Here is a 115343-nt window from a genome sequence, read left to right on the forward strand (position 1 = left end):
AGGCTTTCACGGCGCCATGGGCATCACGGTCAGCCCGGACGACGCCTTCCTGGGCCTGCGCGGCCTGCGCACCCTGTCCGTGCGCCTGCGCCAGCACCAGGAAGGCGCCCTGGCCGTGGCGCAGTGGCTGCGCGAGCACCCGCTGGTGCGCGAGGTGCTGTACCCCGCCCTGCCCGGCGCGCCCGGCCACGACCTGTGGAAGCGCGACTTCAAGGGTGCCTCCGGCCTGTTCGGGCTGGTCCTGAAGCCGGCGTCGGATGCGGCCGTCGCGGCCATGCTCGACGGCATGCGCCATTTCGGGATGGGGTTCAGTTGGGGCGGTTTCGAAAGCCTGATCCTGCACGTCAAGCCCGCCAGCTACCGCATCAGCACGCCGGTTGCCGAGGGGGATGTCTGCCTGCGGGTGCACGTGGGGCTGGAGCACCCGCAGGATCTGATCGCCGATCTGGATGCCGGCCTGAGCCGGTTGGCAACCCATGCGGCCTGATCACCCGCGCCACGACCTTGAACCTTCAACCAAAGAGAGACGAAGCATGAAACTGACACTCCACTCCCTCCTGGCCTGCGCGGGCTTCACGGCGCTCGGCGCCCTCGGCACGGCGGCGCACGCCGACCAGCTCGACACCATCAAGGCGGCGGGCGTCCTGAAATGCGGCGTGGGCTCGCAGTACAAGCCCTTCTCGTTCGTCGCGGACCCGAAGACCCGCAAGTTCGTGGGCTATGACGTGGACATCTGCGAGGCCGTCGCCACCCGGATCGGCGTGAAGCCGGAGCTGGTGTTCATCACCGGCGCCACCCGCGTCACCGACCTGCAGTCGAGCCGCACCGACCTGGCACTGGCCAACCTGACCCACACGCCCGAGCGCGCGCAGCTCGTTGATTTCAGCAACAACTACTTCGCCACCGACGTGAAGATCATGGTGCCGGCCTCCTCGTCCATCAAGAGCTTCGCCGACCTGACCGGCAAGCGCATGGCGGGCATCAGCGGTTCGCAGCACGAGGTGAAGGTGCCCAAGGTCATCACCAGCGTGGACCTCAAGGTCTTCCCCTCGCCGGCCAACGCCTACCTGGCGCTGGAGCAGGGCAAGGTCGAGTCGATGGCGGGCGACGAGACCACGCTCATCGGCTTGATCGGTGGCAAGCGCGACAAGTGGCGCATCCTGGACCAGCCGGTGGACACGCAGCAGATCGGCATCGGCGTGCGCAAGGGCGAGGCGCGCGTGCTGGCCGCCGTGAACGATGCTCTCACCGAGCTGGAGAAATCCGGCAAGGCGGCGCGGATCTTCGACCAGTGGTTCGGCAAGGACTCCGAACTGAAGATGACGCGCAGCTTCGTCTTCGCGCCCTACAAGCAGCCCTGAGCCGGCGCCGAGCCCATGGACGCCTTGGCCTCCATCGACTGGGGCGTGATGTTCCGCCCCGAATACCGGGTGATGCTGCTCCAGGGCATCCGGAACACGCTGGCCCTCACGGCCGGGGCCATCGTGGGCGGGCTGCTGCTGGGCATGGTGGTGGCCTTCGGCCGGCTGGCGTCCTCGCGCTGGATCCGGCTGCCGGCCACCGCCTACGTGGAACTGGTGCGCACCATTCCACTGTTGGTGCACGTGATGTTCTGGTACTTCGCCGTGCCTGAGATGCTGCCCGACGACGTCAAGCGCGTGCTCTACAGGCACGACGTGGGCTTCTACACCTCGCTGGTGGCGCTGATCCTGTACGCGGCGGCCTTCATCTCCGAGGACATCCGCAGCGGCATTCGCGGCATCGCGCCCGGACAGGCCGAGGCAGCGCACTCGCTCGGTTTCGGCTTCTTCGACACCTTCCGCCTGGTCATCCTGCCGCAGGCGCTGCGCACCACGGTGCCGCCCCTGCTGGGGCAGGCCATGAACATCACCAAGAACACCACGGTGGCGCTGATGGTGGGCGTGGGCGAGCTGGCCTTCGTCACCCGCGCGGTCAACGACGCCTCGTTCCTGAGCGTGGGCGTCTATGCCTTCACCACGGTCTTCTTCCTGCTGATCGCCATCGTGCTGACCGCGCTGGGCCAGTGGTATCAGCGCCGTTATCCAGCGAGGTAGGAAGCCATGTGGGAAATCCTGGAAACCTATTGGGTGCAGCTGCTCATCGGCTACTACCCCGATGGCCCGCTGGGCGGGCTGGCGATGACGCTGATCCTGGCCTCCGTGGGCCTGGTGCTGGCACTGCCGGCGGGGCTGACGGTGTGCCTGGGCCTCATCAGCCCCTGGCGGCCGCTGGCGCGGGCGGTAGAGCTGTTCGTGTTCTACATGCGCAGCGTGCCGCTGATCGTGCACCTGCTGTGGATCTACTTCCTGCTGCCCCTGGTGATCAAGGGCGCGCCGCTGTGGCTGGTGGTGCTGGTGGTGATCACGCTGTTCAACGGCGCCTACATGTCGCAGACCATCCGCGCCGGCATCGAAGCCTTGCCCAAGGGGCAGTACGAGGCGGCGCGCTCGCTGGGCCTGTCGCACGGCCGGGCGCTGCGGCACGTGATCCTGCCGCAGGCGCTGCGCAACATGCTGCCGAGCATCGTCAGCCAGTTCGTGCTGCTGATCAAGGAAACGGCGCTGGGATCGGTCATCGGCCTGCACGAGATGACGCTGGAGTTCATGGGCCTGAACGACACGCTGGGCGACAAGGCCATCCCAATCTTCACGCTGCTGGGCATCGCCTACTTCGCGCTGTGCTACCCGCTCACCCTGCTGGGCCGCTACGTGGAGCGCCGCTTCGCCGCCCCGGCACGCAGCGCCCGTGCCACCACCGCCGAAGCCTCCGCGGGCCAGGCTTGACTTTTTGATGGAACCGACGATGTCAGAAAAACCCAAATCCATCGAGTTCCAGGACGTGAGCAAGCGCTTTGGCGACAACCCGGTCCTGAAGAACATCTCCATCGATTTCCACCAGGGCGACGTGGTGGTGATCTGCGGCCCCTCGGGCTCGGGCAAATCGACGCTGCTGCGCACCATCACGCGGTTGGAGACCATCGATTCCGGCCGCATCCTCATCGAGGGCCGCGAGCCCGGCCACTCGGCCCAGGACGTGAACGCGATGCGCCAGCGCGTGGGCTTCGTGTTCCAGAGCTTCAACCTGTTTCCGCACCTGTCGGTGATGGACAACATCTGCCTGGCGCCGCGCCAGCTGCTCAAGCTGTCCGACACGGAGGCCCGGGAGCGCGCCATGGCCCTGCTCACCCGTGTGGGGCTGGCGTCCAAGGCCGACGCCTCGCCCAGCCAGCTCTCGGGCGGCCAGCAGCAGCGCGTGGCCATCGCCCGCACGCTGGCCATGCAGCCGCCCATCATCCTGTTCGACGAGCCCACCAGCGCACTCGACCCCGAGATGGTGGGCGAGGTGCTGGCCGTGATCCGCCAACTGGCCGGCGAGGGCATGACGATGCTGTGCGTGACGCACGAGATGGGCTTCGCGCGCGAGGTGGCCGATCGCATAGTCTTCATGGCCGACGGCGAGATCATCGAAGACGCCTCGCCCGAGCAGTTCTTCACCGCCACGCGCAGCGCCCGCGCCCGCGCGTTCCTGGCCGAAGTCCGGCACGCCTGAACCCGATCCTGAAGAAAGAAAGCCCCACGATGACCACCTCCTACGCCTTCGATGGCCAAACCATGACGGAAGACCTGTTCCGCCTGCTGCGCCTGAAGACCAACCCCATCTGCATGAAGCTCTACGAGCGTGTCGAGGACATGCAGGCCGTGCCCAAGATCCGCCGCCCGAACGCGGTGCACACCACCGACCAGATCGTCGGCCAGGCCGCGCGGCTGGGCTTCACCGTGGGCATCACGGCGGAAGACCTGGTGGGCCCGCAGTGCGGCGTGGTGCTGGGCCTCATGCCGCAGAACGAAGAGTGGCTGGCCGGCAAGCCCTTCGCCGGCGTGTGGTTCGCCACCGAGGCCGACGCGGCCGCGCACCAGAAGGAAATGCACTGCGTGCCCCACGGCCGCTACCGCGCCATGGCGGTGTCGCCCCTGGCCTCGGGGCGCCTGGCGGACCCGGACATCTGCCTCGTCTATGCCAACCCGGCGCAGATGATTTTGCTGATCAACGGCCTGCAGTGGGCGGGCTACAAGAAGCTGGAATGGGGCGCGGTGGGCGAATCGGCCTGCGCCGACTCGTGGGGCCGCGCGCTGGTGACGGGCGAGCCCAGCCTGGCGCTGCCCTGCTTTCCCGAGCGGCGCTACGGCGGCGTGCCCGACGACGAGCTGCTGATGGGCCTCAAGCCCGAGCAATTGGCCAAGGCCATCGACGGCCTCAAGCACCTGGCGGGCAACGGGCTGCGCTACCCCATTCCGCCCTACGGCGTGCAGAACGACGTGCGCGCCGGCATGTCCATCAGCTACGGCAAGAAGTAAGTGAGCAGCACGCCATGACACCCCGCAACACCCACGACGGCATCCGCGCCATCCTCTCGCCGCGCTCGGTGGCTTTCATCGGCGCCTCCGAGGACCGCGCCAAATGGGGCGGCCTGCTGCAGTTCCTGCTGGCCAGGTTCAAGTACGCGGGCGCGGTCTATCCGGTCAACCCCAAGGCCAGCACCATCCAGGGCCTGACGGCCTACGCCAACATCCGCGACGTGCCCGGCCCGGTGGACCTGGCCGTCATCAGCATCACGGTCGATGGCGTGGAGCAGGCCCTGCGCGACTGCGCGGCGGCCGGCGTGCGCGCCGCCATGATCGTGACCGCGCAGTTCGCCGAGACCGGGGCCGAGGGCGCGGCCAAGCAGGCGCGCGTGGTGGCCGTCGCCGAAGAGACCGGCATCGCGATGATCGGCCCCAACTGCATGGGCGTGCTCAACGCCAACGAGAACCTCGCGCTGCTCAACTCCACCGCGCTGCTGGAGTACTTCGACACCATCCCGCGCGGGCGCATCGGCGTGGCCAGCCAGAGCGGCGCCATCGTGGGCGCCATGATCGCGCGCGCCGGCCACATCGGCGCGGGCTTCAGCAGTTGCGCCACCCTGGGCAACCAGGCGGCCCTCCAGATCTGCGACTTCTTCGACTACCTGGTGGACGACCCGGCCACCGACGTGATCTGCCTCTACATGGAAGGGGCCGAGTCCATCGACCGCCTGTTCAGCATCGCGCGCCGCGCCCGTGCGGCGGGCAAGCCGGTGCTGATCACCAAGGCCGGCCGCACGCCGCAGGGCGAGCGCGCGGTGGCCTCGCACACCGCCAGCCTGGCGGGCTCCTACGACGCCTTCGTGGCGCGCTGCCGCGAAGCCGGCATCCTGGTGCAGACCGATGCGCTGCAGATGCTGCTCACGGCGCAGGCACTGCAGTCCTACCCGCTGCCGCGCGTGGATGGCGTGGCGCTGTTCAGCGGCTCCGGCGGCGCGGGCGCGCTGGGCACGGACGCGCTGGCCGACCACGGCCTGACCATGCCCGAGCTGGGCGCCGACACGCGCCAGGCGCTCGCCGCCTTCGTGACCGAGGCCAACCAGCAACTGCCCTACGACATGGGCGCCGTCATGGCCGGGCCCGGCAAGGGCCGCGCCGACGTCATCGAGGCGTCGCTGGAACCCGTCGTGCGCGATCCGGCCGTGGGCATGTGCCTGTACATCATGACGCCGCAGGGCCACATGTCCGGGATCGCGCAGCTGTTCACCGAACTGGGGCGGCGCCATGGCAAGCCGTGCCTGGTGGTCAACAGCGCCAGCGGCATCACCGAGGCGATGCGCCTGCGGCTGATCGAGCTGGGCGTGCCCTTCTTCCCGAGCGTGCAGGAAGCGCTGGTCACCGTGAAGGACCTGCTGCGCGCCGCGCATTACCAGGCGCCGCAGGACGCGGTCCTGCCGCCCCTACCGGCCGGCGTCGAGGCGGTGGCCGCGAGCCTGCCCCAGGGCATGCTGTCGGAGGAAGACGCCAAGCGCCTGCTGGCGGCGGCCGGCATTCCCGTGGCGCAAGGCGAACTGGCCGCCGATGCCGAGCAGGCGGCGCGTATCGCGCAGGCCATGGGCTACCCGGTCGTCATGAAGGTCGTGGCGGACGGCATCACGCACAAGAGCGACATGGGCGGCGTCAAGCTCGACCTGGCCGATGCCGCCGCCGTGCGCGAGGCCTTCGCGCGGATCGAGGCCGCGGCCGCCCGCGTGCCCGGGGCGCGCTTCGAGGGCTGCCTGGTGCAGCCCATGATCCAGGGCGACGTGGAGCTGATGGTCGGCACCGTGCACGACGAGCAGTTCGGCCCCTTCGTCCTGGTCGGCACCGGAGGCACGCTGGTGGAGCTGCTGAAGGACACGCAATTGCTGCCCGCGCCAGCCAGCCCGCGCGCCATCGAGCAGGCGCTGCGCGGCCTGCGCTTCTTCCCGCTGCTGGACGGCTACCGGGGGCGCGAGAAGGCCGACATCCCGGCCATCGCCCGCATCGTGCACCAGGTCTCGGTCCTCGCCGCGACGCTGGGGCCGCGCCTGGCGGAACTGGACATCAATCCCCTGCGCGTGCAGGGAAGCCGGGCGGTGGCCGCGGACGCCCGCGCACGCTGGGTGGCCTGATCGACGGTTCCTTGCCGCCGGGCCTCTGCCGATAATGCCGCCATCACGCAACGGCACGGGAGCAGAACATGCAGATCGAGGGCAAGATGTTCATCGTCACCGGCGGCGCGTCGGGCCTGGGCGAAGGCACGGCGCGCATGCTGGCGGCCGAAGGCGGCCAGGTGGTCATCGCCGACATGCAGGCCGACAAGGGCGAGGCCGTGGCCAAGGACATCGGCGGCGCCTTCGTGAAGTGCGACGTGAGCAGCGAGGCCGACGGGCAGGCGGCCGTGGCCAAGGCCGCGTCGATGGGCAAGCTGATGGGCCTGGTCAACTGCGCCGGCATCGCCCCGGCCGAGAAGACGGTGGGCAAGAGCGGCCCGCACCGGCTGGACCTGTACGCCAGGGTGGTCGTGGTCAACCTGGTGGGCACCTTCAACATGATCCGCCTGGCGGCCGACGCCATGAGCCGCAACGAGCCCGAGTCCACCGGCGAGCGCGGCGTGCTGGTCTCCACCGCCAGCATCGCCGCCTACGAAGGGCAGATCGGCCAGGCGGCGTACGCCGCCAGCAAGGGCGGCGTGGTGGGCATGACGCTGCCGATCGCGCGCGATCTGGCGAAGAGCGGCATCCGCAACATGACCATCGCGCCGGGCATCTTCGGCACGCCCATGCTCTTCGGCATGCCGCGGGACGTGCAGGACGCGCTGGCCGCCGGCGTGCCCTTCCCCAGCCGCCTGGGCACCCCGGCGGACTACGCCCGGCTGGTCAGGCACATCATCGAGAACGACATGCTCAACGGCGAGGTGATCCGCCTCGACGGCGCGATCCGCCTGGCGCCGAAGTAAATGGCCACGCGCCCCGAAACGCTGGCCTTCCTGCTCGACCAGCTCGGCGCGCTGCCCGGCCTGCGCACGCGCCGCATGTTCGGCGAATACTGCGTGTACCTTCATGAGAAGCCCGCCGCCTTCGTCTGCGACGACCAGCTCTACGTCAAGACCACCGACGCCGGCCGCGCGCTGCTGAACGCGCCCGCGCATGGCCAGCCTTACCCCGGCGCCAAGCCCTACTTCCTGCTGACCGCCGACGCCTGGGAGGACGCCGACGCCTTGCGCGCGCTGCTGCTGGCCACCGCGCAAGCCCTGCCGGCGCCACGCCCTCGCACCCGCCGATCCACGCGTTGAGCGCCTGCGGAAAACTACGTTTTTCATAGCTTATACCGCAATGTGGATGCGGGCTGGTGGGCAATTTCGTTCAAGAAAAGATCACATCGCCGCTGGCAGCGCTCTGCGCTACCATGGCCTTTTCCCAGCCCGAGACGAAAGGCCGCCCCATGAAAGCCACCCGCCCGTCCACCCTGAGCGCCCTGGCCGCCGCCGCCCTGCTCGCCGGCTGCGCCAGCGGCTTGCGCTACACGCCACCGGCCGCCGCGCCCCTGGCGCCCGAGGGCGCCTCCGGCTGGACCGACAAGCCCGGCTGGGCGACCGAGAAGTTCGCCGTCGCCGCCGCCAACCCGCTGGCCACCGACGCCGGCTACCAGGTGCTCAAGGCCGGCGGCAGCGCGGTCGATGCGGCCATCGCGGTGCAGATGGTGCTGACCCTGGTCGAGCCGCAGTCCAGCGGCATCGGCGGCGGCGCCTTCCTGCTGCACGCCGCCGGCACCGACGTGACGGCCTGGGACGGCCGCGAGACCGCGCCCGCCGCCGCCGACGAGAAGCTCTTCCTCACGCCCGAGGGTAAGCCCATGGCCTTCCACGACGGCGTGGTCGGCGGCCGCTCGGTCGGCGTGCCCGGCACCGTGCGCATGCTGGAGCAGGCGCACCGGGCGCACGGCAGGCTGCCCTGGGCGCAGCTCTTCCAGCCGGCCATCCGGCTCGCCGAGCAGGGCTTCCAGGTCAGCCCGCGCCTGAACACGCTGCTGAAGAACGAGCCGCACCTGAAGAAGGACCCGGTGGCCGCCGCCTACTTCCACGACGCCGGCGGCAACCCCTGGCCCGTCGGCCACGTGCTGAAGAACCCGGAGCTGGCCCAGGTGCTCAAGGGCATCGCCGCGCGCGGCTCGGCCGCGCTGCTGGAAGGCCCGGTGGCGCAGGCCATCGTCGACAAGGTGCAGAAGCACCCCACCAACCCCGGCAAGCTGTCGCTGGCCGACCTGGCCGGCTACGCGCCCCAGCGCCGCGCGCCGCTGTGCCACGACCTGCGCGTGGCGCCGGCCGGCCCGGCGTACGAGGTCTGCGGCTTTCCGCCGCCCAGCTCCGGCGCCATCGCCATCGGCCAGATCCTGGGCATCCTGGCGCGGACGCCCGCCGCCGGCGCGCCGCTGGGTGCGGACGGCCTGCCCACGGCCGACTGGCTGCACCACTACCTGGAGGCCTCGCGCCTGGCCTTCGCCGACCGGGCGCTGTACGTGGCCGACCCCGACTTCGTGCAGCCGCCCGCCGGCAGCTGGACGAGCCTGCTGGCGCCCGCCTACCTGGCCGAGCGCGCCAAGCTGATCGGCGCGCAGAGCCTCAAGGTCGCCCAGCCCGGCAACCCCGGCGGCGCCAGGACCAGCTTCGCGCCGATGGCGCCGCAGCCCGAGTACGGCACCAGCCACATCAGCATCGTGGACGGCCGGGGCAACGCGCTGGCCATGACCACCACCATCGAGGACCAGTTCGGCGCGCGCCAGATGGTCAAGGGCTTCCTGCTGAACAACGAGCTGACCGACTTCAGCTTCGCCCCCGCCGATGCGCAGGGCCAGCCCATCGCCAACCGCGTGCAGCCCGGCAAGCGCCCGCGCTCGTCGATGTCGCCCACGCTGGTGTTCGAGAAGAACGCGGACGGCAGCCGCGGCCCGATGGTGATGAGCGGCGGCAGCCCCGGCGGCGCTCTCATCATCCACTTCACGGCCAAGACGCTGCACGGCGTGCTGGGCTGGGGCCTGACGCCGCAGCAGGCCATCGACCTACCTAACTTCGCCAGCCTGAACGGCCCCAGCATCCTGGAGGAGAAGAAGTTCCCGCCCGCCACCGTGGAGGCCCTGCGAGCGCGCGGCGCCGAAGTGCGCGAGATGGCCATGACCAGCGGCCTGCAGGCCATCACCCGCGCCCAGATCCACGGCAAGCCCATGCGGCTGGGCGGCGCCGACCCGCGGCGCGAAGGCGTGGTGATGGGTGACTGACCGGTTTTCCCCTGATCCATGACCAAAGCGGCATGCACAATGCCGCTTTTTTAATCGCCCCTCGCTTCCAAGGAACTTGCCATGACCCTCGACCGACGCCACTTCATCGGCACTCTGTCCGCCACGGCCGCGGTCGCGGCGTTGCCCGGCTGCGCCGCCACCGCGCCGGGGGCGGGCGGCATGGCGCACCCGCTGCTGATCGGCAAGGCCCGGCAGGTGCTGCTGGCGCGCGGCAAGGCGCCGCGCGTGGTGGTCTGCGGCGGCGGCTGGGGCGGCCTGACGGCGGCGGCGAACCTGCGCCAGCTGGCGCCGCGGGCCGAGGTGGTGGTGATCGACCGCAACCCGGTCTTCTTCTCCAGCCCGCTGTCCAACATGTGGCTGGTGGACATGGTGGACGGCGAGCACCTGACGCACGACTACCTGCGCGCGGCGGACAAGCTGGGCTGGCGCTTCTTCCAGGCCGAGGTGCGGCAGATCGACCGCGATCGGCGCCAGGTGGTCACCAGCCTGGGCACGCTGGACTACGACTGGCTCGTCCTGGCGCCGGGCATCCGCTACAACTACGAGGCTTGGTTCGGCAACGACCGCCAGGCCGCCGACGCCGCGCGCACCCGCTTCCCCAGCGCCTACGCCAGCAACGCCGAGCACCTGGCGATCAAGCGCGCGCTGCACGCCTTCAAGGGCGGCGAGTGGGTCATGAACCTGCCGCCCCCGCCGCAGCGCTGCCCGCCCAGCCCGTACGAGCGCGCCTGCCTGATCGCCTGGCATTTCAAGACGCACAAGATCAAGGGCCACATCACCATCCTCGACCACAAGCCCGCCATCGCCCCCATCGGCCTGGGCTACAAGCTGGCGTTCGAGGAGCTGTACAAGGACTACGTCACCTACGTGCCCAACGCCCACGTGCGGGAGGTCGACCCGTTCAACCGGCGCGTCCGCACGGCGGCGGGCGACCACGCCTTCGACCACGCCATCCTGATGGCCCCGCACCAGGCCGGCGACCTGGCCTGGCTGGCCGGCACCGTGGGCCAGGACACCAGCGGCTGGGCCGACGTGGACCCGGTGACGATGCAGGTCAAGGGCGACGCGCGCAGCTTCGTCATCGGCGACGCGATCGCGGCCGTCTCGCCTCTGCCTTTCCGCTACTACCCCAAGAGCGCGCACATCGCCAACCGGCTGGGCCGCATCGTCGCCTACCAGATCGCCGAGCACCTGGCGGGCCGCGCGCCCGAGCGGCGCCTGCCCGACAACCTGTGCTACATGGTCGTCAACGGCACGCCGCGCGAGGCGTTGAACGTGCAGTTCGACTACGGCTTCGACGAGCAGGGCCGCATCGCGCAGAAGCAGCTCGACTTCAACGAGCGCACGCCGGCCCTGTACCGGGAAGACTTCCGCTGGGCCAACTTCATGTTCGGCGAGATGTTCGGCAGCGCCGCGCCCGAGGTCACGCCCAAGGCGTGAGGCCGGGCGGCGGGGCCCGCGAGGCCCATGCGCGACAATCGCCGCGTGGCCATTCCGCAGCACTTCATCCAGGAGCTTCTCGCGCGCGCCGACGTGGTGGAGATCATCGGCCGCCACGTGCAACTGAAGAAGACCGGGGCCAACTTCTCGGGGCTGTGCCCCTTCCACGCGGAGAAATCGCCCTCCTTCACCGTCAGCGCCTCCAAGCAGTTCTACCACTGCTTCGGCTGCGGCAAGAACGGCAACGCCATCGGCTTTCTGATGGACCACACCGGCGCCGGCTTCGTCGAGGTGGTGCACGACCTGGCGCAGCAGTACGGCCTGCCCGTGCCCGAGGACGAACGCAGCCCGGCCGAGCGCGCCCGCGCCGCGCAGGAAACCGAGAAACGCGCCACGCTGACCGACGTGCTGGCCAAGGCGGCCGACGCCTACCGCAAGCACCTGAAAGCCTCGCCCCGCGCCATCGGCTACCTGAAGGCGCGCGGCCTGTCCGGCCCGGTCGCGCGCGACTTCGGCCTGGGCTGGGCGCCCGAGGGCTGGCGCGCGCTGGCCAGCGTGTTCCCCGCCTACGACGACGCGCTGCTGCAGGAGTCGGGCCTGGTCATCGTCGGCGAGGACGACGAGGGCAAGCGCTACGACCGCTTTCGCGAGCGCATCATGTTCCCCATCCGCAGCGTCAAGGGCGAGATCATCGGCTTCGGCGGGCGTGTGCTGGGCGACGAAAAGCCCAAGTACCTCAACTCGCCCGAGACCCCGGTGTTCCACAAGGGCCACGAGCTGTACGGCCTGTTCGAGGCCCGCGCCGCGCTGCGCGAGCACGGCTACGCCCTGGTCACCGAGGGCTACATGGACGTGGTGGCGCTGGCCCAGTCGGGCTTCGCCAACGCCGTCGCCACCCTGGGCACGGCCTGCACGCCCGAGCACGTGCACAAGCTCTTCCGCTTCACCGAGCAAGTGGTGTTCAGCTTCGACGGCGACGCCGCCGGGCGACGCGCGGCGCGCAAGGCGCTGGAAGCCGCCCTGCCCTTCGCCACCGACGTGCGCAGCGTCAAGTTCCTGTTCCTGCCGGCCGAGCACGACCCCGACAGCTTCATCCGCGCCGAGGGCCCGGACGCCTTCGCCCAGGCGGTGGCGGACGCCGTGCCGCTGTCGCGCTTCCTGCTCGACGCCGCCGGGCAGGACTGCGACATGGGCAGCGCCGAGGGCCGCTCGCACTTCGCCGCCAACGCCCGCCCGCTGTGGCAATTGCTGCCCGGCGGCGCGCTCGCGCAGCAACTGCTGGGCGACGTCGCGGCGCAGGTGCAGATCGGCACGCACGAGCTGGAGCAGCTCTGGGGCATCCGTCGCGCGCCCCCCGATCACTATGAAAAAAAGAGCGCCTGGCGCAATACCGACGCAGGCAAAACGCGAAAAACGCCTCAAACCGGCGCCTTCGCCCCCACGTCCGGCCGCCTGCGCCGCCAGCCCGTCGGCCGGGCTGGTCGCGCGCTGCAGATCGTGCTGGCCGACCCGCATGCCTGGGAGGCCCTGAGCGGCGCCGACCACCAGTTGCTGTGCGAGCTGCCCACACCCTGGGGCCCGCTGTTCACCTGGCTGGACGGCCAGGGCCAGGACCACGGACCGCAGCCCTGGAGCGCCCTGCGCGAGGCGCTGCGCGGCCACCCGCACGAGGCCGTGGCCGTGGACGAGATGGCCAAGCTGCACCATGACATCGTGGCCGAGCCGGCCGAGCTGCGCGGCATCCTGCGCGCCGAACAGCGCGAGCAACTCAAGCGCCGCATGGACGAGGCGCTGGCCGCCCACGACCTGCCACGCTACCGGGGCCTGCTGCGCGAGCTGGCCGAGGCCGATGGGTCGCCCACCGCTTGAAATCGGCCTGAAAAGCTATAATTGAAGGCTTGTCACCGGCAAGAGCGACAGCAGCACCTCCGGCCCGGCCAGCACGCACACGCGACGCACCCCTCGCCCAGGGGCGGCCAACATACCGCAAGGACTGCACCCCAAATGTTCGCCCGACCATCTTGCCCCTGACGGTCTGCCGGCTTCGCGTCCGTTTTCGGGCGGGTCCGCCGGCACCGGGGTTGCCGCTTTTTTTTCATTGATCCGGATTCGAGCTGACGCCGCGGCGCGCCCATGCGCGCCGCGGCACAGCGCCCATCCGCCCTGAGGTCGATCCATGCCCACCAGCCAGAAGTCCGCCAAGCCCGCCGCCAAAACCGCCACCAAGCCGGCGGCCGACGAGCTCGCCCAGAAAACCAAGGCCGCCGCCGCCCCGGCCAAGAAGACGGGCCGGCCCGCCAAGGGCGCGGCCGCGGCCGAGAAATCGGCGCCGCCCAAGCGCGGACGCGCCGACAAGCCCGGTGCCAAGGGGGCGGACGACGCCGATCTGGCCGAGATCGAGGCCGACCTGGAGGGCGAGCCCGAAGCCGCCCCCGTGCCGGACGTGGTGGAGAAGGTCAAGCCCCTGCGCATGAAGATCAGCAAGGCCAAGGAGCGGGCCTTGATGAAGGAGTTCGGCCTCGACGAGAACGTGCTCTCCGAGGAGGAGATGAACACCCGCCGCGCCAACCTGAAGGCACTGCTCAAGCTGGGCAAGACGCGCGGCTACCTGACGCACGGCGAGATCAACGACCACCTGCCCGACAAGCTGGTCGATGCCGAGACGCTGGAGGCCGTGGTCTCCATGCTCAACGACCTGGGCGTGGCCGTCTACGAGCAGACGCCCGACGCCGAGACCCTGCTGCTGACCAACACCGGCACCAGCACCGCGACCGAGGAGGAAGCCGAGGAGGAAGCCGAGGCCGCCCTCTCCACCGTCGATTCCGAGTTCGGCCGCACGACCGACCCGGTGCGCATGTACATGCGCGAGATGGGCACGGTGGAGCTGCTCACGCGCGAGGGCGAGATCGAGATCGCCAAGCGCATCGAAGGCGGCCTGATGACGATGATGGAAGCCATCAGCGCCAGCCCGGCCACCATCGCCGAAATCCTGCGCCTGGGGCAGGACATCCGCGAAGGCAAGGTCGTCATCAACCAGGTGGTGGACGGCTTCTCCGACGCCGGCGAGAACGACGACTACGTGGCCGAGGAAGACTTCGACGAGTACGACGAAGAGGACGACGACGACGGCAAGGGCGGCTCCAAGGCCATGACCAAGCTGCTGGAAGCGCTCAAGACACAGGCGCTGGAGCGCTTCGACGAAATCGCCTCGCTGTTCGAGAAGGTGCACCGCGCCTACGACAAGGAAGGCTGGGGCACGCCCAACTACGCCCGGTCGCAGCACGCGCTGTCGAGCCGGCTGATGAGCATCCGCTTCACCGCCAAGACCATCGAGAAGCTGTGCGACATGCTGCGCAGCCAGGTGGACGACGTGCGCAAGTACGAGCGCGAGCTGCGCCGCATCGTGGTGGACAAGTGCGGCTACCCGCAGGAGCTGTTCATCGCCGAGTTCTCCGGCCGCGACCGGGCCGGCCAGAAGGCGCCCTCGCACCTGCTGGACCTGAAGTGGGTCGAGAAGCAGGCCACTGCCGGCAAGCCCTGGAGCACCATCATGGAGCGCAACATCCCGCCGATCCAGGACCTGCAGCAGAAGCTGATCGACCTGCAGTCGCGCGTGGTGGTGCCGCTGGACGAGCTCAAGGACATCAACAAGCGCATGAACGAGGGCGAGGCCGCCTCGCGCGACGCCAAGAAGGAGATGATCGAGGCCAACCTGCGCCTGGTGATCTCCATCGCCAAGAAGTACACCAACCGCGGCCTGCAGTTCCTCGACCTGATCCAGGAAGGCAACATCGGCCTGATGAAGGCGGTGGACAAGTTCGAATACCGCCGCGGCTACAAGTTTTCGACCTACGCCACGTGGTGGATCCGCCAGGCCATCACCCGCTCGATCGCCGACCAGGCGCGCACCATCCGCATCCCGGTGCACATGATCGAGACCATCAACAAGATGAACCGCATCTCGCGCCAGCATCTGCAGGAGTTCGGCTTCGAGCCCGACGCCGGCATCCTGGCCGCGAAGATGGAGATCCCGGAAGACAAGATCCGCAAGATCATGAAGATCGCGAAGGAGCCGATCTCGATGGAAACCCCCATCGGCGACGACGACGATTCGCACCTGGGCGATTTCATCGAGGACAGCAGCAACACGGCCCCGATCGAGGCCGCGATGCAGGCCGGCCTGCGCGACGTGGTCAAGGACATTCTCGATTCGCTGACCCCGCGCGAAGCCAAGGTGCTGCGCATGCGCTTCGGCATCGAGATGTCGACCGACCACACCCTGGAAGAAGTCGGCAAGCAGTTCGACGTGACGCGCGAGCGCATCCGCCAGATCGAGGCCAAGGCGCTGCGCAAGCTCAAGCACCCGAGCCGCTCGGACAAGCTGCGCAGCTTCATCGATACCCAGTAATCTTCATCACCTCCGCCGGCGTCTGGCGCTTGTCCGACAAGCGCCAGACGCTGTTTTATTTGTAGCAATCCATGAATCCTGACGCCGCCCGACTGTGGACGGCCCCACGCTGGACCCTGGCCATCCTGCTGGCCGTGCTGGGGATGCTGGGGCCGTTTTCCATCGACACCTACATCCCCGCGTTCTCGGCCATCGCCCAGTCGCTGAACGCCACGCCGGTGCAGATGCAACAGACGCTGTCGGCCTACCTGTTCGGCTTCGCCTTCATGAACCTGTTCCACGGCGCGCTGTCCGACAGCTTCGGCCGCCGGCCGGTGATCCTGGGCGGGCTGCTGCTGTTCACCCTGGCCTCGGTGGGTTGCGCGCTGTCGCAGACGGTGGGCCAGCTCGTGTTCTTCCGCGCGCTGCAGGGCCTGTCCACGGGCGCGGGGGTGGTGGTCTCGCGCGCGGTCATCCGCGACATGTTCCCGCCCTCGGAGGCGCAGCGCGTGATGAGCCAGGTGACCATCTTCTTCGGCATCGCCCCGGCGGTGGCGCCGGTGGTGGGCGGCGTGCTGTCCGAGTACCTGGGCTGGCACGCCGTGTTCTGGTTCCTGGTGGGCGTGGGCGTGGTGCTGACGGTGGCCAACCTGAAGCTCCTGCCCGAGACCCTGCACGCCCAGGACCGCCAGCCGTTCCAGGTCCGCCACCTGATGCGCGGGTACTGGGCACTGCTGTCCGACCCGCGCTTCATGCTGCTGGCGCTGGCCTCGGGCGTGCCCTTCAACGGGCTGTTCCTGTACATCCTGTCGGCCCCGGCCTTTCTGGGCGACATCCTGCAGCTCAAGCCGACGCAGTTCTTCTGGTTCTTCATCCTCAGCATCTCCGGCATCATGGCTGGCTCGTGGCTGTCGGGCCGCATGGCCGGCAAGGTGCGGCCCAAGAACCAGATCATGCAGGGCTTCCGCATCATGCTGGTGGTCTCGCTGATCAACATCGCGGCCAACGCCGTGCTGGCGCCCAGCGCGTGGTGGTCGATGTGGCCGGTTACCTTCCTCGCCTTCGGCTGGGCGCTGATGGTGCCGGTGGTGACGCTGCTGGTGCTCGACCTGCACCCCGAGCGGCGCGGCATGGCCTCGTCGCTGCAGGCGGTGGTGGGCTCCGCGTCCAACGGCGTGGTCGCCGGCGTCGTGGCGCCGCTGGTGATGCACTCGGCCCTGGGGCTGGCGCTGATGTCCTCCGCCTTCATGGCCGTGGGGCTGGTGGCCTGGGTCTGGCTGCGCAAGCGCTGGCCGGAGATCGGTTGACCCTCGGGATCACTGAAGTTGCTTCGCCTTTGGCTGCGGTGCGAGCTTGCTTCGGGCGGCCGAGCGCAGCGCTCATGGGTGGTTGGCGCGCCGAGGACGACCCGCGGCGGCTAGAATCCGAGAATTATTAGCCAAATATGGCTTAAGGCCGCATGGATGCTTCGCCAACAGCTCTATATTTAATAGCATCCCTGAGAACGATCCCACCTTCGTCAAGGAGTCACGCCCGTGTCCTGGATCCTCATCTGCATCGCCGGCCTGTTCGAGGTCGCCTGGGCCGTGGGCCTGAAGTACACGCACGGCTTCACGCGGCTATGGCCCAGCGTGGGCACCGTGCTGGCCATGGCGATCAGCGTGGCGCTGCTGGGCCTGGGCATGCGCGGGCTGCCGGTGGGCACGGCCTACGCGGTGTGGACGGGCATCGGCGCCGTGGGCACGGTGATCCTGGGCATCGTGCTGTTCAACGACCCCGCCAACGCGCCGCGCCTGATCTGCGTGGCGCTGATCGTGGCCGGCATCCTGGGGCTGAAGCTGACCAGCGCGGCCTGAGCAGGTTTCAAGCCAGATCGGCCTCTGGCCAGCGCCCCTGTTGCGCCGTCAGCTACATCAACAATAGCAACCGGGGCGTCACGTCGACGCCACCACCGGAATCCCGCGCAACTGCCCCGCCCCTGGCCGCGCGGGCGGCGCCGGGTAGCGCGCCGGGTCGAAGCGGTGCAGCAGCTCGGCCTCGCGCACGCGGGCCAGCAGCACGTTGGCGTGCTTGACGTGGCCGAAGCCGCGCATCGACAACGGCACGGCGGCGATCTCGGCGGCCAGCGGCAAGCGGGCGGCGTCGATCTGCGGCAGCAGCTCGCGCACGCGGGCTTCGTGGCGCGCGATCAGCTCACGCTCCAGGCGGCGCTCGGCGGTGCGGCCGAACAGGTCCAGCGGGCCGCCGCGCAGCGCCTTGCCCTTGGCCAGCAGGCGCATGGCGGGCAGCAGCCAACCGCCCAGGCGCACCTTGCGCGGCGGCTCGCCACCCCGGGGCCGGCGCCACAGCGGCGGGGCCATGTGAAATTCGAGCTTCAGCTCACCCTCGAACTGGTGCGCCAGCGCGGCCTGGAAGCCGCCGTCGGTGTACAGGCGCGCGACCTCGTACTCATCCTTGTAGGCCATCAGCTTGCGCAGCGACCGGGCCACGGCACGGGCCAGGCGCTCGCTGCCGGGCGCGACGGCCTGCTCGCGCGCGTGGGCTTCGCGCACCAGGGCGGCGTAGCGCTCGGCCCACGCGGCGTTCTGGTAGGCGGTGAGGTGGCTCATGCCGTGGGCGACCAGCTCGTCCAGCGACTCGTGCGCGGGCGCCGCATCGGCGGACGGGCCCAGCAGCGCCTCGCAGGCGCCGGGATCGAAGGCGGCCAGGCGGCCGAGCGAGAACGCCAGGCGGTTGGCCTCCACGGCCACGCCGTTCAGCTCGATCGCGCGCTCCAGCGCCGCCAGCCTCACCGGCACCAGCCCCCGCTGCCAGGCCTGGCCCAGCGCCACGATGTTGGCCGTCACCGTGTCGCCCAGGAAGTCCTCGGCCAGCGCCTGTGCGTCGAAGGTGTCCACGCGCTCGTCGCCGGCGGCGAAGCGCAGCTTGGCCAGCAGCAGCGCGATCTTCAGGCTGGCGTCGGGGTTCTTCAGCGATTCGGCCACCGGCGTCTCGTGCACGTTGGCCAGCACGCGCGTGCGGCCGTGGCGCACGGTGCCCAGGGCCTCGGGCTGGGCGGCGACCACGGTGTCGCAGGCCAGGATGGCGTCGGCCTGCTGGGTGTCGATGCGCACCTGGTTCAGGCGCTCAGGAACATCGGCCAGCCGCACGAAGGACAGCACCGCGCCGCCCTTCTGCGCGAAGCCCATGAAGTCGAGCACGCTGGCGCTCTTGCCCTCCAGGTGCGCGGCCATGGCGACGACGGCGCCCACGGTCACCACGCCGGTGCCGCCGACGCCGGTCACCAGCAGGTCGTACGGGCCTGTCCACGCGTGCGGCGCGGGCGGAGGCAGGCCGCGCACCAGGCGGTGGAAGGCGTCGTCGGCGCCGTCCACCCCGCCGGCCAGCGCGCCGGCCTTCTTGCGCAGCCGGCCGCCGCTCACGCCGACGAAGCTGGGGCAGAAGCCCTTGGCGCAGGAATAGTCCTTGTTGCACGCGGTCTGGTCGATGCGGCGCTTGCGGCCCAGCGGCGTCTCGTGCGGCAGCACGGCCACGCAGTTGCTCTGCACGCCGCAGTCGCCGCAGCCCTCGCACACGGCCTCGTTGATGAACAGGCGCCGGTCCGGGTCGGCCAGTGCGCCCTTCTTGCGGCGGCGGCGCTTCTCGGCGGCGCAGGTCTGCTCATAGATCAGCACGGTGACGCCCTCCACCTCGCGCAGGCGGCGCTGCACGGCGTCCAGTTCGTCGCGGTCGTGGAATTCGGTGCCGGCCGGAAAGCGGCTTTTGATGGCGCCGTACTTGGCGATGTCGTCCGACACCACCACCACCTGCTTCACGCCCTCGCTCTCCACCTGGCGCGCGATGGCGTCCACGCTGATGATGCCGTCCACCGGCTGGCCGCCGGTCATGGCCACGGCGTCGTTGAACAGGATCTTGTAGGTGATGCGCGCCCGCGCCGCCACCGCCTGCCGGATGGCCAGGTAGCCCGAGTGGTAGTAGGTGCCGTCGCCCAGGTTCTGGAACACGTGCGGCGTGCGCGTGAAGCGCGCGTGCGACACCCAGTCCACGCCCTCGCCGCCCATCTGGATCAGCCCGGCGGTGTCGCGCTCCATCCAGTTGGCCATGAAGTGGCAGCCGATGCCGGCGCGCGCGGTCGATCCCTCGGGCACCTTGGTCGATGTGTTGTGCGGGCAGCCGGCGCAGAAGTAGGGCAGGCGCTTGACGCTGTCCGCGCCGTTGGACAGCAGCTCGGGCAGCGTGAAGTCGCGCACGTGCGCGCGCCGGTCGCCGAAGCGCTGCGGAAAATGGCGGATCAGCCAGTCGGCCATCAGCTCGATCAGGCGCGAGGGGCGCAGCTCGCCCAGGCTGCTCACCAGCGGCGCCCCGTGCGCGTCGCGCTTGCCCAGGATGGCCGGGCGCAGGCCGTGCGGCGCGTGATAGAACAGGTCGCGCAGCTGCGTCTCCACCACCGGGCCTTTTTCCTCGACGACCAGGATCTCGTCCAGGCCGCGCGCGAACGCCAGCGCGCGCGTGGTCTCGATGGGGAACGCCAGCCCCACCTTGTACAGGCGCACGCCGGCCTCGGCCAGCAGGGCGGGCGTGATCTCCAGCCGGCGCAGCACTTCCATCAGGTCGTAGTGCGCCTTGCCGCAGGTGACGATGCCGACCGTGGCGCGGGGCGATTCGATCACCGTGCGGTCGATCGAGTTGACAGCGGCAAACGCCGCCACCGCCTGCAGCTTGGCGGCCAGACGCTCCTCGATCTGTAGCGATGGCAGATCGGGCCAGCGCATGTGCAGGCCACTGGGCGGGGCGGCGTAGCCGGTGGTGGCGCACACCTCGTCGGCCGTCTTCCATGCCGCCGCGCGGGCGTTCACGGTGTCCAAATCCACCGTGGCGCCGCTTTCCACCACCTCCGACAGCGACGTCATCGCCACCCAGTTGCCCGAGAAGCGCGACAGCTGCCAGCCGTACAGCCCGAACTCCAGGTGCTCGGCCACATTGGCCGGCGCGACGACCGGCATGTGGTACGCCTGAAAGAGCTGATCGCTCTGGTGCGGCATGGACGACGATACACAGCCATGGTCGTCCCCCGCCACCACCAGCACGCCGCCGTGCGGCGACGAGCCGTAGGCGTTGCCGTGCTTGATCGCGTCGCCCGCGCGGTCCACGCCCGGCCCCTTGCCGTACCACAGGGCAAACACGCCGGCGCAGGTGCGCTCGGGGTCGCTCTCCACCCGCTGCGTGCCCAGCACCTGCGTGGCGGCCAGTTCCTCGTTGATGGCGGGTACGAAAGTGAGGCCCTGTTCCTCCCAGCGCTGGCCGGCCTTCCAGATCTGCAGATCCACCATGCCCAGCGGCGAGCCGCGGTAGCCGCTGACGAAGCCGCGTGTGTCCCAGCCCTGCGCCTCGTCGCGCCAGCGCTGCATCAGCGGCAGCCGCACCAGCGCCTGCGTGCCGGTCATGAACACCTGGCCCGCGCGCGCCCACAGGTTGTGGTCCAGCTGGTAGTCGGCGCGGCGGATGGCGGTGTCCGCCGCATGGGTATCGGACATGGCGTGTCTCCGGGTTGCGGATGAGGACACTGTAGACCCGGAGGGCCAAACGGGTTGCGCCGAGGGGATCAGCCTGCCTCGCCAGCGAGTTTCAAGGCGGCGTCGATCAACGCCCGTGAAATGCGGTAGCCATTGGCCTGCATCTGGTCCAGCGCGCCGGCGATGCGCTCGATCTTGCCCGTGCGCTTGGCTTGCAGCAGCACACCCAGCACGCCAAACAAGGGCACACCTTGGCGGATCGCGGTCTGACGGCCGCGGCGTTCGTCCATCAGCACCCCGCACCCCAGCGCGTGCGCCAGGCTGAGCGCCTGCGCCTCGCCTTCGTCGAGGTGGCTGACGGCGGCCGTGTAGCGGGCGTCATCGCGGCGCGGATGCACCCGCGCATGTGCTTGCACGAAGGCCGCGATGCCGTCGGCGCCCGGGCGCGAGCGATCCGCCGTGGTTTCATCCAGCACCACCCGCGGCACGTGGATCTGGTCGAAAACGGCGCTCAGCAGTTCCAGGTGGCCACAACCGGCCAGCGCGATCAACGGCCCGGAATCAGAAACGACGACAGGTCGTTTCGAGGCTGGCCGGTTCATTGCGCCGCATCGAAGGCAGCGAGTTCCTGCGCCAGCTCGGCCGGGTCGTGATCAACCACCGCGATGCCCTGGTCGCTCAGGTGCGCCAGAAACCGTGGCAGGCTCATCCGCGCCAGCTTCGCCGCACGCGCGGAGGTGAGTTCGCCGCTCTTGAACAACCCAACGGCCAGCGCCGCGTGGACACCCGCGGCCAGCAGTTCGTCGGTGAAAGGCACGCTGACGAACAACGGTTGCCCGTGGCGGGTCACCAGCGCGAGCCGCCCCTCCTCGGCCTCGCGGCTGAGGTCACCTGAGCGCTCGCGCAGTTCGCGGATGGTGAAGGTTTGCATGGCGGCCTCAATAATTGATCCCCTTTATTGGGTCACAAAATGAGGCCCGCGTCAAACCAGCCCACGTCTCTTTTGCCAAGGTGCGGCTGCGGGTACCCAGAGCCGCCGTGCTGAAAGAAAAATGAATGAAACAGGGCATTTGTCGGCGTCAACAATACACTTATAGCTATCAAATACGAAGCATCCGCCCTCTCCTGCCGCGCACCCCGCCCATGCGGCGGCATGCCTGTCCGCCGCCGATGGCGCCCGATCAAATCAGCGCACTTGCATGGCGCGCCAGCCCGGACGGGTCGGTCACCACCACCTTCGCGTGCGCGATCCGGATCAGGGCCTGGTGTTCGAGCTTCTTGAGTTCGACGCTCAGGCTCTGCCGGCTGACGCCGAGCATGTCGCTCAATTCGCTCTGCGTCATGAGGATCTCGATCTCCCGCTGGGGCAGCGCGCCCGGCTGTGTTTCGATGTTGGCGACGATCATGAGCAGATGCACCAGGCGGGCCTGGATGGACAGCAGCTGCTGGAACGCGAACAGCTCGTACTGCTGGCGCGAGCGCCCGCACAGCAGTTGCAGCAGGCGCAACGCCAACGACGGCTGCGTCCGCAGCTCCGACAGCAGCACGTCCCGCGAGAGTTGCAGCAGTTCCGTCGGCCCGTGGGCGTCCGCGTCGTGGATGGCGCCCTTGCCGTCTATCACCGGGATCAGGCCATACACCTCGCCAGGTTGCAGATAGCGCGTGACGTGCCGCTTGCCGTCGCGCCCGTGGATGCTGAGTTCCAGGCTGCCCGAGCGCACGAAATACATCTGCGTCTGGGGCTGCCCGCGGCGCGTCAGCGCCTCACGGGGCTGCAGATGGCAGGGCAGGCAGCGCTCGGCGAGCCGCTCCAGAACCACCGACTCCAGGCCCGAAAACCACGCCGTCTGCCCGATGGCCTCCATCGCCGCCTGAAGTTGGGAAGTCATGGTTTTTCACTAGAAGATTTGTCGGATTTTGGACAGACGCCCACGGGCCTCGACCCACACACTCGCGCTCCATCGAAGGACGCCAGGACCATGACCGACAAACATTTGAAAGACCACAGTGTGCCCGCATCGCGGTACGTGGCGGCGCTGCGGCAATGCGGCGTCGGCCACGTCGTCACCGTGCCCGACTGGGTGCAACTGGCCCTGCATGCGCGGCTCGAAGCGGGCGAGGACGGCCTCGCGCTCATCAACACCTGCAACGAGAACCAGGCCGTCACCGTCGCGGCCGGCCTCACGCTGGGCGGCCAGCGCCCGGTGCTGGTGATGCAGAACCAGGGCTTCTACAACTGCGTCAACACGCTGCGCGCGGTGTGCCTCGATGCGCGCATTCCGCTGGTCCTGATGGTGGGCCAGTTCGGCCGCGAGTTCGACAACCTCGGCCAACCGGCCACGGCGTCGCGCCGCACCATGGTGCGCCTGATGGAGCCGCTGCTGGACACCCTGGGCATCGCCTTTCACCGGCTCGATGCCACGGCCGACCTGCCCTGCATTGAAAAGGCGTACGCGCAAGCCGCGGACACCGGCAATGCCGTCGTCGTCCTGGTGTCCGCACCGCTGGCCTGGAGCTAAACCATGATGAACATGATTCAAGCCTGCGCGCCCATCGCGCAGCGGCGCCCCGCCGATTCACTGCTGGTGGCGACCATGGGCGCCATGTTCGCGCTCGACCGCATCGAGGCCGAACTGGGCCTGCCCAAGCCCGCCAACCGCATCAACGCCGTGCCGCTGATGGGCGGGTCGGCCGGCATCGGCCTGGGCCTGGCGCTGGCGCAGCCCCAGCGCCGCGTGATCGTGGTGGATGGCGATGCCAGCCTGCTGATGGAACTGGGCAGCCTGAACACCGTCGCGGTGCAGGCGCCCGCGAACCTGCTGCACGTCGTGATCCACAACGGCGCGCAGTTCTCGGGGCTGGCCAACAGCCGGTCGCCGCACGCCAGCTTCAGCTTCACGCAAGCCGCGCGCAATGCTGGCTACCGGCACGCCGAGACGGTGGACGACCCGGCCGCCTGGCCCGCGCGCTTCAGTGCCCTGCTCGCCCAGGATGGCCCCGTGCTGGTCGACCTGATGGTGGCCCCGATGCCCCAACAGACCGGACCCGGCTTCGAGCAGAGCGAGATGCCGGACGTGCAGTTCGAGCGCATGGGCCAGGAAGCCCGCGCATTGCAAGCCTTCCTGCAAGGAACGTCATGACACACACCGAATACGACTACGTCATCGTCGGCGCGGGCTCGGCCGGCGCCGCGCTCGCCACCCGCCTGAGCGAGGACCCGGGCACCACGGTGCTGCTGCTGGAGGCCGGCGCGGCCAACCACAAGGACTTCTGGGTGCGCACGCCGGTGGGCGTGGCCAAGATCCTGCAGGACCCGCGCTACGTGTGGCAGTCGAAGACCACGCCGCAGAAGAGCCTGGTGGGCCAGGAGATCTATTGGCCGCACGGCAAGATGCCCGGCGGGTCCAGTTCGGTCAACGGCATGATCTTCGTGCGCGGCGACCCGCGGGAGTACGACAACTGGCAAGACCTGCACGGCTGCGAAGGCTGGTCGCACAAGGACTGCCTGCCGTACTTCAAGCGTTTCGAGTCCACGACGGCGGGCGACGACCAGTTGCGCGGCCGCTCGGGCCCGATCAGCGTGACCCCGCTGGGCGACCGGCAGCGCGACCCGCTCTCCGACGCCTTCGTGTCGGCCTGCCAGCAAGCCGGCATTCCGCTGACCGACGACTACAACGGCCGCCAGTACGAAGGCGTCAACTACCTGCAGCTGTCCACCCGCAACGGCCAGCGCTGCAGCACGGCCATCGGCCACCTGGCCAGCGCCGAAGGCCGCCAGAACCTGAACCTGCAGCTCCAGGCGCACGCCACGCGCGTGGTGTTCGAGGGCACGGCCGCCGTCGGCGTCGAATACCGCCAGGGCGGGCAGCTGAAGGTGGCGCGCGCCCGGCGCGAGGTGATCCTGTCGGCCGGCCCCATCAAGTCGCCGCAACTGCTGGAGCTGTCGGGCATCGGGCAGGCCGAGCGCCTGAAGTCGCTCGGCATCGCGGTGGTCCACGACGCACCCGAGGTCGGCGAGAACCTGCGCGACCACCTGCAGGCGCGCATCACCTTCGAGTGCACGCGGCCGGTCACGCTCAACGACGTGCTCAACAGCCGGTTCAGGACGCTGGCGATGGGCGCCGGCTACCTGCTGAACCGCAGGGGGTTCATGTCCACGCCATCGACCTCGGCGCACGCCCAGGCCCGCACGCGCCCGGAACACACCCGCCCGGAGGTCAAGATCCAGATGCACTACCTGAGCGCCGCCGACCGCTATTCGACCGGCAAGGGCATGGGGCTCGATCCGTTTCCGGGCTTCACCATCGGTTTCTTCCAGCTGCGGCCGGAGTCCAAGGGCTGGATCCACACCGCTGGCACCGATGCGATGGTGGACCCGGTCATCGAAGCCAACTACCTGACGCACGAGCGCGACATCACGGCCATGCTCGATGCGCTGAAGCTGGCGCGCAAGGTGGTGGGCCAGCCGGCGCTGCGGCCCCTGACGAAGCGCGAGACCCGCCCCGGCATCGACGTGCAGGACGACGCCGGCCTGCTGCACTACATCAAGGAATGCGGGCAGACCTCGTGGCATCCCATCGGCACCTGCCGCATGGGCAGCGACGCGGCGTCCGTCGTCGATCCGCGATTGCGCGTGCGCGGCGTGCAGCGCCTGCGCGTCATCGACTCGTCCGTCATGCCCACCATGCCGTCGTCCAACACCAATGCGGGCTCCATCATGATCGGCGAGAAAGCGGCCGACCTGATCCGGGGCATTCGCCTTTCATGACCGACACCCACCGATTCATCACGACACCCCCGGAGACTCACCATGACCCGCATCCATCGCCGCCAATTCATGGCCACCGCCACGGCCGTTGCCGCGGCCGCCGCGCCAGGTTTTTCGCTTGCGCAAGCAGGCTATCCCAACAAGCCCGTCAAGATCATCGTGCCGCTGCCGGCGGGGGGTGCCGCGGATGCGGGCGCGCGGATCGTCTCCGCCCACCTGCAGACGCTACTGAAGCAGCCCGTGGTCATCGACAACAAGCCGGGCGGCAGCTACGTCATCGGCGTGCAGGCCACCGTGAGCGCGCCGGCCGATGGCTACACGCTGATCGCCGTCAACACCGGCATGGCGGCCGCGCAGGCCACCATGAAGCGCTACGACCTGCTGAAGTCGCTGACGCCCATCACGCAAATCGGCCTGACCCCCTGCCTGCTGGTGGTGTCCACGCAGTCGAAATTCACATCCATGGCGGAGCTGATCGCCTACGGCAAGGCCAATCCAGGCAAGTTGAACTTTGGCTCCGTGGGGATCGGCAGCCTGGAGCACCTCTGGGTTTCGATGTTCAGCAAGGCCGCGGGCATCGAGGTGACGCACGTCCCTTTCAAGGGCATGCCCGACGCACTGGTGGCGCTGGCGCAAGGCGAGATCCAGTTCATACCGGCCGTCCTGCCCGCGGCGGCACCGTTCATCGAGAAGAAGGCGATCCGGCCATTGGGCTTGTTGTCGGACAAGCGAAACCCCGGCACGCCCGACATCCCCACGCTCAAGGAGCAGGGGTTCAACGTGCCGCCGATGGAGTTCTGGAGCGGCTATGCGGTAGCGGCGGGAACGCCCGCGCCGGTGGTCGAACGTCTGCGGCGCGAATTGACCGCCACGGCAAGCGACCCGGCGGTGAAGGAAAAGTTTGCCGGCATGTCCACCACGGTCGTGATCAGCAACGGCCCTACCGACTTCGCCAAGCTGATCGGCGCCGACTTGCGGTGGATGGCCACAACCGCCAAGGCGGCGGACATCCGGCTCGAATAAGGCAGCGCCCGGCGCCGTTCGATTCAACCTGGAAGCGGCCGTTGAACGCGCCCGCCAGTGCCGTGATCGGCGTGGCAGGCAAGGCTGCGCCCTGCAAGGGCGAGGACGCCGCAGGCTGATGCCTGCAAGGGCGCCCGCCACCACCAGCACGCCGCCGTGCGGCGACGAGCCGTAGGCGTGGCGGCCAGTTCCTCGTTGATGGCGGTCACGAAGGTCAGGCCCGCTTCCTCCCACCGCCGGCCCGCCTTCCAGAGATCTGCTGGTCCACCATGCCCAGCGGCGAGCCGCGGTAGCCGCTGACGAAGCGGCGTGCCTCATCGCGCCAGCGCTGCATCAACGGTACCTGTCGCGGCGCCCGGCATGGCCAGCGTCATTTCAAGATAAAACAGGCATCAGCCCGCATGGATATTACGCCAATAGCTATCAATCACATAGCGAACGGCACTTTGATCGACATCAAACCTCGCCTTGGCACGGCTTGAACCAAGTCAAGGACGGCCCAGCGCATCGCCCGCAAGATCGCGCTGACCGGGACCGATCTCCAGCGGCCATCTCCCGGCCCCACCGCCCCCGGCCGCTGTGGTGACACGAGACACACGATGAGAACGACCATGAGGATGCCCAGACTCTCTCCGCTGACCGCCGTACTGAGCACCGCCCTGCTGCTGGGCACGGCCGCCGTGGCACAGCAGCCGGCCGCCGATGGCGCCAAGCCCGACGTCTCCAGGGTCGAACGCAACTACATGGGCGCCGCGTCGCCGCTGGGCAGCGAGTCGATGCACCAGTCCGCCAACCCCAAGGCGCCGCCGATGACGGAGGCCGAGTTCACCCGCGCCCGCCAGATCTACTTCGAGCGCTGCGCCGGCTGCCACGGCGTGCTGCGCAAGGGCGCCACCGGCAAGCCGCTGACGCCGGACCTCACGGTGCCCAAGGGCACCGACTACCTGAAGGTCTTCATCGGCTACGGCTCGCCCGCCGGCATGCCCAACTGGCTGACCTCGGGCGACTTCGACGAGGCCACGGTGGACCTGATGGCGCGCTACATCCAGCACGACGCGCCCACGCCGCCCGAGTTCTCGCTGGCGGACATGCAGAAGACGCTGAAGGAGTACGTGCCCGTCGCCCAGCGCACGAAGAAGAAGATGAACAACTACAACATCGAGAACATCTTCTCCGTCACCCTGCGCGACGCCGGCGAGATCGCCCTGATCGACGGCGACACCAAGCAGATCATCAACATCGTCAAGACCGGCTACGCGGTGCACATCTCGCGCACCTCGGCCTCGGGCCGCTACCTGTACGTGATCGGCCGCGACGCGCGGCTGAACCTGATCGACCTGTGGATGGAAAAGCCCGACAACGTGGCCGAGATCAAGGTCGGCCTGGAGGCGCGCAGCGTGGAGACCAGCAAGTTCAAGGGCTGGGAGGACAAGATCGCCATCGCCGGCACCTATTGGCCGCCACAGTTCGTGATGATGGACGGCGACACGCTGAAACCCCGCAAGATCGTCGGCACCCGCGGCATGGACGTCAACAACGAGTTCCACCCCGAGCCGCGCGTGGCCGCCATCGTCTCCAGCCACCAGAAGCCCGAGTTCCTGGTCAACGCCAAGGAGACCGGCAAGATCCTGATGGTCGATTACACCGACCTCGAGAACCTGAAGATGACGGAGCTGAGCGCCGCCAAGTTCCTGCACGACGGCGGCTTCGACAGCACGCGCCGCTACTTCATGACCGCCGCCAACGCGTCCGACAAGATCGCCGTGGTGGACACCAAAACCAGCAAGATGGCCGCGCTGGTGGACGTGGGCAAGACCCCACACCCCGGCCGGGGCGCCAACTTCAAGCACCCCAAGTTCGGCCCCGTCTGGGCCACCTCGGGCCTGGGCGACGAGAGCATCGCCATCATCGGCACCGACCCGGTCAAGAACAAGGCCAGCGCCTGGAAGGTGGTGCAGAGCCTCAAGGGCCAGGGTGGCGGCTCGCTGTTCATCAAGACGCACCCCAAGTCCAACAACCTGTGGGTGGACACCACGCTCAACCCCGATCCGAAGATCAGCCAGAGCGTGGCGGTGTTCGACATCCGCGACCTGAGCAAGCCGCCGCAGGTGATCGACATCGCCGCGTGCGCCAACCTCAAGGACGACGGCGCCAAGCGCGTGGTGCAGCCCGAATACAACCGCAAGGGCGACGAGGTGTGGTTCTCCGTCTGGAGCGCCAAGGACAAGGAGTCCGCCATCGTGGTGGTGGACGACAAGACCCGCACCTGCAAGACGGCGATCAAGGATCCGAAGCTGGTCACGCCGACGGGCAAGTTCAACATCCACAACACGCAGCACGACGTTTATTGATCCCCCTGAGGCGCTTCGCGCCTTCCCCCCAGGGGGACGACGCTGGTGGGCGGGCCAAGTCCTTCCACGGCGTCCGCTGGCATGGCCTGCTTCGCGGTCTCTCGGGCGCGGAGTGCCACGCATGACCAGGACCTTGGTCCACCCCTTCAAACAAACGGAGACTCACGATGAAACGCCTTGCCCTCCTCGCCACCGCGCTGGCCTTCGCGGCCACCCCGGCCCTGGCCGATCCCGAGGCCGCCATGAACAAGGCCGGCTGCGTCGCCTGCCACGCCAAGGACAAGAAGCTGGTCGGCCCGTCCTTCAAGGACATCGCCGCCAAGTACAAGGGCCAGGGCGACGTCACCGCCAAGCTGATCGACAAGGTGCGCAAGGGCGGTTCGGGCGTGTTCGGCCCCATCCCGATGGCGCCCAACGGCCCGGACAAGATCAGCGACGCCGACCTCAAGTCGGCGGTCGAGTTCATTCTCAAGTCCTGAGGTTCGCCGGCCGGCGGTCCGCCATTCCCCGAAACCGCGCCCATGAAGCACCCCATGGCCTGGATCGCCCTGCCCGCGCTGATCGCGGCCCAGGCCACGGCGGCGCAGACCGCCGCCGAACCCGACCCCGCGCGGCAGGCCCGGCTGGTGCGCATGGTGCGGCAGGACTGCGGCTCGTGCCACGGCCTGCAGCTCACCGGCGGCCTGGGCCCCGCCCTCACCCGAGACACCATGGCCCCCCTGCCCCTCGACAGCCTCGCGGCCACCATCTACCACGGCCGCCCTGGCACGCCCATGCCGGGCTGGAAGAGCCTGGTCAGCGAGGCTGACGCGCGCTGGATCGCGCGCCGGCTGCAGGCCGGCTTTCCGCTCGAATCGGAGGCCGCGCGATGAACACCCGTCCTTGGCGCTGGGCCAGCGCCCTGCTCGCGGCCACCTTCGCGGCCGGCTGCGCCGCGCCACCCGCCACCTTCGTCGCGCCTCATCGCGGCAGCGGCGACCTGGGCCTGGTCATCGAGCGCGCCAGCGGCAGCCTGGGCGTGGTGGACACCAGCGCCAGACGCCGCCTGGGCACCATCGAGGGCCTGGGCGACCTGTCGCACGCCTCGGTGGTGTACGGGCGCGACGGCGCGCGCGCCTACGTCTTCGGACGCGACGGCGCGCTGACCAGGGTCAACCTGCTCACCGGCCGCATCGAGGGCCGCGTGCGGCAGGCCGGCAACAGCATCGGCGGCGCCATCTCGCAGGACGGCACGCTGGTGGTGGCGCAGAACTACCAGCCCGGCGGCATCAAGGTGTTCGACGCGCGCACGCTCGCCCTGGTGGCCGACATCCCCGCCGTGGTGGACGGCAAGCCCTCGCGCGTGGTCGGCCTGGCCGACCTGCCGGGCAAGCGCTTCGTGTTCTCGCTGTTCGACGCCGGGCAGATCTGGATCGCCGACCTGTCCGACCCGGCCCGGCCCGCCCTCACCAGGTTCCTGGACATCGGCAAGCAGCCCTACGACGCGCTGGTCACGCCCGATGGCCGCCACTACATCGCCGGCCTGTTCGGCGAGGACGGCCTGGCCAAGATCGACCTGTGGGCCGAGCCGCCCAGGGTGGAGCGCATCCTGGCCGGCTACGGGCGCGGCGAGCAGCCGCTGCCCGTGTTCAAGATGCCGCACCTGCGCGGCTGGGCCGTGGCCGGGCGCCACGCCTGGCTGCCCGCCATCGGCCGGCGCGAGGTGCTGGTGGTGGACACCGCCACCTGGCAGGAAGTGGCGCGCGTGCCCGTCGCCGGCCAGCCGGTCTTCGTGATGGCGCGGCCCGACGGGCGGCAGGTGTGGGTCAACTTCGCCGTGCCCGACTACGACACGGTGCAGGTCATCGACACGCAGACGCGCGCCGTCGTCAAGACGCTCAAGCCCGGCAAGGCCGTGCTGCACATGGAGTTCACGCCGCGCGGCGAGGCGGTGTGGATCAGCGCGCGCGACGACCACCGCGTGTCGGTCATCGACACCCGCAGCTTCCAGACCCTGGCCGAACTGCCGGCCCGATCGCCCAGCGGCATCTTCTTCAGCGCGCGCGCCGCGCGCAGCGGGTTTTGACATGGACCTGGCCGCGCGCCTGCTGAACGAGGGCCAGCGCGGCTTTCCGCTGCTGCCCCGCCCATTCCACGCGCTGGCCCAGCGCTTCGGCGCCACGGAAGACGACACCCTCGCCGCCTGCGCCGGCCTGGCCGCGCGCGGCGCCATCAGCCGCGTCGGCGGCGTGTGGGCGCCCGGCGTGGGCGGCGCGGCGCTGCTGTGCGCCATGGCGGTGCCGCCGGCGCGCCTGGAGGCCGTGGCGGCGCTGGTGTCGGCCCACCCCGGCGTCAACCACAACTACGAGCGCGAGCACGCGCTGAACTTGTGGTTCGTGATGACAAATACCTCTTCAGCCGGCTTGGATAAAGCGCTGTCAGCTATCGAAAACGAAGCAAACCTGCCTGTCACCCGCCTGCGCATGGTGCGCCCCTACCGCATCGACCTGGGCTTCGACCTGCACCGGCCCGCCACGGCGGGCGCCGCCCTCCAGCGCCGCGCCCCGCGCGTGCGGGACGCCGACCGCCCGCTGGCCGCCCTGGTCGAAGCCGGCCTGCCCCTGGTGCCCGAGCCCTTCGCCGCCTGGGCCGGCGAACTGCGCTGCCCCGCCGCCGACGTGCCGCGCCGCATCCAGTCCTGGCTGGACGCCGGCACGCTGCGCCGCTTCGGCTTGGTGGTGCGCCACCACGAAGCCGGCTACGCCGCCAACGCCATGACCGTGTTCGACGTGCCCGATGGCGCCGCCGACGCCTGCGGCGCCCGGCTGGCCGTGCAGCCCGGCGTCACCCTGTGCTACCAGCGCGAGCGCGCGGCCGGTTGGCGCTACAACCTGTACTGCATGGTGCACGGCCGCCACCGCGACGAAACGCTGGGCCTGCTGCACGGCGCCATCGCCGGCGCCGGACTGGCCGGCTGGCCGCGCCAGGTGCTGTTCAGCCGCCGGCGCTTCAAGCAGACCGGGGCGCGCTACTTCCGCCCCTCGCCCGAGCCTCGCCATGCAGACTGACGCGCCCGCACTCGCCCCATCCCCGCCCCGCCTGCCGCCCGGCATCGACCTGGACGACGCGCGCCTGATCGACCGCCTGCAGCTCGACCTGCCGCTGACCGAGCGCCCCTTCACCGACGTCGCCGCCGAGCTGCGGATGGCCGAGGCGCCGCTGATCGAGCGCCTGGGCCAGATGCTGGCCGCCGGCGTGCTCACCCGCTTCGGCCCGCTGTTCCACATCGAGCGCGCCGGCGGCCGCTTCATCCTGGCCGCGCTGCAGGTGCCCGAGGCCGATTTCGACCGCGTGGCCGCCCAGGTCAACGCCCTGCCCGAGGTGGCGCACAACTACCGGCGCGACCACGCGCTGAACATGTGGTTCGTGGTCGCCGCCGAAACGCCCGAATCCGCCTGGGCCGCCTGCGACCAGGTCGAGGCCATGACCGGCCTGCCCGTGCACGCCTTTCCGAAGGAGCGCGAGTACTTCGTCGGCCTGTACCTGCCGCTGCTGGCGCGCGGCCCCATTGCTGCTGCCGCCCCGCCCGCCGCGCCGCGCGCGCCCGTGGCACTGACCGCCTTCGACCGCGAGCTGATCGCCGCCACCCAGGCCGGCCTGCCGCTGGCGCCGCGCCCCTACGACAGCGTGGCCACCGTGCTGGGCTGTACCGGCGCGCAGGTGCGCGAGCGCCTGGCCGCGCTGCGGCGCGCCGGCGTGGTGCGCCGCATCGGCGCCGTGCCCAACCACTACCGCCTCGGTTACGTCGCCAACGGCATGAGCGTGTGGGACGTGGACGACACCCAGGTGGACCGCCTGGGCGAACTCATCGGCGGCTTTCCCGGCGTCAGCCACTGCTACCGCCGCCCGCGCAAGGCCGGCGTGTGGCGCTACAACCTGTTCGCCATGCTGCACGGCCACAGCCGGGGCGAGGTGCTGGCGCAGGCGGAGCAGGTCGCTGGGTTGCTGGGCGATGCGTGCCGAGGGCGGGACGTGCTGTTTTCGAGCGCGATCCTCAAGAAGACGGGGTTGAGGCTGCGGATGGCGATTTAGGCCAAATCGATCACCAGCGCCTTCGAAGCAGCGGATCCAATGTGAAACAGATGCGTGTGCTGGGGCGCTCGGTACTCAACTGATCGGCTCGGGTGGGTTGGCCGGCCGCTTGAACATCGCGGTGACTGGAACGCTGGAGCAGCGAAAACCCATCGCCTCGAAGAATCCGCGCGAGTCGCCGTGTAGGAATCGACCGACCGCTCCAGAGCCTCGTGGCCGGGACGGCCCCAACCCACTTCCGAGAAAAGCCGGGCAAGCTCTTCGCCCCCGGGCCTGGCCGATGAAATGCGGATGCCCATGCTAAAACACCCCCGCCCCCAACCCCGCCGCCAGCCCCCCACCCAACTCGGCACAGCGCTCCAAATCCTCCGCGCCGATGACTTTCGGCGCCAGGATGCGTTCCGGCGTTTGGGCGTGGGTGCACACGATGAGGCCCGGCGCGACGGACTTCAGGCGCCAGCCGGTGCAGATGCGGTCCAGCTGGCGCAGGGCGTTGCTGCCATCGCTGCCGGCGCAGATCATAGCGGCGTAGGGGCGACCGTTGATGCGCTCCAGCACGGGGTAGTAGCAGCGGTCGAAGAAGTCCTTCATCAGGCCGGCGATGGCCGCCAGGTTCTCCGGCGCGGCGAAGAGGTAGCCGTCGGCGGCCAGCACGTCGTCGGGGCCGGCCTCCACGGCGCGCAGCAGGCGCACCGCCACGCCCTCCTGCGCGCGCGCTTCCCGCGCGGCGGCCTCGGCCATCTGGCGCGTGCCGCCGGTCAGCGTGTGGTAGACGATGAGCAGGGTCTTCATGGGCTGGTCGCGCCAGCGTAGCACGGCGCATCGGCGGACTGGCCCGGAATTGATGCACATCATGGGCCGCTGGGGGTGCGCCGCCTAGCATGGGACGCATTCCCTTCCATGGCTGTCACACCGTGTTCCGCATCTCCCACTTCATGCACGAGCTGGCCCGCGCCGAGGCGACGGGCGTCTATCCCGCGCCGGCGCGGCGCGGCGGACCGCCCGGCCCGGTGGTCATCTGGAACCTCATCCGCCGCTGCAACCTGACCTGCAAGCACTGCTACGCCTTCTCGGCCGACCACGACTACCCCGGCGAGCTGAGCCGAGCGCAGGTGTTCGGCGTGATGGACGACCTGAAGGCGTTCAAGGTGCCGGCGCTCATCCTCTCCGGCGGCGAGCCGCTGCTGCGGCCGGACATCTTCGAGGTGGCCGAGCGCGCCAAGGCCATGCGCTTCTACGTCGGCCTGTCCACCAACGGCACGCTCATCGACCAGCCGCTGGCCGCGCGCATCGCCGCCACGGGCTTCGACTACGTGGGCATCAGCCTGGACGGCATCGGCGCCACGCACGACAAGTTCCGCCGCCTGCAGGGCGCGTTCGACCGCAGCCTGAACGCCGTGCGCCACCTGCAGAAGCTGGGCGTGAAGGTGGGTCTGCGCTTCACCATGACCGAGCTGAACGCGCACGACCTGCCCCCGCTGCTGGCGCTGATGCGGGACGAGGGCGTGGACAAGTTCTACTTCAGCCACCTCAACTACGCCGGTCGCGGCAACATCCACCGCGGCCAGGACGCGCGCCACCTCGCCACGCGGCAGGCGCTGGACCTGCTGTACGACACCGCCTGGCGCGACGCCCAGGCCGGCGGCGCGCACGAGTACGTCACCGGCAACAACGACGCCGACGGCGTGTACCAGCTGATGTGGGTGCAGCGGCACCTGCCGCGCTGGACGGAGGCCGTGCGCCAGCGCCTGGTGCAGTGGGGCGGCAACTCGTCGGGCGTGAACGTGGCCAACATCGACAACGTGGGCGACGTGCACCCCGACACCATGTGGTGGCACCACACGCTGGGCAACGTGAAGGCGCGGCTGTTTTCCGACATCTGGCAGGACACCAGCGACCCGCTGATGGCCGGCCTGAAAAGCCGCCCGCGCCCCGTCACCGGCCGCTGCGGCGCCTGCGCGCACCGGGCCATCTGCGGCGGCAACACCCGCGTGCGGGCGCAGCAGGTGACGGGCGACCCCTGGGCCGAGGACCCTGGCTGCTACCTGGACGACGCCGAGATCGGCGTGAGCAGCGGAGGCGAACGCCTGGCCACCACCGCGTTCAGCAGCCGGCGCAAGGTGGTACCGCTGGCGCAGGCCTGAGCGGCTGGCGAGGCCCTCGGAGAAGGACATGGTGCCCATGGCGTTCAAGGCCGTCGCCATCTGGGCCGCCATTCTTCTGCTGGCGATCGCCAACGGCGCGCTGCGCGAGGCGCTGCTCATCCCGAAGATCGGCAGCCCTGCGGGCCTGGTGCTGAGCGGGCTGCTGCTTTGTGCGCTCATCCTGGCCGTCGCCTGCCTGTCGCTGCCGTGGCTGGGCGCCCGTGCGACGGCCGAGCTGATCTTCGTCGGATCGGGCTGGCTGGCATTGACCGTGGCGTTCGAGTTCTGCCTTGGCCTCCTGCAAGGCAAGACGCTGCCGGCCATCCTGGAAGCCTACACGTTCAAGGGCGGCAACCTGTGGCCGCTGGTGCTGCTGGTCACGGCCCTCGCGCCCTGGATCGCCGCCAGGGCCAGGGGGTGGTAGTTCATCAAGAAATCCGCTCCTGGCCGGCACCAGATCTGCGCCGGCAGCTCTTCTTTTGATAGTTTTCAGAATGACAACCAACGCCCGCCTCCGCCGCCTGCTCGCCGCCGCGTGCGGCCTGCTGGCGGCCGGCCTACCCGCCCTCGCGGCCGACGACGCCACCCCCGTCGACACCGCCGCGCTCTACCGCCAGCACTGCGCCGCCTGCCACGGCGGGCAGCGGCTGGGCGGCATGGGTCCGGCCCTGCTGCCCGAAAGCCTGGCGCGGCTCAGGAAGCCCGAGGCGCTGAAGGTCATCCGCGACGGCCGCGCCGCCACCCGGATGCTGCCCTTCGGCGCCACGCTGGCGGCGGCCGAGATCGCGGCGCTGGCCGAATGGATCTACACCCCCGTGCAGCCCGCGCCGTCGTGGACCGACGCCGACATCGCCACCTCGCGCGTCGAGACGCCCGGCTGGCGCGGCTGGCCCGCGCGGCCGCAGTGGCGCGCCGACCCGATGAACCTGTTCGTCGTCGTCGAGGCGGGCGACCACCACGTGTCGCTGGTCGATGGCGACCGCTTCGAGCCCATCCACCGCTTCGCCAGCCGCTTCGCGCTGCACGGTGGCCCCAAGTTCACGCCCGACGGGCGGTACGTGTTCTTCGGCTCGCGCGACGGCTGGATCACCAAGTTCGACCTGTGGAACCTGAAGACCGTGGTCGAAGTGCGCGCCGGCATCAACATGCGCAACATCGCCGTCAGCGGCGACGGCCAGTGGGTGATGGCCGCCAACTACCTGCCGCACACGCTGGCGCTGTTCGACGCCGACCTGAACTTGGTCAAGACCCTCGGCGCCCGCACGCTGGACGGACGCCAGTCCTCGCGCGTGTCGGCCGTGTACGACGCCGCGCCGCGCAAAAGCTTCGTGGTGGCGCTCAAGGACATCGCCGAGCTGTGGGAGATCAGCTACGACCCCAAGGCGCCGCCCATCCACGACGGCCTGGTGCACGACCACAAGCTGGGCGAGGCCATCGCCGCGCCGGGCTACCTGGGCGTGCGCCGCACGCCGCTGGACGAGCCGCTGGACGACTTCTTCTTCAGCCCCGACTACGCCCATGCGCTGGGCGCCGCGCGCCCGCGCGCCGACGGCACGCCCTCGGGCCAGGTGGTCAACCTGGACGCGCGCCGCAAGGTGGCCACCTTGCCCATCGCCGGCATGCCGCACCTGGGCTCGGGCATCACCTTCGACTGGCAGGGCACGCGCGTGCTGGCCAGCCCCAACCTGAAGGACGGCCGCATCAGCGTGATCGACATGAAGACGTGGAAGCTGGTCAAGGACATCGCCACCCCCGGCCCCGGCTTCTTCATGCGCAGCCACGAGGCCACGCCCTACGCCTGGACCGATTCGATGATGAGCCCGGCGGCCCGGGACACGCTCACCATCATCGACAAGCGCACGCTGGAGCCCGTGGCGGCGGTGCGCGAGCCGGGCAAGACGCTGGCGCACATCGAGTTCACCAAGGACGGCCGCCACGCGCTGGCCAGCCTGTGGGAGGACGATGGCGCCCTGATCGTCTACGACGCCGCCAGCTTCAAGGAAGTCAGGCGCCTGCCCATGAGAAAGCCCGTGGGCAAGTACAACGTGTTCAACAAGATCACGCGCTCGGAGGGCACGTCGCACTAGCTTTTTGATAGCTGCCGGCGCAATTCTCGCGCTGGCTGGAGGCAAAAATGATTCAGAATCTTCTCCCCCCACGGGGATAGGGCGGAAAGAACGGTCAGTGCGCTTGGTAGTTGGCCAGCCGCGCCGTGTCCGGAATGTGGATGTCGCGCTTGTCCACGTGGATCAGCCCGGCCGTCTCCAGTTCGTTCAGCACGCGCGAGAAGTATTCGGGCGTGAGCGACAGCCGCGAGGCGATGGCCGCCTTGCTCACCGGCAGCGACACCACCAGCGATTCGGACGCCGGCTCGCTCTCGCTCAGCTTGTCACCCAGCAGGTAGCCGATCACGCGCTGCACGCCGCTGTGCAGCGCATAGGCCTGCACGTCCTTGATCAAGCCGTGCAGGCGGCGCGACAGCCCCGCCAGCATGCGCAGCGAAAAATTGGGGCTGCGCTCGATCTCGCGCAGCACCGCGCCCTTGGGGATGGTGAGCAGCAGCGTGTCGGTCAGCGCCTGCGACGACACGATGTAGGGCATGCCCATGAACATGATCGCCTCGGCGAAGGTGTGGCTCGGGCCGCACAGCTCGATCACCTTCTCCACCCCCGCCGGCGAGACGGCGAACAGCTTGACCTGCCCGACCACCACCACGTGGAACTCGGCGCAGGGCTCGCCAGCGCTGAAGATAAGCCGGCCGCGCTCCATGCGGCGCAGGCTGCAGTCGGCCGCCATGCGGTGGCGCTCGTCCTCGCTCATGTTGGAGAACAGCGGCAAGGTGCCCAGGTAGCGGGGCAGATTGAATTTGTCCAGGCTCAGGGTCACGGCGGCGGCTCATCGAAGGGTGGGTGGGCACCAGTTTATCGGGCTGCCGCCGTCCATCGCGCAACCACCCGCGCCAGGGCGTGGGCCTGCCGGTCGACGGGGGCGCGGAACGGCGCCTCGGCGGGATCGCCCGCGCCTTCCGGTAGCGCCTGGCCCAGCCACAGCCAGACGGGCGCGGCGGCGTCGGGCTGAAGGCCGGGGCCGGGCCGGGCGTCGCCGTCCTCGCCGTCCAGCGTGGCCCGCAGGGCCTGGCGGATGGCGTGTTCGGCGGCGGCGGCCGCGGGCTTCAGCCGGCGCGGTTCGGGCCGCTGCGCCAGGTGTGCCTCGGCCAGGCGGCGGTAGCGCGCGCGCAGGCCCGGGAACCGCGCCAACGCGCGCCGCGTGGCGCGCAGGTTGGCGCCGATCCAGTCGGCGCTCTCGCCGTCATGGCAGGCGCCGAGCGCCGCCAGCCACAGGTACAGGTCGCGGTTGAGCACGGGCTGGTCGAACACCGCCAGCACGGGCGGCAGCGCCAGCGTCTCGCCGTCGAGCGCGCCCAGGCTGGCGCGCGGCCCGCCGATGCGCTGGGGAGTGGCCGGCACGACGCGCACCCGCGCATCGCCGCCGCCAGCGCGGAACATCATCTGCACGGCGCGGCTCACGTCTTCCAGCCGCACGGCGGCGTGGGGATTGGCGCCGGCCGTCCGGGTGATGCGCCGGTGCCAGAGCTCGCCGATCCCTCTCTTCATGGCTCAGGGAGCGCCGGTGCCGAGCACGGCCACGACGACGTCATCGAGCGCCGCGGCGGTGCCGGCGTCGTCGGTCAGCGCATCGACGATGGCGGCGCGGCAGGCCTCGGGCTGGGGCAGCCCGGCGACGATCAGGCGCGCGGCCCTCACCAGCAGGCGGGTGCTGGCGGCTTCTGCCAGGTCTTGCCCGGTCAGGCGCCGCAACGCCTGGGCCAGCGTGACCAGGCGGGCGGCCAGCGCGGGGACGGCGCCGGATTCGGCCTCGACGATGCGGCGCTCGACCTCGGGCGCGGGGTAGTCGAAGCCGATCGCGACGAAGCGCTGGCGCGTGCCGGGCTTGAGGTTGTTCAGTAGGCTCTGGTCGCCGGGGCTGTACGACACCACCAGCATGAACTGCGGCGGCGCCCGCAGCAGCTCGCCGGTGCCCTCGACGGGCAGCACGCGGCGGTCGTCGGCCAACGGGTGCAGCACCACGGCGGTGTCCCGGCGCGCCAGGGCCACCTCGTCCAGGCAGCAGATGGCGCCAGTGCGCACGGCGCGCGCCAGCGGGCCGTCGTGCCACACCGTGTCGCCGCCGTCGATGAGGTGGCGGCCCATGAGGTCGGCCGCGGTCAGGTCGCCGTGGCAGCTCACGGTGATCAGCGGGCGCCCCAGGCGCGCGGCCATGTGCTCGACGAAGCGCGTCTTGCCGCAGCCCGTGGGCCCCTTCAGCAGCACCGGCAGGCGCTGGTGGAAGGCGTGCGCGAACAGGCGGCATTCGCCGGCCTGCTCGGCGTAGAAGGGCGCGCGCTCCGGCAGGGGGGCGCCGCCGCTGCTCATGTTGTCGTGGTACATGCGGCACTGCGGCTCATGGGGCGGCTCCTCGCTCACCGATTGAAAACGAGCCAAGCGTAAAAAATGCATGCTTTGGCGTCCTTGAAGTAAGTCAAGAATGCCCCAGCGCCGGAGTCGGGATTTGGCGCGCACCGCGCCGCACGCGGGCAGGAGAACAGCCGCCACCGTGCATGCGGGGCGGTTATTCAAGTCATTTTGGCTTTCAGCCCCCATCCCTATTGCGCTGATAGCTATCTATTTAATAGCAACCAGCGCGGCGGCTCAGGCGGCCTTGTGGCCGCCCACGCCCAGGTAGGTCTCGATGACGCGGTGGTCGTGCAGCAGGTCGCCGGCATCGCCGGACAGCGCCACGGCGCCCATCTCCAGCACGTAGCCGCGGTCGGCCACCTGCAGCGCGGCGCGCGCGTTCTGCTCGACCAGCAGCACCGACACGCCCATGCCGCGCAGCGAGGCGACGATGTTCAGCACCTCGCGCACGATCAGCGGCGCCAGGCCCAGCGAGGGTTCGTCCAGCATCAGCAGGCGCGGACGGGCCATGAGCGCGCGGCCGACGGCCAGCATCTGGCGCTCGCCGCCCGACAGCGTGGCCGCCAGCTGGGCGCGCCGCTCGCGCAGGCGCGGGAACAGCTCGAACACCTCGGCCATGCGCGCGGCCTGGTCGCGCTGCCCGCGGCGCCAGCGCGCGAAGCCGCCGAGCAGCAGGTTGTCCTCGACCGACATCTCGCCGAACAGCTCGCGCTTCTCTGGCACCAGGCCCACGCCGCGCGCCACCATCGCCTCGACCGACGGGCGCGCCAGGACATCGCCGCCCAACGTCAGCGTGCCGCTGGACGGCAGCAGGCCCATGACGGCGTTCAGCAGCGTGGACTTGCCGGCGCCGTTGGGGCCGATCACGGTGACGATCTCGCCCTGCCCCACCGTCAACGCGACCTGGTGCACGGCTTCCACCGGCCCATAGCGGACGGTGAAGCCCTCCAGTTGCAGCAGCGGCGTGGTCATGCGTGCGCCCCCGGAAGGTCGCCGCCCAGGTAGGCGGCCATGACGCGCGGGTCGGCCTGCACCTCGGTCGGGGTGCCGATGGCGATGACGGTGCCGAACTCCAGCACCGTCACGCGGTCGGCCAGGTTCATGACGAACTCCATGTCGTGCTCCACCACCAGGATCGCCAGCCCCTCGCCGCGCAACTGCGCCAGCAGCCGGGCCAGCGACTGCTTCTCCAGGTGCCGCAGGCCGGCGGCGGGTTCGTCCAGCAGCAGGATCGACGGCTGCCCGGCCAGCGCGCGGGCGATTTCCACGATGCGCTGCTGGCCCAGCGGCAGCGAGGCGGCGGGCGTGTCGGCGTACTCGGCCAGCCCGCAGCGCTCGATCTGCCGGCGCGCCTCGGCCAGCAGCGCGGTCTCCTCGCGCCGGTCGGTGCGCAGCATGGCCGACAGCCAGCCGCGCCGGCCGCGCAGGTGCGCGCCCAGCGCCACGTTCTCCAGCACGCTGCGCTGGCCCAGCAGGCGCACGTGCTGGAAGGTGCGGCCCAGGCCCAGCGCGGCGAACGCGCGCGAGGGCTGGCCGGCCATGGGCTGGCCCATCAGGCTGACGGTGCCGGAAGTGGGGTCGTCCACCCCGGAGATCATGTTGAAGAAGGTGCTCTTGCCGGCGCCGTTGGGGCCGATCAGGGCGTGCACCTCGCCAGCCTTCACGTCCAGGTTGACGGCGTTGTTGGCCACCAGGCCGCTGAAGCGCTTGGTGACGGCGCTGGCGTCGAGCACCACCTGGCCGGGCACGGGCAGGTCGCGCCGCGGCAGCTCGGCCGGCGCGGCGCTGCCGCCGCGCCGGGGCACGGGCTTCAGCCAGCGCTGCGTCCAGCCGGTGATCAGCGGCCACAGGCCGTCGGCCGCGCGCTGCAGCACCAGCAGCATCAGCAGGCCGAAGACGATGACCTCGAAGTTGCCGCTGGCGCCCAGCAGGCGCGGCAGCCAGTCCTGCAGTTGCTCCTTCAGCAGCGTGATCAGCGTGGCGCCCAGCACCGCGCCCCACAGGTGGCCGGAGCCGCCCACCACGGCCATGAACAGGTACTCGATGCCGATGTTCAGGTTGAACGGCGTTGGGTTGACGAAGCGCTGCAGGTGCGCGTACAGCCAGCCCGACACCGCCGCCAGCAGCGCCGCCAGCACGAACAGCTTGATGCGCTGGCGCCCGGTGTCCACGCCCATCGACTCGGCCATCACGCGGCCGGTCCGCAGGGCGCGGATGGCGCGGCCCTCGCGCGAGTCCAGCAGGTTGTGCAGGCACCCAATGGCGGCCAGCAGCAGCACCCAGATCAGCACGCCCAGCGCGCGCGGCGACGACAGGTCGATGCCGGCGATGGACAGCGGCGGCACGCTGGCGAGGCCGGTGAAGCCGCCCAGCGCCTCCAGGTTGCCGAAGATGTAGTACAGGCTCAGGCCCCAGGCGATGGTGCCCAGCGGCAGGTAGTGCCCGGACAGCCGCAGCGTGACGGCGCCCAGCGCCCAGGCGATGAGCGCCGTCACCGCCAGCCCCAGCACCAGCCCCAGCCAGGGCAAGGCGCCGACGGGCAGCATGCCGAGGGCCTGCGCGGCCGTGGGCGAGGTGCAGAGCCAGGCCGTGGCGTAGGCCCCCAGGCCGACGAAGGCCGCCTGGCCGAACGAGGTCATGCCGCCCACGCCGGTCAGCATCACCAGACCGACGGCGACCAGCGAATACAGGCCGATGTAGTCGAGCAGAGTGACCGTGAACGGCGGCAGCAGCGGCCAGGCCAGCGCCAGCAGCGCGATGGCCAGGAGGGTGATGCGGCGCGGCGTCACTCTTCGTCCTCCACGTGGCGGGTGTGCAGCGAGCGCCACCACAGCACCGGAATGATGAGGGTGAACACCAGCACCTCCTTGAAGGCGCTGGCCCAGAACGAGGCGAACGATTCGAGTTGGCCCACCAGCAGCGCGCCAGCCACCGCCATCGGATAGCTGGCCAGCCCGCCGACGATGGCCGCCACGAAGCCCTTGAGGCCGATGAGAAAGCCCGTGTCGTAGTAGACCGTGGTGATCGGCGCGATCAGGATGCCGCACACGGCGCCGATCAGCGCCGCCAGCGCGAAGCAGACGTCGCCCGACAGCTCGGTCGGGATGCCCATCAGCCGCGCGCCCACGCGGTTGATGGCCGTGGCGCGCAAGGCCTTGCCGATGAGGGAGCGCTCGAAGAACACGGCCATCGCCGCCAGCAGCACCGCCGCCGCCCCGACCACCACCAGCGACTGGCCGGTGATCGGAATGCCGCCCAGGTCCCAGCGCGCGTCCCACATCGAGTCGGTGCGCGAGCCCTCGGCGCCGAAGAAGACCAGCCCCAGCCCCACCAGCACCCCGTGCAGCGCGACGGACACGATGAGCAGGATCAGCACCGACGCGTGCGCCAGCGGGCGGAAGGTCAGCCGGTACAGCAGCGGCCCCATGGGCGTGATGAGAGCCAGCACCGTCAGCGTCCGCGCCCAGCCCGACGTGGGTTGGACGCCGAGGACCACGCCCGCCACCGCCAGCGGCAGCACCAGGGTCCAGACCACCGTGGACTTCCAGTCCACCGGCAAGCCGCGCGCGTGGCGCGCCGCCTCCACCACCAGGGTGGCCAGCGCCAGCGCGGCCAGCAGCCAGACCACGGCCGGCAGCTTGCCCGCCTGGATGGCCGCCATCGACAGGGCGGCATAGGCCACGAACTCGCCCTGCGGGATGAAGATGACGCGCGTCACCGAGAACACCAGCACCAGCGCCAGCGCCATCAGGGCATAGACGGCGCCGTTGACGACGCCGTCCTGGGCCAGCATCAGGGCGATCTGCAGATCCATGGATGCAATCCGGATGTCAAACAGGCTGGCCGAGCGCGGGCGGCTCGACCAGCCTGTGGAGGATGCGGGCGGCCGCGGCGGTCACCAGCCGGTCATTTGGTGGGCTGGTACACCCATTTGCCGTTCTCGATCTTGACCATCACGCGGGCGCGCTGGTCCAGGCCCAGATGGTCGCTGGCCGACATGTTGAAGATGCCGTGCGCGCCCGGCACGTCCTTCACGCCTTCCAGCGCGTCGCGCAGGGCGGCGCGGAACTCCTCGGTGCCCGGCTGGGCCTTCTTCAGCGCCACGGGAATGGCCGCGGCCAACAACTGGCCGGCGTCCCACGCATGGCCGCCGAAGGTGGACACGCTGCCCTTGCCGTGCACGCCCTCGTAAGCCTGGATGTAGGCCTGCGCGGACTTGCGCACCGGGTTGCTGGCAGGCAACTGGTCGGCCACCAGCACCGGGCCGGCCGGCAGCAGCGTGCCTTCCACGTCCTTGCCGCCCACGCGCAGGAAGTCGGCGTTGGCCACGCCGTGGGTCTGGTAGATCTGGCCGGTGTAGCCGCGCTCCTTCAGCGTCTTCTGCGGCAGCGCGGCGGGCGTGCCCGAGCCGGCGATCAGCACCGCGTCGGGCTTGGCGCCCATCATCTTCAGCACCTGGCCGGTGACGGCGGTGTCGGCGCGCGCGTAGCGCTCGTTGGCCACCAGCTTGATCTTCTTGAGGTCCAGCGCCTTGACGGTCTCGCGGTGCCAGCCCTCGCCGTAGGCGTCGGCGAAGCCGATGAAGGCCACGCTCTTGATGCCCGCCGCCGCCATGTGCTCGGCGATGGCCAGCGCCATCATGATGTCATTCTGCGGCGTCTTGAACACCCAGCGCTTCTTGCCCTCCACCGGCTCCACGATGGCCGCCGACGCGGCCATGGAAATCATCGGCGTCCGGGCCTCGGCCGCGGCATCGATCATGGCCAGCGAGGCCGGCGTGGTGGACGAGCCGACCACGACGTCGACCTTGCGCTCGGCGATCAGCTTGCGCGTGTTGGTGACGGCGGCGGTGGTGTCCGACGCGTCGTCCAGGATGATGTAGTTGATCTTCTGCCCGCCGATGCTCTGGGGCATCAGCGCGAACGTGTTCTTCTCGGGGATGCCGAGCGACGCCGCGGGCCCCGTGGCCGACACGGTGACGCCGACGTTCACGTCGGCCCAGGCCGACACCGAGAAACCGACAGCAGCGGCGCACGCGAGCGCGATCTTTTTCACATTCATGGGCCTTCTCCAACCAGGACTGCGGGATATGGACAACGACCGATCGTCCCCACTGACGTCATAAGCTGACCGATCGGTCGGTTAATGATTGTATCGGCGCTCCTGTCGAAAGTGACCCTCGCCGCGCATGGGAATTACCCTAGCCGCAAGAAAGGTATCCGGGGCCGGCTGCACCCCATCGGTTCAAGCCGAATCGGCCTCAAGCCACCGCGCTGCTTGCGCGCAGCGCTTCTATTTCAGTAGCGTCGTAGCCGAGTGCGGCCAGCACCGCGTCGGTGTCCTCGCCCATCGCCGGCGGCCATCATCGTCGCGCTCGACACCCTGCACGTCTACGCCGAGCGGTTCCCGCGGCGACCATGGTGCCGCCGCCGGGGCGTAACATGCAGCCATCATGAAAGCCGCCAGCAACAATACCGTTGTCACCGGAACGCTGCGTGCCTGCGTGCCTGCGTGCCTGCGTGCCTGCGTGCCTGCGTGCCTGCGTGCCTGCGTGCCTGCGTGCCTGCGTGCCTGCGTGCCTGCGTGCCTGCGGAAGATGGCTACGGCACCCACCTTCCCGTCTTCCGGTTCAGTCGAATACGCGAAGACACTCACGCCCTTGTTCTTGAAGGCTTGTGGCAGCGTCCATTTGTGCGACCAGATCATGTCTTTCCGCTTCACCGGATCGGGCGAGGCCTCGGCGCCACCACCCGCGTGAACGAGAAAAACCCCGTCCACGAACCCGTCGCCATCGGTGTCGAAGCGCTTGAGATCGTCGGCCTTGCAAAACTCCGTGAGCGCGTCGAACAGCAAGCCAGGCGTGTTCCGCGGAAAATTGGATCCGGTGCCGCTGTCTCCGGCGGTATAGAACGAGTACGGCTTCGGCGCGCGGACGTAGCCAACCACCTCTCCGCTGACCTCGAGCATGCCATACGACATCTCGCGGTAGATGCTGGTCATCGAGTCCGGGTTGTTTGGATCAAAAAGCATCGCCTGGAAATCTGCTGCCGGGCGCGTGCCTGTGTTGTCGCTGAAGTCGACCAGCAATGCAATGGCGTGCAGCTTCCGGGTGCTCGTCGCGCTGGCGCGCTGCATCCGCGCGGCGCGCAGCGGACTTTTCTCCGGCGCCGAGCTCAATGTCACGGACTCGGGCGGGTAGAAGACACCATCATTGAAGCCGATCGGGCGTTGCACATCGGCCGTCACCAACCCCATGTACGCGGCGAGCCTGACATCTGCGGAGGAGAGTGCGTGGCTCGCCTTGATCGCGCGCTGGATCTCCTTGAGAACGGCCGCAGCGGGACGACATGTCGTCGGCCCGTCTTCGTACCGGTGGACAGGGGAGAGCTTGACCATGTGAATCACCTCCAGTCAGAGAGCGAAATTCGAGCCCGAGAAAGATTCGTTCACCCAAGGAGAGAAGATAGCTCTCTTGCGCCCACAGGACATCCTCACTTTGGACGACCATCGGACCCGCGCGGCGGGGACCCAGTGGGAGCACTTCAGTGCATTCAGTTGCGCCTGCCCCGAAGTGCGCCCTTCCTGGACTACCAATGCACCGCGATCCACATCTCGGAGATGTCCATGACGGACACCGTTGACACGTAGATACTCAACTCGAACGAAGCCTCGTCGGCTTTGTCTAGAGGCCTTCTCAGGACATCCCCCGGTTTGATGTTTGTCAGTTCGCCCACAAGGATGTTGCCAAAAGCCATGTTCTTGTTGAGTGCATCCTTCTTTTCCGGGACAGCCGGGTTTTCCGGGTCAGCCGGGACGATCAGTTCAACACTGTCCCTGCTTCGGGCCAGGAAGTCGATGCGCGATGGCTCGCTACTCTTGAGGCGCGCTTGGTTCCAGAAGGGAAAATGCTCCTTTCGCAGCCTGAGCTTCAGCGCGTGGAAGCCGTCCACCGGCGCATCGTTCTGGAACCGAGCCCATTCGGTTGGAAACTCGTTGCGCAGCGAGAACAGCCGGACCGAGCCGATCGCCTTCGCCTTCAGGCGCCCGATCGCTTCGCTGCGCAGAAGGGAGCCACCCTCCCGTGCCGTGTACCTGATATGCAGAATCACGTCGCTGATCGTGTCGTAGTCGAACTGCGCTGGATCGTCCTTGCTGGGGTTGGCCGGCAGTTGAAGCTGCCACTTGCCGATCGCGCCGGAGTTCTCGAAAGGCAGGTAACGCTCGTCGCGGAAGTTCGTTTCGAACATGCCGCTGTCGTTCTGCGCCGAACTGGTGACGATGGACTGCAGGCTGCCGAGATAGTCGCTGAAGCGGCTGTCGTCGTCCGCATCCCCGACAACCGGCGTCGTGCGGATCCTGCTCGAAAGCAGTGTCAGCGTGCAGTTGACGCTGGCATAGGGCCCGGTCACGCAAGGCACGCTAACGGCCACGGTCTTGATGCGCCGGAAGTAATGGCCGGGGCCGTCCATGTCGAACAGTTCTTCGGGCAGTTCGATCGTGCAGCGGCCCGTGGCACGCAGTTGAATCAATGCCAATGGATTCAGTTGGAGCAGGCTGACATGCTTGGTCAACTCGTACTCGCGCTGGTTCTGGTCGTGGTAGGCCATCTCCATGCGCTTGATGTCGAGATAAAGCTTCTCGCCGGCCAGCAGGCCCTCCTTGCCGGCGAGGTAGCCGAACTGGAGGTAGCTGAGTTGCGGATTGCCCAGTTCGTGTTGCAGTGCGCGTTCGGCCTTCTTGGCGATGTCGAAGGCGAACTGGAAGCACTGCGAGTACAAGCCCTTCACCTCGCGCTTCATCCAGGCGTAGAACGCCTTGTTGGTCGTTTTTTTCTCGGTCGAATCGATCTTCTGGGTCCAGGCCGCGTTCTTCTCGCCAGTGAGAAAGAACTCAACCTCTTGGGCATTCTTGATCTGCTTCTGATGATTGTCCCATTCCTTCTCGGCAATGGCCTCGCGAATCTGGGCGGCGCGCAGTTGCTTGAAGATCTGGGTGATCTCGCCGGCTGCAAGATTGCTCTGAAACGACCATTCCTGCTCACGACGCGCATAGTTGCCGATACGGGCTGCCTTACTGGCTTCGTAGGAACTGCGGTTTGCCTGTGCGTTGATCGAATCGGCGACCATCGAAAGCTCAGTTGACAGCGCTCTGCCGCCGAATTCGATAGCTGCACCAACGCCGAGCGGCTCCGCTTTGGTCCCGAATTCAGGCAACAACGTGAGGTATTTGGCCGCGATGCTGATGTTGCTAGCTGCCTGCTGAAGCTCCTGTGCCCCGGCCAGATGGATCAACTCCTCTTGTTCATGGCTGCTGATGATCTTGCCCCCTGAGGCCCCCAGATCCTGCGCAATATCAACCTCGATCTCCCTGGGTGCCACGGTCGGTTCTTGCATTGCAAACTTCATCTTCTCGAGACCGTCTCCATCAAACTTTCCCAGTTCCGGAATAGATTTCTCGATCTCATCCGCTTTCTTGCCGAGTTGCCTCTCGTAGTACGTATAGCGCTGCACCGCCAACGCCAGCGTCTGCAACAACCCTTCCTTGGCCTTGATCGCCTCCTGCCATTGCGCATATCTCACGTGCTCGACCATTTCGAGCATCGCGCGCTCGTGCTTCGCGCGCAGGATGGCCAGCGCCTCGCCGTCTTCCTTCTCCATCGCCGACAGCAAGCTGTTGCCCAGCGACTTGACTTCCTGGGCGAGTTCGGTGGCCTTCTGCACCAGGAACTGGAAGCGCACCAACGGTAGCGGCTGGTTCAGCCCGCTCACCACGGCGCCCACGTCCAGGCCTGCGGCGGCGGCGCGCGCGAGCAGCGCCGGGTCGATCGGCGGTTCGAACAGCGCCAGTTGCCGGAACACGCCCTGCAGATTCAGGCTGTTGCGGATCTTGAACAACCGGTCGGCCACCGTGTCCCAGTAGCCCAGCAGCTTGTCGTTGCGCGGCACGCAGAAGTACAGTGCCTTGCCCATGCTGCGCACCGCATTCAAACGCTCGCCATCGCCCGAGCCCGACGGTGCCGGCGTCAGGTCGAACAGCAGATCGGCTTCCATGTCGCGCAGCACGACGCCAAACTTCTGCATGTCCTTCTTCAGGTTCGCGTAGTTCTGGGTGCGCACTGACCCCTTCTTGGGCACGGGCAGCGGCCGGGGGCCCAGGATGTTGGTCGCCAGCACGTACAACTGCATCGCCTCGTCGATGGCTTCCCCGGTGTCCTGGCGGAACAGCGAATCGCCCCAGTCGATCAGGTTGTCCAGGTAGGCCATCACCGTCTTCAGCATGTAGGCCTGCTGGCGGTAGCGCGCGATCACGTGCGGGCGGAAAGGCGCCTCCTCCCAGGCCGCGATGCTGTTCAAGGTGTCGTTGCGCACCTCGGCGTCGGCGCCGGTGGCGAGGTTGACCAGGATCTCCTCGGCCTTCTTCACGTCGGTGGACTGGAAAGGCCGCACCTTCCAGAAGCGCTCGGGCGACGGGCCGTCGCTGTCGTCGGTGGGGTCGAACAGGTAGTGGAACCAGCGCTGGGCTTCGGCAAAGCACTGGTTCTTGCTCAGGTGCATGGCCACTGTCAGCGGGATGTGGAAAAACAGCTCCCAGTTGTAGACCGCATAGGCACCGCCGGCGCTGAAGTCGAGGTCGTTGACCGGATAGGGCTGTCGCACCAGCTTGTCGTTGGGCTGATAGTTCTTGAAGAACTCGGCATACAACTCCGCAGCCGGTTGCATGCGCCGGCGAAGCAGCTTCAACTTCGCACCGGCCGCCAGATCCACGAGTTCGCCGCCGGCCAGCGCGACCATTGCCGCAGGAATGGCGACCGGATCGCCCGCTGGCTGGTTCAACTTCGTGACCCCGAGCAGCTTGATCTGCGTGTCCGCGGCGAACGCAGCCCGGCGCTTCGCACCGAGGACGAGCTTCAGCCCGGGATGGGGCGTGTCGTGCAGTGCATCGACGAGCACGACGCGCGTTCCGGCGAGGATTTCCGCAGTGGCCGGCTCGGCAAGTTCGAACGCCTCCTTCGCATTCAGCGTGACCATGCCGCCATCGGCTCCAGCCGCTTGAACGTCCTGCAGCAGGAAAATCTTGGCATCTTTCGCCAGCGGCGATTCGTATTTCTCCTGCAGTTCCACGTCCACCCCATAGGGCAGGGAAACGTCGCCGGCGGCGTAGTCGGTATCGGCTGCCTGCAGCGCGCTGGTTCCGCCACGGATCAAGCGCCGCGTCAGTTGCCCGACGAAGGGGTGCTGGTGAAGGTAGAAGCGGTAGCTCAGCTCCCGCTGCTGGGTGACGAAGTAGCGGGTGACCTTGGAAACCGTAGGGTCGGCGACCAAGGCGCCAAGACGCAGCAGAGCGGCGGCACGATCGAGGCTGCCGTGAAATGGCGTGATGTCCGCCTTGGCGAAGTTGGACGGGTTCATGCTGGCGGCCTCCTATCGGTTGAACCGGGTGCTTGCGGTCAGGCCGGGCAGTGCCTGGAGGCCGGACAGATTCGTAAGCCGCGCCGCATGGGCCGCGCTGAAGCCGGCGCTGCCGACGACGCTGATGGCCGCGGCCGCCTGCGTGGCCTCCGCGCTGGCTGCCCAGGTGCGGGCCAGACCGAGTTCGGCGCCTGCTTCGGGGGCCACGGCCAAGGACGTGTCCTGTAGGGCTTGCACGTCCTGCAGTCCGGCCAGGCTCTTGAACTCCAGGCCCGTCCAGCCTTGCGGCCCGATCACCCGGTTGTCGAAGTTCAGGCTGGTCACCCCATTCACGAGCCAGTCGTTGCGCTGCGACAGGCCCAGGATCGAGTGCTGGTCGATCGGCGGCGGGTGGAACACCTGGTCCAACTCGGGCACGAGCCAGGGCACGAACGGCGTGAACGGACGCACCTTCAGCGGCGGCGATCCCGGTGGCGCCGGCGCAGGAACCCAGCCCTTCCAGTTCTCCACCGTCGTCTCGATCACGCTGGGCTCGGCGAACAAGGTATGGCGACGCCGGTCGTTCTGGTAGAAGAAGGGCTTCGTCAGCGATGCCATCTCCTCGAGCCCCCCATTGATTGCTGCGGCGACCTCCGCCGGATCCGTCGCGCCCTGGACTGCTGGGTCGGACGCCTGCACGGTCGGCAGGTTCAAGTTGTTGTTGCACAGCAGCAGCGTGTACGAACCTGTGTCGCCGAGAAGAGCATCGACTTTCGGATCGATGGGCTTGGCCAGCGGGTCGGTCGTGATCTGCTTGCGGTATCTCACCTCGAGGCGGATCGTGCCTGTATAGCGGTTGTTGCTGATCTGGCTTGCGGAAACCAAGAAAGGATTGGCCGGCACCTTGCCCATGATTCCATTCACTCTATAGGCCTGTGCTTTCTGCGGGGGGCTGTTCCGTCCGGCCAAATAGAATGCCTTCTCGAACGGCTTACCGAGATGGATGTAGACGCCGAGTTCCTCGCCGTCCTTGCCGCGCTGCTCCTTCGAGACGTGTACACGAACCGTGTCGCTCTGGAATTTCGGCAACCCCGCGGCCTCCATCACCTCGGGCGTGCCGTAGGCACCGGATTCGCGCGTGCTCCATTCGCCGTTCAGGTACTCGCTCCAGTGAAGTTGGGCCTCGACGGTGAGCTTGTTATCCGAGGTTGCGATCGCCTTGTCCTTCAGATCGGCCACGGTCAAGTTGGCGATGGCGTCAGGCGGTGTAGGCGGTGGAGACGGTGGTGGACTCGGTGACTTGTGAGCTGGATAGATCTTGAGAGCCGCCGGCAAAATCTTCATTTGTTGTGCTCGCGGCATCTCAGGCTTCTCGAGAAACGTCACCCAGAACAGGTACAGCCGATCTCGCCACACCACCGGCGCCAGGTGGTCACCCGAGATCTCGGCGCTCACCGGTTCCCACGGCGTCCACATCTGACGCGCATAACGTCGGTAGAAATACTTGTACGGCTGGCTGAAGGTACGCCCGAAGACGTGCAGCACACGCTGCCCGTCGTCGAAGTGCATCGCAACGATGTCCAGCCGGGCCAGTTCGTCGAGCTTCTTCAGGTAGTTCAGGAAGGCGTCCTCGACCAGGTCGCTGGAGACATCGCCTTGCAGCAAGGCGCCTTCGAGCTCGGAGAACAGATGGGTCTTGTCGTCGCGGAACTCCGGCTCGAGCCAGTTCTCCGGGAACAGGAAGATCTTGCGGTTGGCTTCCCAGACCCGATAGCGCTTCATCCATTCCCACTGCTTGGCGTCGATGGCCGATGGATGCACCTTCGGCTCCAGGTTCAGCAGGCAGCGCTGGATGAAGAGCTGCACCGATGCGATGGCCAGGCGGATGCGCGAGGTCTGCACCACTGGCTCCATGCCGGGGTCGATCAGCAGGTGTTCGTACACCTGTTCGATCCTGTCGAGGTGATGCACGTGCATGAAGTAGGCGCTGAGCGCGTCGCGCTGGCGCCGCCGCAACCGGTCGAAGATCGGCTGCGCCACGGCTTGCCAGGCCTGCGGCTCGTAGCGGGCCTTGACCGCCGCCTTCAGGCCGCGGGCAGCCTCGAACCCGATGTCGCTGCCGCCCTGCAGGCGCACCAGGCCCGACAGGTCGAGCAGCGCCTCCAGCGGCACGCCGAAGCGCTCGACCACCTGCAGCGCCTGCCACAAGCGCGACAAGGGTTGTTCGTTCTTGAAGAACGATTTCTCCTCATCCGCAAATGCCGAATCGGTCCGGAACAAAGCCCTCGCCGCCGCCCTGACCGTGGTCGGTTCACGCCGCGTCAATGTCGCGAAGCGGGCGAACACGTCGTCGCGGCGCGTTGCGGGTGGGGCGGCTTCGTCGATCTCGAAGAGATCGATCAGCTCGTCGCCGGTCGCGGACAGCGCGCTCCGCAGCCTCACATAGGCGGCCAGGCGCAAGAAGCCTTTGAAATGCGCCTTGGCGTCCTCTGACGGCCCAGGCTCTTGCACCGGCAGGCCCCCAAGCACCAGTCCGCCGAAGACCTCGGCATGCGTCTGCACATGCCTGATTTCGCGCACGCCAAGGTCCAGGCTCTGCGCCAGTTGCAGCACCTTGACGAGCAGCGTGATCGCACGGTCCGCGGCATCGGCTTCATCCGCCGGGTACAGCGTCAGGTTGGACACCGGACTTTTCGGCAAGGAATCGCCTTGCACACGCAGGCGGACGTCGCCGCCGGCCAATTTGCCGATCTCGAGCCTGAAGCCGTAGAGCACGCCGGCCTGCAGTTCCAGCGCTTCGTCCAATACCTGGGGTTCGCCGGTTGCCGATCCTTCCAGGAACACCGGCCGCGCCAGATGGTCGAAGCGGAGACTGGCCTTGGCGCCCTTCTTCTCCAGTTCGACGAGGAAACGATAGGCGCCCGTCGCCGGCACGGCGAGGTAACCCGCAAAGACGGCGCTGTCGGCATTGCCGGGCTTGATCGGCTCCCCGCCCGCGTCTGCCTGCTTCAACGCAGTGTCGACGTCGGCGACCGCGCGCACGGTCAATGCCTCACCGCCGAAGTCCTCGTTCGGATGGAAGGTCACCGTCACGCCCGATTTGCCGATGGCGACGAGTTCGTCCAGCAGCGGCGCCGCGCGGCCCAGCATCCGCTTGTCGGCGAGAAGGCTTTCCACCAGCTTCGGGTCACTGCCCGTCTGCACGGAGAGCGTCTGCACGATGAACTGGCGCACCAGCCCCCGTTGCAGGAAGGGCAGGAAGGCGGCCGCGATGCGCATGCGACGCTTGGCCAGCGTCTTCCGATTCGTCTCGCCGATGGTCTCTTCGTCGAGCGCGTTGCCATCCGGGCCGAGTGCCCCCGCGCCCAGGAGCGGGCGGAACAGTTCGGGTTTGTCTTCCTGCGCTGTGAGAAACCCAAGGCCGCCGTCGCCACCGAGCAAGCCGGCCTGCTCGAGCAGGTACTGGTCGAAGAACTCGTCGGCCTGCTTCTGCGCCATCTCGAACAGCGTCGCCAGCAGCGCCCCGGCGTGCCGGTCCTCCAGCCCCTTGCGTTTCGGGTCGAACAATCGCACCGTGAGCTTTTGCAGCTTGCGGACGTCGTCATAGCGGGGTTCGCGCACGGCGGGCTCGGACTCCAATGCCTTCGCATCGAGCGGCGCTTCGCCGTCCTCCAGTACCTTGGAAACCGTGAACTCGGCGGTTCCGTTGACGATGTCCAGCAGGCGCGCAACCGCCTCGGGTGCCAGCGCCAGGCTCAGCTTCTGCCGCAGCAGTTCGTCGGTGGGCGTCTCGCCGGCCGGTGGCACGGCATGCTCCAGCCGGATGGCGCGCACGCCGTCGGCCAGCGACTTCAGCAGCCCCAGCCTTGCCGGCCTGTCGGGCCGGTAGCGCCCGACGGCGTCGAAGCGGTGACGGAAGAGGAACTCCAGGTCGTCGGTCTTCAGGCCGCTGGCCTTCACGGCGTCGACGATGTCGATGAAGCGCAGGGTCTCGGACAGCGGCTGGTCCTGCGCTTCGAGGGTTTGGAGCGGGTCGTTGTGCAGATGCACCAGCATGAATGGGTCGCAGCCGGACAAGTCCTTGAGCGCAAGCAACTCGGCGATCGACAACGACAACGCCTTCGCCAGCAGCTTGTGGCGATACAGCAGCGAGACGCTCGCCAGCGACAGGTACGGCGCGGTGTCGAACTTCCCACCGTCGATGACCTGGCGGATCTCGCCGGCCGTCAGGCCAAGCGCACCTTGCAGCGCCAGCATGTGGCTGCTGATCAGTGAAAAGGCCTCGGCCTTCTCCTGCACCGCGTCGAGCAGTGCGGCCAGCAGCGGGTGGCCGGGCAGCCGAGCTTTCAAGGCATCCTTCATCGGCTTGCTGAGCAGACCCGGGAACGACAGGCGCTGGATGCCGCGCAGGGAGTCGTAGGGCACTTGCAATGGCGTCCCGAGGAAGGCCGCCGGGTCGATCTTGTCCGCGTCCTTCACGTCCTCGCGCTGGACTTCATGGACCATCGATTGCTTCAAGTCCTCCAGCCACGGGACTGTCAGATAGTCGCCGTAAGGGTGGTCGAAGGCGACGTCGCTCTTCAGCACGCCAGGCGTCAGGAACAGCTGCGCGTACAGCGGCTTGTCGCCGTCGGCGGCGATGTCGGACCACAGCGCCAGCAGCTTGATGCGGCCTTGCTTGCCGGGCTTCAACCGCTCGTCCAGCGTCTTCAGGTGCGACAGGCGAAGGAGCGCAGTTTCCATCGATGCGGCGAACTTCGCCTGATCTGCCTGCTGCAGAACGTCCGGTGGCATGAACGCGCCCAATGCCCGGCCGGTTTCCTCGATCGTCCAGCCGAGCTTGCGCCACAGGCGCACGAGCAGGTTCAGGCGCCGCAAGACCGGTGACAGCCGCTCGATCCGCTGGGCGGTGTCTTGGGCGCTGTCACCGGTATCCGCCGGCGTGCCATCGGCGAAGCGCAGGAAGGTCAAGTCGAAATTGCAGCCGCTGTCCGGGTCAACCAGCATCAGCACCTGGTCGAACGCAATCGCCTCGATCTTCTGCTTCAGTTCCGCCTCGATCTTCTGCGCCAGTTGGACTCTGCTTTCCGTGGTCAGGCCCGCTGCGGCATGGGCAAGTTCCTCGGCCTTGGTCTTGAGCCGCTGCTCGAAGGCCAGTGCCTCGCGCAGGTCCTCCCAGCCGGTCCGGTGCGTCTTCTCGTCTTCGACACCCAGTTCATCGAAGCGCAACTGGTCGGCGGGCGACAGCTCGCTGCGGTTCCGGCCGTCCAGCAGCTTGTCCTGCTCGTAACCGGGCTTCTTCTTGTGGTCGAGATAGAAGCGCGCATCGCGAATCGACACGCCCAGCTTGCAGAGCAAGCCCAGGCCGGCCAACTCGGGGTTGACGAACCGCGTTCCGAGGATCTCGACCAGTTCCTTGTACGTGACACCCAGCCGCCGCGACAAAGCCTTGGCCGAGTTCAGGTCGGTCCGCTGCCCGCTGTCCTTGTCGATGGCCTCGGTCAGTGCTTCCTCGGGCGTGTCGTAGCCGTAAAGCGCGTGCCAGTTCTTCAGCGCTTCTTGATCGGTGAAGATCGACAGCTCCGCCGGCGACAGTCCCAGCCGCTCCATGAAGATGCACTGCAGGTCGAATGGCTGCTTGTCGTCCGACAGCGCGTCGCTCGGGCGCAACGTGTCCAGCACATCGGCCATCGGCGTCTCGAAATGCTCGCAGAACTGGCGCGCGGTCTCGATCCACGGATCGAAGGGCAGGCACAGCGGGTATTGCCGATCCCGCAGCTTGGCGTAGGCCTCGCGAATCACGTACTGCGGCTCGGCCAGCAACTCGGCCGTGCCGGCGTCGCCGGTGTCCCTGGCCGCATCGCCGGCCAAGTCATCGTTGGCGATGTGGTATTCGAGGACCTCGTTCACCAGGTCGATGTAGGGCATCGCCGTCTGCGTGTTGGCACAGGTCAGCGCGATGTAGGGAATGTCCGGCCGCTTGCCGATCAAGGCGTCGTAGGGCGCGGCGAAGGCTCCGCCCTGCCACTTGTTTCTGCGCTTGAGGCCCCACTCCTCCAGCGACTGCAGCAGGTCCACCAGATACGCGGCCGGGCTCAGCACCGAGCGGCAATGCTCGCACTCGCAGTAGTCCATCGAGCCGAACAGCGACTCCATCGTGGGGAACTGCTTCACCAGATCGCTGCGCACGCTGTCACGCACTTCGGGCGAAGCCGACATGCCCATCACCGGCAGCTCGGCGTCGAACTTCCTGGCGACCGTGAACAGGTTGTAGACCACGCTGCCCACCTGCACCGAGCGGTCGAATATCGACTTGGCTTCGTCGGGCGCCGGCTGCTTCCCTTGGTGATTTTCCGCGTACTTCGTGTCGTAGCGGCTGATGAAGTCGGCGGCTTCGAGCTCCGTCACGTCGTAGGCTGAATGGAGCCCCATCGCCATCAGCACCGGCACCGCTTCGCTGCCCGGCGTGATCTGCGCCAAACGATGCAGCGCCTGCAGTTGGGGTAGAGCCGCCTTTTCTTCTTCGGACAGAACCGCCTTCTCTTCCTCGCCCTCGCCTTCGCGCGTGTTGCCGTGGACCTCGAGAAAACGCTTCGCCGATGTCGCCCCGAGCCGGAACCCTTGTGCGGCGGCCCGGCGCAACACCTTGACCGTGGCGTCGGTGGCCGCCGGCAAGCTGATCTCCCCGCGTTCGACCTTGCGCCCGAGCAACTGCGTCGGGTAGCTCAGGCGCAGCCTGCGTGCGTTGTCCTCGGCGTAGGCCTGGAGCCGGGCTTGCGGTGTCGCGCCGGCGTAGGCGGTTGGAACCAGCGCGTCCAGCGCCTTCGCGGCCGCTTCGGTCAGATCACCCTCCGGCTCCGCACCCGCCAGACGACGGGCTGCGACGATCCAGGTTTCGGCACGGTCGAAGTCGTGGTCCAGCAACTGCACCGGGTCGTCGATCGGTTGCCCACCCTCGCCGTCGGCAGCACGCAGTTGCAGCAACCGCGTCGTCATCCCGGCGCTGTTGCCGGTGAGCAGGGCGAGCTTGCCCTGAAGGCGCAGCTTGCGGATGTCTGCGTCGCCCAATCCGGCATCGCGCGCGGCGGCCCAGACCTGCGCCACGTCGCCATCGCCGCGCTGCGCAAGAAAGGCGGTCTTGAACTTGTCTTGGGCCGCTTCGGGCAGCCCGCTGGCCTGGATCAGCTCGCCATAGGTCGAACGTGATCCGGGCACGGCGGCGGCCAGCCGCTGCGTCGCGGCGAACCCGGCGAAGCGCTCCGTCAGTTCTGCAATCGACGCCACGGGCAAATCCACGATGCGGGCATCGTGTACCGCCGTCAGCGCCTCGGCCACGTCTGCGGGGTCCACCTGCGCGAGCAGCGCCTTGTCCGACGGCAGCCCCGCGCGCAACAGGCCGTACAACGCCTGCGCCGGCAACGGAACGCCCGCGGCCACCAGCCCTTCGGCCTGGGCGGCCAGCGCGAGCAGGCGTGCGTCCCAGCCGGTGGCGCGGCTGAGCGCGCTCAGGTCCTGCTGCTCCTCGTCTTCCTTGGCGCCTGCCAGCCTGTCGAGTTGCTCTACGTGCGGCAGCACGCTGGCCGACAGGCGCTGGTACTCGGCGGCCAGCGTCTTCAGGCCGTCGGGGGCCACCAGGTTCAGGCTGGCGTCCGGCGCGAGCCCGTTCAACGGGCGGGAGAGCACGACTTCCGTGTCTTCGGCGCCGCCTGCCTTCACTGCGCGCACTTCCAGGCTGCCCGCCGCCGCGCCCGCGTCGTAGCTCAGCGTGTAGCGCCCGTCCGCGCCCGTGGGAGCCTCGCCGAGCGGCGTGAGCTTGCCGCCGAACTCGCGCCGGTACAGGCGCAGCTTCAGCCCATCGGCCGGCAGCCCGCATTCCAGCACGACCGTCCCTTCGAGGCTGCGCCGCGCTGGAGGCTGCGCGAGCGCCGGCAGCCGCAGATCGACGATCTCCATCGGCCCGGCGTTCGGAACCAGTTCGGCAGACGCAATGGGCTTGTCGTCGGCGCCGATGGCGGCCACGCGCAGATGAATCGCGTCCACGCCCGGCAGCGGCTCGTAGCGGATGGTGTAGCGGCCATCGCCGTCGGTGACGTCCTCGCCCAGGCGGACCGCGGCGCGGTCCGACTCATGGCTGGCGCGCACGCGAATGCCCGGCTCGGCAGGTGCATCCTGGCCCTCGCGCTGCACGCGGCCGGCGACGACGCGCACGCGCGCAGCGGGCTCCGCATCGAAAGCCCCGATCTCGCCCAACGCCGCATTCAGCGCCTTTGCGGTCTCCTCGTCGACCTCGCCGCCGTCGTGGTGCATGCGCTGCCGCTGAAACAGTTCGACCGTTTTTTTCGTGGTACTGCCATAAGCCTGCGCCCGCTGCTCATCGTCCAGCTTTCGCAGCCGCTCATCCAGCGGGCCCGGTTCCTCGCTGATCACCCCGCGCCGCAGCAGCGCGATCAGCCCGGCCTGCAGGTTGGCGACCGCTGCTTGGTCATTGTGGAGGACGGGTGTGACGATCGGCTTCATGACGCTGCTCCTCGGAAGATGTTGTTGTTGCGCCTCGGGTTCATCGGGCGGGTGGCGCCGCGCAGGGTGTCAGGCTCGCCATAATGGTCATATCGAGCATATTGGTGTTTTTGGGGCGGGCCATGATCAGTGAAACCAATGCCGTCGCGTTCCGGCAGAACCTGGGCGAGATGCTCAACCAGGTGCAGTACCGGCATGACAGCATCGTCATCAAGAAGGACGGCAAGCCGGTGGCGGCGCTGGTCGATGCCCGCCTGTTCGAGCGCATCCGGCGCATGCAGGCCCGCTTCGACGCGTTGAGCCAGCGCATCGAAGCCGGCTACGCTGCGGTGCCCGAGGCCGAAGGCCTGGCCGAGATCGACGCCGCCGTGGCCGAAGCCCGTGCCGGGCGCTGAGCCGTGCCTGCCCTGGCGGCGGTGCTGGACACCAACGTCCTGCTCCCCGGCATCGCCTACCCGGGCAGCGTGCCCGGAAAACTCATCGCGGCCTGGCGGCATGGGGCGCTGGACGTGGTGCTCTCCAGCGACATCCTGGATGAACTGCGGCGCGTGCTGCCCCGATTGGCGCACCGCCACGGCCTCGGCCCGAACGTGATCGACGACCTGATCGATGCCCTCGCCATCCAGGCCGAACTCGTCGAACCCGAACCCGTCGCCGAACCCGGCTTGACCGATGCCGCCGACCAGCCCGTGTTGGGCACGCTGCTCACCGCCCTGCGCAACGGCCAGGCGCAAAGCCTCGTCACCGGCGACAAGGCGCTGCTCGCCCTGCGGGAGCGTTACCCCATCCGCACCCCGGCCGAGTTCTGGGCGGCACACGGCAGCCTGTGACAGGGTCGCGGGCGTTCCTGCTTCCCCTGCGCGTTCGGGCCGGCGCGGAATCCGCAGCGCGGGACGGGCTTTCGGCATCGGTAGTCCTCCAGTTGCCCCTCAGTTGCCGAGCACCGCCGAACAGCTTTTCAGGCGCTCGACGCCGCCGAAGCCTTCGAGCAGCGGCGCGGCGGCACGCTCGATGGCCGCGGCGTCGATCGACTCGCCGGCCCGGGCGGACCCGGGGAACAGCAGATACACCACATCCCGCCCGCCGATGCCCTTGCGCGCGCGGCGCACGCCGAAGCGGTCCATGAAGGGATCGTTGCCCAGCGCCTGGTGCAGCGCGACCGAGCCTTCGCCGAGCTTGCTGCGCGGGCCGGTGTCGCCGACGACGAAGGTGGCGAGCTTGCCGTTGGAGCGGCGCCAGGCGACGCCGAAGTCGCCTAGCCTGGGGCCGGGCCTGCCGCTGGATTGCCAGGTGCCGGGGATCACCGCGAAGGGCACGGTGTTGGAGTCGAGCTGGGCCTGCGGCGTGCGCGGGTTCTGGCCGGGCTGCTTCAGCGCGGTGGTCGAGACGAAGTAGCCGGGCCGGGGGTCGGTGGCGCCCTGGATGATGGGCACGCCGGCGGCGTCGGTGGCCATCGCGAAGAAGCAGATCTTCTGCGGGCCGCGGAAGCCCTCGGCTCTGGCTTGCCGGAACTCGGGCAGGCACTGGGCCTTCCAGGTGCACGCCGGGCCGACGCTGACGCCGTTGCAGATGTGGGTGATGCCGATGTCGTCCGGGTGGTAGGAGTCCGGCGCGCCGTCGGTGTTGACCTGCATCTGCGAGGCGAAGGCGATGGCGTTCGACGGCGTGTCGCGGAAGACCTTGACGGGGCCGATCTCGGCGTGGGCGAAGGTGGACTCCTGCGTCAGCGGGCACTGTGCGGTCGCGGCGGTCGTAAGCAGACAGAGAAGCAGCGCCGTGACCGACGACACGCCCGCACACGAAAGGCGATGGCGAAGGAGCCGAGGTCCGGCGTTCATGGGTTCGCCTCCATCTGCCGGAGCACCTTCAGCAGCGCCGGCTTGGCATACGCCCAGTTGTGGCACTTGAAGCTGCGCAGGTTGTCGATGGCCGTCTTGCAGCGGAAGCAGTGCAAGCCGGCGATGGCACGCGGCGCCTCGGTGTTGACGAACTTCTGGCTGCCCAGAATCACCTGCGCGACCATCTCGCGGCTGTGCACTGCGCCCAGCGCCGAAGCGACGATGTCGAGCCAGTTGGTTTCGCGCCGGCACTTGGGGCAGCGCTTGCGGTCGCCGCTGACCCACAGCGGCGCGCCGATCGTGTTCGGCGGCATCGCCAGCAGCTTCTCGATCTCGCGCACGTCGCTGTCCGGCGTGACCCACTTGTGGCGACCGGGCAGCGACGCCGGCGAGTCGTAGATCTGGCGGAACTTCTCGTCGCTGACGGGATAGGTAAATCGTTTGGTCGTCATTTCGGTCTCCTGTTTTCAGCTTGCATGCCGCCGAGTGAACGCCGCTTCGAGTGCCTGGCGACTGCGCAGCGCCCGCCACTCCACAAGCTCCGGAGGTCCGTCGTCGGGTTCTTCCAACGTGGCGGCGAGATGGCACTCGGCTTCGATCGCAAAGACGAGCGCTTGCCCGGGGTCGATGCGCAACTCGTCCGGAGCGATGGCCCGGCCCACCTTCGCGTGCAGCGGTCCGGAAGCGAGTCGCAACCCCTGTGCCGTATTGCGTGGGTCGGGGTAGTTGACGCGCAGCGACGAGCGGGCGTTGCTCAACAGGTTCGTGAGGAGGTACCGCCCAGGCCGCAGCGGCATGCAGGCGAAGTGGTCGCCCGGTTCGAGGACACGCGAATCCCAGAACGGATCGCGTTCGCTGCCGCGGAAAAGCAGGGCGAATCCGCCGCCGCGTGCGCTCGCGTCGTGGAGGTTGATCATGCCGCCGGGCGTCAGCAGTTGTTCGATCGCTGTACAGCAGTCGGTGTCTTGTGTCGGATGCCCGAGGTCTACGGCCACACGTGCCTGACCGCCATCGCGGAGGACGATGTCCACGGTCCTGATTGGAACGCGCCTGGGGCCATGAGCCTCCAGCCGCCAGTGCCCGGGTTCCCGCAGTGGATGAGTGATGGAGGCCAAGCCGGACAGGGCCGCACTGTCGAAGTTCGTCGTGATCAGCATGTTCGAAAGCATGGGACGCCTCCGTCAGACACCAAGGTCGAATTTGATGTGCAGCATGTCTGCATCGAAACCAGCACTCGGATTTAGGATGGCGGCGCGCGGCGCTTCCAGCGTGACCTTTGGACCGGCTGGCTGTGGATCGCTGAACCCGCCGAAGTCCACGACGTCGATGTCGAACGTCGGCATGAACCTGTAGGGGTCCGGGATCTCGAACATCTCCTTGTCGAGAACCGCGCCGGCGATCAAGCCAGCGAGCAGGTTCTGGATGCCGATGTCGATGTTGAGCGTCTTGGCCAGCCACTCCTGCACGTCGTCTTCGATGTCCAGCAGGTCGAGCAGCAGTTCGGTCAGCGTCGGGAAGCCGAGAATACCGAGTGCCGCGTCCAGCAGGAAGGCTGGTGGATTCGCGGCAATGTAGGACGCCGCTGCCCCCGCGATGGCTGCTTGCAGAATGCCCGGCAGCTTGCCGAAGGTGTCGCTGATCGAGATCGGATCGACGTCGATCGACTCGTTGTGCGCGACGAGCTTCAGGGTATCTCCGTCCTTGACCAAGCTGATCTTGAAGCGGCCGCTGACCTCGGTGACGACGTAGGGAATGATCGCGTTCAGGTTGATCGTGAGCGGCCCGATTTCCGGTGCGCCTTCAAAGATCTTTCCGCCCGGAAACTCCCAGGCGCACTCGCCGCCGATGAAGGGGATGTCCTCGGGAATGCGCAGGATGCAGAAGCGCCCAAGTTCGACCGTGGGAATGTCGAAGCCAAGCCTGATGATCAGCTTGTCCCAGGCGATCCTCAGCTCGCCGAGCCAGAAGGTGTTGGTATCCTCGAAGTCGATGTCACCAGCGCCTTCGACGTGAACCGCCCCCGTGACGCCGAACCAGATAGGCCCGAGCGAGGTGGATCCGTCGAACGGGAGCGCCAGCGTCGGCGCGATCCGGTTGAACACCGTTTCGAAGGCGGCTTCGGAGACAGCGAGCGATACGTCACTCATGGCGCCACCTCATGCAAAGGCCAGATCGAGCCAGACGCGCAACTCGTTCTGTTCGATGGCCGGGTTGTTCGGCAGCCCGCCCGTCAGCGTCGGCGTGACCGATTGGATGCCCAGCGTCTTGACCGGAATCGTCTGCAGGGCCAGCACCAGCTGCGGCAGGATGGCACCCCCTTGAGCATCGCGACGAGGTAGCACTCCACGGCCTGCTCCAGGCCGCCCGGCGAGATATCGACGATCTCAAGACCGTCCACCTCGAGCTTGATCTGCTGGCTGGACGCCGCACCGGTAACGACGAGATGCCCGACGGCAAAGATCTGAACGAGAAAACAATGCAGGCTCTCGACCGGCAGCACCGGCAGACGGGTGACCGGGATGTCGTGCGTATAGAAACGAATACCTGGTGTCTTGATCGCACTCGCCGGCACGCAGGCGAGCCCGAACTGGACCATGGCCTGGATCGCGAAGCGCTGGTCAGCGAGCGGCGGCGCCAGCTCGACAGGCAGTGCGACGGCGTCGCTCGGATGGAAGTCGATGTTCAGGTCGATCAACTGGATCGAACACGGTAGCTTCACCGCGATTCCGGGCAGTGGCAGCGGTGGAATTCTGCGGTAGCGCGGAACGCCGGGCGGCGGGGCGGGCGCGACTTCAGAGCAGATCAGCCAGTGATCCACGAAGCCGGTGACGTTGCCCGCATCGTCGGTCTGCAGCCTGATCGACGGGGCCACGTAGTTGAACAGGTACGGCGCCCGGGCGTGCAGGAAGTTGATGATGCGGTTGACGGCATCGTCAGTGATTGCGCCATAGAGGTCTGCCATGTGTTCCTCCTGATTCGTTGTTAGCGAGCAGTGCCAATGACCTTGCGCAGGACCGCGCGTATTTCCCCAGAAGGCATCGATTGCGGTCGGTGGGGTGATGGGGAAGAAATACGTTCCCATCCGCCCACATCCGCGCGTTGGTATCACATCGTTTGTCATTCCCGTCGTCCATCCCATCCAGCCTCGTTCAAACCGATGTAGGTTGGGTTGCGGTGAGCTTTCGAACCCCAATGTTTCCGTCATTTCCCGTGCCGCACGAGCTGTGGTTCCTTCGTCACCCCAACTACGCTTGCTATCGCTTTCGTATTGGCAATTGCGGCCCATTTGGATTCAACGAATTCCAGCGTCTTCTGAATTCGTTTGCCCTAGCTATGTCTCTCCCCTCCGAGCGATTGGTCGATCGGTGTTGTGGAAATAGACGTGGTTCATCCCCAGGATTTGATTGGGAATGTGGTGTTTGGTGCGCAGCGTCAATTAGCTTCGGATCTCCTTGATAGCCATGCTTTTTTGCCCGGTCCCGAAGCTTTTCCCGAATCTTTGGCGTGACACCGCGTCCCGACTTGGTTCCTTGTTCCCTTGGAAGTGTTTCCCACGCAGGCACTAAACGTCCTGGACCTCTTTTAGGCGAAGGCGAAGCAGGCGCGGGCGCTGCTGGATTTGAAGTCGGTGATGCGGCGGCGGAAAGTGCCGTGGTTGGCTCTGGCGATGGAGATTGTGTTGGCTGAGTGGAAGGCGTTTGCTTGGATGGCGTCTCCTGACCTTTTACCCCGCCGCCGGATGAGGGGTGAAAAGCAGGTATCGGCGGTGCAGCAACTGGCGTAGCACCAAGACGCGGGCCGCCAGCCGGGACAAGTTCCGGACTTGGCCCCGTCCCCGGCGGCCCCACCCGGCCCCGACTGGCAATTTCCTGTGCGAGGATGAATATTTCGGCCATCTTCTCCCCTCGTTTCCACTCTTTATTTTCAAAGGGGTCATCAGGTTCCTGGAAAGGTGCTCCGAAAACGAAATGCAAGAATGCTTTCCGGGCCGATCCCACCTCGAAGAACTTGGCGCCATAGACGGTTGGTGGGGGCTGGTTGGGGTCCGCTGGCTGTTCAGCGCCTTTAGCGCCCGGTCCAGATCGCTCCTGCTGAGGTCCGCCCGGGGCCAACTCCACCCAGTCGGTTCCAGCGGGATCGACAAATCGGACTGGATTTGGAGGATAAAGATACAGATTGGTGGCATCGCTCATCCCAGCCGGGTCGCAGCGTGTCCACCTGCCTAGCCACGCTGCGTAGTACCTCGCCCCGTGGTAGTACAGCCCGCTTTCCTCATCCCGCTCTTTCCCCGTATACCGATACCGCTTCGCCGTCTCGGTCTGGCTGCGTACCGCCTGATAGGTCGAGCTGCCGTAGGGCGTGTATTCCTCGTAGAAAACGATCTGCGCCTGCTCATCCAATTCCAGCACGGCCGAGCCCAGGTGGTTTCCGAACTGGTAGCGGATCAACTGTTTCGAACTGCCGTCCTCGATCTCATTGCGCGTCTCCACCAGTGCGATGCGCTGCTTGTCATCCATCAGGTGCAGCGTCTCGCGCAGCAAGCCGACGTGGTTGCCCGAATGGCGCCGATGGATCTCGAAGCCGCCCAGGTAGATGCGCTCGTCCTTCAGCCCGCCGCCATTGGCCAGCTCGGTCACCTTGCGCACCCGCTGCCCGGCCGCGTCATAGACGTACCAGGTGCGCTCGCCGTGCCGCTCGGCGCCATCGGCATCCTCATCGTTGACTTTCTGCCGCTGGCTCATCTGCAACTGGTCGCGGTAGTCCCACTGCATCGCCTGCAGTTGCGGCATGCGCAGCATGTTGCCGTGCGGGTCGTAGGCGTATTGCTCGGGCGGTCCGTTGCCGACGGTGGTGCGGCCCAGGCGGTTGCTGGTCTTGAGCGGCGCGCCGTCGTTGCCGTTCTCGATCAGGCTCGCCTCGTCGTAGGCGTAGCTACGCGTCCAGCCCGGCACCGCGGCGTCGCTGCTCTGGTGCTTCATCTGCTCGAAATTGCCGACCGCATCGTAGACGTAGCGCTCGGTGTAGGTGCCCATCGCGCTGACGTCGTTCGGCGCGAAGCGGCCGGCCGGGTTGGCGCTGAGGATGCCGGTGCGGCCGGCGTCGTTGTACGAATGCGGGATGGGCGCACCGCCCTGGCCCAGGTGCTCGCGGCCGGTGGCCTGGATCAGGCGGTAGAGCGCGTCGTAGGTGTACTCGTTGCTCGGCTCGACGCGGTGGTTCCTGAACCAGAGGGTCTGCTGCGCGTCGTCGCGGATGTGGGTGATGTTGCCGGCCGGGTCGTAGGCGTAGTGCAGGTTCTGCAGGCCGCGGGGCCTGGCTTCGGGCGGCTGCGCCGGCGCGGCGATGGTGGCGGGCGGGGGCGGGGCCGGGTTGTCGCAGTCTTCGGTGAAGGCCACGCCCTGGGCCGTGTGCGGGTCCACGCCGCGCCGCGTGTACAGGTGCGTCAGGCGGAAGGTCTGGGGGTCGTAGGCGTAGGTCGTGCGGATGACGGTGGGGCCGTCGGTCTTGTAGTCGATGCGGGTCCGCTGGCCCTTGGCGTCGTGGTCGATGTCGGCGACGCCAACCGGTGAAGGCGCATCGGCGTCGGGATCGATCAGCGCGGCGGGCTCGTCGCCGCGTTGCAGCCACACGTCCACCCGCTCCAGCAGGTTGGCTTCGTTGTAGCGTGGCTGGATGACGTTGAGCTTGGTGCCGGGCTGGTTGCTGTGCGGCGCCACCGACTGGATCACGCGGTTCAGCGCGTCGTAGCGCGTGGCGGCTTCGAAGGCTTCGACGTCGAGCGCCGGGCCCTGCGCCCAGTCGGGGATCGCCTTGGGGTCGCTGGCGAGGCGGCGCGTGCTGCGCAGCAGGTTGCCCTTGAAGTCGTAGGCTTCGATCGGCTTGCCGTCGGCGTCGAGCCGCGCGTTGATGGCGATGCCGGCAGCGTCGGAGTGGCGGAAGACGCGGGTGCGCAGGTTCAGCGCTTCGGCGTTGTCTACACTTTCGCCGTACTCGATTCGGTCGATCAGCAGCGGGTCGGGCCGGACCGTGCGCGGGTCGGAATCGGCCGTCGTGCCGCGCACGGTCTGCGCCACCGGGCGGCGCAGCGCGTCGTATTCGGTGTGGAACTCGTGGCCGCGGCTGTCCCAGGCACGGAGGGGCTGGCCGGCCACGTCGTTCAGCATCCAGCGCGCGCCGGCTTCCATGCTGAGCTGGTGGATGCGGTTGCCCAGCATGTCGCAGGCGTAGCGCATGACGATGCGGCCCAGTGGATCGCCGGCCTGCTCGATGGCGTCGCGCACTTCGCGCTGGTTGCCTTCGATGTCGAGCTCGACGCGGGTGGCGAAGCGCAGGTGCTCGCCGGGCTGGGCCGGGTCGGGGCCGTTGTCCGCCAGCGTCAGGAAGGGCCGGCCCAACGCATCGAAGTGCACCGTGGTGGGCGTGCCGGCATGGGCTTCCGCTTTCGTGGCTGCGTCGGTCTCGTTCTCGCGATCCTTCTGGTTGGGGTAGCGGGCTGCGAAGGCGGCAGCGTGCTCGCCGACCGTTCGCAACTCATGCCAGGTGGGCCGGTAGTCCGCTTCCGGCAGCCGGCCGAAGAAGCCGGCCACGTCCGGGTCGCGCTCCGGGTCGTCGGCGCGCACGGATTTCAGCGCCGTGTCGTTGACGTCCCAGGTGGTCTGCTGCCACGGGTCGAAAACCACCTTCTCCCAGGTGTGGTTGGGGTGCAGCGTGGCGACCACGCGGCCGACCGGGTCGTGGAACAGCCAGGGGCTGACGCCGATGCGTGCGTCGGCGTCGAGCATGTGTGTGTCGCTGAAGAAGGGCTCGAACTGGCGGACCGGCTTGCCCTTGTTGTTGAAGACCGTCCAGCCGCTGCCGACCCAGCGTGGATCTACGTCTTGGTCGGTCATCAGCGGCAGGTCGTCGGCGCCGGTGACGATGCTGCCGTCCGCGTCGCGCAGCGGCGCGGGGCCGGGTTCGGCCTGGATCTTCTTCTGCACTTCGCGGCCGAAGCCGTCGGAATAGCTGAAGCTCAGTTGAAGCTTGGTTTCGGCGCCGTGCAGGTCGCTGACGTGGGTCTCGCGCACGATGGTGGCCGCGCAGGCCGGTACGCGGTGCAGGTCGTAGAGGATGCGGGTGGTGGCGGTGCCGAGATGCGCATGGGCCAGCAGGCGTGGATCGTCGGCGTCGAACCAGGCCTTGATCTCGTCCGGCGCCAGATCGGCGTTGAAGTCGTCGAACGTGTCGCCTTCCCTGCTTTCCACCGGCACGCCGGCCTTGCCCATCACCGCGGTGCCGACCACCATGCCCAGTGCATCGAAGCGCAGCTGCGAGCGGTTGCCGTTGGGGTCGGTGGCCTCCACCGGCTGCAGCACGCGGTAGTCGTTGCGCGCCGCGACGGTGTTGCCGACCGCGTCTTCGGTGCGGACCGGCAGCAGGTCGTTGGCATCGAAATCAACGAAGGCGTCCTGGCCAAAGGGATCGCGGTAGCGACGCGGCAGGAAGAGGTGTTGTTGCGCTTGCGCCAACTCGGTGGCGGCGCTGTCTGCGGGATTCCTGCTGAAGAACGACAGACCCGACGGAATCCACCAGCAGTCGTCGGCATCGCTGGCGGGAAAGCGGCCATTCGCCTTGAGCGCCCGGCTTTGCACGTAGCCGCCCTCGTTCTGGAGCATTGAATCACTGACACGGTCGTCGAAGACCCTGGTGAGCAGGCCGGCGGTGAAGGCGAGCTTGTAGCTTTCGCCCGGCAGGGCCAGCGGTTCGAGGTGGCCGAGCGGCAGCAGGTCGCTGAGGTCGTCCTTGCGGTAGACGGTGCGGACGTGTTCGATGAGGCGGCGGAAGTGGTCGCTCTTCCGCTCCTCCGGCCCGGCCTCGATCTGCTGCCGGGCCTTGTCGAAGGCGAGGTCCTCGCAGGGCACTTCGTGCTCGCCGTCCCCTGCCCGATCGATGTGGCCACGCAGTGCGTCGAGGTCGAACAAGACCGTCGGACCGTCGTCGCTCCGCTCCTGGTCGGCCTTGCGGACTTCGTAGGTGCGTGACTCGGCGGGCAGGGGCGCGCGGTAGTCGTCGTTCTTGTCGAGGACGGGATGGGTGAAGCCGTTCTCGGTGCAGGTGATGTGGATCAGCCTCTGCTTCGCCCGGTCTTCCGCCTGCAGTGCGTCGCCGTCGGCATCGGTCCGGCGTCCGTAGCCGACGGCGGCCTCTTTCAGCACGTTGCCGTACTCGTCCACCTCCAGCGTCAGCGCATGCTGGATGCGCGGGTCAGCAGGATTGCGTTCGTAGTGGCAGTTGAGAGCCTCGCGTGGGTGGGTGAAGAAGACTGCATGGCGGTTGGCGCCCCTGGGTTGCAGTCGGCGGACCTCGAAGTTCTGCTCCGTGATGGTGTAGGGGTACGATTCCTTGTCCGAGCCGTCGAGCGCATAGACCTCCTGGCGCAGCATCGCGCCCTTGAGCGCGCGGCAGGCTTCGCGCTCGTCTTCCAGGCTCAGGTCCGGCGGCAGGACGGTGTCGTCCAGCCATTCGCCGCCCAGGCCCGGGTCGCGGAAGTATTCGCCCTCGAAACACCGCGAGATGCGCTGCCGGCCCAGACAGGCGCCGGTGTGGAACCAGGTCCTGGTGTGCACCGGCGGCACGTAGGAGGCTGCGTCGAGGTTGGTCGCCGTGGCTGACCCGGCATCGTCCGGGATCTTGCCGATCTCTTCCGTGTCCCACTGCTCGACCCTGCCGAAGCCGCGGAACTCGCGCTCCTCGCCGTCGAAGTGGCCATGGTGGTAGGTGTAGCGGGTGACGAAGCGGTTGCGGCTGACGCGGTCCCAGGTCTCGACGCGCTCGACCACGTGCACCGGGAACGGCAGGCGCGTGATCCAGGGTTTGCCGTCGCGCTTGTCCTGCAGGTAGAAGCGGGTCGAAGGCGCGTACTCGATGCGGGTCTCGGCGCCCAGGTTGTTCTTCGCCGCGACCAGCAGATGCGGCTTTCGTTCGCCCATCAGGTTGACGTAGCGCATCGGCCGCCTGGCGTCGCCCGGCAGGGGCGACGACCAGACCAGGCAGGCGGTGCCGTTGCCCAGCAGATCGACGGGCACGATGCTGACAACGTCATCGACGCGAGGGAACACCTTCAATTGATGCGGCTCGCTCCAGCCGTTGCCCGACTGGTTGAAGTACAGGCGCACGCCGTCGCGGTGCAGATAGATGATGTCGGTGGTGCCGCTGCCGTCGATGTCGGCCAGGCGGATGCGCTTGGGGTCGAACTGGTCCGGATGGTCGAACCAGGGCGCGTGGTCCATCGTCACCTTGGCGCCGAAGCGGCCGTAGCCCAGGTTGGGCCAGTAGCAGACTTCGCCGTTGCGGATGCGCACGATGTCGGTCAGGCCGTCGCCGGACAGGTCGGCAAGGTGGATGGACTGCGTGCCGTCGGCGAAGACGATGCGCGGGCCTTTCTCCTCGTCCAGCGCCTGCGCGACCCGGCGGGCGGGGCCGAAGCCTTCCTCGGCCAGCGAGGCGTGCCAGACGAAGGCGTCGTCCTCGGTGATCAGCACGTCGGCATGGCCGTCGCCGTCCAGGTCGACGAGCTTGAGGTTCGGGTCGCGGAAGTCCCGATTCAGGCGCGAGGTGAAGGGGCGGAAAGGCTGCCAACCGTCGGCGTCGTCGTGTTCGTACAGGCCCGGCATGGGGCCGTCCATGACCACCACGTCGGGCTGGCCGTCGCCGGCCAGGTCCATGAACTCCGCGCCGCTGCCGAGCGCGGCGTTGGGTCGGAGGGTGACGGTTTCCAGCGGGGCGAACCGGGCCTTCACACCTTCGCGGCCGTCGGGCCGCTTGTCCGGGATCGGGCTCAGGTTGCGCTTGTAGTACCAGGCGCCGGCCTGCTCGGTCAGCAGGCCCGGGACGCCTTCGCCGTGCAGGTCGGTCCAGCGGTAGGTGCTGCCGTCCAGGCCGATGGGCAGGTTCTCCAGGCTCTGTGGATCGACCTCCTCCACCGCGTCTTGCACGCTGGGCTCGGCGTAGTCGAACTCGACCGGCGGCAGGCTGCGCTTGAGGTAGCCGCCGTCGTCGCTGCGGCGATAGCCAGTCTGGGTGACCTTCTTCAGGAAGGTGTAGACGGGATTGCGGGCGTCGCCGGGATCGAGTTCGTCGGAATGGGTGAAGTCGGTGGAGCGCACGAGGCAGTCGGCGCCGACCCCGTCTTCGCCGGGGAAGTGATGGAACATCAGGACACGCCGGCACAGGCGGTAGGTGCGCAGCTCGAAGCCGGCGCGGCAGCTCGAGAAGGCGTCGGGGCGCGGCGGCCAGGGGTAGCTGGGCGCCCCTGAAGCCTCGGTGGCCTCGTCGTCCCGCGGCTGGGGCCGGTCCGCGTCGTGGTCGCCGTAGTCGAAGACGGCCTCGAACATCCAGCGGGCGCCGGCGATCTGCTCTGCGGAGAGCTGCCGCGGCCGGCGGCCTGCGTCGTCGAGCAGCGGAACCTGGTTGCCGTAGCGGATGCGCTTCAGGTAGCGGTTGGTGCCGCGGTTCGTGCGGTTGCGTTCGTGCGCCTGTGCCGTGTCGACGCCGGTGGCGTCCTCCTTGCGGTAGCCGTAGACGACGGCATTGCCCTTGTCGTCGCGCGTCTCGCAGATCAGCCAGCTGAAGACCCGGTGCGGATCGCTGCGCAGCGGCAGCGGCGCGGGCGGGTTCGCCGGGACGAGATCGGCGATGCGGGAGTTCTCGTCGCCGCCGTAGAGGGTGAGGATGTTGTCCTTCGAGATCGAGCGCCAGTGGACATCGCCGTCGTTTTGGCGGGTCCAGCGCTCGATGCGGGCGAACAGGCCCTCGACGCGCGGCCGGTAGCGGTGGATGGTGTAGCCGGCAACGGTGTCGCGATCCTCATGCCGCTTGCCGTCCAGTCCGAGCAGCGGCACCAGGTCTTCCGCACCGGACAGGACGAAGACGTCGGATTCCGCTGCGTCGTTGTACTGCGGCAGGCCCTTATCGGTCTTGCGGGTGATGGACGGAGCGGAGAGCGACCACCCGAAGCCGAACGGGCCGTTGCCGGCGCCCGAGTCGTAGGACAGCGAGAGCTGCGGGCCGAAGCCCGAGCGGCCCGGGCTCGTGGCAATGGGCACCGACATCGAGCCGGTGCCGGTGACGGGGTTGGCGGCGAACTTCTCGCCAATGCCGCGGATGGCGCCGCCGCCTTTGGGCAATTGGATCGCTGGGGCGGAGGATGCAGATTTGGAGGGTGATTGCTGGCCCTGGTCGGCCAGCGAGCGTTGTCCGTCTTCGGGTCTCATCGGGCACCCCCACAGACATCACAGGCGACGATCCTTGAGCCGTTGCGCGAGTCCCGATCTCCGCGGAAGAAGGCGGGGGCGTCACGGTCCACTTGTTGCTGAAGAGGGTCTTCGGCGCGCGCCGAAAGTGAGTGCGCGCGGGAAACCGGCGCACTACCCCTTGTCGCCACTTCAGTTGAATCCATGGACGGCGTTGAACTGACCATTGCCAAGCCCCCTCGCCGGTCAAGCGCACACACATATGACGCACTCTTGCTCTACATGCCGAACGAACCTCAGATAGGCGCGAAATACTTCGCTTCAAAACAACTTGCGTTCCTGATCGACCACGTTTTCCTGTCTTGCAGTGCCTCGTCGCCCATCAATGGAGATGAATCAATGGAGACGGTTGTCGTCTCGCGCTGCCTATTCTCAACTCCGCAGTCACCTTTTTCAAGTCAGGCTGAGACGGCACTTGATCCGCGGCAACTCTCGTCGCCATCATGACCATCGCGTACACACCCTGTTGGCGTGCATCCATCTCGCGCCTCGTCGGTATGTGCGCACTGGTTGACGTGGTACTCGCCATGGTCGGTGGCTGCCTCTAAATTATTGATTTAAATAAACAATCTCCAAACCCCTCACCCACTCAATTGTTGATAAGGCCGAAAAGGCCAGTATTCATGCGGGTTTCACGGCCTCGCTGGTTTTGATGCCAGCATTCATGCCATCACAGGCTTAGACGCCGCCAGCTTGTCACGCAGGCGGAAGCCAAGATGGCTCCACACCTTGTTCACCGCGTTCTCGCGCGCGATCTTGCGGCCAATCTCGGCGTTGAAGTTCTCCGGGCTGGCGCAGGCGCTCTCGCCGGTCACGGTGAAGCCGTTCTTCAGGCGCAGCACGCAGAATGTCAGAAGGCCCAACGATTTGAGGTCGGCATCGGCAACAAGCGGCTTTTCACGGCCTTCATAGGTTCCGGCTTCAATGGCACCATTGCGACCGTCGGCGGCTGTGAAGTAGTGCTCCGCCACGATCTCCGCCTCCACGTTCGCAAGCGTCACGCGCGGCGCGGTGGACTTGGCCGCGATCTCGCGCTCCAGGGAGTCGGGGCCGGGGTCGATGACGGGGAGCGCAATGGTGTCGGTCATGGGTTTCCTTCAGGTGTTCCAGCATCCGGCTGGCTCGGGTTGAAGCGCCGGAACGTATTCCGACGTTGGCCCCTGTCAACCCCGCTCACCCCACTCGCGCCGCCAGCTCATTGAACTGCTCCATCCGCCGCATCATCCGCAGCTCCGTGGCGTGGATGACGCCCTTGGGCGCCCCCTCCTGCTCCAGCTCACGGATGCGTTCGCGCATATCCTTCACCTGTTTCTGCGCCGCGCGCGCGACAAGGGCCAGCCGGGCCTGGGGGTGCTCGCGGGTGTAGTCGTTGGCCTCGGCCGCCTTGCCCTCCAGCCGCAGACCCTTGGCCTGCTCGGCATGGCGCGCCACCTCGTCCAGGCGGCGGTAGAACGCCGACTGCCTGGCGCTCGGGCTGTCCGCATTGCCATGGAAGCGCCCCAGCACCGGTATTTTGTGCGCCGGCACATCTTTGCCCTGCGCCACGCCCACCACCGTTTGCTGCAGCTTCGACGCCTCGCGCCCCACCCCGCCCGTCACCTGGCCCACCAGGTAGTCGATCTGGTCCGGCGTGGGCGAGAACGCCCCGCGCACGTGCCGCGTGCCGCCGCTCAGGTAGTTGATGGCCTCCGACATCCACAGCGCCGGCAGCGATGCCGTGTCGCGCGCCAGCGCATGCCCCGGCGTCAGCTTGTTGAACGACTCCTTGGCGATGGCCCGGCCGGCAAAGTCCTTGTTCTCGGCCAGCGCCGCGAACGGGTCCAGCACCGTGGGCGCCAGCGACTGCATGCTCAGCCCCGCGTTGCCCATCGGGTTGAACGTGTCGCTGAACAGGCTCAGCAGCTTCACCACATGCTCGGCCGGCTTGTCGAAACCGCCCAGCGCGAACTCCACCGGAATGCGCCCCAGGTTCGGCAGCACATGAAAGCCCAGCGGCATCGGAATGGTGATGTACTTCTTGCCCCCGGTCGGGATCACCAGGTTGCGCTCGCGGATAAAGTCCGGCGGCTCCTCATCGTCAAACCCGGCCGCCGCCAGCATCAGCGCCTGCGCGCCGCCCAGCAGCACGCCGCCGGCCACGATCTTCTGGCCCACGGCCGACAGACGCAGCGTCTTGGGCTTGCCCGGCTCCATGTCGAACAGCGTCTGGCCAATGCGCGCCGTGCCCTGCACGCTGGCGTTGAAGAACGCATACAGCGCGCCCACCTGCTGCGCCGACTGCCCCTTGCGGTTGAAGTTCGTCGTCAGGTTCTTGGCCAGGCTCGCAGCGCGCTCCTTGCTCATGCCCGCGTCCAGCGCCGTCTTGTAGGCCGCCAGGCGCACGCCGTTCTCCATCGCCGTGTTGTAGTCGTCCAGCAAGGCCAGCACGGGCGACATGACTTTGCGCACCATCTCCATCGGCACCTTCAGCCGACCACCCGCCGAGAAGAACCGGCCCCAACCCGTCTCAGACCAGGCGCTCGGGTCAAGGGCTTGCGCCAGCGCCTGCCCACGGTCTGCGTTGGTGCGGAACTGGTCGCGGTAGCCCGTCTGGCCACCCACCTGCTGGAATTCCTCCCACAGCACGCTCCATGCCTGCGACTCCTTGATCGCCCACTTCCGCCCCTTGCCCTCCACCGCAAAAATGCCACGCAGCGCCGAAAGCGCCTGCCCCAGCACCTCGCGCTGCTTGCCCGCCAGCTCGGTCGAAGCCAGGTTCAGCGCCGCCCCCTGCACGTCGCGCGCCAAGTTCGTGATGCCGAAAATCGGGTTGTACTGCGTGTTGATCGCCGCCAAGAAGCGCGTCACCTTCGCCGTTGCGCCCAGCGCCCCTTCCAGTTGCGCCGCGTCCAGGTTCTTCAGCGCCTGCGCCATGCGCAGCGCACGCGCGTCGTCCTCGTTGAAGATCACCGCATGCTCGGCCACCACGCCGTTCTTGCCGGGGATCTTGGCCACCACCACGTTCTCGCGGCTCTTGTACAGCGGGTCGTGCTGGGTTTCCACCTTGCCGTTCTTGCCCAGCACCTGGCGCGTGGGCACCACGTCCACCTTCCACAGGTCGGACGGGTTGTCCTTGGCCAGCCCCACCAGCGCCGCCGCCACGCGGTTCTTCTCGCCGCGCACGATGGCGCGCTCGCGCTGCTGGGCGATGTTGGCCATGATGTCCACCACCTTGCGCGTCGAACCGGTGCGGCCCTTCGCCTCGCGCCCCTTGATCGAGAAGCCCTGCCCCGTGCCCAGGCCCGCCATGCCGTCGCCTTCGCGCTCGCGCATCAGCGGCACATAGTTGGCGAAGGTCTTGGCCCAGCCATCCACCGTCGCCTGGCTCTCCAGCCCATAGTCCACAAAGGCTTGGCGCGTGCCCGCGATGATCTTGTCCACCATCGTCGCCGCACGCTCCAGCTTCGCGCGCTGTGCGGGCGCCAGCGCCTTCAGCACCGCATCCGCCTCGGCATTCGTCATGCCCGAGCCGCCATCGGGCAAATCGGGGTTGCGCTCGGCAATCACCCGGTTGGCCTCCCTGGCATGGCGCGCGTGCAGGTATTCCTCCACGTCCGGCATTTTTAAAGCGGCGGATGCCATGTACTGCATCAGCGGCTCAATCTCCTGCGTCACGAAGTCCTCGGTGCGCTTGGCCGCGCGACCGTGGTACAGCTCCTCTTGCAGGTACACGTCCAGGTCGTCGCCAATCGCCTTGCCCGTGGCGCGCACGCTTTCGAGCACCCGCTTGGTGTCGACGTGCTTGTCCTGGAGCTTGTAGGTCAGGTCATCCCATGTCGAAGCCGATGGGGTCTGCCAGTCGGCGGCGTCGGCGCGGGCGGGCTTGGCGCGGCTGAAACTCACATCCCGATTGACAACATCGGCCTCCGTCGCTACATTGCGTGCCTGCAAGCCCTTGGCGGTTTGGAATTCCCCAGGCAATTGGAGCCTGGTTGAGCCAAACCACCCAGGGCTTTGCTTTTTGTCGATGTATCGCAGATGCCCCGCCTTCAGCCAGCGTTGAATGGCGTTCAGGTCATCCTTCGGGTACAGGCTGGGCACGAAGTTAAAGGATGCGCCGCCCGTCACCTGCTCCGGACTGATGGCGACGATCAGCGGCAGCCCGCGCACCATCTCCGAAGTCACGGCCACATAGCTCCCTGGCACGGTGTCCGACTCGAACACCATCACCGGGGCGTCGAGCAGATCCGGCAACTTCTTCAGCACGGATTTGGTCACCCCGTGGTCAAAAACCACTTTCGACAACACGCGCGCCGAAGTCCGCAAATTGCCAGCAGGAATCCCTGCTGCCTGCAAAGTGGGCGATGTGGTTCCCACCGACACATGCGCGCGAGGCAGCGGATCACCCTTCATGGCAGCACTCACCACGTCGTCCACGGCCTGGTTGAACCCAGGGGCTCGCGCGAACGCCGCCGACTCGGAATTTGCCGCAGAAGCGCCCCGCTCCACAAACCGCCGCGCCGGCAAGATGAAGCTGCGCACGATCTCCGCGTCCGTCACCGCCATCTGCTCGAAGCCCGGCACGTTCTCGCGCAGCCAGGTGCGGATCGCCGCCACCGCCTGCTTCACCCAGCCCAGCTCCGGCGTGTTCTGCGCCCACTCGGCCAACACCTCCTCGGCGGCCTGCTGGCGCTGCGCCGGATTGTCGAAGTCCAGCCCGTATTGCTCCGCCTTCTTGCGCACCTCGCCCCGGCGAACCACGGCGATCTTGTCCAGGATGGTGCCCAGCTCCTTCCCGAAAACACCCCGCAAGCCGTAGTGGCCAAGCGATTCATGGAACAGCACGCGCGCCACATCCTTGGACGTGGGCAACGGAAAGCCCGGCGAGGGCATCGTCATCCGGGCTATGGATTCGTCCTGGTCGTTCAAGGCCATCAACCTGCTCTACAAAGACTGAGCCAACCAACACCAGCCGCCCACCGAGGCGGCTTTTTCATGGAGCGACACATGACCCAAGAAAAACCCGTGACGCTGATCCGCACCAGCACCCTCCTTCAGCGCGTCCCTTTCACCGCCCGGCACATCCTGAACTTGGAGAAGAAGGGCCAGTTCCCGAAGCGCCGCCAGTTGGGTGCCCGCTGCGTGGCCTGGGTTGAATCGGAGGTGGATGCCTGGCTGAAGGCGCGCCAGCAAGGCGCTGCCGCCGCCCCCTTCCCTGCGGTGGATCAGTCTTGAGCCGCCACCCAGCGGTCAATCATGTCCGCCCAGTCCTGCATCATGGCCGAGCGCTGCTCGCGGTACTCGGCCTTGTTGTAAACCGCGCGCACGCCCTTCTGCTCATGGGCAAGGCACTTCTCTATCCAGTCGGTGTTGAAGCCCGCTTCGTGCAACTGCGTGCTGGCCGTGCGGCGCAGATCGTGGGGGCCAAACTTCTCCAGCTTGTGCCCCTCCTTCTGCGCCAGCTTGTAGGTCAGGGTCATGACCTGGTTCAGTGTGGCGCTGCTCATGTGGTGGTCGATGTCGTAGCGCGAGGGCAGGATGAAGCGCGAGCCACCGGCCATCGTCTTGAGCGCCACCAGGATGTCCAGCGCCTGCCGCGACAGATAGACCACATGCGGGTTGCGCCGCTTCATCCGCTCCTTCGGGATGACCCATGTGCCTTCGGAGAAATTCACCTCAGCCCACTCGCCCTTGGTCATCTCCCCCTTGCGCAGCATCGTCAGCAGCAGCAGCTTGGCCGACGCGCGAATGCTGGGCGACGTGCCGATGCGATCCATGAACCGGTAGAACAGCCGGATTTCCTCTGGCGACAAGGCACGGTCTTTCGGCTCGAACCGGGCGATGCTGGTTGGCGACACCAGGTCAGCCGGGTTGGGTACCTGCTGACCCTTCATGATGGCGAACTTGAACACCAGCATGACAATCTCGCGCGCATGCACCGCCGTGGCTGGCGCGCCGCGCGCCACGATGCCGCCAGCCATCATCCGCACATCCTCGTGCGTGATCTCCGTCAGCTTCACATTCCCAAACTTCGGCTTCACGTCCCTCACATAAACGGAACGCCGCATGTCCCTCGTGCTGTCTGCCATCTGGTGCAGTTCCAGCCACTTCTCCGCCCACGCGCCGAACGTCTCTCCGGCGTTGATCCGGGCCTTCTCCCTCGACTTCTCCCGCGATGGCGACTTGCCAGCCGCAATCATCTTCTTGGCTTCGTTCAGCTTGTCCCTGGCCTCGCCCAGCGTCAGGCCATCCGCGCCGTAGCGCCCCAGCGTCAACGTCTCCTGACGCCCGTTGATCCGGTAGTTGTAGCGGAAGGACACCGCCCCCGCTGGCGTCACCGCCACGTAAAGGCCGTCCCGGTCAGGCACCTTGAACAGCTTGCCGGTCGGCTTGAGCGCGCGCAGCTTGGTATCGGTCAGCATCGAGTCCTCCTGAACCCTGTCGCAATACCATCACTCCAGAATGCCCCTCAGAATGCGCGGTATCACGTTTTAAATCAACAAGTTACAATTCTTCGATGCCATCAACATCAGCGCGCATGGGTGATGGTATCGACGGCTCTGATGGTATCGCATATGGAATATGCCAGCGCAAATGCCATTCAAAATCGGGTTCTTGGTCGTTCTCGATAGTTCCTGTCAGTTCCGCAAGCAAGCGCAAAAAAGCCCGCAGTGACGCGGGCTTAGGTGGGGTTTACTTCTCGTTGGTTCCTGTTGGTTCCGCTTCCAGATTCATTCCCACTCGATCGTCGCCGGTGGCTTGCTGCTCACGTCGTAGGTGACCCGGTTGATCCCGCGGACTTCGTTGATGACCCTCGAAGACACCTTCTTGAGCAGCGCATAGGGCAGCTCGGCCCAATCCGCCGTCATGAAGTCGCTGGTCTGCACGGCGCGCAGGGCAACGACGTAGTCGTAGGTGCGGCCGTCGCCCATCACGCCCACGCTTTTGACGGGCAGGAAGACGGTGAAGGCCTGGCTGGTCAGGTCGTACCAGGTCTTGCCGGTGGCCTCGTCGCGGAAGTTGCGCAGTTCCTCGATGAAGATGGCGTCGGCGCGGCGCAGCAGGTCGGCGTAGTCCTTCTTCACCTCGCCCAGGATGCGCACGCCCAGGCCGGGGCCGGGGAAGGGGTGGCGGTAGACCATCTCGGGCGGCAGGCCCAGCGCCACGCCGAGCTCGCGCACCTCGTCCTTGAACAGGTCGCGCAGCGGCTCCAGCAGCTTCAGGCCCAACTGCTCAGGCAGGCCGCCGACGTTGTGGTGGCTCTTGATGGTCACGGCCTTCTTGCTCTTGGCGCCGCCGCTCTCGATCACGTCGGGGTAGATGGTGCCCTGGGCCAGGAAGGTGGCGCCCTTGTGCCCTGCCCCGCCGGCCTTGAGCCTGGCGGCCTCCTGCTTGAACACGGTGACGAATTCGCCGCCGATGATCTTGCGCTTGGCTTCGGGGTCGCTCACGCCGGCCAGTTTGCCGAGAAACAGTTCGCTGGCATCGACACGGATCACCTTCGTGTGCAACTGCCCTTCGAACATCGCCATGACCATGTCGCCCTCGTTCAGGCGCAGCAGGCCGTGGTCGACGAAGACGCAGGTGAGCTGGTCGCCGATGGCACGGTGGATCAGCGCGGCAGCCACGCTGGAATCGACGCCGCCCGAGAGGCCGAGGATCACCTCCTCATCACCCACCTGATCGCGGATGCGCGCCACCGCTTCGGTGATGTGGTCCTTCATCACCCAATCCGGCTTGGCGCCGCAGATGCCGAGCACGAAGCGGTTGAGGATCGCCTGGCCCTGCACGGTGTGCGTGACCTCGGGGTGGAACTGCACGCCGTAGAAGTGGCGTGCCTCGTCGGCCATGCCGGCGATGGGGCAACTGTCGGTGCTGGCCATCAGCTTGAAGCCGGGCGGCAGCTCAGTCACCTTGTCGCCGTGGCTCATCCACACCTTGAGCATGCCGTGGCCTTCGGGGGTGCTGAAGTCCTGGATGCCCTTGAACAGTTCGGTATGGCCATGGGCTCGCACCTCGGCGTAGCCGAACTCGCGCTGGTGCGAGCCCTCGACCTTGCCACCCAGTTGCTGCGCCATGGTCTGCATGCCATAGCAGATGCCCAGCACCGGCACGCCCAGTTCGAACACCGCCTGGGGCGCCCGGTCGTCCACCTCGTAGACGCTGGCGTGGCTGCCGGAGAGGATCACGCCCTTGAGGTGGCCGTCGGCGGCGTACTCGCGCACCCAGTCACTGCTCACGTCGCAGGGATGCACTTCGCTGTAGACGTGCGCCTCGCGCACCCGGCGCGCGATGAGCTGGGTGACTTGCGAGCCGAAGTCGAGGATGAGGATCTTGTCGTGGGCCATGGGATGTCTTCGCGGTCAGACGGGTGGATTGAACGGGAATTCAAGCAGAATCACGCGAAAGCCCGCGTATTCATTGCACTGATAGCTACCATATAGATAGCTATCGGGTAGCGTGCCGTGCGCCCCCCGTCAATCCGCCCGGTAGTTGGGCGCTTCCTTGGTGATCTGCACGTCGTGCACGTGCGACTCGCGCATGCCGGCGGCGGTGATCTCGACGAACTCGGCCTGGTGGCGCATGTCGTCCACGGTCGCGCAGCCGCAGTAGCCCATGCTGGCGCGCAGGCCGCCGGCCATCTGGTAGATGATGGCGACGACGCTGCCCTTGTACGGCACGCGGCCTTCGATGCCCTCGGGCACCAGCTTGTCGGCGTTGGGGTTGCCGGTGCTGCTCTCCTGGAAGTAGCGGTCGGCGCTGCCCTGCTGCATGGCGCCGATGCTGCCCATGCCGCGGTAGCTCTTGTAGCTGCGGCCCTGGAACAGCACGATCTCGCCCGGCGCCTCTTCGGTGCCGGCGAACATGCCGCCCATCATCACGGTGTGCGCGCCGGCGGCGATCGCCTTGGCGATGTCGCCCGAGTAGCGGATGCCGCCGTCGGCGATCAGCGGCACGCCCGTGCCTTGCAGCGCGGTGGCCACGTTGTCGATGGCGGTGATTTGCGGCACACCGACGCCCGCCACGATGCGGGTGGTGCAGATGGAGCCGGGACCGATGCCGACCTTCACGCCATCGGCCCCCGCCTCCACCAGCGCGCGCGCCGCGGCGCCGGTGGCGATGTTGCCGCCGATGACCTGCACCTGCGGGTAGTTCTGCTTGACCCAGCGCACGCGCTCGATCACGCCCTGGCTGTGGCCATGCGCGGTGTCCACCACCAGCGCATCGACGCCGGCCTTGACCAACGCCTCCACGCGCTCCTCGGTGCCCTCGCCCACGCCCACGGCCGCGCCCACGCACAGGCGGCCGTTGTCGTCGCGCGCGGCATTCGGGAAGCTGGTCTGCTTGGTGATGTCCTTGACGGTGATCAGCCCCTTCAGGCGGTCCTGGTCGTCGATGATGAGCAGGCGCTCCAGCTTGTGCTTGTTCAGGAGGCGCTTGGCCTCCTCGTGGCCGGCGCCCTCCTTCACGGTGATCAGGCGCTCACGCGGCGTCATGATCTCGCGCACCGGCACGTCGTAGCGGGTCTCGAAGCGCAGGTCGCGTCCGGTGACGATGCCCACCACCCGGCCCTGGTCGATGACCGGAAAGCCGCTGATGTCGAGATCGTCGGACAACTGCATCACCTGCAGCACCGTGTGCTCCGGCGTGATGACCACCGGGTCGCGCAGCACGCCGCTCTCGTAGCGCTTGACCTTGGCCACCTGCGCGGCCTGCTCCTGCGCGGTCAGGTTCTTGTGCACGATGCCGATGCCGCCCTCCTGCGCCATGGCGATGGCCAGGCGCGCCTCGGTGACCGTGTCCATGGCGGCCGACACCAGGGGCAGGTTCAGGCGGATGCGGCGGGTGAACTGGGTGGAAAGAGACGTGTCCTTGGGCAGGACCTGGGAGAACGCTGGCACCAACAACACGTCGTCGAAGGTCAGCGCTTTGCCGAGAAGGCGCATGCTTGGCTCCAAAAAGCGGATTGTACTGAAGCGCCTGGCTTTTCCTGCCCGCGCCGCCGTGCATCGGCCCCTCCGCCGCACGGCGCGACGGCGCCCGCCGGCCACAAGGGCAGGGCTACACTGCCGACCCCATGAAACCCGCCCGCGCCTTGCTCATCGGATGGACCCTGGCCGCCAGCACGGCCGTCACGGCGCAGTACCAATGGATCGACCCCGACGGCCGCCGGGTGTTCAGCGACCGCCCGCCGCCCGCCGAGGTGCCGGCCAGGAACGTCCTGTCCCAGCCGCGCGGCGCCAGCACCGTGGCGGCGCGCGCGGCACCGGCGCCCGCCCAGTACCCCGCCGGCGTGGACAAGGCGCTGGAAGAGAAGAAGAAACAGGCCGACGCCGCCGAAGCAGCCCGGAAGAAGGCCGAGGAAACCAAGCTCGCCACCGCTCGCGCCGACAACTGCAAGCGCGCTCAGAGCGCCAAGGCCGGCCTGGATTCGGGCGTGCGCATCGCCCGCACCAACAGCCAGGGCGAGCGCGAGATCCTGGACGACGCGCAACGCGCCGCGGAGCGCCAGCGCGTGCAGCAGATCATCGCGTCTAACTGCAAATAGTGGCTTCAACCTAAGCCGGCGAAGCCGGAACCAAACAAGCAACACGATGGCTGGCGAACCCGCTGGCGAGGTGAACGACCATGGCAACGACGGCACTGACGGATCGATATGCGGCGAACCTTCATGGCGTACTGTCGTGCTACGACAGGATCATCGTGACCGGCACCCTGCCCGGGGCGTGCTACGCGGGCGGGATGACCAGCTTTCTGTACTCGCGCGGCATCCGCATCTTCGACTACCCGCGCTTTGCCGAGCCGTTGCGCGAGCGCATCCGCGAGCGTGCGCAGCAGGTGTGCCAAGCCGCTGGCGTGCACATCGAACACGTCAACAAGGCCCACATCCGCAAGGAAGAGCTGGTGGCGCGCGTGCTGGCCGAGCGGGGCGACGCGCCGGGGCTGGTGCACGTGATCTCGGCCATGGAATCGTGCCCCAGCTACAAGCCTTGGCTGGACAAGAGCAACGGGCATATTTACCTGCGCCCTGACATGGGCAAGTGCCTGCACTACTACTTCTACTTCATCGACCAGGAGTTCGGCCTGTGCTACCTGCGCGTGCCCACCTGGGCGCCGTTCACGTTGCAGTTCTACTGCAACGGCCACAGCGCACTGGCATGCTCGCTCAGACGCGAAGGCATCGAGTTTGTGCAGGAAGACAACGCCTTCTTGCGCGTGGCCGACCTGCAGCGTGCTCAGGCCCTGGCCGACGCCTTCAACCCCGAACAACTGCACCGGTGCCTGACACGCTATGCGCACTGGCTGTGCCCGGTGGCCGACGTATTTGCCCAGGACGACTGGCACTGGAGCATCCGTCAGGCGGAGTACTCCAGCGACCTGATGTTTCGCAGTGAGCACATCCTGGTGGCGCTGTACGACGCCATCTCGCGCCAAGCGGTGCTGGCGGCCGATGCACCGCGTGTAGCGGGCTTTCTGGGCAAGAAGATCACCCCGACGCTGGCCCAGGAGATCGGCTCGCGGCTGTCCACGCGCATCGAGGGCCGTTGCATCAAGCACTACATGGGCGCGGCCAGTGTCAAGGTCTACGACAAGTTCTCGCGCGTGCTGCGCATCGAGACCACCGTCAACGACGTGAGCTTTTTCAAGCACCACCGCAGGGTGGAACACAAGGGCGCGGCGGCCACGCGGGAGCTGGCACCGCTCAAGAAGTCGATCTACAGCCTGATCGACTTGCGCGAGATTTTGCTGGGCTGCAACCAGCGCTACCTGGCGTTTCTGTCCAGCCTGGACGATCCCAGTGCTGGTGAGCGCAATCTGCAACGGCTGAGCCAGCCGCGCGTGGGCGTAGACCCGGCCGTCAAGGGGTTGAACTTTTTCAACACCACCGACCAAGCCTTGCTCAGAACCTTGCAACACGGCGAGTTCAACATTCACGGCTGGCGCCGTGCCGATCTGCTGGCGCAACTGGATATGTCGGCATCGGCCATGACACGACAGCTTCGCCGCTTGCGTGCGCTGGGCTTGATCAAGAAGGTCACGCATACCTATCGCTATTACCTGACGCGCCTGGGCCGCGCTGCCATCGCCGCAGCGTGCTCGCTCACGCGTTTCAACATCATCCCGGCCATGGCGGCTGCGCACTGAAGTCTTTGCACAAAACATCAAGACTGAGCTGGTTAGAGACTAGAAACGGCAGTTGAACGCGCCCGCCAGTGCCGTGATCGGCGTGGCAGGCAAGGGTGAACGCCGCGGCTCCAAAGGCGCCTGCGCGCCTGTGGACGGCGTGAACGGGGCCGGCCTCTGGACGGCCCGCGCCCTGCAAGGGAGACGACGCGGCGCACTGTTGTGCGCAAGGAGGAGCAACGCCGCATGGCGCGGCGAGCGCGGTGCTGGCGGGCGCGTAGCGCGCTCACCCAAGAGGTGAAGGTCATCGAAGCAGCGAAAGTCAACACCCATGCGGCTTTCCCGAGGGTGGCAAGCGGTCAACTGCCGTTTCTAGGGTCAACCCGTGCCAGATATGCGAGACCAGCTATCTGAACAGTAGCAATTTCGTGCCCGGCGCCTCATCCCGAAGACGCTGAAGGGCCAGTTCAATACCCCGGCTTGGCCCCCGGCCGCCGCTGCGCGAACAGGCCCGCTCCGCGCGCGCCCTGGCGGCCGAAGCGCTCGCGCCGCGCCAGCTTGGGGTCCACGCGCAAGGCCCGGTAGACCTCCACCCGGTCGCCCTCGCGCAGGGGTTGGTCCAGCGCCGCCTTGCGGCCCCACACGCCCACGCGGCCGTCGCCAGCGTTCGGGGCGCCGCTGGCTTCGAGCGCCGCCCGCACCGTGGCGCCCGCGGGCAGGTTCAACGCCACTTCCTGCACCTGCCGCGGCGCGGGCGACCAGGCAACGGTGACCATGACCGCCGGTCCGGGCCGGCCCGGGGCCATCACGCCGCCGCCGCGCCGTACACCTGCTCGGCGCGCTTGACGAAGGCGTCCACCAGGCTGCCGGCGATGCGGTCGAACACCGGCCCGACCAGCGCGGCGAGCACCGGATTGGCAAAGCCGTAGCTCATCTTCAGGTCGACCCGGCAGGCGCGCTGCCCCTCGCTGCCCACGGGGGTAAAGGTCCACACGCCCTCCAGGCGGGAGAAGGGGCCCTTCACCAGGTGCAGGCGCACCTCGCGCCCCGGCACGTGCTCGTTGCGGGTGGTGAAGCTCTGCCTGACGCCCTTGAAGGCGATGCCCACCTCGGCCGTCATCCCCGTCGTGGTTTCCGCCAGCACCGTCGCATGGTCGCACCAGGGCAGGAACTGGGGGTAGCGCGGCACGTCGGTCACCAGGTCGAACATCTCCTGGGCGCTGTACCAGATGAGGACGGACTTGTGGACGGATTTCATAGAATGCACGTTTGCCCGTGATTCTAGGCGCCGCCTCCCGGCCGCCGCGCTTGCAAGGCGTCGCTGGCGCCTCATATTGCCCAGATGGCCACCAAGAAACCCAAGTCGCCCAACCCGGTCATCGCCGAGAACAAGAAGGCCGCGTTCAACTACTTCTTCGAGGAACGCTTCGAGGCCGGCATGGTGCTGGAAGGCTGGGAAGTGAAGGCGCTGCGCGCCGGCAAGGCGCAACTGACCGACGGCTACGTGGTGATCCGCAACGGCGAGCTGTTCGTCATCGGCTGCCAGATCAATCCGCTGGGCACGGCCAGCACCCACGTGCGGCCCGATTCGGTGCGCACCAAGAAGCTGCTGATGCACAAGGAGGAGATCCAGCGCCTGATCGGCAAGGTCGAGCAGAAGGGCTACACCCTGGTGCCCATCAATCTGCACTGGAAGAACGGCCGCGTGAAGTGCGAGATCGCCCTGGCCAAGGGCAAGGCCACGCACGACAAGCGCGACACCATCAAGGAGCGCGAGGGCAAGCGCGAGGTGGAGCGCGCCATGAAAGAGCGCCACCGCTGAGCCGCCCCGCCACACGGCCTGCCGTCCGACACCGCGGGAGTCGCGGCGGGACTACACTGGCGCGGTTTCCACACCGCAAGAGGAGCCTCGCCATGAAAGCCCTGATCACCGCCGTCGCCACCGCCGCCCTGCTGGCCGCCTGTGGCACCACCGGCACGTCCCGCACCTCGGCCGCCATGCCCAGCACGCCCACGCAGGCGGCCGATGGCACGTTGATCGGCCCCGACGGCCGCACGCTGTACACCTTCAGCCGCGACGTGGCGGGCAGCGGCAAGTCGGTCTGCGTCGAGACCTGCGCCACCAACTGGCCGCCGCTGGGCGTGGCCGCTGCGGCGCAGCCGAGGGGCGACTACACCATCATCACGCGCGCCGACGGCAGCAAGCAGTGGGCCTTCAGGGGCATGCCGCTGTACTACTTCATCAAGGACACCAAGCCGGGCGACAAGATGGGCCAGGGCATGGGCGGCGTGTGGAACGTGGCCAAGCCCTGAAGCCCCGGTCACCACCACCCAAAGCCGTGGCTTGCCACGGCTTTTTTGTTGCTCATCTATTCATAGCTAGTGGCGCAATATCCACGCTGGCTAAAGCCAGATTTGGCTTGAAATCTCTCACAGCGCGGCCAGCGGATGCCGATGCGCCGGCCAGGGGCTGTCGAAGAACGGCGCCACCATTCCGGGCGTGACGTCCTTGATGCGCGCGGGCTGCCAGCGCGGGGCGTGGTCCTTGTCCACGGCCAGGGCGCGGATGCCCTCCACCGTCTCGCTCAGCGGCCCGGGGCGCAGGTGAAAGCACTGGTGCACCAGCCCGCGCTCCATGCGCAGTTCGTCGGCCAGCGCCATGCCGCGCGCGCGGCGCACCTGCTCCAGCGCCACGTGCAGCATCAGCGGCGAGCGCGTGCGCAGCGCCTGCGCCGTGCCCTGCGCCCAGGCGCCGTCGGCCTGCTCCAGCGCGGCGACGATGGCACCGACCGTGGGCAGGCCGAAGACGCGGTCGATCTCGTCCCGGTGGGCGATCTCGCCGGCGCCCCCGGCTTCGAACCGCGCCGCCACCCAATGCTGCGCGGCCAGCCCGCCGTCCCACGCCGTGCCGGCCAGGTGCGCCCACAGCCCGGGCAGTTGCGCCGAGGGCACGCGGCCGTCGGCGAGCGTGGCGGCCACGGCCTCGGCGCCGGTGAGCACGTGGCCCGTCAGCGCCAGGTATTCGCCCAGGCGGCCCGGCGCGCGGCCGAGGAAGTAGCCGCCGCCCACGTCGGGGAACAGGCCGATGCGCGTCTCGGGCATGGCCATCCGCGTGCGCTCGGTCGCCACGCGGAGAAGGCCGCCCGCGCCGCCCGCCTCCCGCGCCGAAGGCCCCTGGCACAGGCCCATGCCGCCGCCCATGACGATGCCGTCGATGAAGGCGATGAGCGGCTTGCCATAGGTCTGGATCAGGTGGTTGAGCGTGTACTCCTCGGTGAAGAAGTCGCCCAGCGCCGCATCGCCCGCCAGCGCCGCCTGGTGGAAGAAGCGGATGTCACCGCCGGCGCAGAACGCGCCGAAGGGCGCGAAGCCCTCAGGCGCCTTGCCCATGCCGCGCAGGGCCACGGCCTTCACCGCCGCGTCGTGCCGCCACGCGCGCAGGGTGTGGGTGAGCGCGCGGACCATCTCCAGCGACAGCGCGTTCAGCGCCTGCGGGCGGTTGAGCGTGATCAGACCCAGGCCGCCCGGGGTGCGCTCGGCGAGGATGGCGTCGGTGGTGGTCATATCAAAAATGATAGCTTTTGGCGCAATACCCGTGCGGTCTAACGGCCGATTTCATTCAAAACCTGGTGGCTCAGGCCGGGCCGATGCCCGCCGTGCCGCGCTGCCCGGCCCAGCCCATCAGCTCGTTGGCCAGCAGCGCGCCGACGACCAGCGTGCCACCCGCCAGCACCTCGGGCCGCGGCGCCTCGCCGGCGATCACCCAAACCAGGGCAATGCCGAACACCACTTCCAGCAGGCTCAGCAGCGACACCTCGGCCGCGGGCAGCACGCGGGCGCACAGCACCGCCAGCACGCAGGGCACGGCCAGTTGGCCGACGCCCAGCGCGGCCAGCCAGGCCAGGTCGCGCCCGCTGGCCGCGAACGGCCAGGCCAGCGGCCCCATGGCCAGGGTGGAGATGACCGCGCCCAGCAGCACCGCGGGCACCAGGTCCACCGGCTCGCCCTGGGCCTGGCTGCGCTGCGCGATGGTCCACTGGGTGGCGGCGGCCACCGGCACGCCCAGCACGACGATGGAGCCCAGCCAGGCGTCGGTACCCTGGGCCGCGCCCAGTTGCCCCGTGAACATCCACGCCATGCCCGCGCCCGCCACCCCGATGGCCGCCCAGGTGCGGCGCGGCAGGCGCCGGCCCGTGACCAGGCGCGACAGCAGCGCCGTCAGCAAGGGGCCGACGGCCATGGTGACGAGCACGCGCGCCACGCCGGTGAGCGTGAGCGCGACCATGAAGGCGGTGAACATCACCGCCCAGCACAGCCCCGCCAGCCAGAAGGCGCGCCGCCGCCACGGCAGGCGCGCGAACACGCCCAGCCCCTGCCACGCGGGCAGGATGGCCAGCAGCGCCAGCACCGTGAACAGGCTGCGCCAGAAGGTCACTTCGAAGCCCTGCGCGTGCGTGAGCTGGCGCGTGACCACGCCGGCCGTGGACCACAGCAGGGTCACCAGCACCATGGTCCAGGCGGCGCGGGCGTGGGACCACGCCGTCATCACCGAGGCCTGCGGGCCCTCAGTAGTACATCGTGGTGTGGCCGCATTGCGGATTGACCTGCACCACCTTCTGCCGCTCGGCGGGCAGGAAGCGGAAGTAATACGGCTTGGTCGAGGCGCTGGTGTAGTGCGTCACCAGGCTGCGGCGGGTGAGCGACGGGTCGCCGATCTGCGAGCCGCCGTGCGCCAGGTCGGCCGACCAGATGAGCGCGTCGCCCTTCTTGGGCAGGAAGGTCTGCAGCGGCAGGCCGCGCTCGCCGGAGCGCTCGACCAGCGACTTCAGGTGCGCCATGTGCTCCTCGTGCTTGTCGCGCTCGTGGTTGTAGTGCTTGAAGGCGCCGCTGTAGAGCCAGTCCGGCAGGCGATGGCTGCCGGCGTAGTACATCAGCTCGCCGGAGCCGGGCTGCACGTCCTCCAGTGCGACCCAGCTGGCGCACAGGCTCATGGGGTTCTCCAGCACCACGTAGGCGGTGTCCTGGTGCACGGCCTGGGTGGAGCCGCGCTCGAAGTGCAGGCCTTGAAAGGCGAGGATGCCGTCCTCGAACACCGTGGACAGGAACCTGACCAGCGGGTCGGCGAACGAGAGCCTGAGCGCACTGGGCAGGTGCACGTAGGTATCGAGCACCTTGGTCAGCGGCGCGTCGAGGTCGGCCTGGGCCAGCGGCACCACGTCCTTGTCCTGCGGGCCCTGCACCGGCACGCTGGCCAGCAGCGGCGTGTTGTCGGCCTCGAAGGCGGCCTGCAGCTCGGCCCGGTAGGCGTCGATGGCGTCCAGCGGCACGGCGCCTTCGAGGATGACGTAGCCGTTCTCGATGAAAAACTTCAGCTTGCCCTGCAACGCCGCGACGGCCGGATCCTGGGCGGCCTTGCGGTCGAGCACGGCCAGGGCGTCGCGCCGGTCGGTCCACAGGCCGCCGAAGCGGCTGAAGTACTCCGGCTGGGCCGGCGGCGGCGAGGCGAACAGGGAGCGGGCGGACCAGTAGAGCTTGCGTAACATGGCGAAGATTCCTCGAAAAGTCGTTGGGGAACGGATGAAGCGTACAGCGCGGCCAGGGCGCGGGCTCACGCGCCTTCGCGGCTGGCGCGCTTGCGCTCGTGCTCCTTCAGGTGGCGCTTGCGCAGGCGGATGCTCTTGGGCGTGATCTCGACCAGTTCATCGTCCTCGATGAACTCCACGCCGTACTCCAGCGTCAGCTCGATCGGCGGGGTGACCTTGATCGCGTCTTCCTTGCCACTGACGCGGAAATTGGTGAGCTGCTTGGTGCGCGTGGCGTTGACCACCAGGTCGTTGTCGCGGCTGTGGATGCCGACGATCATGCCCTCGTACACCGGATCGTTGGCGCGCACGAACATGCGGCCGCGGTCGTCCAGCTTGCCCAGGGCGTAGGTGAAGATCTCGCCGTCGTCCATAGAGATCAGCACGCCGTTCTTGCGGCCGCCGATCTCGCCTTTGTGCGGCTCGTAGCCGTCGAAGATGTTGCTGATCAGGCCCGAGCCGCGCGTCAGGTTCAGGAACTCGTTGGTGAAGCCGATCAGGCCCCGCGCCGGGATGCGGTACTCCAGGCGCACGCGGCCGCGCCCGTCCGGCTCCATGTTGACCAGCTCGCCCTTGCGCTCGCCCAGCGCCTGCATCACGCCGCCCTGGTGGCCTTCCTCGATGTCGGCCGTGACCAGTTCGATCGGCTCGCAGCGCTCGCCGTCGATGTCGCGCAGCACCACGCGCGGCTTGGAGACGGCCAGCTCGTAGCCTTCGCGGCGCATGTTCTCCAGCAGGATGGTCAGGTGCAGTTCGCCGCGGCCGGACACCTCGAAGATGCCGTCTTCGTCAGTTTCCTTCACGCGCAGCGCTACGTTGGACTGCAGCTCCTTCTGCAGCCGGTCCCAGATCTGGCGGCTGGTGACGAACTTGCCCTCGCGGCCGGCCAGCGGGCTGGTGTTGACGCAGAAGTTGATCGTCAGCGTCGGCTCGTCGATCTTCAGCATCGGCAGCGGCGCGGGCTGCTGCGGATCGGTCACCGTCACGCCGATGCCGATGTCGGCGATGCCGTTGATCAGCACGATGTCGCCAGGGCCAGCCTCGGCGGCCTGTACGCGGTCCAGGCCCTGGAAGGTCAGCACCTGGTTGACGCGACCCTTGTACGAGCTGCCCTCCGGCCCTTCCATCACCAGCACGTCCATGCCGGGCTTGAGCGTGCCGGCATTGATGCGGCCCACGCCGATGCGGCCGACGAAGCTGGAGAAGTCCAGCGCCGAGATCTGCAATTGCAGCGGCGCGGCCGGGTCGCCCTCGTGCGGCGGCACGTGCTTGAGCACGGTCTCGAACAGCGCCGACATGTCGGGGCCCCACTGCTCGCCCTGCGCGCCCTCCTCCAGCGAGCTCCAGCCGTTGATGCCCGAGGCGTAGACCACCGGGAAGTCGAGCTGCTCGTCGGTCGCGCCGAGCTTGTCGAACAGGTCGAACGCGGCGTTGATGACCTTGTCGCAGTTGGCGCCGGGCTTGTCCACCTTGTTGACCACGACGATGGGCTTGAGGCCCAGGGCCAGCGCCTTCTTGGTGACGAAGCGGGTCTGCGGCATCGGGCCTTCCTGCGCGTCGATGAGCAGCAGCACGCCGTCCACCATCGACAGGGCGCGCTCCACCTCGCCGCCGAAGTCGGCGTGGCCGGGGGTGTCGACGATGTTGATGTGCGTGCCCTGCCAGCTGACGGCGCAGTTCTTGGCCAGGATGGTGATGCCGCGCTCGCGCTCGATGGCGTTGTTGTCCATCACGGTGTCCACCATCTTCTCGTGCTCGGCGAAGGTGCCGGACTGGCGCAGGAGCTGGTCCACCATGGTGGTCTTGCCATGGTCGACGTGGGCGATGATGGCGATGTTGCGGATTTGTCGGGTCATAAGTGCGAAGAGCTTGGAGATGAAAAATCAGGACAGGGGCGGCACCGCGAAGTGGTCCGGCGGCAGGCCTTGGCTGAAGCGTGCCCAGGCCATGTCGTAGGCGCGCTCGATGTGACGGGTGAAGCGCTCGGTATCGAAAAGTGGCACCGTGAGACGGTTGTCCACCAGTTGGCGCCGCAGCGCCCGCAGCCGTTCGGGCTCGGCCGACAGCGCGAGTGCCTGGCTCAGGTACGCGCGCGCATCGTGCGTGACGAGTTGCGGCAGGCCGCAGGCGTGCAGCAGGCTGGCGGCCACGCGCGACGCGAAGGTCTGGCCCGCGCAGGTCAGCACCGGCAGGCCAGCCCACAGGGCGTCGCTGGCGGTGGTGTGGGCGTTGTAGGGCCAGGTGTCCAGGAACAGATCGGCCTGAGCGTGACGCGCCAGGTGCCGCGGCAGCGGCGCGCGCGGCGCGAACAGCAGGCGCTCGGCATCGATGCCGTGGCCGGCAGCGGCGGCGCGCAGGTTACCTGTCACCTCGGCGTTGTCGGCCAGCAGCCAGAGCACGCTGCCGGGCCGCTGGCGCAGCAGTTCCATCCACAGCGCGAACACCTCGCGCGTGATCTTGTAGTTGTTGTTGAAGCAGCAGAACACGAACGCGTCGGCCGGCAGGCCCAGTTCGGCGCGCGAAGGCGTGTGCGCGTCGATGGCGCGGGCGCGGTCGTTGACCTGGTAGCTGCCCGGCAGCTCGATGATGCTTTCGCTGTAGAACGCGCGCTGCTCGGGCGGCACGACGACGCGGTCGGCCACGAGGTAGTCGATGGCACCGGGCATGCCCAGCGTGCCAGGGTAGCCGAGGTAGTGCATCTGCACGGGCGCCACGCGCTGCGCGAAGATGCCCGGGCGGTTGCCCGCGGTGTGCCCCTTGAGATCGACCGCGATGTGGATGTCCAGCGTCCGCGCCAGCGCCACCAACTCAGTGTCGCTCAGATCGCGCGCCAGCTCGAAGCGATCGAAGGCCGCGCGCACCCGCTGGCGCATGGGATCGTCCGGGCCGGCCGGATACTGGCCGAAGCAGAACGCCACCGTCTCGAAGCGCGACTTGTCGTGCTGCTCGAACATGCCGGCCATCAGGATGCTGGTGGCGTGGTGGTGGAAATCGCTGGAGAAGTAGCCGATGCGCAGCCGAGCAGGCCGGGGCGCGCCGATGTGCACGCGCCAGCGCTCGGGGGTGCTCGCCGGCACGCGCCCGAAGCGCTGGGCGCATTCCATTTCGGTAAGCTTGCGCAGTTCCGGCCCGTCCACGGCAAGACTCAGCAACCGCCAGGACTCCAGCCCCTCGACGCGACCCTGCTGCCAGAGCGCCCGCAGCGCCGTCAGGTGACTCTCGCACCCGTTCCAGTCACAGCAGACCGTGTCCAGGGTGAGCAGATTGCTGAGCGCGACCGGGTCGTGCGCGTCGAGCTGATGCGCCCGTTCGAGCCACGCGCGCGCTTCCTGCCGCTCCTGGGCGATGCTCAGCACCACCCCCAGGGTGCGCGCGGCCACGGCATGGCGGCCATCCAGCCGCACCGCGCGCAGGGCGGCTGCCCTGGCTTCGTCCGGCCGCTGCAGGCGGACCAGCACCTGCGCGGCGTTGATGTGGGCGTCCACCAGGCCTGGATCGCATTGCACGGCGCGCTGGTAGCACTCCAGTGCGTTCTGGTCGGCCTCCTTCAGCTTGTGCCAGGTCATGCCCAACAGGTTCCAGCTCACCGCCAGGCCAGGATGCCGCGCCACCACGTTCTGCAGCACGCGCAACGCCTCGTCGTGGCGCGCCAGTGCGTTGAGCGCCAGCGCTTGGTTGCAGAACGGATCGGGGCGATCCGGCGCCAGCTCGCCCGCACGGCGAAAGCTGTCGCAGGCGGCCGCATGGTCGCCCTGCTGCATGAGCACGTTGCCACGGTTGAAATACACCGCCGGTTGGCGCGGGTCCAAGGCCAGCGCCTGCGCCAGACTGTCCAGGGCCTGGGGCGTGCGTCCCAAGGCGGCCTGGGTGTTGGCCAGGTTGATCCAGGCGCCCACGTCGCTCGGCGCGGTCTCGACCAGCCGCCGCTGGCAGTCCTCGGCCAGTTCGAGCTGCCCCAGGCGCATGCGCGCAAGGCCCATGAGCTGCAATACCTGCGGGTGCATGCGCGGCCCGCAGTCCCAAGGCTCCAGCAACGCCACGACATGCTCGAAGCGGCCCTGCTGCCAGGCCTGGGCGGCCTGCGCCAGGGTCTGCACCAGGGCGGGCTGCGGCGACGCGATGGATGCCATGGGGTGCGTGATCGGTTTATGCGGCGCAAGCGCCCAGCATCTGCCGGAGATCCACCGGCGACATCAGGCGGCCCGGGATGAGCTCCCCAGCCCGAACATGCGCCGTGCCCAGCAGGGCACGCGGCTGGTCGCCGAACACCGCCACACGTTCGGCGTCGAGCCAATTGCCCCGGCGCCGCATGCCGCTGAGAAAGCGGCCGGCATCCTCACCGCCCAGCACAATGGGTGTGTGATCCGACAGCAATGCCTCGGGCAGCAACAGGCACGCCAGCCGGGCGGACTCCTCCATCGCTTCCAATTCCGCCAGCGAGCAGCAATGCGCGACGCCAAAGGGCCCGGTGGCCATACGGCGCAGGCGCGTGAGGTGGCCACCACAGCCCAGCGCCGCGCCGATGTCCTCGCCCAGCGTGCGGATGTAGGTGCCCTTGCTGCAGGTTACTAGCATATTGATAGCTGTCGGCGCATGTTCCACGCTGGCTGGAGCCAGATTCAGTTCAAAAATGGTGACTTCGCGCGGAGCGCGCTCGACCTCCAGGCCCTGGCGCGCGTACTCGTACAGCGCCTTGCCGTCTTTCTTGAGCGCGCTGTGCATGGGCGGCACCTGGGTGATGCGGCCTACGAAGCGCTGGCGCACGGCCTGCAGGTCAGCCGCCACCAGCGCGGGCACGGGGCGGCGCTCGATCACCTCCCCCTCGGCGTCGCCGGTGGCCGTGCGCACGCCCAGTTGCAGCGTCGCCTCGTACGTCTTGTCGGCATCGAGGTGCAGGCCGCTGAACTTGGTGGCGGCGCCGAAGCACAGCGGCAGCACGCCGGTGGCCAGCGGGTCCAGCGTGCCGGTGTGGCCGGCCTTCTCGGCGCGCAGCAACCACTTGGCCTTCTGCAAGGCCTGGTTGCTGGACAGGCCCAGCGGTTTGTCGAGCAGCAGCACCCCATGCACCGGGCGCCGCTGCACCCGTGCACGCGGCGCCGTGGTCAAGGTTCGCCCTCCTCCTTGGCGCGCGAGGCCACGGCCCGGGCGATCAGCGCGTTCATGTCGGCCGCGCGCTCGGTGGTGCGGTCGAAGATGAAGTGCAGCGTCGGCACGGTGTGGATGTGCAGGCGCTTGAACAGGCCGTTGCGCAGGAAGCCGGCGGCCGCGTTCAGGCCAGCGGCGGTTTCCTCCGGATCACCCCGCAGCAGGCTGAAGTACACCTTGGCGTGCGCGTAGTCGGGCGTGACCTCGACCGCGTTCAGCGTCACCATGCCCACGCGCGGATCCTTGAGCTCGCGCGCGATCAGGGCCGACAGATCGCGCTGGATCTGGTCGGCGACCTGGTAGCCACGGTTGGGTTTGCTGCTTCTCTTTATCGCGTTTCGCGTCTTGCATCGAGCCGGATGTTCACGCAGAACGCTCGACGCTTAACGCTCGACCTCACAAGGTGCGGGCGATTTCCTTGATCTCGAAGAATTCGAGCTGGTCGCCTTCCTTGATGTCGTTGTAGTTCTTCAGCTTGATGCCGCACTCGAAGCCTTCCTTGACTTCGCGCACGTCGTCCTTGAGGCGCTTGATCGAGTCGATCTCGCCGGTGTAGATGACCACGTTGTCGCGCAGCAGGCGGAAGTGCGCGCTGCGGTTGACCGAACCCGAGGTGATATACGAGCCGGCCACGGTGCCGATCTTGGAGGCCACGAACACGGTGCGGATCTCGGCCGTGCCGATGACTTCCTCGCGCTTCTCGGGCGCCAGCATGCCGGACATGGCCACCTTCAACTCGTCCACGGCGTCGTAGATGATGCTGTAGTAGTGGATGTCCACGCCGTTGCTCTCGGCCAGCTTGCGCGCGCCGGCGTCGGCGCGGGTGTTGAAGCCGATGATGATGGCCTTGGAGGCGATCGCCAGGTTCACGTCGCTCTCGCTGATGCCGCCCACGCCGGTGTAGACCATCTGCACCTTGACCTCGTCGGTGGAGAGCTTGAGCAGCGACGCCGCCAGCGCCTCCTGCGAGCCCTGCACGTCGGCCTTGATGATGATGGGCAGTTGCTTGACCTCGCCCGCCGTCATGTCGGTGAACATGTTCTCCAGCTTGGCGGCCTGCTGCTTGGCCAGCTTGGTGTGGCGGAACTTGCCAGCGCGGTAGGTGGCGATCTCTCGCGCGCGGCGCTCGTCCACCATCACCATGAAGTCGTCGCCAGCCTGCGGCACCTCGGTCAGGCCCTGGATCTCCACCGGGATCGAGGGGCCGGCCGATTTGGTGGAGCGGCCGTTCTCGTCCAGCATGGCGCGCACGCGGCCCGAGGTCTGGCCCGCCAGCACCACGTCGCCCACCTTCAGTGTGCCGGACTGCACCAGCACCGTGGCCACGGGGCCGCGGCCCTTGTCCAGGCTGGCCTCGATGACCAGGCCCTTGGCGGCGGCCTCGACCGGCGCCCGCAGCTCCAGCACCTCGGCCTGCAGCAGCACCTGCTCGAGCAGCTCGTCGATGCCCTGGCCGGTCTTGGCCGACACGGGCACGAAGGGCGAATCGCCGCCGAACTCCTCGGGCACCACCTGCTCGGCCACCAGCTCGCTCTTCACGCGCTCGGGGTTGGCCTCGGGTTTGTCCATCTTGTTGATGGCCACGACGATGGGCACGCCCGCCGCCTTGGCATGCTTGACGGCCTCCTTGGTCTGTGGCATGACGCCGTCGTCGGCCGCCACCACCAGGATCACGATGTCGGTGGCCTGGGCGCCGCGCGCCCGCATGGCGGTGAAGGCCTCGTGGCCCGGCGTGTCCAGGAAGGACACCACGCCGCGCGGCGTCTCCACGTGGTAGGCGCCGATGTGCTGCGTGATGCCGCCGGCCTCGCCGGAGGCCACCTTGGCGCGGCGGATGTAGTCCAGCAGCGAGGTCTTGCCGTGGTCCACGTGGCCCATGACGGTGACGACCGGCGCGCGCGGCAGCGACTCGGCCGTCTGCGCTTGCACTTCTTCCTCGGTGAAGGCTTCCGGGTCGTCCAGCGCCGCCACCACGGCCTTGTGGCCCAGTTCCTCGACCACGATCATGGCCGTGTCCTGGTCCAGCGGCTGGTTGATGGTGACCATCTGGCCCAGCTTCATCAACTGCTTGATGACCTCGGAGGCCTTGATGGACATCTTGTGCGCCAGCTCGGCCACGGTGATGGTTTCGGGCACGTGCACCTCGACCACGCGGTTTTCCGCCGGCGCCGCGGCGGCGGCATGGTCGTCGCGGTCGCGCTCGCCGCGCCGGCCGCGCGGGCCGCCGCGCCAGTTGTTGCGCCCGACGCCGCCGCTGCTGTCGCCACGGGTCGGGATGCCCTTCTTCTTGGCCGGGTCGCCCGCCCAGCTGGAGGACAGCTTGGCGGACTTGACTTCCTTGTTGGCGCCGGGGGTCGCGGTCTTGGCGGCCGCGGTGGTGGTGCCGCCCGCCGGCTTGTGCAGCGTGCCCTTGATGCCCGCCTTGGCGTCGTCGGGCTTCTTGATTTCCTCGGGCTTCTTGGCCACCAGCACCTTGCGCGGCGCGCTCATCATGGCGCGGATGGCCTCGGCCTCGGCCAGGGCCTTGCGGCGCTTCTCGTCCTGCTCGCGAGCGCGGGCGGCCTCGCCCTCGGCAGCGGAAACTGGCGCCTCTGCCTTGACCGGCTCTGTCTTGACCTGCTCGGCCTTGGGCGGCTCGGCCACAGGGATCGGCGCGGGTGCGGCGGGCACCTCGGTCATGGCCTCGGGGACAGGTGCCGGCGCGGCGGCGGCGGCGGCAGCAGCAGCCAGCTCAGCCTCGCGGGCGCGCTCGGCGGCCAGGCGTTCCTGCTCTTCGCGCTGGCGGCGCTTCTCGGCCTGCTCTTCCGCCTGGCGGCGCATCAGCTCGGCCTGGCGGCGGGCCTCTTCCTCGCGCCGCGCCTGCTCGGCGGCATCGATGATGGGCGCCACTGGCGCCGGCGCTTCGGGCGCGGCCTCGGCCGGGGCTGGCGCGGGGGCGACTTCGTCCTCGCGCTTGATGAAGGTGCGCTTCTTGCGCACCTCCACCTGGATGGTGCGCGCCTTGCCCGTGGCGTCGGCCTGCTTGATCTCGCTGGTGGATTTCTTGGTCAGCGTGATCTTCTTGCGCGCGGCCGAGGCGGTGCCGTGGCTGGCCTGCAGATAGCTCAGCAGCTTCTGCTTGTCACTGTCGGTCAGCGCGTCGGACGCCGACTGCTTGGCCACGCCAGCGGCCTGCAGCTGCTCCAGCAGCGCGTCGGTGGGGCGTTTGAGTTCGTTCGCGAATTCGGCAACGGTGGTGTTCGTCATATGCTGTGCTTGTCTCCATGCCCTTACTCTTGATCCACGAACCAGTGTTCGCGCGCCTTCAGGATCAGGGCGCGGGCATCGTCCTCGGACTGCCCGGTGATGTCGGTGAGTTCGTCGACCGCCAGGTCGGCCAGGTCGTCCCGGGCGCGCACGCCGGCGTCGGCCAGCTTGGCGATGAGCTCGGGCGTCAGGCCCTCCAGGTCGCGCAAATCCTGCGATACGGCCTCCACGTTTTCCTCGCGCGCGATCTCCATGGTGAGCATGGCGTCCTTGGCGCGGGCGCGCAGCTCGTTGACGGTGTCCTCGTCGAAGCTCTGGATGTCCAGCATCTCCTGGATCGGCACGTAGGCCACTTCCTCGAGGTTGGTGAAGCCTTCCTCGATCAGGATGTTGGCGATCTCCTCGTCCACGTCGAGCTGGTCAGCTCGGAAGCAAGGCGCACGTTCTGGCCGCCGCGGCCGATGGCGATGGCCAGGTTCTCCTCGTCGACCACCACGTCCATGGCGTGCTTTTCCTCGTCCACGACGATGGACGACACGTTGGCCGGCGCCAGCGCGCCGATGACGAACTGCGCCGGGTCCTCGGACCACAGCACGATGTCCACGCGCTCGCCCGCCAGCTCGTTGGTGACGGCGTTCACGCGGGTGCCGCGCACGCCGACGCAGGTGCCGATGGGGTCCACGCGCTTGTCGTGGCTGAGCACGGCGATCTTGGCGCGGCTGCCCGGGTCGCGCGCGCAGCTCTTGATCTCCAGCAGGCCCTGCTCGATCTCGGGCACCTCGTTACGGAACAGCTCGATCATGAACTCGGGCGCCGCGCGCGACAGCAGGATCGGCGCGCCGCGCAGGGTCAGGTCGACCTCCATGATCATGGCGCGCACGCGGTCGCCGTTGCGCAGGTTCTCCTTGGGGATCATCTCGCCGCGGCGCAGGCGGCCCTCGACGCGTCCGCTCTCGACCAGGATGTCGCCCTTGTCCATGCGCTTGACGGTGCCGGTGAAGATCTTCTCGCCCCGGCTCATGAAATCGTTGAGCAGCATCTCGCGCTCGGCGTCGCGGATCTTCTGCAGGATGACCTGCTTGGCCGCCATGGCACCGATGCGGCCGATGGGCACCGAATCCACCGGCTCCTCGATGTACTCGTCCACCTCGATGTCGGGGATCTGCTCCTTGGCTTCGAACAGCAATATTTCCTGGTCGGGCAGCTGCAGGCCGGCCTCGTCGGGTACCACGTGCCAGCGGCGGAAGGTCTCGTAGGCGCCGGTGTCGCGATCGACCGCCACGCGCAGGTCCACCTCGCCCTCGTACAGCTTCCTGGCCGCCTGGGCCAGCGCGGCCTCGACGGCGCCGAACACCACGTCGTGCTCGACGTTCTTCTCGCGCGAGATCGCCTCGACCAGCATCAACAGTTCGCGATTCATGATTCCACCAGCTCCAATGCTCACAAAATGAAAGCGCCTGGCGCGCTTCCAGCCTGCCGTTTCAATCCGTTCTATCCGGCTTTTCAGGGGCCGCCGCGCGGCCCTTGAAATCCACCACCGGCGCCAGCCGCGCCGATTGCAATTCATCCAGCTCGAACGACAGCGCCTGCTCCGGCGCCGGCGCGCGCTTGGCGCTCACCCGCTGGCCGGGCTTGGCCGGCGGCTCGTCGCGCCAGACGATCTGCCAGCCGCCCTCGGGCACCCTGTGCAGCGCGCCGCGAAACTTCTTGCGGCTGGCATGCACCTGGCCCGCGGCGGCGGCGCCGATGGGCGCCTTCAGCGTCACGTCCACCAGCTCACCCTCGAAGCGCTCGAAGTCCACCGCGTGGCGCAGCGGTCGGTCGATGCCGGGCGAGGACACCTCCAGCCGGCGGTAGTCCACGCCCTCGACTTCGAGCACATACTGCAACTGGCGCGTGACGCGCTCGCAGTCCTCGACAGTGACCGGGCGCTCGGCCGCGTCGCCGGGCGACCACGGGAAATCGATGGTCACGCGCAGCAGGCCACCGGCGGAACGTTCCAGTTCCACCAGTTCAAGCCCGAGTCCGCGCACGGTGTCGTCGATCGTCTGCTGCAGTGCCACGTGGTCCAGTAGAGCCGGCCCGGCACACCCTGAAATGCGCCCGGCCAAAAAAAAAGGGCCGGTTACTACCCGCCCGCTTGGTCTGATTTGGCGCGATTTTACATCAGAAACGCCCGTTTCGCCGACGTTGGGCCGTGGGCCGGGGCAGCGGTGCCTTGACGGGAGGTTTCAGAAGGATATCCGGCTTCTTCCCGCGTCCACATTGCGCTAGTAGCTATCAAATACAAAGCATCCGCAGCGTCAAGCCGCTGCCAGCAGACGCCGCGTGTAGGGGTGGCGGGCGGCGTGCAGCACCTCGCGCGCGGGGCCGGACTCGACCACCTCGCCGTCCTTCAGCACGATGACCTCGTGCGCCATGGCGCGCACCACGTCCACGTCGTGGGTGATCAGCAGGTAGCTCAGGGCCCGCTCGCGCTGCAGCCGCTGAAGCAGCGCCAGGATCTGCTTCTGGATGGTGACGTCGAGGGCGCTGGTGGGCTCGTCCAGCACCAGCACCTGGGGCTCGACGATGAGGGCGCGGGCCAGGGCGATGCGCTGGCGCTGGCCGCCCGAGAATTCGTGCGGGTAGCGCGCCCGCAGGTTGGGAAACCGCGCCTCGTCCAGCCCAACCTCGGCCAGGGCCTGCGCCACCCGCTGGGCGCGCTGCGCGGCGGGCAGGCCGGGCGCGTGCACCAGCAGGCCCTCGCCCACGATCTCCTCCACCGTCATGCGCGGCGAGAGGGACGAGAACGGGTCCTGGAACACCACCTGCACCACGCGCCGCAGCGGCTGGTCGGCCGCCGCCCGGTGCCGCCAGGGCTGGCCGGCGACCTGCAGCTCGCCCGTGAAGGGCAGCAAGCCCAGCGCGGCCTGCGCCAAGGTGGATTTACCGGAGCCCGATTCGCCGATGACGCCCAGCGTGCGCCCGGGCGCGATCTCGAAGCTGGCGCCCTGCAGCGCGACGAACTCGCCCTGACGGAACCAGCCGCGGATGCCGGGCAGCGGCGTGGAGTAGGCCACGCGCAGGTCGCGCGCGGCCAGCACGGGGGCGGCGCCGGGCTCGGGCGGCTGCTCGGCCACGTCACGCTCGGGCCGGCTGGCCATGAGCTTCCGGGTGTAGGCGTGCTGCGGCGCGGCGAAGACCTGGGCGGTGGCGCCCTGCTCCACCAGCCGGCCGTGCTGCATGACGGCCACGCGGTCGGCGAAGCGGCGCACGAGGTTGAGGTCGTGCGTGATCATGAGCACGGCCATGCCGGTCTCGCGCTGCAGCGCGTCCAGCAGGTCGAGGATCTGCCCGCGCAGGCTGACGTCGAGCGCGGTGGTGGGCTCGTCGGCCAGCAGCAGCTTCGGTGCGCAGGCCAGCGCCATGGCGATCATGGCGCGCTGGCGCTGCCCGCCGCTGAGCTGGTGCGGGTAGGCGCCGGCGCGGCGGGCGGGCTCGGGGATGCCCGTCTTTGCTAATAATTCGATAGCTTCTTGCGCAGACTGGGTACGGGTCAGGGCCCGTTTCAGCCGCAAAACTTCGGCGATCTGCTCGCCCACGTTCATGAGCGGATTGAGCGCGGTCATGGGCTCCTGAAAGATCATGGCGATGTCGTCGCCGCGCAGGCCGCGCAGCACGCGCTCGGGCAGCGCCAGCAGGTCGCGCACCTGGTGGCCGTCGTCGAAGAGCGCGCGGCCTTCGACGCGGGCGCCGTGCAGCAGGCGCAGCAGGGCCAGCGCGGTCACCGTCTTGCCGGAGCCGGATTCGCCCACCAGGGCCAGCTTCTCGCCCGGCGCGATGTCGAGGTCCACGCCCTTCACCACCGTCTTGGCGCCGAAGGCGACGTGCAGATCCCGCACCTGGAGCAGCGGCTGGCTCATGGCTCGATTACTATCAAAAACATAGCTATTAGCGCAATATTCACGTGGGCTTTAGGCCGATTTTTCTTGAAACTCATGATTCGGCCCGGCGCGGGTCGAGCGCGTCGCGCAGCGCATCGCCCATGAAGGTGAGCAGCAGCAGCGTAATGACCAGGACGGCGAAGGTGGACAGCGAGATCCACCACGCGTCGATGTTGTTCTTGCCCTGCGCCAGCAGCTCGCCCAGGCTGGGGGTGCCCGGCGGCACGCCCAGGCCCAGGAAGTCGAGCGAGGTCAGCGCCAGGATGGCCGCGCTCATGCGGAACGGCAGGAAGGTGACCACCGGCGTCATGCTGTTGGGCAGGATGTGGCGCCAGATGATGCGCCGGCGGGGCACGCCCAGCGCGCGCGCGGCCTTCACGTAGTCGAGCTGGCGGTTGCGCAGGAATTCGGCGCGCACGTAGTCCGACAGCCCCATCCAGCCGAACAGGCTGAGCAGCCCCAGCAGCAGCCCGACGCTGGGCGAGAGGATGGCGCTGAAGATGATGAGCAGGTACAGCTCGGGCATGGCGCCCCAGATCTCGATGAAGCGCTGGCCCGCCAGGTCAACCTTGCCGCCGAAGAAGCCCTGTACCGCCCCCGCCGCCACGCCCAGCAGCACGCCCACCGCCGTGAGCGCCAGCGCGAACAGCACGCTGACGCGAAAGCCATAGACGAGCTGCGCCAGCAGGTCGCGCCCGCGGTCGTCGGTGCCCAACCAGTTGTCCACCGAGGGCGGCGCGGGGTTGGGCGACTTGGCGAAGTAGTTGATGGTGCGGGCGCCGTAGGGGTTGGGCGGATAGACGGCCCAGTTGCCGGGCTGGGCGAGACGCTGCCGGATGAAGGGGTCGAGGTAGTCGGTCTCGGTCTCGAAGTCGCCGCCGAAGGTCTTCTCGGAATAGGTCTGGGCCAGCGGGAGGTAGAGCCTGCCCTCGTAGCGCAGCAGCAGCGGCTTGTCGTTGGAGATCAGCTCCGCGCCCAGGCTGAGCAGCACCAGGGCGACGAAGACCGCCAGGCTCCAGAAGCCCAGCCGGTTGCGCCGGAAGCGCAGCCAGGCGCGGCGGCTGGGCGAGAGGCTGGGCGCCGGCACGGCCGGCTGGCCGATGGTCGGCTGGCCGATGGTCGGCAGGGGAAGGGCCGCCTCAGCCATGCCTGCCGTCCGCCAGCAGGTTGTCGAAGGGCTGGCGGCTCTTGAAGCGGTAGGCGCCGAAGTCGCGCTCGTCGGTGGTGAGGATGCGGCCGTGGCCCAGGTGCTCGGCCAGCAGCACCAGGGAGCCGTCGGCCAGGTCCATCGGCAGGCTGGCGTAGCGTTCCATGAGGTAGGCCAGCCGCTCGGTCTGCGGGGCATCCCACTGCCAGACGGCGATGCCGCCGGCGGCCACGTCGCGCAGCAGGGCGTGCGCGGCGTCGGTACCGATCCAGCGCGTGAGCAGGTGCGTGGCCTCGGTCAGCACCGGCCAGGTGGTGACCCAGCCCTCGCCCTGCGTGGCCAGCGCCCGCGTGGCGCGGGTGTGCCAGGCGTCGTCGGCGTCCGCCAGGGCATAGAAGAAACCGGCGTCGGCGATGATCACGCGCGGCCCTTGGCGGGCTTGGTGCCGGCGGCGCAAGACGGCGGTGGCTCGTGCACGGCCGGGGCGCGGCCCTGGTGCTTGGCGCCCCAGCCTTCGGCCAGGCGCGCCTTGTAGCTGCCGGCCACGTCGCCGCGGCCGCTGCGGCCCCGGCCGACGAAGGCCGCGAAATGCACGAGGCCATTGCGCTGCGCCCGCATCTGGTCGTAGTAGTGCTGCACGCTGGTGCGCAGCACCTCGCTCACCCCCTGGCCGGTGGCCTCGGCCAGGTAGTTGAGCTGCTGCTCGGCTTCACCCTCGAAACGTGCGTTGACCCGCATGGATGGCCTCCTCGGAACAAGACTGTCATGCATTGTATGACAAACTCAGTCAAATTTCACGCGCGGGTCCACCCACACGTAGCACAGGTCACTGACCAGCTTGGTCACCAGCCCGATCAGCGTGAACAAGAACAGCGTGCCCATCACGACGGGATAGTCGCGCCGAATCACGCTTTCGTAGCTCAGCAGGCCCAGCCCGTCAAGCGAGAACAGCGTCTCGATCAGCAGCGAGCCGGTGAAGAACGCGCCGATGAACGCCGCCGGAAAACCGGTGACGATGGGGATGAGCGCGTTGCGGAAGACGTGCTTCCACAGCACCTGCCGCTCCGACAGGCCCTTGGCGCGCGCCGTCAGCACGTATTGCTTGCGGATTTCCTCCAGGAAGCTGTTCTTGGTCAGCATGGCCGTCACGGCGAAGCTGCCCAGCACCATGGCCGTCACCGGCAGCGTGATGTGCCACAGGTAGTCCACCACCTTGGCGCCCCAGCCCAGCTCGTCGAAATTGGGCGACGTGAGCCCGCGCAGCGGAAACCACTGCAGCTGCCCGCCAAAGATGACCAGCAGCGCCACCCCCAGCACGAAACCCGGGATGGCGTAGCCCACCAGCACGATCAGCGTGGTGACGAAATCGAAGCGCGAGCCCGCCCGCACCGCCTTGGCCACGCCCAGCGGCACGCTGATGAGGTAGCTGATGAAAAACGTCCACAACCCCAGGCTGATGGACACCGGCAGTTTCTCCTTCACCAGTTCCCACACGTCCTTGTTCTGGAAGAAGCTGCGGCCCAGATCGAACCGGGCGAACTGCTTCAGCATCTGCCAGAAGCGCTCGGGCGCCGGCTTGTCGAAGCCGTACAGCGCCTTCACCTGCGCCAACCGTTTGGGGTCCACGCCCTGCGCGCCGCGGTAACTCAGGCCGCCGCCCTCGACGCCCCCGCCACCGGCGCCGACCTTGGCCTCGGCCAGGAACTGCTCCACCGGCCCGCCCGGCACGAACTGAATCACCACGAAGGTCAGCAACAGCACGCCCAGCAGCGTGGGCAACATGAGCAGCAGGCGCTTGAGGATGTAGGTGAGCATGTGTTCGCTATTGTTTTAAAAGCAAACAATCATTCATTGACGCTGGTCAGAGCCATTTTCTCTTCAAGACCCCGCGCCCACCACGTGTCCACCGCCCAGGTCTCGCCCTGGTAGTACAGCGGCGTCACGGCCGGCCGCGCCAGCCGCCGCGCGTTGTAGGCCATGCGGTGCACACCCGAATACCACTCGGGCAGCAGGTAGTGGCCGTGGCTGATGACGCGGTCGAGCGCGCGGCAGGCGGCGCGGTAATCGGGCTCGGCCTTGGAGTCGACCATGCGGGCGATGAGGCTGTCCACCGCCGGGCTCTTGACGCCGCTGAGGTTGCCCGAATCCTCGGTGTCGGCGGCTTGGCTGCCGAACAGGTCGGCGTAGTCCTGCCCGGGGTTGGCGGTGCCCGGAAAATTGATGGTGGTGACGTCGAACTCGAACTTCTGCAGCCGCTGCTGGTACAGCGCGAAATCGACCGGGCGGAAGACCAGTTGCACGCCCAGCTTCTCCAGGTTGCGCTGCCAGGGCGTGACCACGCGCGCGCCGCCTTCGTTGCTGCCCAGGTATTCCAGCACGAAGGGCTCGCCGCGGGCGTTCTTGAGCACGCCGTCCCGCACCGTCCAGCCGGCCGATTTGAGCAGCGCCTGGGCCTGGCGCAGGTTCTCGCGCAGGCCGCCCACGATGGGGTCGCGCGGCTGGTCGGTGCGCGGCGGCGCGAAGGCGGGGCCGAAGGTGGCGGCGGGCAGGCTGGCGCGCCATGGCTCCAGCAGCGCCAGTTGCGCCGCGTCGGGCAGGCCGGTGGCGGCGCAGGCGGTGTTGCCGAACAAGCCCTTCACGCGGCTGTAGGCGTTGTAGAACATCTGCCGGTCCATCCACTCGAAGTCGATCGCCAGGCCCAGCGCCTCGCGCACGCGCACGTCCGCCAACTGGGGGCGGCGCGTGTTGAGCACGTAGCTCTGGAAGCCGGTGGGCAGCTTGTGCTGGAACTCGCCCTTGACCAGTTCGCCCGAAGTGAAGCGCTTGCCGTACACGCGCCGCGCCCAGTCGCCGGCCGAATAAAAGGCCATCAGGTCGAACTCGCCCGCCTTCAGGGCCTCCAGCCGGGCAGTGGCGTCCTTGTAGATCTTGACGGTGATGCGGTCGAAGTTGGCGCTGCCGCGGCGCACGTTCAGATCGCGCGCCCAGTAATTCGCGTCGCGCAGGTAGGTGATGTCCTTGCCGAACTTCACCGGCCCGATGCGGTACGGCCCCGAGCCGATGGGCACGTCCGTCACCACCTGGTCGAAGGGCTTGCCCTGCCCCCACTTGCGGCTGAAAACTGGCAGGCCGCCGACGGTGAGCGGCAGTTCGCGGTTGGGCTTCTTGAAGCGGTAGCGCACGGTGCGCGCGTCCAGCACATCCACGCCGGCGACGTCGATCAGCGCCGTCTTGTAGCCCGGCGAGGTGTAGGGGCCGACCAGCGTGTCGTAGCTGTGCTTCACGTCATGGGCCAGCACGGGATCGCCGTTGTGAAAGCGCGCCTCGGGCCGCAGCTGGAAGGTGGCCGACAGGCCGTCGGGCGCCACGCTCACGTCTTCGGCCAACAGGCCGTAGCCGGCGCCCTCCTCGTCCAGCGCGCCAGTCAGCAGGCTGTCGAACATCAGGCCCGCCAGGTAGGCCGGCGGGCTACCCTTCATGGTGAAGGGGTTGTACTTGTCGAAGTTGGAGTAGCGCAGGTTGCTCACCAGCCGGATCTCGCCGCCCTTGGGCGCGGCGGGGTTGACGTAGGCGAAATGGTCGAATCCTGGCGGGTACTTCAGCGCGCCCCACAGCGCGTAGCCGTGCGCGGCCCAGGCCGGAAAACAGCAAGCGGCGAGCCAGACGGCCATCAGAGTACGCATGCGACAATTCTGCCGCTATTTTCTTGAGGAGCCCCCGCGCATGACGAACACCACCGGCTTTCTGGCTGGCAAGAAGCTGCTGATCACCGGCGTGCTGAGCAACCGATCCATCGCCTACGGCATCGCCCGCGCCTGCCACGGCCAAGGCGCCGAGCTGGCCTTCAGCTACGTCGGCGAGCGCTTCAAGGGCCGCATCACCGACTTCGCGGCCGAGTTCGATTCCAATCTGGTGTTCGACTGCGACGTGGCCGACGACGCGCAGATCGACAAGCTCTTCGCCGACCTGTCGCAGGCGTGGCCCACCTTCGACGGCTTCGTGCACAGCATCGGCTTCGCCCCGCGCGAGGCCATCGCGGGCGACTTCATGGACGGCGTCTCGCGCGAGAACTTTCGCATCGCGCACGACATCAGCGCCTACAGCTTCCCGGCGCTGGCCAAGGCCGCCCTGCCCTACCTGAGCGAGCGCGCCGCGCTGCTGACGCTGACCTACCTGGGCGCGCTGCGCGTGGTGCCCAACTACAACACCATGGGCCTGGCCAAGGCCAGCCTGGAGGCCAGCGTGCGCTACCTGGCCGAATCGCTGGGCGGACGCGGCATCCGCGTCAACGGCATCAGCGCCGGCCCGATCAAGACGCTGGCGGCCAGCGGCATCAAGGACTTCGGCAAGCTGCTGAGCCACATGGCCGGCGCCGCGCCACTGCGCCGCAACGTCACCATCGAGGACGTGGGCAACGTCGCCGCCTTCCTGCTCAGCGACCTGGCCGCCGGCGTGACGGCGGAGATCACCTACGTGGACGGCGGCTTCAGCCACACGGCGGGCCTGAGCCGGGACATCGCCGGCTGAAAACGGCTGTTTCAAGCCAAATCGGCCTCCAACCCGCATGGACATTTCGGTTACAGCTATATAAATAGGAGTATGCAGCGCCGCCTGATCCTGGCCCTGGCGGCGTCCGCGCTGTTGCACGGCGCGGCCCGCGCGCGAGGCGACGCCCCCGCCCTGCTGCTGGCCGGGCATTACCGCCCCGGCCTCCCGCTGGCGGACTACTGGGTGAGCGAGAAGTACGACGGCGTGCGCGGCCACTGGGACGGGGTGCGCCTGCGCACGCGCGGCGGCGAGCTGATCGCCGCGCCGCCCTGGTTCACCGCCGGCTGGCCGGCCACGCCGCTGGACGGCGAGCTGTGGGCCGGGCGCGGCGGCTTCGAGCAGGCGCAGTCCGCGGCCGGCCGACTGCGCCCCGACGATGCGGCCTGGCGGCGCCTGCGCTTCATGGTGTTCGACCTGCCCGCGCACCCCGGCACCTTCGACGAGCGCCTGGCCGCGCTGCGGCAGGTCGTCGCCGGCATCGGCCAGCCGTGGGTGCAGGCCGTGCCGCAGCGCAAGGTCGCCAGCGACGCCGAGCTGCAGGCCTGGCTGCGCGAGGTGGTGCGCGGCGGCGGCGAGGGCCTGATGCTGCACCGCGGCGCCTCGCGCTACCGCGCCGGGCGCGGCGACGACCTGCTGAAGCTGAAGCTGCACGACGATGCCGAGGCGCGCGTCATCGGCCATCAGCCCGGCCAGGGCCGGCACGCGGGACGGCTGGGCGCGCTGCTGGTGGAAACGCCCGAGGGCCGGCGCTTCGCCCTGGGCACGGGCTTCACCGACGCCCAGCGCGCCGACCCGCCGCCAGTGGGCAGTTGGGTCACCTACCGCTTTCGCGGCCTGCACGCTGGCAGCGGGCTGCCGCGCTTTGCCAGCTTCGTGCGCGTGCGGGCCGACGAGGCGCGCTTTCGCGCGCCGCGCTGAAGCCAGCTTACTCCTTTATTAATAGCTGATGGCGCAGAAGGGGCGCCGGCCAGCGCCTGGAACAACGTAAAAAAGCCCGCACTGCGGCGGGCGAGCTGGACCGGCGCGCGGCGCACCGATCATCAGGGGCAGGCTTCACTTGACGACGAAGGCAGCCTCCTGGCGCAGCAGGGCGTAGAGCTCGTCCTTGATGGACAGCTTTTCTTTTTTCAGCGTCTCGATCTCGGTGTGGATGCCACCCGCGTCATGGACGCCCATGGAGGCGATCTGGTGGTCCAGCTCGTTGTGCTTTTCGAACAGGTGCAGAAAGCGCTGGTGGGAGCCTTCGGCCTTCAGGCGGGTGATCAGGTCGCGGTACTCAGGAAACATCGGCGATTCTCCTTGGGTTGTGACGGTGACGAGCTTACCGTATGCGCCCAGCGAAGCGAAGCGCCATGGACTTTCAAAAGGTCAACGCTTGCCAGCCACGCAGTCGGCGAAGTAGCGCACGTTGCCGTTGTCGTCCTTGACCTCGACCAGGCCGTGGATGTCGCTCTCGAAGCCGGGGCACATCAGCGCGAACTCGCGCGCGAACTTCAGGTAGTCCACGATCTTGCGGTTGAACACCTCGCCGGGGATCAGCAGCGGGATACCCGGTGGATAGGGCGTGACCAGCCCCACGGTGACGCGACCCTCGAGGTCGTCGATCTCCACCCGCTCCACTTCGCGGCGCGCGATGCAGGCGTAGGCGTCGGCTGGGCGCATGGCGGGCGTCAGCTCGGACAGGTACATGTCGGTGGTGAGGCGGGCGATGTCGTAGCGCGCGTACAGTTCGTGCACGTGCTGGCACAGGTCGCGCAGGCCCATGCGCTCGTAGCGGCGGTGCTGGGCGCAGAACTCCGGCATGATCCGCCACATAGGCTGGTTGCGGTCGTAGTCGTCCTTGAACTGCTGCAGCGCCGTCAGCAGCGTGTTCCAGCGGCCCTTGGTGATGCCGATGGTGAACATGATGAAGAAGCTGTAGAGGCCCGTCTTCTCCACCACCACGCCGTGCTCAGCCAGGAACTTGGTGACGATGCTGGCCGGGATGCCCGTCTTGTCGAACTTGCCGTCCAGGTTGAGGCCGGGCGTGACGATGGTGGCCTTGATCGGGTCCAGCATGTTGAAGCCCGGCGCCAGCTTGCCGAAGCCGTGCCAGCTCTTGGACTTGGCGGTGCCGTTCTTGATGATCCAGTCGTCGGCGCGGCCGATGCCGTCCTGCACCAGCTTGTCCGGGCCCCAGACCTTGAACCACCAGTCGTTCTTGCCGAAGTCCTGCGCCACCTTGCGCATGGCACGGCGGAAGTCCAGCGCCTCGGCGATGCTCTCCTCGACCATCGCGGTGCCGCCGGGCGGCTCCATCATGGCGGCGGCCACGTCGCAACTGGCGATGATGCTGTACTGCGGGCTGGTCGAGGTGTGCATCAGGTACGCCTCGTTGAACAGGTAGCGGTCGAGCTTGACGTTCTGCGAGTCCTGCACCAGCACGTGGCTGGCCTGGCTGATGCCGGCCAGCAGCTTGTGGATGGACTGGGTGGAATACACCACCGACTGCTGGGGCCGCGGCCGCTTCTTGCCCATGGCGTGGTAGGTGCCATAGAAGGGGTGGAAGGCGGCGTGCGGCAGCCAGGCCTCGTCGAAGTGCAGGTTCTCGACGTAGCCGTCGAGCATCTGCTTGATGGTCTCGGTGTTGTAGAGCACGCCGTCGTAGGTGGACTGCGTGAGCGTCATGATGCGCGGCTTGACCGCGTCGGCGTCCACGTGCTGCAGCAGCGGGTTGGCTCGGATCTTGGCCTTGATCGCCTCGGGCTCGAACTCGCTTTGCGGGATCGGGCCGATGATGCCGTAGTGGTTGCGGGTGGGCTTGAGGAACACCGGGATCGCGCCAGTCATGATGATGGCGTGCAGGTTGCTCTTGTGGCAGTTGCGGTCCACCACCACCACGTCGCCCGGCGCCACGGTGTGGTGCCACACCATCTTGTTGCTGGTGCTGGTGCCGTTGGTGACGAAGAAGCAGTGGTCGGCGTTGAAGATGCGCGCGGCGTTGCGCTCACTCTCGCCGATGGCGCCGTCGTGGTCCAGCAGCTGGCCCAGCTCCTCGACCGCGTTGCACACGTCGGCGCGCAGCATGTTCTCGCCGTAGAACTGGTGGTACATCTGGCCGATGGGTGACTTCAAAAACGCCACGCCGCCGGAATGGCCCGGGCAGTGCCACGAATAGGACCCATCTTCCGCATAGTCCAGCAGGGCCTTGAAGAACGGCGGCTGGATGCCCTCCAGGTAGCTCTTGGCCTCGCGCACGATGTGCTTGGCCACGAACTCCGGCGTGTCCTCGAACATGTGGATGAAGCCGTGCAGCTCGCGCAGCACGTCGTTGGGCAGGTGCTGGCTGGTCTTGGTCTCGCCGTGCAGGTAGATCGGCACGTCGCTGTTCTTGCGCCGCACTTCCTCGATGAAGTTGCGCAGGTTCTCCACCGCCGGGGCCAGGTCGGCCCCGGGCGTGAACTCCTCGTCGTCGATCGACAGGATGAAGGCGCTGGCGCGGCTCTGCTGCTGAGCGAACTGGCTCAGGTCGCCGTAGCTGGTGGCGCCGACGACCTCGAAACCCTCCCCCTCGATCGCCTTCGCCAAGGCGCGGATGCCCAGGCCGGAGGTGTTCTCGGCGCGGTAGTCTTCGTCGATGATGACGATGGGAAAGCGGAATTTCATGGGACGGCCTCCGGCCTCGAATCGGCGTGCAGCGGCGAAGTGTACGGAAACGGCAACCCCTTTCCTGTAAAGGCCATCCGTTGGCGGACAATCCAAAGCTGCTGCACGCGGAAAATCGAGCCGAGAACAGGAGGTTTCATGGCTGAATCGACCCTCTGGTGGATCGTCACCGGCATCCTGGTCGCACTGGAACTGACGACCGGCACCTTCTACCTGCTAATGCTGGCCATCGGCACGATGGCCGGCGCCCTGGCCGCGCATGCCGGCGCCGGGCCGATCGCGCAGATGGTTCTGGCCGCCCTCCTCGGCGGCGGGGCCGTCGTGGCCTGCTACCTGGTGCGCCGGCGCCGCCCGGGCGACCCGTCCGCGCGCGCCGACCGCAGCGTCAACCTCGACGTGGGCGAAACGGTGCAGGTGGACGCCTGGAACGCCGACGGCACCGCCACCATCCGCTACCGGGGCGCGCAATGGACAGCCGTGCACCGCGCCGGCGCGCCGGCCAGCCCCGGCCCGCATCGCGTGGTGGAACTGGTCGGCAGCCGCCTGCTGGTGGAACCGATCTGATCCTGCCCCATCTAACCGCCAGAAACAGAAGGACACCCCTTGGAAATCGCCCTCGTCATCGTCGTCATCGCCGTCATCTTCATCACTCGCTCGATCAAGGTCGTGCCGCAGCAGAACGCGTGGGTGGTGGAGCGGCTGGGCAAGTACCACGCCACGCTGGTGCCGGGCCTGAACTTCCTGGTGCCCTTCATCGACCGCGTGGCCTACAAGCACAGCCTGAAGGAAATCCCGCTGGACGTGCCCAGCCAGGTCTGCATCACGCGCGACAACACGCAGCTGCAGGTGGACGGCGTGCTGTACTTCCAGGTCACCGACCCGATGCGCGCCAGCTACGGCTCGTCCAACTACATCAGCGCCATCACGCAACTGGCCCAGACCACGCTGCGCAGCGTGATCGGCAAGCTGGAGTTGGACAAGACCTTCGAGGAGCGCGACATCATCAACGCGCAGGTGGTGCAGGCCATCGACGAGGCAGCGCTGAACTGGGGCGTGAAGGTGCTGCGCTACGAGATCAAGGACTTGACGCCGCCGGCCGAGATCCTGCGCGCGATGCAGGCGCAAATCACCGCCGAGCGCGAGAAGCGTGCGCTGATCGCGGCCTCCGAAGGCCGGCGCCAGGAGCAGATCAACATCGCCACCGGCGAGCGCGAGGCCTTCATCGCGCGTTCCGAGGGCGAAAAGCAATCCATCATCAACAACGCGCAAGGCGAAGCAGCCTCCATCACCGCGGTGGCCGTGGCCACCGCCGAGGCCATCGAGCGCGTGGCGGCGGCCATTCGCCAGCCCGGCGGCGAGCAGGCGGTGCAGCTCAAGGTGGCCGAGAAAGCGGTCGAGGCCTACAGCAAGGTGGCCGCCGACGCCACCACCACCCTGGTCGTGCCCAGCAACATGACCGAGGTCTCTGCCCTCATCAGCTCGGCCATGAAGATGGTCCAGGCGCAACGCGTCGGCCCGCAACCCTGATCCGCGCCCTGCCTTGCCGCTACAATACGCGGTTCCTGGAGAGGTGGATGAGCGGTTTAAGTCGCACGCCTGGAAAGCGTGTGTGGGCTAATCCCCACCGCGGGTTCGAATCCCGCCCTCTCCGCCATATACAGGCCTGAGTAGTTGATCTACTTAGGCTTTTTCTTTGCATCTCAGCCTTCTCATCCAGACACCCACCAGAAGCTAACTCGGCAGGATTCTTGTCTGGCTTGAGGGTGTCCGCATTTGATGGCATGGGCGTGATAAAGCTACCGGCTTACTCGTTCACTTTGCGACGCGTGGCCTTCACCTGCGAGCGCAGGGCCTTGCCCTCGAGCCGTCGCTGCCTGGACCCGTAGGTCGGCTTCGTCGGACGCCGAATCTCGGGCACCTGCGTTGCCTCTGCCACGATCTCCTCCAGGCGCGCCAGGGCCAGCGCCCTGTTCTGCTCCTGGCTGCGGGCGGATTGCTCCTTCAGCAGCAGGATGCCGTCCTTGGTGACCCGGCGGCCCGGCAATGCCAGCAGGCGCTCCTTCACCATGGCCGGCAATGAAGACGCGTGGATGTCGAAGCGCAGGTGAACCGCGGTGGAAACCTTGTTGACGTTCTGACCACCCGGACCCTGCGCCCGCATGGCCGTGATGTCGACTTCGTCTTCCTTTACCCGGGAAGCCATGCTTCGCCCACCCACGGTCGGAAATGCACGCCCGCTGGCCAAGCTGGCGTGCCCATGCTAAGCGTCCGTCAGCAACCGCGCCTTGACGGTGCGGCCCTTGATGCGCCCGCTGTTCAGGCGCGCGACGGCCTCGTGCGCGATGCCGCGTTCCACGGCCACGTAGGTGGCGAACTCGTTGATGTCGATCTTGCCCACCTGCTCGCGGGTGTAGCCGAGGTCGGCGGTGAGCGCGCCCAGCACGTCGCCCGGGCGGATCTTCTCCTTTCGCCCGGCCTGGATGTGGACGGTCGCCATCGCCGGCAACAGGCGGCCTCCCGAGGCCGGCGTGAGTTCGGTGAGCGCATGCCAGACCGAGGGTCGCCCCTGCAACTGTTCGATGCGCCCGACAGCGCCCATCTCATCCAGCGTCGCGAGGCTGAGCGCCAGCCCCGTCTGGCCGGCGCGACCGGTGCGGCCGATGCGGTGCACGTGCGCTTCCGGATCGGAGGAGATCTCCACATTCATGACGGCAGCGAGACCAGCCACATCGAGCCCGCGCGCCGCGACGTCGGTGGCGACCAACACGGAGCAACTGCCGTTGGCGAAGCGCACCAGCACCTGATCGCGCTCGCGCTGCTCCAGGTCGCCGTGCAGGGCGAGCGCGCTGTAGCCCTGCGCCTGCAGCAGTTCGGCCAGCGTGCGGCAGCGCGTCTTGGTGTTGCAGAAGGCGAGCGTGCTCGCCGGCCGGAAGTGCTCCAGCAGGCTCGCGACCGCCGGCAGCCGCTGATCCGCGCGCACCTCGTACCAGCGCTGTTCGATCTGCTCGCTGCCGTGCTGCGCCTCCACCTTGACCGTGACGGGATTGCACAGGAACTGCGCGGCGAGCTTGGCGATGCCTTCGGGATAGGTCGCCGAGAACAGCAGGGTCTGCCGCTGCGCCGGGCACTGGCGGGCCACCTTGGCGATGTCGTCGACAAAGCCCATGTCCAGCATGCGGTCCGCTTCGTCGAGCACCAGCGTCATGAGTGCATCGAGGCTGAGATGGCCACGCTCGAGATGGTCGATCACGCGCCCGGGCGTGCCGACGACCACGTGGGCACCGCGCTCCAGGCTGACGGTTTGCCCGCGCAGCGGCACGCCACCGGCGAGCGTGACCACCTTGACGTTGTCCTCGGCGCGCGCCAGTCGTCGGATCTCGGTCGTGACCTGGTCGGCCAACTCACGGGTGGGGCACAGCACCAGGGCCTGCACCGCGAAGCGGCGCGCATCGAGCTTGGCCAGCAAGGCCAGCGCGAACGCCGCGGTTTTGCCGCTGCCTGTCTTGGCCTGGGCGATCACGTCTCGGCCTTGCAGCGCGGCGGGCAGGCTGGCCGCCTGGATGGCGGTCATTTCCAGGTAGCCGAGCCGGCGAAGATTGTCCCGGGCCGCGGAGGACAGAGGAAGCGTGTCGAAACTGCTGGCGGGTGCCGAAGGATGGGTCATGCCAGCATCTTACGCAGAGAGGCACGCTGGCTAAAAGATAAAAGGACTTAGAGCCATCCCTTTCAAGGTCTTTCGAGCTTGATGATCTAAGCTGCTGATTGCACGGGAATTTCCGTGCGATGTGGAAGCAGAAAATCTGGCAGGAAGTCATTGAGCGGTTCGAGCAGCAGGCACCCGGTGCGGTGACGGCGCACCTGGCGTTGGATCAGGCGTTGCCGGCCAGCTGGATCGACGAGGTGTTCCAGGCCCATCGGCAGCGACAGTACCCGCGCGAGTTGCTGTTCTCCAGCGTGGTGGAGTTGATGCTGCTGGTCACGCTGGGGCTGCGGCCCTCGCTGCACGCGGCCGCGCGCAAGATGGCTGATCGCCTGACCATGCGCGAGATCCAGGGCTTCCTGCTGGAGAGCTACGGCGTGGAGGTGTCGCCCGAGTTCATCAGTTCGGTCACCGAC

At 68.0% G+C, this 115343-nt stretch carries 86 protein-coding genes, 1 tRNA gene and 3 pseudogenes (2 of these 90 only partly in view); 42 read left to right on the forward strand and 48 right to left on the reverse strand.

Features of this window, described 5'->3' with window-relative positions:
* The 15 genes from metC to sugE form a co-directional block, all read left to right on the forward strand.
* On the forward strand, nt 1–487 hold the end of the coding sequence (metC, locus tag IPG65_RS16770) for a cystathionine beta-lyase (protein ID WP_293191998.1). 701 nt of this gene lie to the left of the window's left edge; 487 of the gene's 1188 nt are visible here — the last part of the coding sequence; its start codon lies beyond the left edge, outside the window; its stop codon occupies nt 485–487.
* 46 nt (nt 488–533) lie between these two features.
* Entirely contained in the window at nt 534–1361 is an 828-nt protein-coding gene (locus IPG65_RS16775; RefSeq protein WP_293192000.1) for a transporter substrate-binding domain-containing protein, read from the forward strand.
* Between the two features lie 15 nt (nt 1362–1376).
* Nucleotides 1377–2075, forward strand: a complete 699-nt coding sequence (locus IPG65_RS16780; RefSeq protein ID WP_293192002.1) for an amino acid ABC transporter permease — start codon at nt 1377–1379, stop codon at nt 2073–2075.
* A 6-nt stretch (nt 2076–2081) separates the two neighbouring features.
* Nucleotides 2082–2804, forward strand: coding sequence for an amino acid ABC transporter permease (locus IPG65_RS16785; RefSeq protein ID WP_293192004.1), 723 nt, complete (start codon nt 2082–2084; stop codon nt 2802–2804).
* A 19-nt stretch (nt 2805–2823) separates the two neighbouring features.
* Nucleotides 2824–3570 (forward strand): amino acid ABC transporter ATP-binding protein, encoded by a 747-nt coding sequence (locus IPG65_RS16790; RefSeq protein WP_293192006.1) that lies wholly within the window; start codon nt 2824–2826, stop codon nt 3568–3570.
* A 29-nt stretch (nt 3571–3599) separates the two neighbouring features.
* Nucleotides 3600–4376, forward strand: a complete 777-nt coding sequence (locus IPG65_RS16795; protein WP_293192008.1) for a DUF169 domain-containing protein — start codon at nt 3600–3602, stop codon at nt 4374–4376.
* Between the two features lie 14 nt (nt 4377–4390).
* Nucleotides 4391–6514 carry an acetate--CoA ligase family protein gene (locus IPG65_RS16800; RefSeq protein WP_293192010.1) on the forward strand — a complete coding sequence of 708 codons (2124 nt, stop codon included), beginning with the start codon at nt 4391–4393 and terminating at the stop codon, nt 6512–6514.
* Nucleotides 6515–6582: 68 nt separating this feature from the next.
* A complete protein-coding gene (locus tag IPG65_RS16805; protein WP_293192012.1) occupies nt 6583–7341 on the forward strand; it encodes a 3-hydroxyacyl-CoA dehydrogenase in 759 nt (252 codons plus the stop codon).
* Nucleotides 7342–7677 (forward strand): TfoX/Sxy family protein, encoded by a 336-nt coding sequence (locus IPG65_RS16810; RefSeq protein WP_293192014.1) that lies wholly within the window; start codon nt 7342–7344, stop codon nt 7675–7677.
* A 149-nt stretch (nt 7678–7826) separates the two neighbouring features.
* Complete coding sequence (locus IPG65_RS16815) at nt 7827–9656, forward strand: gamma-glutamyltransferase family protein (protein ID WP_293192016.1); 1830 nt, start codon at nt 7827–7829, stop codon at nt 9654–9656.
* Nucleotides 9657–9737: 81 nt separating this feature from the next.
* A complete protein-coding gene (locus tag IPG65_RS16820) occupies nt 9738–11117 on the forward strand; it encodes an FAD/NAD(P)-binding oxidoreductase (RefSeq protein WP_293192018.1) in 1380 nt (459 codons plus the stop codon).
* 27 nt (nt 11118–11144) lie between these two features.
* Nucleotides 11145–12986 carry a DNA primase gene (dnaG, locus tag IPG65_RS16825; RefSeq protein WP_293192020.1) on the forward strand — a complete coding sequence of 614 codons (1842 nt, stop codon included), beginning with the start codon at nt 11145–11147 and terminating at the stop codon, nt 12984–12986.
* Between the two features lie 307 nt (nt 12987–13293).
* A complete protein-coding gene (gene rpoD, locus IPG65_RS16830; RefSeq protein WP_293192022.1) occupies nt 13294–15525 on the forward strand; it encodes an RNA polymerase sigma factor RpoD in 2232 nt (743 codons plus the stop codon).
* Nucleotides 15526–15596: 71 nt separating this feature from the next.
* Complete coding sequence (locus IPG65_RS16835; protein ID WP_293192024.1) at nt 15597–16811, forward strand: multidrug effflux MFS transporter; 1215 nt, start codon at nt 15597–15599, stop codon at nt 16809–16811.
* A gap of 228 nt (nt 16812–17039) precedes the next feature.
* Nucleotides 17040–17360, forward strand: coding sequence for a quaternary ammonium compound efflux SMR transporter SugE (gene sugE, locus IPG65_RS16840; RefSeq protein ID WP_293192027.1), 321 nt, complete (start codon nt 17040–17042; stop codon nt 17358–17360).
* Between the two features lie 78 nt (nt 17361–17438).
* On the opposite strand, the gene IPG65_RS16845 is transcribed toward sugE, so the two are convergent.
* The 4 genes from IPG65_RS16845 to IPG65_RS16860 form a co-directional block, all read right to left on the reverse strand.
* A complete protein-coding gene (locus tag IPG65_RS16845) occupies nt 17439–21038 on the reverse strand; it encodes an indolepyruvate ferredoxin oxidoreductase family protein (RefSeq protein ID WP_293192029.1) in 3600 nt (1199 codons plus the stop codon).
* A 68-nt stretch (nt 21039–21106) separates the two neighbouring features.
* Nucleotides 21107–21619: a DUF3368 domain-containing protein gene (locus IPG65_RS16850; protein ID WP_293192032.1), complete on the reverse strand. Its 513-nt coding sequence runs from the start codon at nt 21617–21619 to the stop codon at nt 21107–21109.
* On the reverse strand, nt 21616–21948 hold the full coding sequence (locus tag IPG65_RS16855) for a UPF0175 family protein (RefSeq protein WP_293192035.1): 333 nt from the start codon (nt 21946–21948) through the stop codon (nt 21616–21618). Before IPG65_RS16855 ends, IPG65_RS16850 begins: the two co-directional genes overlap by 4 nt.
* A gap of 250 nt (nt 21949–22198) precedes the next feature.
* On the reverse strand, nt 22199–22906 hold the full coding sequence (locus tag IPG65_RS16860) for a Crp/Fnr family transcriptional regulator (RefSeq protein ID WP_293192037.1): 708 nt from the start codon (nt 22904–22906) through the stop codon (nt 22199–22201).
* Nucleotides 22907–22996: 90 nt separating this feature from the next.
* Between IPG65_RS16860 and IPG65_RS16865 the strand changes: the two genes are divergently transcribed.
* From IPG65_RS16865 to IPG65_RS16915, 11 genes and pseudogenes are all read left to right on the forward strand, one after another.
* Entirely contained in the window at nt 22997–23536 is a 540-nt protein-coding gene (locus IPG65_RS16865) for a thiamine pyrophosphate-binding protein (RefSeq protein WP_293192039.1), read from the forward strand.
* Nucleotides 23537–23539: 3 nt separating this feature from the next.
* Complete coding sequence (locus IPG65_RS16870; protein ID WP_293192041.1) at nt 23540–24157, forward strand: thiamine pyrophosphate-dependent enzyme; 618 nt, start codon at nt 23540–23542, stop codon at nt 24155–24157.
* Nucleotides 24154–25785: a GMC family oxidoreductase N-terminal domain-containing protein gene (locus IPG65_RS16875; RefSeq protein WP_293192043.1), complete on the forward strand. Its 1632-nt coding sequence runs from the start codon at nt 24154–24156 to the stop codon at nt 25783–25785. Before IPG65_RS16870 ends, IPG65_RS16875 begins: the two co-directional genes overlap by 4 nt.
* 42 nt (nt 25786–25827) lie before the next feature.
* Nucleotides 25828–26808: a tripartite tricarboxylate transporter substrate binding protein gene (locus IPG65_RS16880; RefSeq protein ID WP_293192045.1), complete on the forward strand. Its 981-nt coding sequence runs from the start codon at nt 25828–25830 to the stop codon at nt 26806–26808.
* 611 nt (nt 26809–27419) lie between these two features.
* Nucleotides 27420–29159 carry a nitrite reductase gene (locus IPG65_RS16885; RefSeq protein WP_293192048.1) on the forward strand — a complete coding sequence of 580 codons (1740 nt, stop codon included), beginning with the start codon at nt 27420–27422 and terminating at the stop codon, nt 29157–29159.
* A gap of 167 nt (nt 29160–29326) precedes the next feature.
* A complete protein-coding gene (locus tag IPG65_RS16890; protein WP_293192050.1) occupies nt 29327–29638 on the forward strand; it encodes a c-type cytochrome in 312 nt (103 codons plus the stop codon).
* Between the two features lie 42 nt (nt 29639–29680).
* On the forward strand, nt 29681–30031 hold the full coding sequence (locus tag IPG65_RS16895; RefSeq protein WP_293192053.1) for a cytochrome c: 351 nt from the start codon (nt 29681–29683) through the stop codon (nt 30029–30031).
* Nucleotides 30028–31224: a cytochrome D1 domain-containing protein gene (locus IPG65_RS16900; RefSeq protein ID WP_293192055.1), complete on the forward strand. Its 1197-nt coding sequence runs from the start codon at nt 30028–30030 to the stop codon at nt 31222–31224. Before IPG65_RS16895 ends, IPG65_RS16900 begins: the two co-directional genes overlap by 4 nt.
* A gap of 1 nt (nt 31225) precedes the next feature.
* A complete protein-coding gene (locus tag IPG65_RS16905; RefSeq protein ID WP_293192057.1) occupies nt 31226–32206 on the forward strand; it encodes an Lrp/AsnC family transcriptional regulator in 981 nt (326 codons plus the stop codon).
* Between the two features lie 172 nt (nt 32207–32378).
* Nucleotides 32379–32654, forward strand: a pseudogene (locus tag IPG65_RS16910) (Lrp/AsnC family transcriptional regulator); the annotation flags it as partial.
* Nucleotides 32655–32744: 90 nt separating this feature from the next.
* A complete protein-coding gene (locus tag IPG65_RS16915; protein WP_293193046.1) occupies nt 32745–33230 on the forward strand; it encodes an Lrp/AsnC family transcriptional regulator in 486 nt (161 codons plus the stop codon).
* Between the two features lie 300 nt (nt 33231–33530).
* Here the strand turns inward: IPG65_RS16915 and IPG65_RS16920 are convergent, their stop codons facing one another.
* Nucleotides 33531–34022, reverse strand: a complete 492-nt coding sequence (locus IPG65_RS16920; protein ID WP_293192059.1) for an NAD(P)H-dependent oxidoreductase — start codon at nt 34020–34022, stop codon at nt 33531–33533.
* A 122-nt stretch (nt 34023–34144) separates the two neighbouring features.
* Here IPG65_RS16920 and nirJ point away from each other — a divergent pair, with 122 nt between their 5' ends.
* From nirJ to IPG65_RS16935, 3 genes are all read left to right on the forward strand, one after another.
* Entirely contained in the window at nt 34145–35374 is a 1230-nt protein-coding gene (nirJ, locus tag IPG65_RS16925) for a heme d1 biosynthesis radical SAM protein NirJ (RefSeq protein ID WP_293192061.1), read from the forward strand.
* Between the two features lie 37 nt (nt 35375–35411).
* Nucleotides 35412–35798, forward strand: coding sequence for a hypothetical protein (locus tag IPG65_RS16930; RefSeq protein WP_293192062.1), 387 nt, complete (start codon nt 35412–35414; stop codon nt 35796–35798).
* A 70-nt stretch (nt 35799–35868) separates the two neighbouring features.
* On the forward strand, nt 35869–37461 hold the full coding sequence (locus tag IPG65_RS16935; protein WP_293192064.1) for a cytochrome D1 domain-containing protein: 1593 nt from the start codon (nt 35869–35871) through the stop codon (nt 37459–37461).
* A 94-nt stretch (nt 37462–37555) separates the two neighbouring features.
* On the opposite strand, the gene IPG65_RS16940 is transcribed toward IPG65_RS16935, so the two are convergent.
* The 10 genes from IPG65_RS16940 to IPG65_RS16985 form a co-directional block, all read right to left on the reverse strand.
* A complete protein-coding gene (locus IPG65_RS16940) occupies nt 37556–38254 on the reverse strand; it encodes a Crp/Fnr family transcriptional regulator (protein ID WP_293193048.1) in 699 nt (232 codons plus the stop codon).
* Nucleotides 38255–38295: 41 nt separating this feature from the next.
* The gene (locus IPG65_RS16945; RefSeq protein WP_293192066.1) at nt 38296–38988 is read right to left on the reverse strand and encodes a hypothetical protein; all 693 of its coding nucleotides are present in this window, start codon (nt 38986–38988) and stop codon (nt 38296–38298) included.
* 3 nt (nt 38989–38991) lie between these two features.
* Nucleotides 38992–39822, reverse strand: a complete 831-nt coding sequence (locus IPG65_RS16950; protein ID WP_293192068.1) for a CbbQ/NirQ/NorQ/GpvN family protein — start codon at nt 39820–39822, stop codon at nt 38992–38994.
* Between the two features lie 261 nt (nt 39823–40083).
* Complete coding sequence (locus IPG65_RS16955; RefSeq protein ID WP_293192070.1) at nt 40084–40821, reverse strand: ABC transporter ATP-binding protein; 738 nt, start codon at nt 40819–40821, stop codon at nt 40084–40086.
* Nucleotides 40818–42638: a branched-chain amino acid ABC transporter ATP-binding protein/permease gene (locus IPG65_RS16960; protein WP_293192072.1), complete on the reverse strand. Its 1821-nt coding sequence runs from the start codon at nt 42636–42638 to the stop codon at nt 40818–40820. The genes IPG65_RS16955 and IPG65_RS16960 overlap by 4 nt, the downstream gene beginning before the upstream one ends.
* Nucleotides 42635–43663, reverse strand: coding sequence for a branched-chain amino acid ABC transporter permease (locus IPG65_RS16965; RefSeq protein ID WP_293192074.1), 1029 nt, complete (start codon nt 43661–43663; stop codon nt 42635–42637). Before IPG65_RS16965 ends, IPG65_RS16960 begins: the two co-directional genes overlap by 4 nt.
* A 92-nt stretch (nt 43664–43755) precedes the next feature.
* A complete protein-coding gene (locus IPG65_RS16970) occupies nt 43756–44910 on the reverse strand; it encodes an ABC transporter substrate-binding protein (protein WP_293192076.1) in 1155 nt (384 codons plus the stop codon).
* A gap of 231 nt (nt 44911–45141) precedes the next feature.
* Nucleotides 45142–46245 carry an immune inhibitor A domain-containing protein gene (locus tag IPG65_RS16975; protein ID WP_293192078.1) on the reverse strand — a complete coding sequence of 368 codons (1104 nt, stop codon included), beginning with the start codon at nt 46243–46245 and terminating at the stop codon, nt 45142–45144.
* A 191-nt stretch (nt 46246–46436) separates the two neighbouring features.
* The gene (locus tag IPG65_RS16980) at nt 46437–50258 is read right to left on the reverse strand and encodes an insecticidal toxin protein (RefSeq protein WP_293192080.1); all 3822 of its coding nucleotides are present in this window, start codon (nt 50256–50258) and stop codon (nt 46437–46439) included.
* Between the two features lie 12 nt (nt 50259–50270).
* The gene (locus tag IPG65_RS16985) at nt 50271–58754 is read right to left on the reverse strand and encodes a neuraminidase-like domain-containing protein (protein ID WP_293192082.1); all 8484 of its coding nucleotides are present in this window, start codon (nt 58752–58754) and stop codon (nt 50271–50273) included.
* Nucleotides 58755–58876: 122 nt separating this feature from the next.
* Between IPG65_RS16985 and IPG65_RS16990 the strand changes: the two genes are divergently transcribed.
* Nucleotides 58877–59149, forward strand: a complete 273-nt coding sequence (locus tag IPG65_RS16990; RefSeq protein WP_293192084.1) for a type II toxin-antitoxin system Phd/YefM family antitoxin — start codon at nt 58877–58879, stop codon at nt 59147–59149.
* Between the two features lie 3 nt (nt 59150–59152).
* Nucleotides 59153–59584, forward strand: a complete 432-nt coding sequence (locus IPG65_RS16995; RefSeq protein WP_293192085.1) for a putative toxin-antitoxin system toxin component, PIN family — start codon at nt 59153–59155, stop codon at nt 59582–59584.
* Nucleotides 59585–59683: 99 nt separating this feature from the next.
* On the opposite strand, the gene IPG65_RS17000 is transcribed toward IPG65_RS16995, so the two are convergent.
* The 8 genes from IPG65_RS17000 to IPG65_RS17035 all read right to left on the reverse strand — a co-directional run bounded on the left by IPG65_RS17000 (nt 59684) and on the right by IPG65_RS17035 (nt 76797).
* Entirely contained in the window at nt 59684–60592 is a 909-nt protein-coding gene (locus IPG65_RS17000; protein ID WP_293192087.1) for a glycoside hydrolase family 75 protein, read from the reverse strand.
* Entirely contained in the window at nt 60589–61044 is a 456-nt protein-coding gene (locus tag IPG65_RS17005) for a hypothetical protein (protein WP_293192089.1), read from the reverse strand. The genes IPG65_RS17000 and IPG65_RS17005 overlap by 4 nt, the downstream gene beginning before the upstream one ends.
* A 15-nt stretch (nt 61045–61059) precedes the next feature.
* Complete coding sequence (locus IPG65_RS17010) at nt 61060–61761, reverse strand: hypothetical protein (protein WP_293192091.1); 702 nt, start codon at nt 61759–61761, stop codon at nt 61060–61062.
* 12 nt (nt 61762–61773) lie between these two features.
* Nucleotides 61774–62739, reverse strand: a complete 966-nt coding sequence (locus tag IPG65_RS17015) for a hypothetical protein (RefSeq protein ID WP_293192093.1) — start codon at nt 62737–62739, stop codon at nt 61774–61776.
* Nucleotides 62740–62822: 83 nt separating this feature from the next.
* Nucleotides 62823–63554, reverse strand: coding sequence for a hypothetical protein (locus tag IPG65_RS17020; RefSeq protein WP_293192095.1), 732 nt, complete (start codon nt 63552–63554; stop codon nt 62823–62825).
* 292 nt (nt 63555–63846) lie between these two features.
* The gene (locus IPG65_RS17025; protein WP_293192097.1) at nt 63847–71844 is read right to left on the reverse strand and encodes a SpvB/TcaC N-terminal domain-containing protein; all 7998 of its coding nucleotides are present in this window, start codon (nt 71842–71844) and stop codon (nt 63847–63849) included.
* Nucleotides 71845–72545: 701 nt separating this feature from the next.
* Nucleotides 72546–72971 carry a Gp49 family protein gene (locus tag IPG65_RS17030; RefSeq protein WP_293192100.1) on the reverse strand — a complete coding sequence of 142 codons (426 nt, stop codon included), beginning with the start codon at nt 72969–72971 and terminating at the stop codon, nt 72546–72548.
* 85 nt (nt 72972–73056) lie between these two features.
* Complete coding sequence (locus tag IPG65_RS17035) at nt 73057–76797, reverse strand: LPD38 domain-containing protein (protein WP_293192102.1); 3741 nt, start codon at nt 76795–76797, stop codon at nt 73057–73059.
* Nucleotides 76798–76869: 72 nt separating this feature from the next.
* Between IPG65_RS17035 and IPG65_RS17040 the strand changes: the two genes are divergently transcribed.
* A complete protein-coding gene (locus IPG65_RS17040) occupies nt 76870–77097 on the forward strand; it encodes an AlpA family transcriptional regulator (RefSeq protein WP_293192104.1) in 228 nt (75 codons plus the stop codon).
* Here the strand turns inward: IPG65_RS17040 and IPG65_RS17045 are convergent.
* The 3 genes from IPG65_RS17045 to guaB all read right to left on the reverse strand — a co-directional run bounded on the left by IPG65_RS17045 (nt 77088) and on the right by guaB (nt 81809).
* Entirely contained in the window at nt 77088–78284 is a 1197-nt protein-coding gene (locus IPG65_RS17045) for a site-specific integrase (RefSeq protein ID WP_293192106.1), read from the reverse strand. The genes IPG65_RS17040 and IPG65_RS17045 overlap by 10 nt on opposite strands.
* Nucleotides 78285–78593: 309 nt before the next feature.
* Complete coding sequence (guaA, locus tag IPG65_RS17050) at nt 78594–80210, reverse strand: glutamine-hydrolyzing GMP synthase (RefSeq protein ID WP_293192108.1); 1617 nt, start codon at nt 80208–80210, stop codon at nt 78594–78596.
* Between the two features lie 129 nt (nt 80211–80339).
* On the reverse strand, nt 80340–81809 hold the full coding sequence (gene guaB, locus IPG65_RS17055; RefSeq protein WP_293192110.1) for an IMP dehydrogenase: 1470 nt from the start codon (nt 81807–81809) through the stop codon (nt 80340–80342).
* A 131-nt stretch (nt 81810–81940) separates the two neighbouring features.
* Here guaB and IPG65_RS17060 point away from each other — a divergent pair, with 131 nt between their 5' ends.
* Nucleotides 81941–82411: a DUF4124 domain-containing protein gene (locus IPG65_RS17060; protein WP_293192112.1), complete on the forward strand. Its 471-nt coding sequence runs from the start codon at nt 81941–81943 to the stop codon at nt 82409–82411.
* Between the two features lie 80 nt (nt 82412–82491).
* On the forward strand, nt 82492–84009 hold the full coding sequence (locus tag IPG65_RS17065) for a winged helix-turn-helix domain-containing protein (protein ID WP_293192114.1): 1518 nt from the start codon (nt 82492–82494) through the stop codon (nt 84007–84009).
* A 446-nt stretch (nt 84010–84455) separates the two neighbouring features.
* Here IPG65_RS17065 and IPG65_RS17070 read toward each other — a convergent pair whose 3' ends face one another.
* Both IPG65_RS17070 and IPG65_RS17075 read right to left on the reverse strand, forming a co-directional pair.
* A complete protein-coding gene (locus tag IPG65_RS17070) occupies nt 84456–84764 on the reverse strand; it encodes an RnfH family protein (protein WP_293192116.1) in 309 nt (102 codons plus the stop codon).
* A 29-nt stretch (nt 84765–84793) separates the two neighbouring features.
* Nucleotides 84794–85246: a type II toxin-antitoxin system RatA family toxin gene (locus tag IPG65_RS17075; protein ID WP_293192118.1), complete on the reverse strand. Its 453-nt coding sequence runs from the start codon at nt 85244–85246 to the stop codon at nt 84794–84796.
* 84 nt (nt 85247–85330) lie between these two features.
* On the opposite strand from IPG65_RS17075, the gene smpB reads away from it, so the two are divergent.
* Both smpB and IPG65_RS17085 read left to right on the forward strand, forming a co-directional pair.
* Nucleotides 85331–85810 carry an SsrA-binding protein SmpB gene (gene smpB / locus IPG65_RS17080; protein WP_293192120.1) on the forward strand — a complete coding sequence of 160 codons (480 nt, stop codon included), beginning with the start codon at nt 85331–85333 and terminating at the stop codon, nt 85808–85810.
* A gap of 92 nt (nt 85811–85902) precedes the next feature.
* A complete protein-coding gene (locus IPG65_RS17085) occupies nt 85903–86301 on the forward strand; it encodes an ATP-binding protein (RefSeq protein ID WP_293192122.1) in 399 nt (132 codons plus the stop codon).
* A gap of 117 nt (nt 86302–86418) precedes the next feature.
* On the opposite strand, the gene IPG65_RS17090 is transcribed toward IPG65_RS17085, so the two are convergent.
* From IPG65_RS17090 to IPG65_RS17165, 16 genes and pseudogenes are all read right to left on the reverse strand, one after another.
* Entirely contained in the window at nt 86419–87552 is a 1134-nt protein-coding gene (locus tag IPG65_RS17090; protein WP_293192124.1) for an enoyl-CoA hydratase/isomerase family protein, read from the reverse strand.
* Nucleotides 87553–87622: 70 nt separating this feature from the next.
* Nucleotides 87623–88534: a DMT family transporter gene (locus IPG65_RS17095; protein WP_293192127.1), complete on the reverse strand. Its 912-nt coding sequence runs from the start codon at nt 88532–88534 to the stop codon at nt 87623–87625.
* Nucleotides 88535–88553: 19 nt separating this feature from the next.
* The gene (locus tag IPG65_RS17100; RefSeq protein ID WP_293192130.1) at nt 88554–89531 is read right to left on the reverse strand and encodes a phytanoyl-CoA dioxygenase family protein; all 978 of its coding nucleotides are present in this window, start codon (nt 89529–89531) and stop codon (nt 88554–88556) included.
* A gap of 65 nt (nt 89532–89596) precedes the next feature.
* Nucleotides 89597–91426, reverse strand: a complete 1830-nt coding sequence (gene typA, locus IPG65_RS17105) for a translational GTPase TypA (RefSeq protein ID WP_293192132.1) — start codon at nt 91424–91426, stop codon at nt 89597–89599.
* A gap of 27 nt (nt 91427–91453) precedes the next feature.
* Nucleotides 91454–93700 (reverse strand): tetratricopeptide repeat protein, encoded by a 2247-nt coding sequence (locus tag IPG65_RS17110; protein WP_293192134.1) that lies wholly within the window; start codon nt 93698–93700, stop codon nt 91454–91456.
* A 16-nt stretch (nt 93701–93716) separates the two neighbouring features.
* The gene (gene truB / locus IPG65_RS17115) at nt 93717–94676 is read right to left on the reverse strand and encodes a tRNA pseudouridine(55) synthase TruB (protein WP_293192136.1); all 960 of its coding nucleotides are present in this window, start codon (nt 94674–94676) and stop codon (nt 93717–93719) included.
* Entirely contained in the window at nt 94673–95047 is a 375-nt protein-coding gene (rbfA, locus tag IPG65_RS17120) for a 30S ribosome-binding factor RbfA (RefSeq protein ID WP_293193050.1), read from the reverse strand. The genes truB and rbfA overlap by 4 nt, the downstream gene beginning before the upstream one ends.
* 64 nt (nt 95048–95111) lie before the next feature.
* On the reverse strand, nt 95112–97961 hold the full coding sequence (infB, locus tag IPG65_RS17125; protein WP_293192138.1) for a translation initiation factor IF-2: 2850 nt from the start codon (nt 97959–97961) through the stop codon (nt 95112–95114).
* 23 nt (nt 97962–97984) lie between these two features.
* Nucleotides 97985–99381, reverse strand: a pseudogene (nusA, locus tag IPG65_RS17130) (transcription termination factor NusA).
* A 61-nt stretch (nt 99382–99442) separates the two neighbouring features.
* Complete coding sequence (rimP, locus tag IPG65_RS17135; RefSeq protein WP_293192141.1) at nt 99443–100024, reverse strand: ribosome maturation factor RimP; 582 nt, start codon at nt 100022–100024, stop codon at nt 99443–99445.
* A gap of 240 nt (nt 100025–100264) precedes the next feature.
* Nucleotides 100265–101866 (reverse strand): ABC transporter ATP-binding protein, encoded by a 1602-nt coding sequence (locus IPG65_RS17140; protein ID WP_293192143.1) that lies wholly within the window; start codon nt 101864–101866, stop codon nt 100265–100267.
* A gap of 73 nt (nt 101867–101939) precedes the next feature.
* Nucleotides 101940–103034, reverse strand: a complete 1095-nt coding sequence (locus IPG65_RS17145) for an ABC transporter permease (protein WP_293192146.1) — start codon at nt 103032–103034, stop codon at nt 101940–101942.
* Nucleotides 103027–103455 carry a type II toxin-antitoxin system VapC family toxin gene (locus tag IPG65_RS17150; protein ID WP_293192149.1) on the reverse strand — a complete coding sequence of 143 codons (429 nt, stop codon included), beginning with the start codon at nt 103453–103455 and terminating at the stop codon, nt 103027–103029. Before IPG65_RS17150 ends, IPG65_RS17145 begins: the two co-directional genes overlap by 8 nt.
* Complete coding sequence (locus tag IPG65_RS17155) at nt 103452–103772, reverse strand: hypothetical protein (RefSeq protein ID WP_293192151.1); 321 nt, start codon at nt 103770–103772, stop codon at nt 103452–103454. Before IPG65_RS17155 ends, IPG65_RS17150 begins: the two co-directional genes overlap by 4 nt.
* 45 nt (nt 103773–103817) lie before the next feature.
* Nucleotides 103818–104849: a microcin C ABC transporter permease YejB gene (locus IPG65_RS17160; RefSeq protein ID WP_293192153.1), complete on the reverse strand. Its 1032-nt coding sequence runs from the start codon at nt 104847–104849 to the stop codon at nt 103818–103820.
* A gap of 29 nt (nt 104850–104878) precedes the next feature.
* Nucleotides 104879–106717, reverse strand: coding sequence for an extracellular solute-binding protein (locus IPG65_RS17165; RefSeq protein ID WP_293192155.1), 1839 nt, complete (start codon nt 106715–106717; stop codon nt 104879–104881).
* A gap of 40 nt (nt 106718–106757) precedes the next feature.
* Between IPG65_RS17165 and fabI the strand changes: the two genes are divergently transcribed.
* Both fabI and IPG65_RS17175 read left to right on the forward strand, forming a co-directional pair.
* Complete coding sequence (fabI, locus tag IPG65_RS17170) at nt 106758–107561, forward strand: enoyl-ACP reductase FabI (RefSeq protein WP_293192157.1); 804 nt, start codon at nt 106758–106760, stop codon at nt 107559–107561.
* A 72-nt stretch (nt 107562–107633) separates the two neighbouring features.
* Entirely contained in the window at nt 107634–108500 is an 867-nt protein-coding gene (locus IPG65_RS17175) for a DNA ligase (RefSeq protein ID WP_293192159.1), read from the forward strand.
* Between the two features lie 135 nt (nt 108501–108635).
* Here IPG65_RS17175 and IPG65_RS17180 read toward each other — a convergent pair whose 3' ends face one another.
* Nucleotides 108636–108869 (reverse strand): DUF465 domain-containing protein, encoded by a 234-nt coding sequence (locus IPG65_RS17180; RefSeq protein ID WP_293192162.1) that lies wholly within the window; start codon nt 108867–108869, stop codon nt 108636–108638.
* Nucleotides 108870–108950: 81 nt separating this feature from the next.
* Nucleotides 108951–111227: an arginine/lysine/ornithine decarboxylase gene (locus IPG65_RS17185; RefSeq protein WP_293192165.1), complete on the reverse strand. Its 2277-nt coding sequence runs from the start codon at nt 111225–111227 to the stop codon at nt 108951–108953.
* Between the two features lie 138 nt (nt 111228–111365).
* Here IPG65_RS17185 and IPG65_RS17190 point away from each other — a divergent pair, with 138 nt between their 5' ends.
* From IPG65_RS17190 to IPG65_RS17200, 3 genes are all read left to right on the forward strand, one after another.
* Nucleotides 111366–111791 (forward strand): NfeD family protein, encoded by a 426-nt coding sequence (locus tag IPG65_RS17190; RefSeq protein WP_293192168.1) that lies wholly within the window; start codon nt 111366–111368, stop codon nt 111789–111791.
* A gap of 39 nt (nt 111792–111830) precedes the next feature.
* Nucleotides 111831–112754, forward strand: a complete 924-nt coding sequence (locus tag IPG65_RS17195; RefSeq protein ID WP_293192170.1) for a stomatin-like protein — start codon at nt 111831–111833, stop codon at nt 112752–112754.
* Between the two features lie 37 nt (nt 112755–112791).
* Nucleotides 112792–112881, forward strand: a tRNA-Ser gene (locus IPG65_RS17200).
* 150 nt (nt 112882–113031) lie between these two features.
* Here IPG65_RS17200 and arfB read toward each other — a convergent pair.
* Both arfB and dbpA read right to left on the reverse strand, forming a co-directional pair.
* Nucleotides 113032–113430, reverse strand: coding sequence for an alternative ribosome rescue aminoacyl-tRNA hydrolase ArfB (gene arfB, locus IPG65_RS17205; RefSeq protein WP_293192171.1), 399 nt, complete (start codon nt 113428–113430; stop codon nt 113032–113034).
* A gap of 57 nt (nt 113431–113487) precedes the next feature.
* On the reverse strand, nt 113488–114891 hold the full coding sequence (gene dbpA, locus IPG65_RS17210; protein WP_293192173.1) for an ATP-dependent RNA helicase DbpA: 1404 nt from the start codon (nt 114889–114891) through the stop codon (nt 113488–113490).
* 368 nt (nt 114892–115259) lie between these two features.
* On the opposite strand from dbpA, the pseudogene IPG65_RS17215 reads away from it, so the two are divergent.
* A pseudogene (locus IPG65_RS17215) lies at nt 115260–115343 on the forward strand (IS256 family transposase); its annotated part runs 816 nt beyond the window's last position; the annotation flags it as partial.

The organism is Ottowia sp., assembly GCF_016703145.1.
Classification (GTDB): domain Bacteria; phylum Pseudomonadota; class Gammaproteobacteria; order Burkholderiales; family Burkholderiaceae_C; genus Ottowia.

What these genes read in the sequence shown, in the direction of transcription:
- IPG65_RS16775 (WP_293192000.1), top strand. Translation starts at nt 534, where the DNA reads ATGAAACTGACACTCCACTCCCTCCTGGCCTGCGCGGGCTTCACGGCG.
- IPG65_RS16780 (WP_293192002.1), top strand. Translation starts at nt 1,377, where the DNA reads ATGGACGCCTTGGCCTCCATCGACTGGGGCGTGATGTTCCGCCCCGAA.
- IPG65_RS16785 (WP_293192004.1), top strand. Translation starts at nt 2,082, where the DNA reads ATGTGGGAAATCCTGGAAACCTATTGGGTGCAGCTGCTCATCGGCTAC.
- IPG65_RS16790 (WP_293192006.1), top strand. Translation starts at nt 2,824, where the DNA reads ATGTCAGAAAAACCCAAATCCATCGAGTTCCAGGACGTGAGCAAGCGC.
- IPG65_RS16795 (WP_293192008.1), top strand. Translation starts at nt 3,600, where the DNA reads ATGACCACCTCCTACGCCTTCGATGGCCAAACCATGACGGAAGACCTG.
- IPG65_RS16800 (WP_293192010.1), top strand. Translation starts at nt 4,391, where the DNA reads ATGACACCCCGCAACACCCACGACGGCATCCGCGCCATCCTCTCGCCG.
- IPG65_RS16805 (WP_293192012.1), top strand. Translation starts at nt 6,583, where the DNA reads ATGCAGATCGAGGGCAAGATGTTCATCGTCACCGGCGGCGCGTCGGGC.
- IPG65_RS16810 (WP_293192014.1), top strand. Translation starts at nt 7,342, where the DNA reads ATGGCCACGCGCCCCGAAACGCTGGCCTTCCTGCTCGACCAGCTCGGC.
- IPG65_RS16815 (WP_293192016.1), top strand. Translation starts at nt 7,827, where the DNA reads ATGAAAGCCACCCGCCCGTCCACCCTGAGCGCCCTGGCCGCCGCCGCC.
- IPG65_RS16820 (WP_293192018.1), top strand. Translation starts at nt 9,738, where the DNA reads ATGACCCTCGACCGACGCCACTTCATCGGCACTCTGTCCGCCACGGCC.
- dnaG (WP_293192020.1), top strand. Translation starts at nt 11,145, where the DNA reads ATGCGCGACAATCGCCGCGTGGCCATTCCGCAGCACTTCATCCAGGAG.
- rpoD (WP_293192022.1), top strand. Translation starts at nt 13,294, where the DNA reads ATGCCCACCAGCCAGAAGTCCGCCAAGCCCGCCGCCAAAACCGCCACC.
- IPG65_RS16835 (WP_293192024.1), top strand. Translation starts at nt 15,597, where the DNA reads ATGAATCCTGACGCCGCCCGACTGTGGACGGCCCCACGCTGGACCCTG.
- IPG65_RS16845 (WP_293192029.1), bottom strand. Translation starts at nt 21,038, where the DNA reads ATGTCCGATACCCATGCGGCGGACACCGCCATCCGCCGCGCCGACTAC.
- IPG65_RS16850 (WP_293192032.1), bottom strand. Translation starts at nt 21,619, where the DNA reads ATGAACCGGCCAGCCTCGAAACGACCTGTCGTCGTTTCTGATTCCGGG.
- IPG65_RS16855 (WP_293192035.1), bottom strand. Translation starts at nt 21,948, where the DNA reads ATGCAAACCTTCACCATCCGCGAACTGCGCGAGCGCTCAGGTGACCTC.
- IPG65_RS16860 (WP_293192037.1), bottom strand. Translation starts at nt 22,906, where the DNA reads ATGACTTCCCAACTTCAGGCGGCGATGGAGGCCATCGGGCAGACGGCG.
- IPG65_RS16865 (WP_293192039.1), top strand. Translation starts at nt 22,997, where the DNA reads ATGACCGACAAACATTTGAAAGACCACAGTGTGCCCGCATCGCGGTAC.
- IPG65_RS16870 (WP_293192041.1), top strand. Translation starts at nt 23,540, where the DNA reads ATGATGAACATGATTCAAGCCTGCGCGCCCATCGCGCAGCGGCGCCCC.
- IPG65_RS16875 (WP_293192043.1), top strand. Translation starts at nt 24,154, where the DNA reads ATGACACACACCGAATACGACTACGTCATCGTCGGCGCGGGCTCGGCC.
- IPG65_RS16880 (WP_293192045.1), top strand. Translation starts at nt 25,828, where the DNA reads ATGACCCGCATCCATCGCCGCCAATTCATGGCCACCGCCACGGCCGTT.
- IPG65_RS16885 (WP_293192048.1), top strand. Translation starts at nt 27,420, where the DNA reads ATGAGGATGCCCAGACTCTCTCCGCTGACCGCCGTACTGAGCACCGCC.
- IPG65_RS16890 (WP_293192050.1), top strand. Translation starts at nt 29,327, where the DNA reads ATGAAACGCCTTGCCCTCCTCGCCACCGCGCTGGCCTTCGCGGCCACC.
- IPG65_RS16895 (WP_293192053.1), top strand. Translation starts at nt 29,681, where the DNA reads ATGAAGCACCCCATGGCCTGGATCGCCCTGCCCGCGCTGATCGCGGCC.
- IPG65_RS16900 (WP_293192055.1), top strand. Translation starts at nt 30,028, where the DNA reads ATGAACACCCGTCCTTGGCGCTGGGCCAGCGCCCTGCTCGCGGCCACC.
- IPG65_RS16905 (WP_293192057.1), top strand. Translation starts at nt 31,226, where the DNA reads ATGGACCTGGCCGCGCGCCTGCTGAACGAGGGCCAGCGCGGCTTTCCG.
- IPG65_RS16920 (WP_293192059.1), bottom strand. Translation starts at nt 34,022, where the DNA reads ATGAAGACCCTGCTCATCGTCTACCACACGCTGACCGGCGGCACGCGC.
- IPG65_RS16930 (WP_293192062.1), top strand. Translation starts at nt 35,412, where the DNA reads ATGGCGTTCAAGGCCGTCGCCATCTGGGCCGCCATTCTTCTGCTGGCG.
- IPG65_RS16935 (WP_293192064.1), top strand. Translation starts at nt 35,869, where the DNA reads ATGACAACCAACGCCCGCCTCCGCCGCCTGCTCGCCGCCGCGTGCGGC.
- IPG65_RS16945 (WP_293192066.1), bottom strand. Translation starts at nt 38,988, where the DNA reads ATGAAGAGAGGGATCGGCGAGCTCTGGCACCGGCGCATCACCCGGACG.
- IPG65_RS16950 (WP_293192068.1), bottom strand. Translation starts at nt 39,822, where the DNA reads ATGTACCACGACAACATGAGCAGCGGCGGCGCCCCCCTGCCGGAGCGC.
- IPG65_RS16955 (WP_293192070.1), bottom strand. Translation starts at nt 40,821, where the DNA reads ATGACCACGCCGCTGCTGCAACTGGAGGGCTTCACCGTCCGCTATGGG.
- IPG65_RS16965 (WP_293192074.1), bottom strand. Translation starts at nt 43,663, where the DNA reads ATGGATCTGCAGATCGCCCTGATGCTGGCCCAGGACGGCGTCGTCAAC.
- IPG65_RS16970 (WP_293192076.1), bottom strand. Translation starts at nt 44,910, where the DNA reads ATGAATGTGAAAAAGATCGCGCTCGCGTGCGCCGCTGCTGTCGGTTTC.
- IPG65_RS16975 (WP_293192078.1), bottom strand. Translation starts at nt 46,245, where the DNA reads ATGGTCAAGCTCTCCCCTGTCCACCGGTACGAAGACGGGCCGACGACA.
- IPG65_RS16980 (WP_293192080.1), bottom strand. Translation starts at nt 50,258, where the DNA reads ATGAACCCGTCCAACTTCGCCAAGGCGGACATCACGCCATTTCACGGC.
- IPG65_RS16985 (WP_293192082.1), bottom strand. Translation starts at nt 58,754, where the DNA reads ATGAAGCCGATCGTCACACCCGTCCTCCACAATGACCAAGCAGCGGTC.
- IPG65_RS16990 (WP_293192084.1), top strand. Translation starts at nt 58,877, where the DNA reads ATGATCAGTGAAACCAATGCCGTCGCGTTCCGGCAGAACCTGGGCGAG.
- IPG65_RS17000 (WP_293192087.1), bottom strand. Translation starts at nt 60,592, where the DNA reads ATGAACGCCGGACCTCGGCTCCTTCGCCATCGCCTTTCGTGTGCGGGC.
- IPG65_RS17005 (WP_293192089.1), bottom strand. Translation starts at nt 61,044, where the DNA reads ATGACGACCAAACGATTTACCTATCCCGTCAGCGACGAGAAGTTCCGC.
- IPG65_RS17010 (WP_293192091.1), bottom strand. Translation starts at nt 61,761, where the DNA reads ATGCTTTCGAACATGCTGATCACGACGAACTTCGACAGTGCGGCCCTG.
- IPG65_RS17015 (WP_293192093.1), bottom strand. Translation starts at nt 62,739, where the DNA reads ATGAGTGACGTATCGCTCGCTGTCTCCGAAGCCGCCTTCGAAACGGTG.
- IPG65_RS17020 (WP_293192095.1), bottom strand. Translation starts at nt 63,554, where the DNA reads ATGGCAGACCTCTATGGCGCAATCACTGACGATGCCGTCAACCGCATC.
- IPG65_RS17025 (WP_293192097.1), bottom strand. Translation starts at nt 71,844, where the DNA reads ATGAGACCCGAAGACGGACAACGCTCGCTGGCCGACCAGGGCCAGCAA.
- IPG65_RS17030 (WP_293192100.1), bottom strand. Translation starts at nt 72,971, where the DNA reads ATGACCGACACCATTGCGCTCCCCGTCATCGACCCCGGCCCCGACTCC.
- IPG65_RS17035 (WP_293192102.1), bottom strand. Translation starts at nt 76,797, where the DNA reads ATGGCCTTGAACGACCAGGACGAATCCATAGCCCGGATGACGATGCCC.
- IPG65_RS17040 (WP_293192104.1), top strand. Translation starts at nt 76,870, where the DNA reads ATGACCCAAGAAAAACCCGTGACGCTGATCCGCACCAGCACCCTCCTT.
- IPG65_RS17045 (WP_293192106.1), bottom strand. Translation starts at nt 78,284, where the DNA reads ATGCTGACCGATACCAAGCTGCGCGCGCTCAAGCCGACCGGCAAGCTG.
- guaA (WP_293192108.1), bottom strand. Translation starts at nt 80,210, where the DNA reads ATGGCCCACGACAAGATCCTCATCCTCGACTTCGGCTCGCAAGTCACC.
- guaB (WP_293192110.1), bottom strand. Translation starts at nt 81,809, where the DNA reads ATGCGCCTTCTCGGCAAAGCGCTGACCTTCGACGACGTGTTGTTGGTG.
- IPG65_RS17060 (WP_293192112.1), top strand. Translation starts at nt 81,941, where the DNA reads ATGAAACCCGCCCGCGCCTTGCTCATCGGATGGACCCTGGCCGCCAGC.
- IPG65_RS17065 (WP_293192114.1), top strand. Translation starts at nt 82,492, where the DNA reads ATGGCAACGACGGCACTGACGGATCGATATGCGGCGAACCTTCATGGC.
- IPG65_RS17070 (WP_293192116.1), bottom strand. Translation starts at nt 84,764, where the DNA reads ATGGTCACCGTTGCCTGGTCGCCCGCGCCGCGGCAGGTGCAGGAAGTG.
- IPG65_RS17075 (WP_293192118.1), bottom strand. Translation starts at nt 85,246, where the DNA reads ATGAAATCCGTCCACAAGTCCGTCCTCATCTGGTACAGCGCCCAGGAG.
- smpB (WP_293192120.1), top strand. Translation starts at nt 85,331, where the DNA reads ATGGCCACCAAGAAACCCAAGTCGCCCAACCCGGTCATCGCCGAGAAC.
- IPG65_RS17085 (WP_293192122.1), top strand. Translation starts at nt 85,903, where the DNA reads ATGAAAGCCCTGATCACCGCCGTCGCCACCGCCGCCCTGCTGGCCGCC.
- IPG65_RS17090 (WP_293192124.1), bottom strand. Translation starts at nt 87,552, where the DNA reads ATGACCACCACCGACGCCATCCTCGCCGAGCGCACCCCGGGCGGCCTG.
- IPG65_RS17095 (WP_293192127.1), bottom strand. Translation starts at nt 88,534, where the DNA reads ATGACGGCGTGGTCCCACGCCCGCGCCGCCTGGACCATGGTGCTGGTG.
- IPG65_RS17100 (WP_293192130.1), bottom strand. Translation starts at nt 89,531, where the DNA reads ATGTTACGCAAGCTCTACTGGTCCGCCCGCTCCCTGTTCGCCTCGCCG.
- typA (WP_293192132.1), bottom strand. Translation starts at nt 91,426, where the DNA reads ATGACCCGACAAATCCGCAACATCGCCATCATCGCCCACGTCGACCAT.
- IPG65_RS17110 (WP_293192134.1), bottom strand. Translation starts at nt 93,700, where the DNA reads ATGGCATCCATCGCGTCGCCGCAGCCCGCCCTGGTGCAGACCCTGGCG.
- infB (WP_293192138.1), bottom strand. Translation starts at nt 97,961, where the DNA reads ATGACGAACACCACCGTTGCCGAATTCGCGAACGAACTCAAACGCCCC.
- IPG65_RS17140 (WP_293192143.1), bottom strand. Translation starts at nt 101,866, where the DNA reads ATGAGCCAGCCGCTGCTCCAGGTGCGGGATCTGCACGTCGCCTTCGGC.
- IPG65_RS17145 (WP_293192146.1), bottom strand. Translation starts at nt 103,034, where the DNA reads ATGGCTGAGGCGGCCCTTCCCCTGCCGACCATCGGCCAGCCGACCATC.
- IPG65_RS17155 (WP_293192151.1), bottom strand. Translation starts at nt 103,772, where the DNA reads ATGCGGGTCAACGCACGTTTCGAGGGTGAAGCCGAGCAGCAGCTCAAC.
- IPG65_RS17160 (WP_293192153.1), bottom strand. Translation starts at nt 104,849, where the DNA reads ATGCTCACCTACATCCTCAAGCGCCTGCTGCTCATGTTGCCCACGCTG.
- IPG65_RS17165 (WP_293192155.1), bottom strand. Translation starts at nt 106,717, where the DNA reads ATGCGTACTCTGATGGCCGTCTGGCTCGCCGCTTGCTGTTTTCCGGCC.
- fabI (WP_293192157.1), top strand. Translation starts at nt 106,758, where the DNA reads ATGACGAACACCACCGGCTTTCTGGCTGGCAAGAAGCTGCTGATCACC.
- IPG65_RS17175 (WP_293192159.1), top strand. Translation starts at nt 107,634, where the DNA reads ATGCAGCGCCGCCTGATCCTGGCCCTGGCGGCGTCCGCGCTGTTGCAC.
- IPG65_RS17180 (WP_293192162.1), bottom strand. Translation starts at nt 108,869, where the DNA reads ATGTTTCCTGAGTACCGCGACCTGATCACCCGCCTGAAGGCCGAAGGC.
- IPG65_RS17185 (WP_293192165.1), bottom strand. Translation starts at nt 111,227, where the DNA reads ATGAAATTCCGCTTTCCCATCGTCATCATCGACGAAGACTACCGCGCC.
- IPG65_RS17190 (WP_293192168.1), top strand. Translation starts at nt 111,366, where the DNA reads ATGGCTGAATCGACCCTCTGGTGGATCGTCACCGGCATCCTGGTCGCA.
- arfB (WP_293192171.1), bottom strand. Translation starts at nt 113,430, where the DNA reads ATGGCTTCCCGGGTAAAGGAAGACGAAGTCGACATCACGGCCATGCGG.
- dbpA (WP_293192173.1), bottom strand. Translation starts at nt 114,891, where the DNA reads ATGACCCATCCTTCGGCACCCGCCAGCAGTTTCGACACGCTTCCTCTG.